The following is a 115343-nucleotide window of genomic DNA, read 5'->3' as shown; positions in this document are numbered from 1 at the left end:
TGCAGCTCGAGCCACGCGTTGGAGCTAACGTTGAAGACCTTGCGTATGACCGCGTTTGTGGCGCTGACCAGTACGACAACGAGGGTCAGCCAGATTACGGCCTGTCCCACCTTCACGTTTATCGTGTCAATTAACTTGGATAAAGTTAGAAAGAATTTCATGAGATCAACTCGGGAGATAATGCAACGCGCTGGCGCCGGTCCGCAAGGCGAAAAGCCAACAAGTATAGACTATGTTGCTAAAAGAAACGGGATGGATTTTAGACGATCCGACCGGTTTCCGATGTCGGTATATGCCCAGGGTCAGTAGCGCGGCAAACTGAAACCGAGATGTGAAAACAACGCCGCGCGTTCGCATGAATCCGGCAGGCCGAACTCATGCGGATAGTCTACTTTGGCGAGGTAAAGGCCGTCGGGGGAGAAAGTCGGAGCGGCTAGGCGCCGATCCCGCTGCCTGAGCAGCTCGGCCATCCATGAAGGTTCTTTTTTGCCTTGTCCTACATACAGCAGCGCACCCATGAGGTTACGCACCATGTGATGCAGGAACGCATTCGCCTTGAACGTGAACAGGAAAAAATCGCCATGCTGTTCTATTTCCAATGCCTGCAACGTTCTGATTGGACTTGCGGCCTGGCATTGGGACGAACGAAAACAGCTGAAGTCATGCTCACCCATAAGCCAATGGGCGGCTTCGCGCATGCGGGCAAGGTCGAGGGTGTGATATACCCAGCCGGCACGACCGTGCAGCATAGGCGATCGTACGCGCGCATTACGCACGACATAAAGATAGGTTCGGGATGCGGCGGAAAACCGGGCATGAAAACTATCGGGCACCGCTTGCGCCCACTGTACGGCAATACTGTCGGGGAGCAAGGCGTTAAGTCCGCGCACCCACGATTCCATACGTCGCTGGACGCCGGTGTCGATATGAACCACCTGCCCCAGTCCATGCACGCCCGTATCGGTACGGCCCGCGCAAATCGTACCGACCGCTACCGCCAGAAAATCGTGCAGTGCGGCCTCAAGGCGGTCTTGCACTGTACGACCGCTGGGTTGCGTTTGCCAACCTTGCCAGAATGAACCGTCGTAGGCGACGCCAAGAGCCATGCGCGGCATAGTGCCTAGCGCCTGCGCGTCGATGAATCATCCGGTGTGGAGTGCTCCAGGTCCAGATTGATCTGGTCCAGCTTTTCCTTGACCATCGCTTCTGTTACGAGGCCTGGGTGGTCGTCGTCGTGCGACGCATTCGCCCGACGCAGTATCCAGGCGATGATAAGCACCAGCAATGCCAGCAGGCCAGTAATGACGCCCAGCATATGTTCTTGTATCCACGACACGGTTTGTTCTGCCTTGCTTGAAATGGGTTCTGTCACGCCATCCGGTCCGTTGGCGCCGGATGGGGACGATAGAGTTCCAGTAGTGTTATTACTGGAATTACTGGAGTTATTGGAATTGCTGGTAGTGCCGTTGGCGTTGTTGGTGGTGCCGTTGGCGTTGTTCGTGGCCTGAGAGCCGGATGGTGTTGTCGTTGCTGTCGTTGTTCCGGCAGTACCCGGCCCTGCATTTCCGTTGGACGGTGTGCCCGCCCCGCCGACGTCAGCGCCGCCGCCTGCACGGGCACCCGAGCCTTGGCCCTGGCCCATGCCTGCACCTTGGTCAGGCGTCGCGCCCATGCCCTGAGTGGTGCCGGAGCCTGTACCCGGGCCGGAACTGGTGCCCTGGCCCGTGTTGGCCTGGTCATCCGCTGGCGCACCGTTAGCGGATGTAGCGCCTGCGGAATCACTGGTGGAAGCGCGCGTCTGGTTCGAGCCGGCGTCAGCTGTGCTGCCTGGCGCGTTGCCGGCCGTAGCGGCGGCAACGGAATCGCCAACCTTATTGGCGTCGCCACGGCGGGCGTTGCCCATGGCATTGGCGCCACCAGTTACGCTGCCATTCGTTCCAGGGCTGGTGCTTGCATTCGAACTCGCGCCTGAATTGGCGCTCGCGCCCGTGCCTGTGCTAACCCCGGCTCCGGCCACGCTACTATCAGCGCCCGCACGTGTATTGCCACTACTGGATCCACTGCCGGTACGAGTACTGTCCCCAGTGCCCGAGACATTGCCGGCGAGGCCGGGCAACGTTATACCCAGCCCCTTGGCGCCATCGGCGAGCAAGCCTGTGGCGGCCTCGCCCTGGGCCTGCAATGCCTGGTTCAAATCTTTGACGTTGCGCTCGAGCTGTGACACGCGCGCTTCGGAGTCTTCAATGCCCTTTTGCGTGGCGAGACGATCATCGGCACGTACGTCGGCCGACGATTGCGCCCCAGCGGCTCCGTTGCCCGCCGCAGCGCCGCCCTGCCCATTGGTCCGGGCGCTATTGCCGCCGGATGCACCGCCCGCAGCCGCCGAAGGAGCCGGGCTTCCGGATAGACGCAACTGATCGCGCTGTCCCTGTTCGGGTTGAGCTTCATCGGGCGTGCTCGCCGCAGACACGACACCTTTGGCAGCACTGCCTTCCTGCCCGACAACAGCGGCCTGCCCTGCCAGGCGCTGGCGATACAAGGCAAAAGCTTGTGCCTGCTTATGGAAAATTCGTCGTGCCTCGCGGCCGGAAATGGCGGTAAGTTGCGCCATACCCGGCATGGAAAGCGTGGAGCCGGCCTTGACCAGGTTCAGGTTGTTTTCAATGAAGGCCTTGGGATTTTCCCGTTGCAGCGCAATCATCATTTGGTAAACCGTGACGCCTGGCACGGCATGGCGTTGCGCGATGTCGAACATGGTATCGCCCTGCCGCACGCGGATGGAACGGGACACGCCCGCTTTCGCCATGGTGCTGGAGTGGGTCAGCAGACTGACCTGATACCGTTGCTGGCCCGACGCGGTACGGATGTCGAGCAGAAGATCGGCTACCGGTTTATCGAATGCCTGGGTGGAACGTACCTGTATGACTTTGCTGCCGGGGGTAAGGCCGTCGGCAAGCCGCGTTTGGAGCGTGCCAAGGTCGACCGGAGGAGTCAAGCCGGACTGTACCCATGCCGCTGCGGGCGCGGGACTGACCTGAATGGACCGCAAGTCGTCGGCGCTGAGCTGCTTGACCGGCACGTCGATGCGTAGCGGCTGCCCCAGCTTCGATGTGATCCGTGAATGCCCAAAGCCCGCCGCGTATGCCGTTGAGCACATCAGCAATGTCGCCGCCAAAGCTCCGATCAGGAGCCTGGGAGCCAACACTACAGGAGCAGACGAAGACACGCGACGGGACATATGCATTTTTATAGTTCACCCAGAGTAATTCGCAACATGCGGCGCAGGGGTTCGGCCGCCCCCCATAATAGCTGATCTCCTACGGTAAAAGCGCTTAGATACTCTGGTCCCATTGACATTTTGCGCAAGCGGCCCACGGGAATATCCAAGGTGCCGGTAACAGCGACGGGAGTCAGCTGTTGCATGGTGATATCGCGTTCGTTGGGAATGACCTTGGCCCATTCCGATCCTTCGCGCAGCATGTCGGAAATTTCGTCCAGCGGCACGTCGCGCTTGAGCTTGATCGTCAGGGCCTGGCTATGGCAACGCATCGCGCCTATCCGCACACATAGACCGTCGATAGGCGTAGGCGCCGTGCCGAACGCTGCACCGCGGCCAAGAATCTTGTTGGTCTCGGCCTCGGCCTTCCACTCTTCGCGCGACATGCCGTTGCCGAGGTCCTTGTCGATCCAGGGAATCAGGTTTCCGCCCAGCGGGACGCCGAAATGTTCGCGCGGCAGATTGGGATCTTGCTGCATATTCAGTACACCGCGATCGATGTCGAGAATCGCCGAAGCAGGGTCATCGAGCTGCAGCTTGACCGCTGCGTTCAGCGCACCGAACTGGGTGAGAAGTTCGCGCATATGCTGGGCGCCGCCTCCCGATGCCGCCTGATAGGTCATGCTGCTCATCCACTCGATGAGATCATTATTGAAAAGGCCGGACAAACCCATGAGCATGCAGCTGACCGTGCAGTTTCCGCCGACGAAATTCTTTACGCCGCGTTCCAAGGCCGCATCGATAACCGGGCGATTGACCGGGTCGAGCACAATGATTGCGTCATCGGCCATGCGCAAGGTGCTGGCCGCGTCTATCCAGACCCCGGGCCATCCGGCGGCACGCAGCTTGGGATATACGGCGGAGGTGTAATCGCCGCCCTGGGCGGTGAGAATAATGGGCAGTTTCTTCAGCGCGTCGATGTCGTAGGCATCTTGCAGCGGGCCCGCACCCTCGGCCCATGCGGGAGCCGCCCCACCGGCGTTGCTGGTCGAGAAAAACACGGGTTCGAACAGGGAAAAATCATTTTCGTCGCGCATGCGTTGCATGAGGACCGAACCCACCATGCCACGCCAGCCGACCAATCCAACTACTTGGTTCATGTTGCTGTCACTTTAAAAATAGAAATCAATTGAATACTGGCTACTACTAGTTTAATGCCTTGAGAACCGCGTCGCCCATTTGCGAGGTCGAAACCTTGGTCGTTCCGCTTTCATGGATGTCGGCCGTACGCAAGCCCTGCTCGAGCACAGCCTGCACAGCGGACTCGATGCGTGCTGCTTGCCCAGCTTCGTTCAATGAGTAGCGCAACAGCATGGCAACCGACAATATCGTTGCCAGCGGATTGGCAATATTCTGTCCCGCAATGTCGGGGGCTGAACCGTGACTGGGCTCGTACAAGCCCTGATTGGACGAGTTCAGCGAAGCCGAAGGCAGCATGCCGATAGAACCGGTGAGCATTGCGGCTTCATCGGAAAGGATATCGCCAAACAGGTTGCCGGTGACAATGACGTCGAACGCCTTCGGCGCACGAACGAGCTGCATTGCGGCGTTGTCCACATACATATGGGAAAGCTCGACATCGGGATATTCGGCGGCAACCGCGATCATGATGTCGCGCCAGAATTGCGACGTTTCGAGCACATTGGCCTTATCGACACTGCACAATTTCTTGGCGCGTTTTTGGGCTGCCTGGAAAGCCACGTGCGCAATGCGCCGCACTTCGGTTTCCGCGTAATGCATGGTATCGAAACCCTGGCGATCGCCCTTGTAAGGTCCATCTTCCACCTGCCGCACGCCGCGCGGTTGGCCGAAATAAATGTCGCCGGTAAGCTCGCGGACAATAAGAATATCCAGGCCCGATACTACTTCGGGCTTCAGCGACGACGCATTGGCCAATTGAGGATACAAGATGGCGGGACGCAAATTGGCAAACAAGCCCAGGGCCTTGCGCAGACCCAGTATGGCCTGCTCGGGCCGCAACTCGCGTGGCAAAGAGTCGTATTTCCAGTCGCCTACCGCGCCAAAAAGGATGGCTGCGGAATTCCTGGCCAAGTCTAGCGTGGCCGGCGGCAATGGATGCTCGTGGGCGTCGAAAGCGGCGCCTCCGACTGGCGCACTTTGCACGTCCAGGTCCAGGCCCAGCGCGGTTAAAACCCGAACGGCCTGCTCGGTGATTTCAGTACCGATTCCATCACCCGGCAAAACAGCAATCTTGTGACTCATTATTTTTTCCTAAACGAACTTGTTGGCTATACACAACAGAAAAGGGCTGCGTCCCCGCGGCCCTTTTCTTTTCTTGGCGGACTATGGCGACGCACTAAGCAATGGGATGCGCCTCGAGCCAGGGATGACGCGCCAGCCGTTCGGCCTCGAATGCGCGAATCGCGTCGGACTTTTGCAAGGTCAGCGCAATCTCATCCAGACCATTTATTAAACAATGCTTGCGAAACGGCTCGATGTCAAAGGCCAGTTCACGGTCATCCTGCGTAATGACGACCTGGCGTTGAAGATCGATACGCAGCTTGTAGCCCACGAACCCCTTCACCTCGTCGAACAGGCGCGCGACTTGCAGCTCGGGCAGAATAATGGGCAACAATCCGTTCTTGAAGCTGTTGTTGAAGAAGATATCGGCGTAAGACGGCGCAATAACGGCGCGGAATCCAAACTGCGCAAGCGCCCAGGGCGCGTGTTCGCGGCTGGATCCACAGCCGAAGTTCTTGCGCGCCAACAGGATGGAAGCCCCTTGGTATCGCGGCTGGTTCAACATGAAATCAGGGTTCAGTGGACGCTTGCTGTTGTCCATGCCCGGTTCGCCGTGATCCAGGTAACGCAGCTCATCGAACAGGTTCTCGCCAAAGCCGGTACGCTTGATGGACTTCAGAAACTGTTTGGGAATGATCAGATCAGTATCGACGTTTTCACGGTCGAGCGGCGCTACCAGGCCATGATGGGTCGTAAATGCTTGCATGATGGCTTCCTATCGAAAATTGCGTACGTCAACAAAATGACCGGCTATGGCCGCGGCTGCCGCCATGGCTGGGCTGACCAGATGGGTACGCCCTCCCTGCCCCTGACGTCCCTCGAAATTGCGATTCGATGTCGACGCACAGCGCTCGCCGGGCTCCAGGCGATCAGCATTCATTGCCAGGCACATGGAACAGCCCGGCTCGCGCCATTCGAATCCGGCTTCCAGAAAGATTTTGTCCAGGCCTTCGCGCTCGGCCTGAAGCTTTACGAGACCGGAGCCGGGAACCACCATGGCCTGCTTGACCGAAGACGCCACCCGCTTGCCGCGCGCGACGCTTGCCGCGGCACGCAAATCTTCGATACGGGCATTGGTACAGGAGCCAATAAAGATGCGATCTACGGGAATATCGACCAACGGCGTATTGGGTTTCAGACCCATGTATTGCAGCGCGCGCTCCATGCCGCTACGCCGCACGTCGTCTTTTTCTTTGTCCGGGTCCGGCACTCGGCCATCCACCGACAACACCATTTCCGGCGAGGTACCCCACGTAACCTGCGGCATGACGTCGCGCGCATTGATTTCCACGACGCGGTCGAACTGAGCACCGTCATCGGTATGCAAAGTGCTCCAGTACTGGACAGCCTGGTCCCACAACACACCCGTAGGCGCATAAGGGCGACCACGGAAATAATCGATGGTCTTCTGGTCGACGGCGACCATACCGGAACGGGCGCCCGCTTCGATGGCCATATTGCAGACGGTCATGCGGCCCTCGACCGACAAGGACCGTATTGTGCTGCCGCCGAATTCGATGGCATAACCCGTACCGCCGGCGGTGCCAATCTTGCCGATGATGAAAAGAACCAGGTCTTTGGCCGTACAGCCGAAAGGGAGCTCGCCCTCGACCTTGATCAACATGCTCTTGTTTTTCTTCATGAGCAGTGTTTGCGTGGCCAGCACGTGTTCGACTTCCGAGGTGCCGATTCCGAATGCCAACGTGCCCAGGGCGCCATGGGTGCTGGTGTGGGAATCGCCGCAGACCACTGTCATGCCTGGCAAGGTCGCACCCTGCTCCGGCCCGATGATGTGCACGATGCCCTGGCGCGTATCGTTCATGCGAAACTCGGTGATACCGTACTTTTCGCAGTTTTGGTCCAGCGTATCGACCTGCAGACGCGAGATGGGATCAGTGATCCCTTCGGCGCGTGCTGTCGTTGGAACGTTGTGGTCGGCCACCGCCAGGTTGGCGCTGATGCGCCACGGCTTTCTACCGGCCAGCCCCAGTCCCTCAAAGGCCTGGGGGCTGGTGACTTCGTGGACCAGGTGGCGGTCGATATACAGTAAACAGGTACCGTCGGACTCTTGATGCACTACGTGCGCATTCCAGAGCTTGTCGTACAAAGTTTGTGCCATGGCATTGCTCTTTGAGTAGGAAAAAAGGAATTATTTCTAATTATGCCAGCCCCATAACCTGGTACAAGACTAGTACGTATACTGGTACAGGCAGTGCCACCTTCGTGCCTAGCCAAATTGTCCAGTTGGTCGCCTTATATAGGCCCAGGTGACTGCCTTTGGCCTTGCGTCACCAGATTTTCCAGGACATCGCGAAAGCGCCTTGCATTGCTTCCGGTCTGCTCGGCGGTGAAGCCGGACTTGTACAGCGCCGAGCCCAGGCCGAAGCCGTTGGCGCCCGCCTGCAGATAGGGCTGCATACTTTCCGGAACGATGCCTCCCACAGGAAGAAGACGAACCGCGGGCGACATAATCGCGCGCCACGCCTTGACCACCGCCGGGGTGATCTGTTCGGCAGGATAGAGCTTGAGCGCGTCGGCGCCGTTGCCCAGCGCGGCAAAGGCTTCGGTTGGCGTGGCAACGCCCGGAACACAAAGCATTCCAGACTCTTTTGCTTGCCGCAGCACAGCCGGGTCGCTATGCGGCATCAGTATCAGCTTGCCTCCTGCCTGAGCGACTGCGCGTACATCGCCGCCGGACATGACCGTACCCGCGCCGATGAGCAGGTCCGGAAATTTCCTGGCAAGAAGCTCAATACTTTCAAGTGGACGAGGCGAATTCAGTGGCACCTCTAGAATTTGAAAGCCGGCGCTCACCACTTCTTCGGCGATGCCAACCACTTCTTCCGGCGTGATGCCGCGAAAGATGGCGATGAGCGGGAACTTGTCCAGAAAAGGTTCGATGCGCATGGCTTCCAACGGTTCAAGATTGCTTGTTCTATTTTAAAACGCCGATCAATCTGCGCTCGCGCGCCATGGCGTACATGCCTCGAAAACTGGCTTGTGCACTACATGCCGAACTGTCGACACCAAAAACCGACAACGCCGCCTGATAGCGTACAAATAAGGCCGCATTGCAGATGAGATGCACGTGTCCGGACGCCGGACTACCGGTCAATGCCAATGCCTCGCGCACTTCCTCGCCGATCAGCAGGCCGGACAGGTAATCGGACTGCTGGTCGCCCGGCAACTTGCCGAGCAAGCCCTGGGACCGGACCGAGAACAATCGATGCAGCAACGCGCCTTCCGCCGCCAAGGCACAGGCTTTCGTGAAAACGACACGGCCCTCTTCCCAAGGGGTCGTGTCGTGATCAGGCATCAAGCGGGACAAAATCGACTGCCACCTTAGCAAGGCAAATACCTCGCCGGTCATATAAGTATGGAAGCTGACTATCCTGCGATTCTCGACCCGCACCCACTTGCTGTGCGTGCCGGGTAAAACGAAAAGGCCGTCGTCGAGGCCCAGGGCATCCAGGGCACCGAATACCTGGACCTCTTCGCCACGCATGACATCCGGTACTCCGTCGGCATGCTGCGCAGACAGGCCCGGCACCAGTCCCAGCGTCAGCCCATGTTCGTCGAGCGACACCAAGCCTTCGCCCAACTCTGTAAAACCGGCCGGGCATGCAATATAAGGTGCCTCGCGCCAACCCTGGCGGCTGCCTATCATACCGGCGGCCAGCACGACACTATCCGGGTGGTCCGCCAGCCAAGGGCCGGCCACGTGGTCGAATACCGCGCGAAATCCGCGGCCGGCCGCTGCTGACAGAATGCCGTCATCGCTGCTGACTTCATCGAGCACAGCGCCGTCCGCCGCCATCAAGGCGGCGCGCAGCGATGAGGTTCCCCAATCCAGTGCGATCAGATAGGACGCTGTACGCATGTCAGAGCGGCGAGCTTAACCTTGCGCCTATTTGCCGCCCGCTTGTTGATACAAAGGCATTACTTTATTGGCGGCCTCGGTGAGGTCGCTCGAACGGCTGGCCGCCGAGGGGTGGGTAGACAGGAATTCCGGCGGCGAACTGCCGGCGCTCAGCGATCCCATCTTCTGCCATAAGGTGACCGCGGCGCGCGGATCGTAGCCCGCACGCGCGGCCAATTCGACGCCAATACGGTCGGCTTCGGTTTCATGCGTACGACTATTGGGCAGGGTGAACATCACCTCGCTAAGCGCGCTGCCCAGGTCGGCGGCTCCGCCTACGCCGGTTACGGCCGACAGCACCGACAAGCCTACGCTGGTCGCCATTTTTTGGGACACCTGCTCACGCGAATGTTCGCGCAGGGCGTGAGCCATCTCGTGTCCAATGACGGCCGCGAGCTCAGCGTCGGTTGGCTTGATCTTGTTGATTAGACCCGTGTACACGGCAATCTTTCCACCGGGCATGCACCAGGCATTAACTTCGTCGGAGCTCAATACGTGAGTCTCCCATTTCCAATTGGTGGCATCCGGGCGGAAACTACCAACGTGCTGGATCAGTTTCTGGGTGATGGCCTGGACGCGTCGGGTTTGCGCCGCGTCGACATCCAGCGCGCCCTGGGCCTTGGCTTGCCCTACCAGCGTTGCGTATTGTTGCGCCGCTTCCTGTTCGAGAGCCTGCTCGGAAACCATGCTGGACATATATTGCTTGCGTTCAACGCCTACCGAACCGCTGCCTGTCGTCTGGACGGTCGAGCAAGCGGCAAGCGCCGTAATGACGCAGGCAGCGCCCAGCCCGGACAGTACCCGGGAAATCGCAGTTTTCGTGTGCATGAAAGTTCCTTTCTGTTGTCACAAAATTGGTTAGCCGCACTGCGCGCGATGGCGCAATGCGTGGTCCATCAAGACGATGGCAAGCAACGCCTCGACGATAGGCGTGGCGCGTATGCCAACGCAAGGGTCATGGCGACCCAGGGTCTGTACCTGCACGGGCTCGCCCGCGCGATTTATCGATCGGCGCTCGACCCGTATGCTGGAAGTAGGTTTAATCGCCACGGAAACGGTAATAGCCTGACCCGATGAAATCCCCCCCAGCACGCCACCGGCGTGATTGCTGAGAAAACCCTCCGGCGTGATCTCGTCGCCATGTTCCGATCCGCGCTGCGTCACACAACCAAAGCCCGCTCCTATGGAAACGCCTTTCACGGCGTTCAGACCCATCATGGCATGGGCGATATCAGCGTCCAGGCGGTCGTACAAGGGCTCGCCCCACCCCGCCGGTGGGTTTTCGGCCACGACTTCAATGCGCGCACCGATGGAATCACCATCCCGGCGCAGCTGATCCATGTAGGCCTCGAGTTCCGGCACGACGTGCGCGTTCGGCGCGTAAAAGGGGTTATTGGGCACTTCGTCCCATGATTCAAACGGAATGGAGACGGGACCCAATTGACTCATGTAGCCCCGTATCTTCACGCCATAGGTTTGCGCCAGCCATTTCTTTGCAATAGCGCCCGCGGCGACCGTGGGCGCCGTCAGGCGCGCCGACGACCGGCCGCCTCCACGCGGATCCCGCTCGCCGAATTTTCGGTCGTAGGTGTAGTCGGCATGACCGGGACGGAAGGTGTCCGTGATGTTGCTGTAGTCTTTGCTGCGCGCATCGGTATTGCGTATCAAGATTCCGATAGGCGTGCCGGTGCTTACGCCCTGATAAACGCCCGAAAGGATTTCGACCTGGTCGGCTTCCTGGCGCTGGGTGACATGGCGCGAGGTGCCGGGACGGCGTCGGTCGAGCTCGAGCTGGAGATCGGCTTCGGTCAGGGCAAGCCCGGGGGGACAGCCGTCGATGACGGCACCGATGGCGGGGCCATGCGATTCGCCAAAATTAGTGACGCAGAAAAGCTTACCTAGAGTATTACCGGACATAGTCGATTTTTATGATTCAAGACGGTGAAAACAAGCAAGACGGACGAATCGTCCGGCAAGCATCATGAAGAACAACTGACTTCGAGCTGGCACGCCCATTCTGGCGGCTTTGCCGCATAGGCTTCATAGCCGGCCTGCTCGGTATAAGGATCGCGCAATAGCTTGAGCAGTGTTTCGATCTCGCTTGCATCGCCCTTTTTCGCCGCCTGTATGGCGCCTTCTGCCAGGTGATTGCGCAATACATAGACGGGATTCGCGCTGTTCATCAGCGCAACACGCTCCTGGTCGGGAAGGGATTGATTCGACAGCCGCGCCACATATCGATCCAGCCAGGCCTGAGCCGCCGCCGTATCCTCGAACCCGGCGACAAAGGCCTGTTTGTCCTTGGGCGCGCCGGCCAGGCCGCGAAAGCTCAGGGTGAAATCCGCGTGCTGGCCATGCAACAAGGCCCACCAATCGTCGACCAATTCTTCGTCGGCCGGCTCCCACTGGATCAGGCCCAGCTTCTTGCACATATCGCCGCGATAAGCCTGGAGGAAGGCCAGCTCAAAATGCGCCAGCTGCGCCTTGAGTGATTCGGCATCCACGCCGAGGGACAGCAAGCTGCTCGCCAGGCGATACAAATTCCAGTGAGCCACCGAGGGCTGGGCGTTCCAGGCGTAACGGCCCTGCTCGTCGCTGTGGTTGCAGATGTGATTGGCCTGGAAACCATCCATGAAACCGTAAGGACCGTAATCAATGGTCAGGCCCAGAATGGACATATTGTCGGTATTCATGACGCCATGGCAAAAACCCACGGTTTGCCAATGCGCCACAAGCTGGGCCGTCTTTACCACGACAGCCTGCAGGAACCGCAGTACGGCACCATGTTCCCCGCCCGGCTCGCCGGCGTCCGCATTCCTGCACTCAGGGTAATGGCGGTCGATCACGTAGTCCAGCAAGACACGCAGCTTTTCGGGCGAAGAAGCCCAGTGTTCGAATGAGCCGAATCGTACAAAACTGGGGGACACGCGGGTGACAATGGCAGCGGTTTCGACCGTTTCGCGATAAACCGGATCATCCGACACGACCAGTGCCAAAGCGCGCGTAGTGGGTATGCCCAGGCCGACCATGGCTTCGCCGGCCAAGTACTCGCGTACGGACGAGCGCAGTACGGCCCGGCCATCGCCCATGCGCGAATAAGGCGTGCGTCCGGATCCTTTCAGCTGCAGCTCCCAGGGCCCGGACGGGCTTATGACTTCGCCCAACAAGTGCGCGCGGCCGTCGCCCAATTGACCGGCCCAGACACCGAATTGGTGTCCGCTATATACGGCGGCAAGCGTTTGGCCGCCTGGCAAAGGTGCCGACCCGGCGACCACGTCGAGGAACTCCGGGGTTTCCAGGGCAGCCGGGGACAATCCCAGCATACGCGCCACATCGACGTTGGCATGCAACAAGCGCGGGTTGCGCAAGGCTTGCGGTTGCAGCCGCGTATAGAACGCCGCGGGCAACTGCGCAAAGGAATTTTCCACCTGCAGCTGTTTAATGGAATCAATCATGGTATGTCCTTAGGCTGTATGTGAGGCCTTCTTCTTTGAGGCTTGTTTGGCGGGCCTGAGGTAGAAGATAGCGCACAAATAGAACACCAGCGAGAACAGTATTTCGAAACCCGCCATGAGCGCCGACATGGGAGAGGGATCGGACCATGCCCGCACCACCCCTTCCATGAAATAGAGCAAAACGAGCATCGCAGCCCATTGCAGCGTGTACAAGCGTCCTTTCAGTACGCCCGGCAGGGGCAGCAGCAAGGGCAGCACTTTCAATGCCAGCAAGGAACCACCGGGCCGCAAAGGAGCGAGGTACATTTCCCACAGCAGGCATAAAACGATGAGCGCAATGAGCGACGCCGACGCGCCATAGCGTAAAACAGGGTTAAGTTGCTTATTCATGCTGGTATTATGACTCGAAAGGGAAGAGTACCGCCCGAACAATGCTCCGGAATGTAAAGGTTAGAGCACCGCGACCATGACTACTGACCCAATCAGCGACAAGCCGTCGCAGCCCGAGCGCACCGATGGCGCGCCACTACCCCCCTCTCCCGACTCATTGGAAGGACCGCGGCTGGAAAGCGCGAACACGCCGGCAACGGGCTTTAACAATGCAAAGAAAATTGCCGCATTTGCCTTGCAGCGCGCCGCCGAGAAAAAGCTCACGCAGGTCGCCGCAAGCCTGACCTTCACCACGGTACTCAGCATCGTGCCCTTGCTGGCCGTCGTACTGGCCCTCTTTACGGCTTTCCCACTGTTCGCGGAGTTCCGGGTAGCGCTGGAAAGTTTTCTGACCAGCAGCCTGATGCCGCCGTCGGTATCCGAAAACGTCATGCTGTACCTGAACCAGTTTGCCGCCAAGGCATCGGGACTCACCGCCGCGGGCACGCTGTTCCTGATCGTTACATCGGTCATGTTGTTCATGACCATCGATGAAGCCTTCAACGATATCTGGCAAGTGGAACGCCAGCGCCCGCTGCGCCAACGCATGCTGGTTTATTGGGCGATCATTTCCCTGGGTCCCATTTTGGCCGGCGGCAGCCTGTGGGCCACGTCCATACTCGCACGGGAATCACTGGGCCATGTCGACGAACTCCCGGCCGTAATCGGCTTTGCGCTTTCCTTCGTGCCGCTGATTGTCACTGGGCTGGGGTTTACCGGCCTTTTCGTTGGCGTCCCGAACCGACGCGTGTTGTGGCGCGATGCGCTGGCCGGCGGCATGGGAACCGCCATCGTGCTCGAGATAATGCGCGCGGGGTTTGCGTATTACCTGACCCAGTTTCCGTCATACACCATCGTGTACGGCGCTTTTGCCACCTTGCCGATTTTCCTGCTGTGGATTTATCTTTCCTGGCTTGCGATCCTGCTGGGTGCAACGGTAGCGGCCACCCTTCCAGCGCTGAAACAGCGTCGCTGGGAACTCCAGCATTACCCCGGCGCCCTATTCGTCGACGCCCTGCGCGTATTGCGCGTACTGTGGCAAGCACAAGGCGCTCAGCCTCCCGGTCGCAGCATGCGCTTTCTCTGTGCCCATCTGCAACTGCACCAGGATGAACTCAGCACGGTGCTGAGAGCACTGAAAAAACTGGGGTATGCGGTCGATACCGAAGGCAAGGATGCCGACCAATGGGTATTGGCCTGCGACCAGCGCGAAGCGACCATCGGACCCTTGATCGATGCGCTCCTCATCGACCGCAACCAGCCAGGCCTGGGGGCTGAGAATTTACTCCTCGATGCGCTTTCTTTATCTTTGACACATTCCGATCAAAAGCTGGAAGACCTGCTGGATGGCCATATAGCACTACCCGAAAGCACATATATGGTGCAAAATAGGTCTACCGTGGCGCACGGGGAAACACAGGAGCAAAAACATGTTGAAAGTCAGTGAAATCTTACGCGTAAAGGGCGACACCCTATACACCGCCACGCCGGAAATGCCCATCCTGCAAGCGCTCGAGACGATGAGCGAACAAGACATCGGTTCACTGGTCATCATGGAACGCGGCCAACTGGTCGGCATGCTCACCTTCCGCGAAATCATTCGCCATCTGCACGATAACCACGGCAATACCGGTACGCATACCGTGCGCAGCATCATGGACGACGCGCCCGTCAGCGTCTCGCCCAACACCAGCGCCGACGAAGTCCAGCGCCTGATGCTGGAAAAGCATGCACGCTATATGCCCGTCATGGACGGCCCCACGCTGATGGGCGTCATCTCCTTCTACGACATGGCGCAGGCCATCGTCGCGGCCCAGGCCTTCGAGAACAACATGCTCAAGGCCTATATCCGCGACTGGCCGTCCGACTCGGAAGCGGCAAGCCAATAAGCAGTGGGCGCATGGTGGCGCGCCCCGTCTCACCCCACTGCTACCAGGTCGCGCAAACGCCACAATCGCAGCCCTATATGAATCTCCAAAGCGCGTGCAGAGCCGCGCCATTCACCCAATACAATGTCCAGCGCATCGAGGCGCTGACGAAATGTATTGATGTGAATGCCCAGGGCTCGAGCAGCCGTGCGTGCGTTGTAGCCATGATCCAGGTAGGCAAGCAGGGAACGCCCCAGTTCGGCCTTTCTGGAATCGCCAGCCTGGTACAGCGGCCCCAATACCGACTGCAGGTACCCGTCGATTTCACGCGGATCCAGCCTGCCGAACAAGAACGAATACATGCTCAATTCACGTTCGCGGAATATGGCACCCCGACGTTCCAGCACATTCAGAAATTGCAGGCAGTTGCGGGTAGTCTGGAAAGACGCCGGGATCGCTGACAGATCGGTAGTGGGCTCTGAAACAACGCCGGTGAAGTCCAGACGCCGTTCGATAAAAAAGCGAACGAGCAATTCCTGCAAGGCAGGGACCAAAGCCTCGTTGACCACGAAAGCCAATGCGTCGCCCACCTCGTCGAACAGTGCGTGGAACCCATCCAGCAGACGGCGCAACTGCTGCGCAATATAGACCGCCCTGCCGGTCGGCACCTGAATGGCCAGCACACACACGGGCTGCGCCAAGTCCAGTCCGTAGGTGGAGGTCTGTAGCGCCAAGGCATTCAGATTGCTTTGCGGTTGCAATATCAGGCGGCGCAGCGCCACCGGATTGTCCGACCAAAACGTGGATTCGCGCCGTTCCTTAAGCAACAGCACGATGCTTGTCACCAGGGAGCTGCGCTCGAGAATCCGGACCGCCACCTCGTTAAGCGGCTCGTGAGTATGGATGATAAGTCCGCCGAGCAGGCCCGCACCGCCCGTGACCGCCGACACCCGGCATTCGTGTTTCTCTTCGCTGAACGCAATGACAGACCGGCCGAGGCGGCGGCTTTCGTCAAGGGCGGCATGGATCCGGTCTTCCAGGCTATGGCGGCGATCAGGGTCGGCGGTTGCTGATTCCCGGTGGGTGTATCCCGGTCCGGTGGACGTGCAGACATCCTGTTCGCCCTCGTCGCACACCACGACATGGCCTTCCAGGCGGTTTGCCACCATGTGACAGATGTCACGCAGATCTCCCCCGCGTGCGACCAAAGAAGTCAGCTGCTCGTGCACCTCGGCTGCCGCCCGGGTATCGGCCGTCTGCTTGACCAGTAAGGCATTGGCGGCGCTGGCCTGCTGCAATGCAAGTTCGGCCTGCTCGAACAGCCGTGCGTTGCCGATTGCAACGGATGCATGGGCGGCAAGCGTGGACAGTATCGACATTTCCCATGCGACGTAAGACCGGACATAGCGGTCGCCAACGAAAAGCACGCCGATGACCTGGTCCCCCGCCAACAGCGGGACGCCCAGGATCGACTGGATATTTTCATCGGTCATTGCCGAATCGATGAGACGATTATGTGTAAAACGGCTATCCGCCTCATAGTTGGACGAGGCGTACGGCGCCCGGTTGCGAGCGACAAAGCCACAAACGCCAATATCGATGCCCACACGGACCTGCTTGAATTTCGCCGAGAAGGCACCGTCGGTAGCGCGCACATAGAAATCGCCCTGCTGGTCGTCATAGATGGAGAGGTAGCCGACGTCACACCCCACCAGCTTGCGCGCGCGCTGCACGATGGCCTGCAAGACGCGATCGAGGTCGGTCAGCGCGGTGAGATCCTGTGCGGTTTCGATCACGGCCAGCAGACCGCGCTCACGCCGTTGATGCTGCTCGAAGCGCTCGCGTATGGTGATCGCCATTTCAATACTTCGGACCAGGCCTTCTTTAGCTACGCCTTCCGGCAAGGACATGATCCCGTCCCGCAGGCCCACAAGCTCCTGGCGGTCTTCGCCTTGATACAGCACACGCAGCATACGGCAATGGTAGTCATCGAAAGAGAGCACTGGCGGGCCTCGTGGTTTTTGAACATATAAGAACAAATTATGTGTGCACTTATACCATTTGTTTTCGATCTGCCACTACCTATACTGGGCGCAAACCTCGTACTCAACCTCCAACGCTGGAACGCGACCCGACATGACCCTGGATTCCCGCCTCCCCAATTTTCGCGCCCTTGATCCCACCGAGCGCCTGGACCACATTGCCGAAAAGGCGCAACTGACCGCTGATGAACGTCAGCTTCTGGCCCAGGCCGGCGCTCTGCCGCTCGATACCGCGGACGGCATGATCGAGAACGTGGTGGCCAAGTTTGAACTGCCTTACGCCATCGCCGGCTACTTCCAGGTCAACGGCAAAGACGTGCTGGTGCCTATGGCGGTGGAAGAGCCCTCGGTGGTCGCGGCCGCTTCGTACATGGCCAAGCTGGTACGTGAGAATGGTGGATTCCAGACATCCAGCACCGGGCCCATAATGCGCGCGCAAGTTCAGCTAATGAACGTTTCCGATCCCTATGGAGCCAGGCTCGCCATCCTGCAACATCGGCAGGAAATCATCGATATCGCCAACAGCCGTGACCGCGTCCTTACTGGCCTGGGCGGCGGCTGCCGGGACATCGAGGTGCACGTGTTTCCCGATACCGCACGCGGCGCCATGGTCGTCACGCACCTGATCGTGGACGTGCGCGATGCGATGGGCGCCAACACGGTCAACACCATGGCGGAAGCCGTGGCCCCACACATTGAGCAAATCACCGGGGGCCGGGTGCGCTTGCGCATCCTGTCGAATCTTGCCGACCTGCGCCTGGCGCGTGCACGCGTACAGCTGTCCGCCCAGACGCTCAACAGCAAAGACTACAGCGGGCAGGAAGTGATAGACGGCATCGTGGACGCCTACACATTCGCTGCGGTCGATCCCTATCGGGCAGCGACCCACAACAAGGGGATCATGAACGGCATCGATCCCATTATCGTCGCGACAGGCAACGACTGGCGCGCCGTCGAAGCAGGCGCACATGCCTACGCCTGTCGCCAGGGCCGCTATACGTCCTTGAGCACCTGGGAAATCGCCGGCAATGGCGACCTGGTTGGAACGCTTGAAATGCCCATGCCGGTCGGCCTCGTCGGCGGCGCCACTAAAACGCACCCGCTTGCCCGCCTCTCCTTGAAGATCATGGCCGTGACGACCGCCCAGGAACTGGCCGAGATTGCCGTGGCCGTTGGACTCGCCCAGAATATGGCGGCCTTGCGCGCCTTGTCCACCGAGGGCATCCAGCGCGGGCACATGGCCCTGCATGCGCGCAATATCGCCATCGCCGCAGGCGCCAAGGGCGCGGACGTGGACTGGGTAGTACGAGAAATGGTCGCCAGCAAAGACGTACGCGTCGACCTGGCCATTCAACTGCTGCAGCAACGCAGCGCCGCAAAAGCCTGATCCACCCGTTAGACGCGGGAACCGAACACCTTAAAAAAACCGGAGACAACACCATGAAGAAATCGCTATTCCATCTGAACGCATTCACCCTGATGCTTGCATCGGTCTTTAGCACCAACGGCCACGCGCAAGGCGCGCAAGACGTAGTGCGCATCGGCTTCATTACCGATATGTCGGGCCCGTATGCCGATACCGACGGCCCCGGAGGCGTCGAGGCGATCAGGATGGCGGTGCAGGATGCCGGTGGGCAGGTATTGGGCAAGAAAATAGAGATCCTTTCCGCGGATCACCAGAACAAACCTGAAATCGCGTCCGCGCGGGCACGGGAATGGATAGACCAGCAAGGCCTAAGCTTATTGATAGGCGGTGTGAATTCAGCAGCCGGGCTCGCCATGAATACCATCGTGGCCGATAAGAAAATTCCCTACATCAACATCGGCGCCGCCACGGCGCGGCTGACTAACGAAGACTGCACGCCATATACCGTGCACTACGAATACGACACCGTTGCGCTAGCCAAAGGCACGGGCTCGGCGGTCATCAAACAAGGGGGCAAATCATGGTACTTCCTGGTGGCCGATTACGCCTTCGGTCACTCGCTCGAAGCCGACACCGGCGCCGTCGTCAAGGCCAACGGCGGCACCGTGGTCGGCGCAGTCCGTCATCCACCGACCTCATCCGACATGTCTTCGTACATTTTGCAGGCCAAGGCATCCAAGGCCCAGGTCCTGGGCCTTGCCAATGCGGGTTCGGACACCATCAACTCCATCAAGGCAGCCAATGACTTTGGCTTGACCGACGATATGAAGCTGGTGGGCCTGCTCATGACCATCAACGACATCCATGGCCTGGGTTTGCCGGTGGCCCAAAAACTGATGATGACCGACAGCTGGTATTGGGACAGGGACGAAGCATCGCGGGCATTTGCGCAACGATTCCACAAAACGATGAACAAGATGCCCAGCACCCACCAAGTGGCCGCCTACTCCGCCACGCTGACCTACCTGAAGGCGGTCGAGGCCGCCAAGACGACCGATTCCGACCCGGTGATGAAATCGTTGAAAAGCATGAAGATAGACGATGTATATACCAAAGGCCAAATAAGAGCTGACGGACGTTACGTACACGACATGTATCTCATGCAAGTAAAAACGCCCGAAGAATCGACCAAACCCTGGGACTATATGAAGATCGTCGCCACCATTCCGGGCGACGAGGCGTTTACAAAAGTGGCCGATTCCAAATGTTCACTGCTTAAACCTTAATGTGGTGTTTGGTTAGTTCGTGCATAAACAGCGCACTGAATAGTCAGCCTTCCTCGCCGGCCCGCAGTACAAGATCGGACCATGCCCTTTCAATAAGCCTAGGGTCGTTGATGTTCAGCTGAGAATGATCGGACAGGGTACGGCGCCAATAACGCGCGCCTGCCCTACCACTCATCCATCCGAGCATTGAACGCACGATCAGGCGCAGGGGAACACCTTTCTCGATTTCGCGGCCGGCGTACTCCACCATGGCCTGGACGACTTGCGCAGGCTCAGGCACGACAACGTCCGGATCAATGGAACGCGTGATCTCCGAGAGCACGCCCGGATTGTGCCAGGCAGCACGACCGAGCATCACGCCATCAAATTGGCCCAACAGCGCTGTCGCCGCTTCCACCTCGGTAATGCCGCCGTTCAGCACGACCGTGCAATCGGGAAAATCGGCCTTGATGCGGGCGGCCATGTCATAGCGCAAAGGCGGTTTCTCGCGGTTGTCTTTGGGCGACAGGCCTTTGAGCACCGCATTGCGGGCGTGCACAATGAACACCCGGCAGCCCGTATCGTGGATCTTGCCGACAAAGTCCCGAACAAAACCGTAGGAATCGTCGTAGTCCAGTCCCAGCCTGTGCTTGACAGTAACGGGAATCGACACCGCGTCTTGCATGGCTTTCATGCCGTCGGCCACCAGCGCGGGTTCCGCCATCAGGCAGGCGCCGAAGGATCCTTTCTGGACACGTTCGGACGGGCAACCGCAATTCAGATTAATTTCGTCATAGCCCCATTGCTGGCCCAGACGCGCCGACTCAGCCAGCGCTTCGGGTTCACTACCTCCCAGCTGCAAAGCAACGGGCTCCTCGGCCGGATCGAAATCGAGATGGCGTGCCACCTTGCCGTGCAACAACGCGCCGGTAGTGATCATTTCGGTATAGAGCCGGGCGCGAGGCGCCAGCAGGCGATGGAAATACCGGCAGTGCCGGTCAGTCACATCTATCATGGGCGCGACACAGAGTCGCCAGTCGGGAACGGGGGTAGCGGACAATTCAGTCGTCACGGGAAACAGGTTTTCAACCACAAAGATCATCAATAAGCCGTATTTTGCGTCATTTTTGTGTTTCGGGCTTGCGGCCTATGAATATGCAGGCGGCCCGGCGATAAAAAGATCGCGCCGCACGAAGCCGGATCCTGGACTAAAATCACTGGCCCGGCTTTGCCGGCTTTTATTCATCCGCGGTTTACCACAAGCAGAGTTTGCAGCCCATGGCCGTTTTTACCCCTGTCAGCGACGACGATGTGCGCGCGCTTTTAACCCGTTACACCCTTGGCGAACTCGTCTCCCTGCGTGGCATCACCGCCGGCATTGAAAATACGAACTACTTTCTCACCACCACGCAGGGCGAATATGTACTCACCCTGTTCGAGGTGCTGACCCATGAGCAACTGCCGTTTTATATCGAGCTCATGCATCACCTGGCGCAGCGCCATATTCCTGTACCAGAGCCGCAGACGCTGCGCGACGGCACACGCCTGACTATCCTGCATGACAAGCCCTGCGCCATCGTCACGCGCTTGTCCGGCGGCTACGAGCCGGCGCCAAGCGCCGCGCACTGTGCGCTGGCCGGCACGACGCTGGCGCAAGCGCATCTGGCCGCCCGGGACTTCGGTATCAAGCAGCCCAACCTGCGCGGGCTTTCCTGGTGGCGGGAAACCACGCCGAAAGTGCTGCCATTCCTGAGCGGTGAACAAACTGCACTGCTGCGGGAAACGCTGGACGAACAAATCCGGTTCGCGGACACCGACGTCTATCGCGCGCTGCCATCGGGGCCGGCTCATTGCGACCTGTTTCGCGACAACGTGCTGTTTGACGGCACTTTCGAGATGCCCCGCATGGGCGGCTTCATCGATTTTTATTTTGCGGGCTGCGACACCTGGCTGTTCGACGTCGCGGTAAGCGTGAATGACTGGTGCATCGAACGCAATACGGGCGTGTTCGATACCGAAAAACTGGCCGCATGGCTTAACGCCTATGCGGCAACCAGGCCGTTTACGAACGAAGAAAAAACAGCATGGCCCATGCTGCTGCAAGCCGCAGCCTTGCGTTTCTGGGTCTCGCGCCTTTACGATTTCTATTTGCCTCGACCCGCACAAACGCTTAAACCGCATGACCCCCGGCATTTTGAACGCATACTGCATGAACGTCGCACAACTGCCGCCCTGGCGCTACCGTAGCCGGGCAAGAAGCTAAATTAAACATACGCGCGCCGTTGCGCGTTCACATCCGGCGCGTTGCGTCTCCAGGAAGTCCAAGTCATTATGCAAGCTGCCACCCTTCCCATCACATCCGGCTGGGCCTGGATACAAGATGGATTCAAGCTGTTCAAACTCCAGCCCATGGCCATGTTTTTCTGGAGCCTGATGACCGGCTTTTTCATTACCGTCAGCTACCTCATCCCCCTGTTCGGGCAAATGGCGCTGATTGCCAGCACGCCCCTGCTCACCTTTATAACGCTGTGCGCCTGTCGAAATATTGCCGCGGGGCGCCCGATGCTGCTGCCGATGTGGCTGGAGCCGCTGCGCGACAAAGCAACCCGCAAGAGCCTGTTCGGCCTGGGATTCGCCTACATGGTGTGCTGCCTGGCCGGTGGATTCCTGGCTACCCTGCCTTTCCTTGATGGATTGATGAGCGCCATCAATGCCGACGGCGCCATCAACGAGCAGGCCTTGATGCTGGCCATGCGCGGTCCTTTTCTTACCTTTGCGCTGCTGTACGTGGTGATCTCGGCGCTGTTCTGGCATGCCCCGGCCCTCATCGGTTGGCACCGCATCAAGATGACGCAAGCGCTATTCTTTTCCATGGTGGCATGCTGGCGCAATAAATGGCCTTTCCTGGCATATGGCGTAAGTTGGGCCGCCATTTTCTTCGCCATACAGATGGTCGGTTCGACCTTGAGCTCGCTGGGTATCCCCGCGGGCATGATGCAGATCCTGCTTACGCCCGTCAACATCGTGGTCGCCGCGGTCTTGTACTGCAGCTTCTATCCAGCCTACATCAGCGTGTTCGGCATCAATTATTCGACCGAGGGCGATGGCGATGCGGACAGCGACAAGGATGCAGACAACGTTCTATAGCGCTTGCATAGCCTGGATACTCCAGGCAGTAACCCGCTGGTAGCTCGACGACCGATGCGGCGCGCAGGCAGAACGCCACGCGGTTGGGCATCACAGTACCGATCTGTTTTACGGGCTTGCCGCAGCCGTTGAGGAAGACCACGTCAATCGCGTAAGCCATACCGAAAGTATGGATCGCCCGGCATGGCGACAGGTGCAAGCCGGTATGCCAGGGCAGGCATGGCAAGGCGTGCAAGCCGCGCAGGCGGGCCCAGAAACCGTCAGCCTTTCGTAAGATGAGCGGCGGCGCCGCGTTGTGGACTTGATCATGTACCCGTCGCGTAGCCGCTGCCGTCTGCAAAAGGTCCATCAGAACTCCGTGCCCATGATCTTGATGGCGATAGGAAATCCAATCACGAGAAAGGTACACGGAAAAATGCACAGCACCATGGGGAACAGCATTTTCACAGGCGCCTCCAGCGCCAGCTTTTCGGCTCTCAAGAACCGTTCCGCACGCCGCTGGTCCGATTGCGACCGCAACAAGGGTCCCAGGCTCATGCCAAGCTGATCGGCCTGCATCAAGGCCGTCACAAGGCTACGGACTGCGGAAAGCCCTGTCCGTCCTGCCAGCTCGTCCAGCGCTTGCAGCCGCGGCATGCCCGCACGCATATCGGCCAGGGCGTGGCGCAACTCGCTGCGCAGGGGGCCGTCGGGTCCATGAGACGCAGCCTGTTGCAAAGCACCTTGAAGGTTCAGGCCGGCTTCGACGCACAAAGTGGTCATGTCCAGCAAGAAAGGAAACTCACGCAGCATGAGGTTCTGTCGGCGCTGCCCCATATCGCGCAACCATAGCCGAGGCCACCACATAAGGAACAAGCCAGCCACCACGGCTAGGAGCAAGCTTTGCATCGCCGGCATATCAAGGGCTGATAGCAGGAATGCCGTCGGCGCCAGTACCGTCAAGAAAAAAACAAGACATTGCAACGCAACCACATGGTCCGCATGCCATGCCGAAGCCAGGCCCGCTATCTGGATACGGCGCCCGAGCGCCTCGCGCATCGGCCATGAGATGAATGGGCCACATAAGCGGGAGAGAACGGATATCCACGGCCAAGCCAGCTTGAACAGTACGCCGTGGGATGGTCGTGGGATATCGGTGTCTTGCGCGACCACCGGACGCGTAAAAACCCACACCACCAGGCACAGCGACACTCCCGCGGCCGCACAGCTGATCCAGAAGAACATAAGTCATACCTGAATATTGACGATGCGTCGTATAAAGAATATGCCCAGCAGCTCGAGGCCGGCAATAATGGCCAATACGATCCAGCCCATGGACGTCTGCCATAAGGCCTTCATGGACTCCGGATCAAGCTGGTTCAACACAAGGCCCAAAGCAACAGGAAGACAAGCCATTACCCAGGCTTGCATGCGCCCTTGCGACGTCAAGGCCCGTACCCGTCCCAGCAAATGCAAGCGGGCTCGCAAGGTCACGGCAATACGCTCAAGCGTTTCAGCAAGGCTGCCACCGCTTTGTGCTGCGATCTTCAATGAAGAGACCACCAGCCCCGCCCCTTCAGTGGGCACGCGCTGATAAAGATGCGCCAGCGCCTGTTCGAACGATACGCCCATGCGTTGCTCACGCAGCACCAGGCCGAACTCCTGCGTCAACGGCGCCGGAGCCTGCGCCACGATATGCCGCAAGGCTGAGTGCACGCCCGACCCCGCACGCAACGCGCCTGCGAGAGCCTGCACCAGGTCGGGCAACTGTTCATCGAAATGTTGCAGGCGTCGACGTTTCAGACGCTTGATGGTGTACTGGGGAGCCACCAGGGCAAGCGTGCCCGCAGCCACGGAAATCCATATCGAACCTGACGCTATATAGAACAGAGCGAGAACCAGCGCACAAACCACTACGTTGGCAAACCACAGCTGCGCGGGATCCAGAAAGAGGAAGAATTCACTCATGCGCAGTGTTGCTTCCTTCTTGAAAGCAGCGCGATAGCGGGCATATACCTGCACGAACGATTTCTGCAGAAACCAGCTGACTACCGCCACCAGCACGGCAATGGAGCACAGGAAGATGATTACCATGAGTTTATTTCCATCACATCAAGCTGTCGCACTCGGCCGTCGGATCGTCGAGGGAACTGAAGGAATGAATCGCGTCGCTGGCCTGCGTACGTTTGTCAAACCACTCGAAGGGTAGCCGCGCCGATCCTGTTTCATCGCGGAAGCACTCCGGGACGACACCACATCCGGAAAATACCGCGGGTGGGCCTCCCTCATAGCGAAAAAGCGCTTGCGTCTGAATCCTGCCGCTCTCGATGCCGGTGACTTCGACGATAGACGTAATAAGCCGCATGCCGGTATTCAGCCTGGCCTGCTGGACGATGATGTTGATGCTGGATGCTATGTGTTCCCGCACGGCGGCCAAGGGAATATCCATGCCAGCCATCAAAATCATGGTTTCCAGACGAGCCAGGGCATCGCGCGGACTATTGGCATGAAGAGTGGTCAGAGACCCTTCATGCCCGGTATTCATGGCGGCCAACATATCGAAAGACTCGCCGCCACGGCACTCGCCAATGACAATGCGATCCGGCCGCATCCGCAGGGCATTGCGCACCAGGTCGCGGATGTTGATTTCACCACGGCCCTCCAGGTTTGCCGGGCGGGCCTCGAGCGCCACCAGGTGCTGGTGATTGAGCCGGAGTTCTGCCGCATCTTCAATGGTGACGATGCGCTCGCCAGCCGGAATGCAATTGGACAGGATGTTCAGCAGCGTGGTCTTGCCCGACCCCGTCCCGCCGGAGACGATGATGTTCTTCCGATGCTCGACACACGCCGACAGAAAATCACGCATGGATTCATCCAGGGCGCCGACACGCAAGAGATCCTCCATGCCGGGCCTGCTATGCGGAAACTTGCGTATTGTGATGCTGGCGCCGCGCAAGGCCACGGGTGGAATCACGGCGTTGACGCGCGACCCATCCCGCAGACGCGCATCAACCATGGGGGCACTTTCATCAATCCGGCGGCCCAGCGGTGAAACAATGCGTTCGATAACGCCCAGTACAGCCTGCTCGCTGCTAAAGGCGGCCGTATGCCGGATCAGCCGGCCTCCTGTTTCGATATAGATTTCGTCATGCCGATTCACCATGATTTCCGTCACAACATGATCAGCCAGCAAGGGCTCCAACGGACCTAGCCCGACCGCCTCATCCACCACCTCCGTCAAGAGCGCTGTCCTGTCCATTGAGTCAGGCAGTTCTGTATCGTGCGCAATGATCTCGCGCAGGGCGGCTATCGCTTCGCTGCGCAAGGCGTCATCGCTCATGCTGGCAATGTCGCGGCGCCGTAGATCCAGCGCTTCGAGAAGAGCGCCATGCAGGCGCCTGCGATGACGAAGAACGGTATCCAGACCCGGTTCATTTGATGCATCAGCCGGGTTGCCACCAGCCACGGGCTGATCGGCCAGTGCTGGTCGCCGCGTGAGTGCCCGCCCGGCCGTCGCGGTAGCTTCCGAGGAATCGGAGGCCATAAGACGATCGGACTGCAATGTGTTTTCCCTCATTGGCGTTGTTGGGCAATCCTGGATCGGACCACGTAGGCGTAGCAGGCAGGGTCCGATCACAATTTCATCATCGACGGCAAGAGGACCGTACTGCGTTACGCGCTGCCCGTTGACCAGCGTACCGCTCAGCGCGCCGAAGTCCTCAAGAAACAGGCCGCCCTCGCGCCGATCTATACGCGCATGGCGCTTCGCAACCCGCCAGGCCTTCAGCCGCAAGCCACAATCGGACCCTCTGCCAATATCCAGGGGCAGCGCAGCCTTGAAGGTATCCACCGTGCCATCCTCAAATCGCAACTCCATCTCCAGCATGTTCACTCCCGAAAATCGTATTGATTGGAACCGGCACGGTCATGGGTTCCGGGCACAAGCGCTACGCCTGATCGACTGCCTTGTTGCCACTGTGAGCCCTCGCCCTCCCACGGATCCCAGTGGCTACCAGACTGAACCGGGAGCGCACCTGGCAAGCCACTGACAGGACGTACCGGTACATTGATAAGCTGCTCGCCGGGGAATGCCGAATCGAGAATTTCCTGGCCTTTGTGAACGCGGCGCATTAAATCGGGATGGTCCGGTGCCACGACGACCGGGGTGACAAATATGGCGAGTTCAGTTTCGTTACGCTGATAACGAATCGACTTGAACAAGCGGCCCAGAATAGGAACATCGCCCAGCCCGGGCATCTTGTCGACGTTGCGTGATTCATCACGCGACAGGAATCCCGCGAGTACTAGGGTCTGGCCCGACCGCACGTTGAATTCGGTGGCAGCCCGTCGTGTTTTCAGCGATGGGCCATTAGGCACGGAAATGGACGTGTCGACGGAACTGACTTCAACTTCAATACGCGAACGCACCGCACCGTTGCGTTCGATTTGCGGCGTTATCCTGAGCGAGACCCCATAAGGCTTGAACACCGTGTTCGTGTTTCCGTTTTTATCCACGGTGGAATACGGCACCTCGCCTCCGGCAAGGAATTCCGCAGTGGCCCCACTGCGGGCAAGCAATTGCGGCTGGGCCAGCACGACGGCCTCGCCGGTTTGCGCCATGGCGTTGATGCGCGCCGACAATAATGCATTGATACCAAAATACCCGGCGGCGACCGTGGCAGGAAATGGAATCGGTGCCGCCGGCAGCCCTGGGCGGTCGGTGAAGCGCCGGGAACCGCCATCCCATGAAAGCCCCGCGTTGATGCCGCCATCGGCTGCGGTATTCCAACGCACCCCGAGCTCTTGCAGTTGCATGCGGGGAACTTCGACGACCTGGACATCAAGCAAGACCATGCGGTCCCAACCTACCTGGCTGGTGAAGTCCAGCAGTTGCGGATAGCGTTTTCCGAGTTCGGCCACCCGCTCGCGGTCGCTATCGGACAGGTCGTCACCTTCAACCATCAGCTTGTCCCCGACAACTGATACCTTTGCCTCGGGAATCCGTTCCAGAGCGCTACGAAGTTCATCCTGCACCTGGCGCGCCCCTTCTGGAGCCACGTCGACCTGATACCGATGGCGCTGCCCGTTAGAAGACCATATCTGCAGGGCACTGGACCCCTCGTGGCGCGCAAAAACGATGACCTCCTTTTCTTCGGTGGTTACGGCGTTCAAGACATGACCGTCTCCGACCGCAATGCGCGCCACGTCCGGGATCCCCAGCACTTTGACCTCGCCGACCTGCAACTTCAGCAGCGTATCCTGACGGGCGGCCAGACTGGCTGGCGCCGCTATAAGCAACACGACAAGGACGCCACGACAAAGGTTGAGCATCATTGCTGACACCTTATTCGGCTGGCGCATCGAACTGCGACACAGGGCCAGCGGCCACATCGTAGACGCGCGAGCCGTCGTTAGCCTCGGCGACCGATTGCATCCAGGCGCTGACCAGTTCCGGCGCATACGGCAAGTCAAACAGTCCACTATTCTGGCGGGGCGGCGACAAGCCGGGCACAAGCCCAGGTACGTTCGTGACAGCCTTGTTGCCATAGATGACCGGAATCTTCTTACGGACCGCAGGCGGCGGCGCCGTGTCAATTTCCAATAGACTCGCCAGGTCGCCGCGCACCGCCTTTTGGGTGGAGACGCTATCGGTTGGATGGCGAAGCACGGCAGTTATGGTGCCGCTTTGCCGAGCCGCGACCAGCTTTACCGCATCTTCGGGAGCCGCATCGAGCGTAACCGTCGCATAAGCACCCTGGCGCAGTTGCGCGGCATCGTGCACCTGTTGAGTATTGGTGCCCGTTGCCAATACCAGAACGCCCTGCAATAGCGGTGCGGTAACGCGACGTCGCCGATACTCGAACGAGACATACAGGTCGATAAGGTCGCCGGGCTGCAGCAATCCGGACACAGAATTGATGGCGTCCACCGGCATCGTAATGGCCCTGCGGCCCGTCGCCAGATGAGACGAGAAGGCAGTTTGCTGCTGTGCCATTGCATGAGCGGGAAGGACAAGATCGCCGCCGCGCAAGGGAGAACGCAGTACGGTGCCGTTCAGCTCGCCATGGCGTTCCGGAGGAATGCTGTCGCTGGACGCCACCGACGCCGGCAAGGACCGCACAGCAAGATGTTCCGAGCCCAGGCGCGTGCCGACGGGAAGGTCGTGGGCTGCCACGACGCGACTCACCATAGGCACCCGGGCCTGGGCCTCGAGCAGTTGCACGCGGCTTTGTATATGCTGGCGTGCCGCCCAGGCGGCACAGAGCCCAGCGACGAGCGCCAATAACAGCATCGCCATGGAACGGTTAAAGACGGGTGCCCTCATTGGATATCCTTTTTACGATGACTTATTCAACGTAGTGAACGAATAGCGAAGTTCCTGCCATGCTGGCTTGCGGAAACAGCATCAGCCGCGCATCCCCTCGGCGCCAGGCACTGGAGCCACGCGCTGTAAGAGCCGGTTCGCTGGCCCACCCTTCCCCGCGCAAGCCACGTTCCACATAGGCGAAAAGCTCATCAGGATCAAGCGCAATGCTGTATACCTGTTGGGTTACGGTATGGGGCTTTGCATCCGATTTCAGACTGAACTTTCTTGTGGCACTGGGAGGCAACCATCGGAACGAGCCGACTATGCCCGTGTCCGCCGTGTTCGAACCAGCTGCTTCGACATGCAGTGCCGACACGTAGCCGCGGGATCCTGGTGGAGCCGGCTCGATTTCAGCGAGCCAGTGCCACCCGGGTTGCAATCCCGACAATACGATTTTATTTTTCAGCGTTAGAACACGCTGGAAGATATCGGTATGCGCAGCCAACGTTCGGGCGGATTCAACAGCAGGCAGATCCGACGCAAAGGACTTTACATAGGACGGCATCCCGGACAATTGCATTGCCTGGTAGCGCTCCCATTGGAATTGTTTGACGGCCAGCGTGGCAAGACGCGCTTCCACTTCGTGACCCGTAGCGACCAGCGGCGTTGCGCAAGCCTGACCGGACAGAACGACAAGACTCATGCACTTGATCGCGAAAACACAACGCAGGCCGATTCTATTCATGTACCAAGCTCCCCAGATGTGTATCGGGCACCTGACCGGCCCAAGGCGCCAGCCAATCGAAGTTCGGTTCCGGGCGATTCCACGCCGCATCCACCGCCGACATGGCGCCAGCTATATTTGCACCCAGCGCATACGATGCACTGGCGCTTTGGCTCCATGCAAGGGCGGAATCCGCCACCACCTGTTGAGCCGCAGTGTCGCTGGATGCATGACCCGCGCCGGTCAGAATGGCCGTATGACGCCGCAAAGCGAGTTGCTGGTGATCGAAGTAACTCAGGCCGGTGACAGAGGTGGGTTCCACCGCCCGAACTGGTCTGGATCGAGGCGCAACGGTAATAGTGCTGGCCAATATGCCGGTGTCTTCAATATGCCACTGCCGGCGCAAGATGCCCGCATTGCCAGATGTTCTTCCCGCCTGCGCCGGCGCAGCAAGCACAGTCTGGCGTTCTATATGCAACGCAACCTCATCGAGTTTCGGACTCAGCAGGCGGTCGCCACGACGATCAGACCACTGATGGGCGGGACCCGAAAAGTAATGTCGCCGCATATCCGCTTCCATATGGGCACCGGGATCACGGCTTAACGCAAAAGCCACGTATCTGCTCGCATGCGTCGCCTGGAGCGCCATGTCCTGCAGACGTCCCAGCCAAGCCACACCGACCCACAAAGACAGCAATACCAGCAGAACGATCAGACCTTCTACCAACGCCTGCCCCTGTTGGGCCACAGGCCTATGCCCCACTGACCTTTGCCATTGAGACGATGTCGTCGACGGACATCCAGGCCCGGAAGTTAAGAACCGCATCATGGCGTTGTGTCGCTGATTTGAGTAGCGGCATGCGCTGCAAGCCGGGCCTGCCAATAGGGATGAAACAAGTTGGCATACTCGTGCCTGCCGTCCGGGCGGGCATGAGGCCTATCAAAAAATGTCTCGGCGGCGCTCTGTGTTGTAATCGTCAAACCCTGAGGACCCGGATGACGAAGCGTTATACCAAACAGCAAAGCCACATCGACGCCTTGCCGGCTAACGTCAATGTAATCAGGCAGGCCGCCACCCGCCCAACGTTGCCGATTCGCCGACGCCCTGGAGTTGGCTAGTGGGTTATCGCTGCCGGATACGATGTCCCAGTCGGTGGCTTCCTTTACCCAGCGCCAGAAGTCCTGAGACGAAAAGTCGGCCGGCGCGTCGCCCACATGAGTGTCGGTCATGACTGGAAGTGCCGCGCTGGGTATCCAGCCCCACCCCATCGCGTATTCGCGGTAGTAGCAGCCTATCCATTTGTTGGACCGCAAGGCATGGTAGGACTGTGTATCGATGGACTGCCAACGTCCGGAAGCGTCGAGCTCCGTGCGACCGCGCCGACGTAGCTCATGTCTTAGGTGTGGGCACCGGACATCGACGGACCATGGATTTGACGCGGTATGGTCACGCGGCGACAGGAAACGATATACCCGCGCTACATCTTCAACGAATGAATGAAGCCGCTGCCGACCGGAATACTGTTGCACGTAGCCAGGCCAGTTATCGTGATCGACAGTAAGGTCAAAGCCACGATCAACAGGAAAGTCGGGATAATTGCGGGCCAGAACGGATTGCATGGCGGTCGCACGCGCTTGCGGCAGACTGTTCGCAACGTCGTCCTGTACCGTGGTAAGCACCGTTCGAACGACTTCATCGTGATCGGCATAGGCGCGTGCCAATTCCCCGTGCGAACCGGCACGCGCGTCGAAACCGACGGCTTTTCTTGCAGCGAGGTAAGCCGCCCCATGATCCCCGCCGAACATCATCGAAATAAGGTAAGCCGGTGGATTGCCGCTGGCCAACTGACGCGCCTCGGTTCCACCCAGCGATGCCCATGACCCTAGGGTTACCAAGTGCGCCATGGCAAGTTGGTGCCCAACCTGCGCGCGGTTGATATAGGCCATGAAATTCATGCCACGTGCCTGCGTCAACGCCCCGCTATAGGCTGCGGCGTCGAGCGCGTGCAACTGCCGTGCCTTGGCAGCCACCACTTGACCGGTGGCGAAATACCGGACGAACACTACGATGGCCACCCCCGCGAGCACCATACCCAGCACCAAGGCTTGTCCTTGCTGCGCAGCAGCCGATGAGGATATGCCCATTGATTTCATTGGGTCCCCGCATTACCGGTAAACGACTTCAAGGTCTTGGCAGCCGTTTGTGCGGCAGCCGCTTCAGCGGCCGTTTGCGCCATGCGCGATTGCTCGGAACCGTCTTCTCCGGCAAGCTCCTTGGCCATGGCTGCCGTTTGCGAACGAACGACCTGGCCGAATAATTGATACACCGCGATGGCGGCCACGGCGACCAGCGCGACCACAATGATGTATTCGGTCATGCCTTGACCAGCTTGCCTGCGTTGTCGTTTCTGCACGGTGCTCTCCTGACACATTTCCAGGATTTCAGTGTGCGCGCAGGCCGGTTCGCAAACAATTCGGGAATGCCGAATTGGGCAAATAAAGCGCTGGCTGGCCGGCGTCAGTGCATCTGCGTACGGTACGCCTCTCCTGCGCTACCATTGCCAACGCGGATAGGATTACGGTACGTCGTTAATATCTTCGCCTGCGTCGGTACCATGCGTGCCCGCAAGATGTGCGGGGTGAACCGGCTCGCCACCTACCGGCACCGTACGCCCCAGAAATGCGATCACCGAGGTGCCGAAAATGTCGTTGCGGTCCCCCGCCACCATATGGCCGGCGTTGGTTACATTGATGTATTCACAGTGAGGGCAAAGCGCCAGAAACTGCTCGGCTCCTTCTTCGCTAAGCACATCGGACAGGCCGCCGCGCACCAGCAAGCTCGGCAAGGCAAGCCGCCGTGCGCATGCCTCCAGGCGCTGCTGGCGCCGTTCCAGATCCCGCTTGCCGACACGAATACGGGGATCCCAGTGCCAGTGGTATTTGCCGTCGGCGCCCAGACGCACGTTCTTCACGAGGCCATCGAGATTTTTAGGACGCGCACGTTGAGGCTGATAGTTGCTGATGGCCTGAGCAACCTCTTCCAGCGAATCGAAACCCTCGGGCTTTTGCGCCATGAAGGCCTGTATCTTGTCGACGCCCTCTGGCTCGATGCGCGGTGCGATATCCACCATGATCAAGGCAGTGGCGTCAACATGGCCTTCACCAACGGCCACCAGGCTAGTGCCGCCGCCCATGGAGGCGCCTACCAAAACCGGGCGACGCTTGCCCAGGGCTTCGATAACGCATTCCAGGTCGCGCACCATCACGTCTTGTCCATACAATCCGTCGCTCGCCCAATCCGAATCGCCATGGCCGCGCGCATCGAACGCAACAGCATAATATCCTGCTGCGCCGAGCAATTCACCGGTGCCTCCCCAGGCATGGCGGGTTTGCCCCCCCGCCGTGTTGCAACACCACCAAGGGGCCATCGGGATCTCCCCAAGCGTCGCCCGCGATGCGGATACCGCCTGCGCCTCGCCAAATATGCATAGGGTCAGGGGTGCCTGGAAGTCGTGTGCCAGCTGTCATCGAATTGTTCCTTTTCTACTCTTTCGGAGTTGTATCGTTGAGCATATGCTTCTCTCCCGGTGCGAAAACGCGCTGCCGCCTCTTGGTGCTGCCATAGGCCAACACCAAGACGATATCATCGAAAGAATCATACTCGTGTATGCACGAATGCCCACGACTCGGGATGGCATGCACCGATCATGCCGACTCAGATGGTATTCAGGCTGTATCGCAGATGGCAGCCGCCTTGCTGTGCCACGAAGCCATTCCTGAATCCATACACGCATTCGGCGTAGATGCCACTACGTTCGATATGGCTCGCTTTCGACCAGCCACCCCGTAAGAGCCGACTGAGGTATTTCCATCGCCAGCTAACTCGTCGTACAATCCGTCCTCGCATTCGTCCATGGGTTCCCTAACCCCATTCACTAAAAAGGCTCATCATGACCCCGACATATGTCCCGCAATCGCGGGTATCGCTCTACCTCGCCTTGCTGGTAGCGTTCCACGTCCTTATCATCATTGCCAGCAACTACCTGGTGCAGCTGCCCATCGACCTGTTTGGCTTTCACAGCACCTGGGGCGCCTTCAGCTTCCCTTTTATTTTCCTGGCCACCGACTTGACCGTGCGACTGATCGGCAAGACCCAGGCACGTAGCGTAATAGCGCGCGCCATGATACCGGCCTTGATCGCCTCCTACATCGTGTCGGTACTGTTCCATGAAGGCAGCTTCAATGGCATCAACACACTGAGCGAATTCAACAGCTTCGTGTTCCGCATCGCCTTCGCCAGTTTCGCCGCCTACGTGCTGGGTCAGCTACTGGACGTGCAAGTGTTCGACCGCATGCGCCGCAGCTATATACAGTGGTGGGTAGCACCCGCAGCGGCGGCCGTGGTGGGCCAGGCGCTGGACACAGCCGTGTTCTTCGGTGTTGCCTTCTGGCGCAGCAGCAACCCTTTCATGGCCGCACACTGGGCAGAAATCGCCATGGTGGACTACGTCATCAAACTGGCCGTGAGCTTGCTGCTGTTCGTGCCCATGTACGGTGTTGCCCTGAACGCTATCGTCCGGAGCATGAAACGACGCGATGCCGCATTGGCCGGGGCGTGACGCCCCCCATTCGCGACTATCCGAAGATCGTCGCGAATGGGGTAAGTTCATCGCGGCCGAAACGCCGCGCTTGTACCCCATTGCAAGTTAGAACTTCCAGCTTGCCTTCAACGACCCCGAATGGCTACGGACTTTATTGGACAGCAGGCCGTCGTATTGAAGCCTGACGTCCATGCCTTTCTTGCCTAGCACTTGAACACCTCCCGATACCTGGCCAAAGACTCGCCCGGTATCGAGCGTGGAGTTGAAGGGATCTGTACCGGCGGGCGCGCTCGCGAAGCGGGCTCGAGTATCCCACTTGCCGGTGCTGGAGAACGATACCCCGACGCTGGCATAAGGACGAACGGTGTAGCCATTGTCCAGTTCGAAACGTCCGCCCACTTCCACGCCGGGTGAGACGATTGCCGACCACTTGCTGACGCCTTCCACATGCAGATTCAGTGCGCCGGCGCCTCGTTCTTCAAACGAGGGCATGCGTGTATGAATCACGTCCAGATCGACGAACGGCTTGATGTAGGAGCGGGGCATGGCGTGGGTGTAGGCAGCACGCAGGCGTTGAGCAATGGCGGTGACGTGCGAATCGCTCTTGGCCTGTGCGCCCATCAATGCTGCGCTGCGGGTGTTGTCGAACGATCCATAACTGCCGGTCAAGGCACCGGAGAAGGTCCACGGACCGCTCTCGTGCTTGAGGGAAACGCCCAGGTAGCCGGTGTCTCCCTCTACGCGCTGACGCCGGTCATCGGATCGCATGGTCTTATTCTCATAAGCGCCGGCCACACCAACGAACCAGTTTGGCGCGATGCTGCGTTGTGCGCCGATCTGATACGAAACACCTTCGGATTTCAGCCCGGACGTGCCGCCGCTGCCGTCCATTTGCGTTGTGTTGCCAGAGATACGTCCCCAGACGCAATCACGTTCGCCCATCTGGGTGCCTGTGCCAATATAGCTGGGGCAGCTCATCAGCGAGTTTGAGAATGACATCATGTCGGCTTGCTTGAGCGCTGCGGGTGCAGCCAGTACACCGGGCGAGAGATCATTCAGCGCGTTGGCATAACTTACGCTGCCCTGGCCGGCGGACCGGTTCAGAGCGGCGTACATGGTGCCGAGTTCTTCGTTGCTGCCCCGGTCCCAGATGTCTTGCAGATGTTGCCCAAGAGCATGGAGATTGCTTCCAACGCCATACGATGTGGATGTCTCGTTGAACCTTGCGGCATCAACCGTCACGGCAAGCGAATTGTCCGCTTGGCGGGTTCGATACGTGAACAGCTCGGACTCGCCTCGCACGGCCGCGCCATGCGTAAGGGTTCCCGCCTGCAAGAAGGTGAGCTCCCGGTTGGGCATCAGCGAGTTGGCGACTACCTTGACGTTGCCATCCAGCCTGGCATGCCCATCCACTGCGAGAAGATCGGTGGTTTTCGCGACGAAGTCAGTCGCTACCTGTAGCACGCCTTGGCTGCCTTGAGTGAAGTCGCCGGTCACGCGCAGGGTGTCGCTGCCGTCGGTCTTGCCTATTAGCACACGGCCCTGGTTGACGACATGGCCTTGCACCAAGTTGGCGTTGGCAAAGGTACCGTCGTTGGACAGGGTACCCATTGCAGCGGCATTGCCTCCGTCCGAACCGACGTTACCGGAAGTGGAACCCCCGCCCAAAATGAGGTTGCCGTAGATCTGACCGCCTGAGTTGGTGACGTTGGTCTTGCCGGTTCCCGTCTGTAAAACAGCTGAAGATCCCGTAAGAACGCCGTTGGCCGTGACAGTCACGCTACTGGTCGCTGGACTGTCTATCCAGATGCCGCCACCCGTCGCATTCAGCCCGGATTGGCCTGATACCTGGCTGGACACAGTAATATCCACGGGTGCAGGCGTGGCGGAGCCGTCGTAGGTCTGGGCGAAAACAGCAAAGGAATTGTCACCAGAGACTGACACGCCAGAGTTCAGTTTCATGGTGATGCTGCCTGACTGGCCGCCCTTGGATTGCCCCAATGCGCCTGCAAAGCTTCCTTGGCTATTGCCGCCCAGTCCACCAGCCGCTGCAAGCGACTGTGCAATGATGCCATGGGCGCCGGCGCCTGAAGTCGCGACACCGTCGTTCAACGTCAGCGTGATATCGCCACTATTCCAGCTCGGCGAGTTATTGGCGTTGCCATCGGCCCAGCCTGTCTTCAAGGGGCCGTTGGCGGTATCGCCGCCTATACCACCGCCACCTGCAATTGACTGGAGCACGATGCCGTGCGCGCCACGGCCCGAGGTGTCAATGTCGCTTCCCGGGGCAAGCTCGATATTGAGGTCGCCACTTTGCAGGGAACCACCAACAACCGGCGCCGCTATGTTGACGGACTGGATATTCGCACCCGGACCGGCGGACACGATACCGCCGCCGCCGCCAATCGACTGTGCCACCAACCCGAAGGCATGATCCCCAGTAGTCTGGACTCTCACGACGGAATTAACGTCGATGTCACCGCCCATGCTGTTTCCTGTCGCACCGCCGCCGCCGAGTTGTAGCCGCAGTAGCGAACCGATTCCGGTGGCACCCAAGGAAAGCCCGTTAGCGGCCGCAACGCCGCCACCACCGCCGATGGACTGCAGTACGATCCCGTGCGAGTCGCGTCCGTAGGTGCGGGCCGTCACGATGCTGTTCGGGGCGTTCAAGTAGATTTCGCCGCCGCCGCCTGCGTTACCGCCACCACCGCCGATGCCAAGGCCGACGACCAGGTCTGCATCTTTTTTAGACTGCTGCGTCACGATATCTGAGGCCACCCCACCCTGGCCGCCGCCGCCGCCGATGGACTGCGCCAGCAGGCCGTAGCTGACATCACCATTAGTAAAGATGAACTTATCAGAAGTATCAGGGCCAGCAAACATGTTCAACGTAATGTCGCCGCCATTGCCGCCAGCGCCACCGCTGCCGCCCACCGAGATGTTCGCGGAAGAACTGCCCTTGGCATTCTTGGCGGTGGCGGCTCCGCCGGCCCCGCCGCCGGCCCCGATGGATTGCACGACCATGCCATCGGCAAAATCGCCATGTGTCGTAATCAGACCGGAGTAGTTCACAGTGACTGCACCGCCCGCGCCGGACGCGCCACCGGTGCCACCCACACCGACTGAAAGCGAATAGCTGCCCAAGTCGGTGTCCTCGGGATCGTTACTTGGTGGATCGTTACTTGGTGGATCGTTACTTGGTGGATCATCACTTGGCACGGCCGGCACAGAATAGGTCGTGGGGCCCCCAGATGCATCCGCCCCGGCGTTGCCGCCAAGGCCGCCACCTCCGCCGATACTTTGAATCAGGACACCGTCGGCATCGCCCCCGGCCGTCGTGATCGTCGTGCCGGATGTCAGTGTCACGGTTCCCCCGTCCCCGCCAGAGCCTCCGGTTGCGCCTACGGAAACACCCACCGACGCATTGAGTGTGGTGGCGCCTTGCGCGGGTTCGTCCTCTTCCTCGCCGCCGCCTCCACCGCCTTTGGAAAGCGGCAGACCAACGTCGACGGTGGTGCCTTGCGCCGCGCCGCCGCCGCCGCCAACGGAGTGCAGCACCATCCCGCGGGATCCCGATCCGTAGGTCGTGATGGCAGACCCGGACTTCGTGGTGGCCGTGATAGCGCCACCTTTATTGCCGGTGCCTGCCGAGCCGCCTACCCCTACCAGGACGGTATAGGACTTTCCTTGCGAGACGCCACCCGACCCGCTGCTTCCTGCGCCGGCGTTACCGCCACCTCCGCCTATCGATTGAGCCAGCACACCATTGGAGAGGTCATCGAAGGTTGTGATGCTGGCGGCCGAGTCCATGCCCAGCGTGACGCCGCCGCCCGTTCCGCCCGTTCCGCCCTTGCCGCCTACCGCTACGTTGATGTTGAGGCTGACGCTTTGGGAAGGAATGGAGACGTCGGTACTCATGGCGTTGGATGCGCCGCCATTGCCACCGCCCCCGCCAATGGATTGCGCGATCACCGCGTGCGAGCCTTGGCCGCCGGTGTAAATAGCGGTGGAGTCGAGCAGTTGTACGTTGACCGCTCCGCCCGTGCTGCCAGACCCGCCTGCGCCGCCGACGGCGACATCGGCGGAGATCGCAAAGCTCGCATCTTCAGAGACCGGTACGGGTACGACTATGCTCTTGGCAGATGCGCTACCGCCGTTGCCGCCGCCCCCACCGATTGACTGCGCGACAATGCCATAAGAGTCCGAGCGTTCGACCGAGGTGCCATTGGACGCACCGTTGCTGCCATTCGTTCCGACGCCGGCCGTACTGATCGTTACCCCGTCCAGATTAAGCGCTACCTCGCTGCCCGCGCCGCCGGCTCCGCCGGAGCCGCCCACGGCGACGCCCAGGCTGAAGCCAATATTGGCGCTGAAGCCCTGTGCCGCGCCGCCATTACCACCTCCGCCGCCGATGGACTGCGCGATGATGCCGCCCGCTGCAATTCCTGAGGTCGCCAGATTGAGGTTGGTGAGGTTTATGTCGACCTCACTTCCGTTACCGCCCCCGCCTGCGGTGCCACCAATGGCTACGGCCGCAGGGGACTGTACGGAATCAAGCTTTGCAGCCCCCCCATTGCCGCCCCCGCCGCCAATCGATTGAGCGAGTATGCCGATCGAGCCATTACCCGACGTGCTTACTTTGCCAGCAAGCGAGTTTTGGATGGTGACCTTACTGCCGGAACTGGCGCTTGCCGCACTGCCCCCGATCGACACGGCGGGTATCGCGGTGGAAATGGCCAGCGAGTGACCCCCGTTGCCACCACCCCCACCAATGGATTGTGCGACGACGCCCAGCGCATAATCGCCCAGAGTCGTTATGTTGGTGCCCGGGTCGACGGTGACCGCGCCGCCGGAACCGCCAGACTCGCCTGAGCCTCCGACTGCCGTGATACCCGCCCCTGAGCCGCCACTGCCACCACTGCCCCCGACAGACTGGGCCAGTATGCCGATTGAGCCATCCCCCGTTGTATCAACACTGCCGATGGTAACGGTTACCGTGTCTGCGTCGTTGCTTCCCGAGTTGTTGACAGATCCGCCCACCGAAAACAAGCCGGATGCCGAGCCCGCTGTACCACCCCCACCGCCAATCGACTGCGCGATGACGCCAATGGCAGAATCACCACTGGTCGACACCTTCGACGTTCCACTGATGGTTACAGCTCGACCTGAGCCACCTGCTCCACCTGCGCCGCCCAGCGACACAATAGAGTCTGCGACTGCGCCTGCACCACCGCTCCCGCCAATGGACTGCGCCACCATGCCATGGGCATATTGTCCCTGGGTCGTGACGGTTCCAGAGGAGTTAATGGTGGCATTGGCGCCATTGCCGCCATTGCCGCCTTTTCCACTACCTCCAGGCAAGCTGCTTGTAAAGTCTTCGCCCGTACCGCCACCACCACCGATGGATTGCGCAAGCATACCCATGGAATTGGTGCCCTGCGTAGACACAACGCTGTTTGCATCAGCAGTGATCTGGGCTATTCCTCCGTTCTGCCCCACCCCCGCTTGTTTGACAGCGGAACCGCCGTAGCCACCGATACTTTGGGCTGACACGCCAATGGCTTCGATACCACTGGTGGATATGCTGGTCTGTTGACCGTCTTGGCTACCCTTGGAGTGAAGCGTAACGGTCACTGTGCCAGACGTGCCGCCATTGCCACCATTGGCGCGATAGCTACTCTCGCTGTCGCTACCGCCGTTGCCCCCAAAGGAGTACGCCGTAACACCAGCGACCTTGTCGCCCGTAGCGGTAAGGTCGACCCAGTAAAGGTCTGTGGTAATCGAACCGGCGTTGCCGCCATTACCGCCATAGCCGCCATTTGAGTCTTGATTGCCACCGTTTCCGCCGATGGACTGGGCCAATATCCCCGCGCTTGTGCCGGACACTGCTTGATCTACACCGACATTGATACTCGTGACTGCACTTAAATCCGTAAGGCCTGCGGTCAACGATACAACCCCAGAGTCACCGCCATTTCCGCCGTCGTCGTTTGTCCAGGTCGTTTCGCCGCCCTGGCCGCCAATACTTCTGGCAAGCAGGCCTACTACGCCGTCAGGCACATCCGTTTTGCTTGTAAGGAATACGTCGACATTACCAGTGCTTAAGAAGGTTACATCGGCGGCGGTTCCCCCTTCGCCCATAGGTCTTTCGCCGCTTGCATGGTAACTGCTATCTCCGCCAACGGCTAGAGCCGCGACACCCCACGCCCGGGTGCCACCTTGCAAATTAGTTGACGCGCTTCCCAGTTTGACATCAGCGTAGTTGTCCATTTCGATGTTCTGGGTGTTGCCACCGTTTCCGCTGTAATTGTCATTCAGATCGCCTGACGTGTCCCTGCCTCCTTTGCCGCCACGGCTTTCCACCAATGCCCCCACCACACCGGAGTTCAGGGTACCGCCGGTAATAGTTACAGCAGACGAATTAAAAAGGGTCGTAGAAGCTCCGTTTCCGCCGCTCCCGCCGTTATTGTTGTGGGTTGGCTGATCGAAACCATCACCACCCACGCTGCTCACACCCACCCCAACCACCATACCGGATGGTGTCGCATCTGCAAGTGAAAGGTTGATCGAACCGTTCGTAGTGAGCATGGCCCCTAGAGCATCCATGCCATCCAGATAATCGCTATCGTCACGGCCGCTGGATCCTTGGCTCACCACCATGATGCCACTTAATGGCTCTCCGCCGAAGACCATTGTTTCGGAGCTACCTGGGTAGATCGTCTGGATCCCCACATCGTTGCCGCCAATATTGAAACTGGCAGTATTTGTTATTTGTTGTTCCTCAGAAGGATTACTTAACGTGAGTGACCCCCACAACGGCGAGTCTGCCGACAAGCTGCACGTTACTATGCCCGCCTTCTCGCTGCAGTCGTAGCCCAGGTTTGCATGGGCGGCCGCCAGCGGCAATAGCGAACCGGATATGCACAAAAGCAAATGGCCGCTGTATCCCAAGGCGCGGTTTAAAGGCCGTAGAATCAGGGCATTACGAACGGAATACACGGACGAGGCCCGCTGGTCAATACGACGTTGTTCGTGTTTGTGCATCGTGAATTTTTTCCAATGTAAAGGGATTTTGGCCGCGGTCTCGAACACCCAGAATGGGCGGATCATGCGCATGTGGTATGGTCGGCCAAACGTCCTAGGCCGTCTATCGGTTTTACGCTATTGACTATCGGAAAAACGCCGTTTTTAGTTAGCCGTCCAGTAACATGTGTACGCCCAGCACAAGTGGAATCAGATGATCGCCTCGCTATTCGCCCATGTACCGTTCGAGCAGCATCAAATCGTGAATACCGCCGACTTTGACGAGGCGCATCCCCTGATCTGCCAGGCACTCAATTCGGCCCGATTCCAGGTACTGCGCGGGAAGATCACCCACAACCGACTGGATTTGCTGCCCTGCGGCAATTTGTCGCTGCTGAAGCTGCGGTACGGGTACGGGGCGGACGTCAGCGTCGATCCCGACTGCCTGGATGGCTATTACCTACTGGTGCTGCCCACCCAGGGGCAGGCGCTGTTTCATTTCGATGGGCGCAGCATCGAGGTGTCACCGCAAGGGGCCGTCCTCATCAGTCCGGACAGACGGTTTCACTTCAGGGCCAGCGACGACTATGAACAGGTGCTGCTGCGCCTGGACCGGTCAGCCATCGCCGACGCCTGGTGCCGCCTGACAGCACAAGAACACGCGCCCGACATCTGCTTCGATGCGGTCATTCCCATGAATACGGCGGGCTGGCAAGCGCTGCTGCCCATGCTGCAATGGGTGGTGCGATGCTCGGGTCTCGGTCAGGACCAGGACACCGCCCGCGCAGCCCTGCTGGCTCAAACCGAGATGCTGGTCGCCACCACCCTGCTGCTGCACCAACCGCACAACATGGCGGCGCACTTGTGGCCGGCGCCACCACCTTCCGCGCCTCAGGCCATCCGGCGCGCACAAGCCTATATGCTCGAACATCTTGGCGAACATCTGCCGGTTGCCATGATCGCCAGCCATTGCGGCCTGTCAGTCAGGCGCCTGCAAGCGTTGTTCAAAGACGAATGCGCGCAATCGCCGTTGCAATGGCTGCGCATTCAGCGCCTGCAAGCGGTCCGGCAAGCCTTATCGCTGGCCGGCGATGCGCGCAAGGTCAGCGAAACCGCGGCACGCTTCGGCTTCACCCACCTGGGCGAGTTTTCGCGGGCCTACCACCAGGCTTTCGGCGAAACGCCGCAACAAACGCGCGGCAAGTAGGGTTGTAGCCAGGGACAGCCATCAACGTATGTCGACTACAGCGTTACTGCCTTTGCCCTATGCATCCAGAACGTGAACTTGAACTTGTCAGGCGGATATGTGTTCACGGTGATCAAGAAGGCCTGCTTGGCGCGGTCAAGGTACGCTTGTGCCTCTATAAAGCCTTAATATCACACTAACCTTGAGCCTTCGGAGACATACATATGGTCGAATTCAAAAATCGGGGTGATGCGATGAGAGTGCAAGCGAAGCAGCTTGTGCTCGACTTCATGCAAGATCATCCTAAGTGCCAAGCTGCTGCTGAAGGAATGAAGCAAGCCGAGATCTTTCGGGAGTGTGGATTTGGCTGGGGTGATTATCCGAAGGCTACTTCTTCCAGCCAGCAGTACTGGATAGCTGCTCTGCTTCAAGAGCTCGCAGCAAATGGCAAGGTTGCGCGCGTGCCAGAGTCCAAGTCGTGGCGTTTAGCCGTCCATTCGATCTGAAATACCCAATTTGATGGGTTAACGTCAAATTGCAAAGGCTGCACCCGGCCATGAGCGGTCATCATAAGGGGCCGCACCCAATACACTTCCCTTGGGGGGAAGATCTCTGTAGACGGAAAGGTAACAATAGGCTACTGTCTTCAATCAATGCAGAGACTTTTTCATGGGGTCCGATCCGGATCGGCCAATGATCGGATCGTAAAGTCTTGCGCCTCAATACAGTCTTCAGCTCATGATGGATAGACATGATTTACCAATGCAACGGATGCAACAGAACAACTTTTGAGACGGTCTGCCCTTGGTGCAACAGCTTCCAAACATCACCGTCTGCTCCATTGTTAACTCAGCAGTTGACCCCACTCGATCCCTCTTTCTACCCTGACTTTCAGTATCAGTCCAAAGGACTCATCAAAGATTTTTTGGGCAAGAAAAAAGAGCAGGCACAGTTGAACGATTTACTCAACAATGTACTGAGAAAATACGCGCAGCTTAAGCAACCCTATTTCACGAATTTCATCCATACCACCCGAGAAACCACGTCTATGATCAACGACGTCGGTGTGCCAGGTCCTAGACCAGAAGGGGAATATACTGAACGTGAGCTCTTCAGGGAGGTGCTAATTCGCAAGGGGTTCGATGAACTTGAAGGCTTGCCTTCACTGCTGGATAAGCTGCTTCTGACGACTTCGTTCAACTCAACTTACCTTGGTTTCTCCAGAGAGCTTAGCCGTCACATACAAGCTGACCTGAGTGATACTCTTCGATCATGGATCGACGAGGCTGGAACGACGTTCAGATCCGATCTTGCTCTGTTTTATTATTACCTCTGGGAAAACGATATCTCGTACCCGGATATTCAATTCAACGCTCAGGCCAACGCAACGGTCAATATTCCTCTGATTTCCTTGCCTGCCTTCCGATCAGGGCTGAATCATTGCGAGCGTGTCTACTTCGACATTCTCGTTGAGCGTCTGGGGAGCCAGCTTGAGCACTTCAACCCGAACCGGTTCATCACGATGTATCTGGTGGACGCAATGGACGGGTTCCAGTTCGAAGCCTTCTTGGTGGAAATTTTCCAAACCATCGGTTTCGACGTAAAAGAAACGAAGAAGACGGCTGACCAGGGTGCCGATTTGTTTGTCAGTCGCTTCGGAAAGAACATGGTGATCCAAGCAAAAAATTACACTGGCTCCGTCGGCAATACTGCCGTTCAACAAGCGATCTCGGCCAAGGCGTTCTACGGTTGTGATGAAGCCATGGTCGTAACCAATTCCTACTACACAAAATCAGCCAAGGAGCTTGCTTCCACGGCTGGTGTCCGCCTCATCGATCGTGAAGGCTTGCAGGCCTATCTGGATGATTACAATCAGAAGCTGATTGAGGTCTTCCAGGCTGAATCGGAAGAGGAGGACGAAGAAACGATGGCGTGGTAGGTCGTCGTGTTTACTCGTTCGATTACGCTGTTGTCTTCCTCTGCGGCTTCGCCGCTCCGACGGCCGGCCACCCCAAACGTATCAATTATGAATCCTTACTACATATACGCACTGAAGGATCCTCGTACAACACCTGCTGTACCGTTCTACGTCGGCAAAGGAACAGGAGTTCGGGCGTGGGAGCATACGCTTAAGGTGGACAGCACCCGCAAGGGCAAAAGGATTGCGGAGATTCATGCCGCTGGGCACAGTGGCATGGCTCAACTTGAGCGTTCAATGAAAACCTTTCAAGCCTCAATGATGGCATTGGGCCGCAAGCAGTAATTCGGTGAACTTCTGCTTGCGGCCAGGAGCAGCCGCTCATTCCCATTACTTGACAGTCAGTTGCGAGCTGATAGCAGCCACCGAGTTTCGGCTGGCCAGCGGTTGATGTACGAACGCAGGTAGGCTACGCGATACACTTCGAGCAGAATCGAATTCGCGCCAATGTGAGTCTTATATGACTCCAGTGAGCGAAAATATGGACTTGGTGATGACCCTCGGCTGGAATGACGTCGCCCTGGGAAAGGAGCTCGGGAGGGATGTTTTCATGATGCCAGACTATTTGCTCGGTCTGAAGAAGAGCACAACTGGGCTAACCACAAAGGAGGGAAGTTTCATTGATGTGTGGGAATTTGATGTTCCAACCGATGAGGCCGTTCTTGATGCGTGGGCTTTGAATTTTCGTCAGCAGTACTGCTCTGACGAAGAGTTGCCGATTCTTATGGACGGAACTGGGATGACCGTTGAAGAGTATCTCAACAGCCACGTCTTCCCACACAAGTCAATTTCCCCCGGCCCATCTGTTCGTTCCGGGGACTTCGCGGAATTTCTCATCTCTGACTATCTTGAATATATTCTCGGTTATTGGGTTCCTAGAGGGAAGTATTCGGATAAGGCGAGTAAGGATGAGTCTGTGAAGGGTGTGGATGTCTTGGGATTCTTTGTTCAGGATTCCTCGAAACCAACTCAGAAAGACGCACTGATTGCCTTTGAGGTCAAAGCCTCGCTTTCCGGAAAGAAATACAACGCGCAGCTGCAAAGCGCTGTAGATGACGGGTCGAAGGACTTGTACCTTCGACAGGGATTTACGCTGAATGCTACGAAACGCAGACTGGCCCGGGCAGGCAAAGCTGCCGAGGTTGCCAAGATTTCAAGGTTTCAGAATATTGTTGATAACCCCTATAGCTATTATTCTGGGGCGGTTGCGGTGCTGTCGCACGGCGCTTACGACACAGCCAAACTCTCCGAAACGATAGCCAGCGGACACTCAAATCAGGCCAGCCTTGGACTTATGGTGGTTCGTGCTGGCCTTGTTATGGCGCTCGTCCACGAACTGTACGAAAGAGGCTGCAAATGAGAGCGGGCTTCGACAGTCGCCGCGTTTTCGGGATTACGCGATCAAAGGGGAAAATGTATGAATTTGGCTTGGAAGAGGACCAGCACATACGAGTTCCGCTTGGCACGGACCCTCTTCAACTCTTCCTCCTGGCAATCGGAACGCTCGGCGACGTAGCAGCCCAACTGGCAGACAGTGATTTTCCTCTGGCCCCTCTCCCGCCGGAGCCTCAGGCGGAACTGAATTTTTGCGCGAGCTTCTTTGATGCCGTCCTCGACTCAAGGTTTGCCCCAGAGCTGGATAGGCCGACTTTGCTATTGGCGTCCGCAGCATATTATATCGCTAGGCGCCCCGGTAGTAGCTTGGTTCTTGCGCGCAGAGTTCAAAGTTTAGGGAATGACAACGAGGTCGAAACGCTTCTTCAGTGGTTGCTCCGGGCAGACTGGTCCGAGTACTACCTCTTGGAGAACGACCGTTACGGTAGAAGGCTGTTAGAGATAGGCCGTGCCGTGTCGTCGCATTTCGTATTTGGAGCGGCAACGGAAGCACTCAGCGAACAATTGAAGGAGTTACGCGATCTTGTGTACAAGGTTGGCAGTCCAGAGGAATTGCTTTACGCGGATATTGCCCTTGCTGTTTGCCGTATGCGAGTTGCTGCGTCGGCATGGAAGAGGCTTCCGGAGTTCACAGGGATTTCGGCCGAACAATGGAGTCCTGTGATACGAAAGGGCACATTTCCGAAAGAGCTTTGGCCGTCACAACTCCTTCTGGGGCATAGGGGATTATTTAAAGGTGATTCTGGTTTGATCCAGATGCCCACCAGCGCAGGAAAAACTCGCTCCATAGAAATAATTCTGCGCAGCGCATTTATGGCGAAGCGAACAAAATTGGCGGTAGTTGTAGCGCCATTCCGGGCGCTCTGCCACGAGATTGCCATTTCCCTACGCCAAGACCTGGCAGGTTCCGATATAAAGGTCAATGAACTCTCCGATGCTTTGCAAATCGACTTTCTTGACCAAGTGGCGGAGCTTCTGGGAGGTGCGCCGCCGGAAACCTCATATGTTCTTGTGCTGACTCCAGAGAAGTTTCTCTATGTCTTGCGTCAGTCACCCGAGGCACTTAAACATATCGGCTTGGTTATCTACGATGAAGGGCATCAGTTCGATACAGGCACTCGGGGAATTACCTATGAGTTGCTTCTAACGGAAATCAAATCGCTCTTGCCCAGCGCAGCCCAGACAGTGCTGATCTCAGCCGTCATGAAGAACCCTCAAGCTATCGCTACTTGGTTGATGGGGCAGGAAAGAGGGCAAGTGATTGACGGCGCAACGCTTTTGCCGACTAGTCGGTCGGTGGCATTCGCAAGTTGGGCGGAATCTCTCGGCCAGTTGATGTTTTATGAGAATGGTTACGCGAAACGGGATTACTTCGTCCCGAAGCTGATCAAGGCCACGACTCTCGGTGGATTAAAGCCGGTCGATAGAGATTTTCCGAAGAGAGGGAAGTCTACCGATGTTTCGCTCTATCTTGGGCTGCGCGTAGCTGGGAAAGGTGCTGTGGCGGTCTTCTGCGGAACCAAAGTAATTGCGAACGGAATAGCTAAACGGGCCGTTCAAATTGAAGAGGCGGGGTATTCCGTTGAGTGGCCCGAAGCGCATGCGAATGCAAATGAGGTTCTTGCGCTATGTAAATTAATGGGCGGCAACTTTGGGGTGGACTCACTCCAGACTAAGGCCGCTAACCTGGGCGTGTATACGCATCATAGCAACACACCTCACGGTATACGTCTGGCGCTTGAGCATGCGATGCAAAAGGGGCTCATCAATTTCATTGCATGTACTTCAACACTTGCGCAAGGAGTTAATCTCCCGATTCGGTATTTAATTGTTCAGGGGGTAAACCAAGGGGCAGGCCGGGTGAAGGTCAGGGATTTTCAGAACCTCATTGGTCGGGCGGGACGCGCTGGACTGCACACGGAGGGGGTCGTGATTTTCGCCGACTCCAGTATTTATGATGAGCGTCATGGCGGAGGTAACGGCTGGAAGTTTGACAATGCCGTGGACTTGCTTTCGCCTAATCAGGCTGAGGGGGTGACTAGTTCCCTTTTGCTTCTTCTTTCGCCGTTCTCTTTGTCAAGGACGCTGGAGTGGAGATTCTCAGCTTCCGAATTACTCAATTTAATAGCCGACGAGCCAAGCTGGATTGATTGGTCGAATGGTCTGGCGGCGCAAGCGCCGAAACTCGACGAAGCAAAAAAGAAGGCGTTGGCCAAGACTTTGCTTGGGGACTTGAGCGAGCGCAAGAGAATGATTCATGCGCTCGAAAGCTACTTGATGGCTAACCGTCAAGCGCTGAGTGACGAGGCCTTCGTGCAGCTCGCGGGAGAGCTGGCCCAAAGGACACTCGCATATTCGTTGGCTACGCCTGAAGAGGCCATCAAAGTGCAGGATCTTTTTGGCTTGGTAGCTCAGCAAGTGCAGCTCCTGGAGAGTTCGCCCGCTAAACAGGCATCTTTTGGAAAGACTCTGCTTGGAGTTGAGCAAGCGAAGCGCGTTGAGGAGTGGGGACTCGAGAACCGAGAAGCTCTTTACGGGCTAAGCAGTAACGAAGAATGGTTGGCTGCTGTCTGGCCTCTTTTCGGAGAGTTGTGTGACGATAAGTTTTTCCGCGCAGTCCAGCCCGCATCTGCGGGAAAAGAACTAGCTCTTTCTTGGATTAGAGGAGTCGGGTACGGTGCCATTTTTAAGCAGGCAGGAGAACTTAAGGTAAAAAAGAAGGCTGGTGAGCGCTTCATGAAGGTGAGTGACGACGATGTGCTCAATTTTCTTGAAAACGCTTTAGCGTTCGACTGCGCACTCATTATGGCTGCCTTGGTTCAGTTTCTGTTTGCGCCAGATGATTTTTATACCCCCAACGCTGCTTCAATTGCATCCTTCCAAAAGAGCTTGAAGAACGGGCTACCTGATAGCCTTTCCATGAGCGCATTTGAAGCCGGGTTCGCCGACAGGTTCCTTGCTCAAACCATGCGGGATGCTCTAAGAGCGGATGGATTTGAAGGGGACTATTTCGACTCAGCGAAGGACTCGCATCTTGAGGCCGTTCGCCAAGTGGTGTCAACAACCCCTGCATACTTCGCGCAGTTCGTGGAATAGATCCCGAGAGAACCCATGGCATACGTCATTGGGGACTATTGACCGGCGGGTAGCCTGGATCGCACCGACTATGGTAACCACTCAATGCTGCGAGCGAAGGCGGCACTGATTTACCAGCGTACCAAGAAATTCCGTGCTGTCTAGCAGGTACTTGGGCATAACAAGCTGGAGTCGACGGTGCGCTACTTCGGCATCGAGTTTGATGACGCACTTGAGATTCCTGAGCAGACCGAGATTTAAAAAGTGGGCTGAGGGTTGAATCCGCGTGCAAGGCCCGGGTAACCGAGCGATCGACTGCGGTGTACCCAGTATCTTTCGGCAACGCCGCGCGAACTCCTTTAAATGACTCCTGTTGGACCAGAAATCCGACATGCACGCAAGAATTGAGCGGCGGCAACCCGCAGCGAAGCAGTCGTATGTCTTTGCTAGGTCAAACTTCCGCTTTGGGTCGCTTCCAGCCCGTCAAATCAAGCCTGAAACAGCATACCGACTATCATAAAGAACGAACCAAGATCAGACCTCCAATAGCGTTACAGCCATAGCGAAATAGCCCACAACCCTACTATGACCCTGCGCCGGTACCTCCCCCACCCTACATCACCACATCCCCATCCCTCCCCACAACCACATTCGCCGGCAACGAATCCCCATGCTCTGTCAGCCAGCAGTCAAACTCGTGCCCTATGTGCGTCAACACCGCCTTCTTCACGTTCAGCGAACAAATCGTTTCCAGCGCCCGGGTCAGATCATTGTGATTGCGCGGCGTCTCCGGCAAAGGCCCGTACGAACAATCCAGAACCAGCAAGTCCAGCGGCTGTTCCTGCAACCTGGCCTGCGTGTCGGGCGGCAATCCCACTGTGTCGGTCAGGTAAGCCACACTGCTGATTCCGTCGCTAAACAGATAACCAAAGGTCGGTTTGGAATGATTTAAAGGCAGCGGCGTTAACGAAAAGCCCTCGAACGTCCGCGGCTGGAATGCCGTAAGCTTCTGCGAAAAATCCAGCATGCCGGGGTGTTTGTACAGGTCGGCGAACCCTTCAGGGTCGTCGGGCCCCAATACCGGCAGGCGCATGCCCTTGCCCCAGCGCCAATGCAGCAGTCCCTGCACGTGGTCGGCGTGGTAATGGGTTTGCAGGACGCCGTTTATGCTGCCCGGAGGGAAGCGCTCGGCCAGGTCGGTCAATCCGGAATCCACCAGCCAACGCTGGCCCCCGCACTCAATCAAGGCCGAACACGGACCGCGGCGAAAACGGGTATCGTGCCGCGCCCTGTCGCAGGCCGGACAATCGCAGTTGTACACGGGAACCTGCGACGCATTGGCGGTACCCAGCAGTGTCAGTTTCATGCCGTATGCCGATAATTGAAGGTGTCATGCAGTCCAGGGCGCTCGCTGGCGTCGGACTGTTTCAAGTAAGCATATAGCGTCTGGATGGCGTGGTCCACCTCGTTTGAGTTGTCCACGACCAATACCGGCGCGCCCTTGCTGTCTTCGTCCAGCTCGCGACAAAATCGGGCATTGCGTTCCAGCCGCCTGGAAACTTCTTCGGCATCCTCCCGGCCGCGATCCTGCAGGCGCTGTCGCAGCAGCGCTGGCTCGACAGTCAGCAAGACCGGCAGCAAGTCAGGATATCGCTGGCGCGCCTCGTGAAGATACGCGCGTGAGCCGTTAAGCAATACATCCCAACCTGCCAGCAAGTGATCGTTGATGTCATTGAAAACCCCGTAAGCCAAGCCGTTGGCCCGCCATGCCATGGCCAGGAGTCCGCAAGATTCCATGTGCTCGAACTCGGACAGGCTTACCGATACACAACTGGGTTCGGTCGGTGTGAGCGGCCGGGTCACGATGCGGGGCGCAAGATACGCACTACCGGCCAGCAAATCGGCCACACCCTGCAACACCGTGTCCTTGCCTGAACCGGATGGCCCCATCAGGTAGATGAGTCGACCTGCCATCAGAACACCCTGTTCCCATTGCGCCAGACGCGCTGGACGACAAATTGCTTCTTGTGTTTGCGCACGCGCAGCAGATCGGCGTTAAGTCCGGCGCGGATTTCTCCACGGTCGAGCAAGCCCGCCGCCTGTGCCGGCGCCATGCTGATGGTTGCCACTGCCGCCGGCAGTCCGTAGGCATTGTCCTGGTCCGCCAGCATGCATGCGGCCTGCAGCAGGCTGGCCGGATAATAGTCGCTGGACAGAATATCCAGCACGCCTTGCGACGCCAGGTCGGCCGCGGCCACATTGCCCGAATGCGAACCGCCGCGCACGATGTTGGGCGCACCCATCAACACCTTCAGGCCCATGCTGTGGCTGGCCTCGGCCGCTTCGACGGTGGTGGGAAACTCGGCAATGCACATGCCATACTCCGCCGATTCCCGAGCGTGGTCCAGGGTGGCATCATCATGGCTGGCCACCGATAGCGACCGTTCGCGGCATTCATCGACGATGGCGCGCCGGTACCGGTCGCTGTACTGGCGCGAGTTATCCAACTGCAGGGCGATGAAGGCATCCATGTCGGCATCGTTCAGGTGATACTTGCCTTGATAATATTCGCGGTACTTTTCCAGCTTCACGAATTGCCGCTGGCCGGGTGAATGGTCCATGACAGATACCAGTTGAACCAGCGGGTTTCCCACCAATTCATGGAACATGTCCAGCGTCTTGGCGTGGCTCAGCTCGCAGCGCAAATGCAGGCGGTGCTCGGCGCGCGTGTGGCCCTGGCTTTGCGCATGGGTGATGGCGTCCAGCATGACCGGCAATTGCTTCAGGCGATCCCCTTTCGGATTCACGTCACCGATGGCCAGGGCGTCGAACACCGTGGTAATGCCTGCGGAAATGACTTGCGCATCATGCGCCAGCACGGCCGATTCCGAGGGCCAGTCCACACCTGGCCGCGGATTCATGTATTTTTCCAGGTTGTCCGTGTGCAGTTCAATAAGCCCGGGCATCAGGTAGTCGCCGTTCAGGTCTTCGGCCTGCGGCAGTTGGCTGCGGCCTTCGCTGACGTCGTGGATGACGCCATCGCGCACGGCCACGGTCCCGACAAACAAATCAGTGGCGGTCACCACCCGGGCGTTGGTGAAAATTTGTTCAGCTTGCATGAGCAGGCTCCTCAAGAGACATGTCCAGATAGCAATCCGCCATGCCCTCGCGCGCCTTCGCGTCGTGAGAGATGGCGATCAGCGCCGAGCCGGCGGACTTGGCTTCCTCAATCAATTCCAGCACCACGGCCCGGTTCGCATCGTCCAGCGATGCCGTGGGCTCATCCAGCAACAGCAAGGGCCAGGGCACCATGAAGCCGCGGGCAATATTGACGCGTTGCTGTTCGCCGCCCGAGAACGTGCCGGGCGCCAGCGACCACAGGCTTTCGGGCAGATTCAGGCGTGTCAGCAGCGTTGTGGCGCGTTCTTGCGCGTCGGCGCGATCCATGCCGCGCGCCAGCGCGGGCTCCATCACCACGTTCAGGCAGCTTACGCGAGGAATCACGCGCAGGAACTGGCTGACATAGCCCATGGTCATGCGGCGTACGGCAAGCGTCTGCCGTGGCTCCGCGCCCACCATTTCCAGCACCTCGCCGGCATGATGAAGCCGGATGCTGCCGGTGCTGGGCAGGTAATTTCCATAGAGGGTGCGCATCAAGGTGGACTTGCCGGCGCCGGAGCGGCCATGCAGCACCAGGCAGGTGCCGGGCTGCACGGCGAAGCTAAGCTTGCGCAAGACGTTCAGTACTGTCCCATGCTGCTGGTGCAGCGTAAAGGCTTTGGACAGGCCCTTCACTTCCATAACGGGTGTCATGTTTTTTCCTCAAGGCTGCAGGACGGACGAAACCAGCAACTGGCTATAAGCATGTTGTGGATCGTCAAGTATTTGGTCGGTCAAGCCGGCTTCGACCACGTGGGAACGGCGCATTACCATCAACCGGTCGGCCAGCAAGCGGGCCACGGCCAGGTCATGCGTCACGATGACAACGGCCAGTTGAAGTTCACGGACCAGGCCGCGCAGCATGTCCAGCAGGTGCGCCTGCACCGAGACATCCAGGCCGCCGGTGGGCTCGTCCATGAAAATCAGGCGCGGACTGGACACGAGGTTGCGGGCAATCTGCAGCCTCTGCTGCATGCCGCCGGAGAACGTGCGCGGCAGGTCATCGATACGCTGGGGATCGATCTCCACCTGATCCAGCCACGCCAACCCGGCCTTGCGCAGTTCGCCATAATGGCGCACGCCCTGGGCCATCAGGCGCTCACCAATATTGGCGCCGGCCGATACGCCCATGCGCAATCCGTCGCGCGGGTTCTGTTCTACAAAACCCCATTCGGTGCGCAATAGCGTGCGTCGATGCGCCTCGCTTGCCGCATATAGGTCGACATTGCAATTGTCGCGATCGCGGTAGAACACCGATCCGCGGTCTGGAGGCAGCCGGCCGGACAGCACGCTGAGCAGCGTGGACTTGCCCGAGCCCGACTCGCCCACGATGCCCAGCACCTCGCCGGGATACAGGTCAAAAGATACGGCCTGGCATCCCTTTTCCGGGCCGTACAGCAAGGTCAGGTCACGTACCGATAAAAGCGGACTCATTGCATGGCCTCCTGGTTCGCGCATCGTTCCTGGCAGTAGTCCGTGTCCGAACATACGAATTCGCGGTTTCCGTGGTCGTCGACGATCAGTTCATCGAGATAGGACTCGCTGCTCCCGCAGAAGGTGCAGCTGTGATCCCACTTCGGGATCTCGAAGGGGTAGTCCTGGAAATCCAGGCTTTCCACCTGCGTGTAGGGCGGCAAGGCATAGAGGCGCTTCTCGCGCCCTGCCCCGAACAACATCAATGCAGGACTCATATTCAACTTGGGATTATCAAATTTCGGTATGGGCGACGGATCCATGACGTAACGATCATCGACCATGACCGGGTAGGCATACGTGGTGGCGATGTGTCCATACCGGGCAATGTCTTCGTACAGCTTGACGTGCATGACGCCATAGTCGTTCAGCGCATGCATGGCCTTGGTCTCGGAATCCGACGGCTCGATAAAGCGCAAGGGCTCGGGAATGGGCACCTGGTAGACCACGATTTGCCCCTTGTGCAGCGGCGTTTCCGGAATGCGGTGGCGGGTCTGGATGATGGTGGCCTCCACGGTACGCTCGGTGGTCGCCATGCCGGCTGTTCGTGTAAAAAAGCGCCGTATCGACACCGCATTCGTGGTGTCATCGGCCCCCTGGTCGATGACTTTGAGCACGTCGTCGTGACCCAGTATGGCCGCGGTCACCTGCATGCCGCCGGTTCCCCAGCCATAGGGCAGCGGCATTTCGCGGCCGCCGAAGGGCACCTGGTAACCCGGAATGGCCACGGCTTTGAGCAAGCCGCGGCGCAGGCTGCGTTTGGTCTGTTCATCGAGGTAGGCAAAGTTGTAGCCCGCGACGATCTCGGCATTTTGTATTGCTGTACTCATGCTCGTTTCTCCTGCTTTAGGTCCGATACGCCGGCCGCAGGCTTGCGCAACTGACGGATAAGGTCGAGCTCGGATTGGAAATCAACGTAATGCGGCAACTTCAAGTGCGAGACGAAACCGGCCGCCTCCACGTTGTCGCAATGCATCAGCACGAACTCCTCTTGCTGGGCAGGTGATTCGATATCCTCGTTGTACTCATCGGCGCGCAAGGCGCGATCGACCAGCGCCATGCCCATGGCCTTGCGCTCGGCATAACCGAAAGCCAGTCCGTAACCCCGTGTGAACTGGGCCGGCTGATCCTTGCTGCCCACGAACTGGTTGATCATTTCGCATTCGGTGACTTCGATGTCGCCCAGCAATACGGGAAAGTCCAGCTCCTCGGGCTCGACCCACACCTCTATGTCTCCGATACGGATTTCTCCCGCAAAGGGGTGATTGCGTCCATAGCCGCGCTGAGTCGAATAGGCCAGCGCCAGGAGAAACCCTTCATCGCCGCGAGCCAGCACTTGCAGTCGCTGCGCACGCGTCGACGGAAAATCGAGGGGCTGGCGGGTGATATCGGGGACCTCGGCCGTGCTGTCTTTATCGACCGCCAGCAGGCCTTCATCAGCCAGCATATCGACCACCCGGGGACATGCTGGCTGCTGCACGGGTTCGATCGGGGAATCGGGCGTTGGCAGCGCAGCGCCTTCAGCCAGCAGGGTGAAATCCAGCAGGCGATGGGTGTAGTCGAAGGTGGGACCCAGCAACTGTCCGCCGGGCAGATCCTTGAAGGTTGCCGAGATGCGGCGATCCAGGACCATGTTTTCCGTCTGCACGGGAATACTGGCCATGAAGCGGGGCAGCGTGGTCCGATAGGCGCGCAACAGGAAGATGGCCTCGAGCAGATCACCCGCCGACTGCTTGATCGCAAGCGCGGCAAGCTCTTCGTCATACAGGGAGCCTTCACCCATGACGCGCGCCACGGCCAACGGCATCTGCTGGCGTATCTGCTCCACGCTCAGCTCAGGTACCGATGCATCGCCCCGCCGCTTGGCCGCCAGCAAGGCATGGGCGTTATCGATGGCTTTTTCGCCACCCTTTACGGCAACATACATCAGTTCACCTCCGTCATGGTGTAGCGCACGCGCGTGCTGCGCGGCAAGGCCACCAGCCTGGATCCGCTGGTGAAGAAAATATCCAATCCTTTTGGAAAGGCGCAGAACGTCTTGCGCTGCGTCCAGAAGTCGGGTGCCACGGGCACGTTCAGCACCCTCTCCTGCTGTATTCCGGGACCCTGCCACGCCACGGCCGAGCCGTGCTCGAGGCTGCTCAACTGAACGATGAGCGTGCAGGATTGATCGGGGTCGCGATCTGTGCCGTTGTTGAATTCGTGGAGATCGACCAGATCGTCTTCCGTCAACAAGGCGAATGCCGCAAGACGTCGATCACTGACTACGGCGCAACCGCAGTGGAACGCCAGGTTGGCGCGCAAGGCCGGCGTATCCAGGGCGTCAGACAGCCAGACCGCTGTATCGGCGTCGAACAGGCTCAGGCACAAGGCGTATGCTGCGGGAGAGATGTCGCCCAGTGCGGGCGCGCCATCCAGGACCTGTATCGTTCCAGGCTCCGACATGGCGGTCAGCGCAAGGCGGAATGCCTGCTGCGACTGGGCAATGGGTTCGGCAAAAGCCGGTAAAAGCAAGGTGTCGTTCATCAGTCCTCACCCCGCAACAATGTCATGAAATCCACTTTGCTCGTGGCAGCCTGCGCCGTCTTGATGCCTCGTCGCACGGATTGTTCCTGCTCCAAAGGGGTAATCAACGCATCCAGCCAGTGCTGGTGCTGCTCGCCCTGTAAATGGGCATCGGCCAGCGCGGCCAATTCCGCATGCGGCTTACTGCGGCCCGCCACATAACTGTGTCCGATGCGTCCGTTGTCCAGCTGCACAACGCAACGGGTTACGGTCATCTCGCCAAGGTTGAAGGCCGCCCCGCTGGCGCCCATGCGGCCGCGCACCATCACCATGCCTGTTTCGGGCGGGCGGATCAGGCGGTAGCCGGGTTCGCGCAGCTGCGAACCGTAGGCATCGAGCTGCCGCCCCGCGCGGGCGAGCACACTCATCCATTGCTGGCGCCGACCAGCGCTGGCGCCGTCGGTCTTCACACTACTGTTCATGCTGATCTCCGGAAATGACGTGATACTTGAAACGATCAGCCCGGCTGATCGAATTCGATAATTCAAAAGGCTGGCCCTGCGCATCGCGGGAAAGCGTCCGTATGCTCAGCACGGGTGTGTGCCGGGGCATCAGGAGCTGCAGCGCCTCTTGCTGGGAAGGCGCCCGGGCACCGATCAAGGTCGACGCGCGTGTGAGCGCAATGGCTTTTTGTTCCAGGTGCGAGCGCAGTGACCCGCCCTGATAGGCATCCAGCGCCTGTGCCCGCCGTGAAGGAAAACAATGGACGATGAGGCTGATGGGCAGTTCATTGAGCAGGCGCAAGGTCGTGATCTCCACCACCTGCTCCTGTCCGCTCAGGGCCAGTTCCTTCGCTTCATCGGCCTTGGCGGGGCGCTGGCTGCGATTCAGCAGCACGGCTTGCGAACGCAAGCCCATCCCTGCCAGCGTCTTGCTGTACGTGCTGCCGGCGTGCACCGGATAGACGATGGGCGTAGGCAACACGCAGGTGCCCCGGCCCTGGTGCCGCAGGACGCGCCCTTCGGCAACCAGGACGTCCACGGCACGCCGCAAGGTATGGCGATTGACCGCGTAGCGTTGTGCGAGTTGAAGCTCGGAAGGCAGGTAATCGCCCGCCACGTAGCCCTCAATTTCATTACGCAATGCATCGGCCACTTCCAAATACCGCGGCCCCGCTTGTCTAGACATGTTCATATCAAATAATGGGTGCATGGCACCCCTGGTTTCTTAGATGAAGTGCTTGCGCAAACGCTGCGAAATAATGTCGATGAGGCTGACGACCGCGATGATGATGATCAGGATGGCGCAGGTCTGCGCCAGCTGGAATCCTCGTATGGCCTCCCAAAGCGTCACGCCGATGCCGCCGGCCCCAACCATGCCCACTACCGTGGCGGACCGTACGTTGGACTCGAAGCGGTACAAGGCATAGGAAATCCATAGCGGCAGCACTTGCGGGATGACGCCGTAGATGACTTCCTGCAATGCACTGGCGCCGGTTGCCCTGACGCCCTCCACAGGGCCGCCGTCGATAGCCTCGACCGCCTCGGCGAACAGCTTGGCCAGGACACCCGTCGTGCCGATGAACAAGGCCATCACCCCGGCAAAGGGCCCCAGGCCAACCGCCACCACGAACAGCATGGCAAAGACCATTTCATTGATGGAACGAAACGCATCCATCAAGCGGCGAAGCGGGTGGGCTATCCACCATGGGGCAATATTCTCGGAGCACAGGATGCCCAGCGGTATGGAACAGATGATTGCCAGGACAGTGCCCCACAAGGCGATCTGCACCGTGATGATCATTTCAGCGACATAGGTTTCCCAGTAGCGGAAATCGGGCGGGAAGAAATCGGCCGCAAACGTACGCATGTTCTCGGCATCGCGCCACAGCATGGCGGGATTCATTTCCGCACCTTCCCAGGACCAAGCCAGGATGACGGCCAGCAGGACCCAGGTCGCCCATTGATACCAGGGACGTTTAAGCTGTGGGTCGGGCAAGCCGGTGGACGTTATAGCTGTCATGTGATGGGTATTCCGAAATCAAAGGGTGTCTTTGTCCGGCCAGGCGCCGGACAAAGACATGAGCCAATTACTTGGCGCTGGCCAGCTTCTTGTCCAACGTCTCCATGCGCGCGTTCAGCTTTTCCAGGCTGGCATCGATCTCTTTCAGTTTGGCCTGCTTTTCGGCGGCGCCGTACGTGGCGTCAGCGGCCAACTGACTGCGCTGCTTGAACAGTTCGAGCTGGCGGATAGGCAGCAGCTGGTCATCGTTCGAGGCCTTGAACTTGCCCCATTGCAGGCCGGCCAGAACGGCCAGCTCTTCTTTATTCCCGCCATAGTTGGTGAAGAAATCTTTGACCTTCTTCTTGGTTTCTTCCGGCAGGTTCTTGCGCCATACGATGGGGTCGGCAGGAATCAATGGCGATTTCCAGATCACTTTCAACTGGGCCGCCTTGGCCGGATTGGTTTCCTCCAGACGCTCCATGCCTTCGGTATTGAACGTAGCCACATCGACTTGCTTGTTCGCAACGCTGAGTGCATTGACTTCGTGGCTGGCGTTCAAGGTGCGCTTGAAGATCTTGCTGGCGTCGACATCATTCTTGGCGAAAACGTAATAGCCCGGCACCAGGTAGCCGGAGGTCGAGTTGGGGTCGCCATTGCTGAATGTAAGATTCGCGGCATTCTTGAGCATGTCGTCGACCGAGGCCAAGGTGCTGTCTTTGTGCGCAATCAACAGGCTCCAGTAGCCCGGATTGCCATTGGCGGCTACCGTTTGCGCGAAAATCTCGCCGCCGGCGCGATCGACGGCCTCCATGGCGGATTTATTACCGTACCAGGCGACATCCACCTTGTTGAAACGCATGCCCTGGATGATGCCGGCATAATCCGGCGCAAAGAAAGCATTGATCTTCATGCCGGTATGCTTGCTCATTTCCGCAAGAAACGGATCCCACATGCCTTTCAGGTTCTGCGATGATTCTGTCGAGATGATGCCGAAATTCAGTTCTTTTGTTTCGGCGGCATGGGCGTGGCTCATCATGGCCATGCCGGTTACGGTGGAAGTCAGCAGAACGCGCTGTATGGCTTTAAACATGTCAATACTCCAGTAGTGCTTCATAGCTTGCCGAGTCGGTTGTCTAGACAAGTACGTTAAAAAGAACAGCTTGATTCAACACGGCTATCAGGCTGCAATCAAAGACATGGAAGGCCGCGCCGGTAGCCGCGCGGTATGGCTGGCCAGGACCAGGGATGTATCAAGGTCGCCGCCATAAAGATCGTTGAGGAACACGCCGTCCAACGCATCGACCGATCCATCGAAATGAATGTGCCCGGATTTCAACGCAACAACCCGCTTGCAATACCGCGCGGCGTAGTCGACCTGATGCAGGGTGACCACTACGGTCTTTCCGTCTTTCTCATTGATGTCGGCAAGAATGTCCATGACCTTGCGCGCCGACTCTGGGTCGAGTGAGGCAATAGGCTCATCGGCCAGGATGATTTCGGCTCGCTGGGTCAGCGCCCGTGCTATGGCTACGCGCTGTTGCTGGCCGCCGGACAAGGTCGACGCGCGGCGATGCGCATAGTCGGCCAAGCCCACCCTTTCCAGGGAAGCCATGGCAAGCTGCTTTTCCTCTGGTGTGAACATGCCCAGTGATCCACGCCAGCGAGGCATGCGACCCAGGCAGCCCAGCAACACATTGCGCAACACGCTCAGCCGTCCGACCAGGTTGAACTGCTGGAAGATGTAGCCGATGTCGGCACGCAGACGGCGAACCTGGCCGTTGAGCTGGCCGCCGGACTGAACCGATCTACCCATTACACTGATTGAGCTGCTGCCATGCTTGTCGCCGCAGGCGAGGCCCGACAAATGACGCAACAAGGTCGACTTGCCGGATCCGGATGCACCGATCAGTGCCACCATTTCACCGGGCTGCACGGCAAGCCCCATATTGAACAAAACCTGTTTACCGCCGAAGCTTTTGTTCAAGCCCTCGACGCGGATCACTGAGTTCATTCACCTACTCCCAAAAAGCCAGACGACACAGATCGCCTTTGATGACCCGCATCTTAGGCACGGCGCATGACATCGGGATTAAACTGCGATGACGTTTTCATGACAGCCTGCCGGGCAGGCATCCATATTGCACAGTCATATATTCTTCTGAGGCTCACCCAATGGCGACTTTAGCGTTCGACCACCTTGTCCTTATGTTGCGCGACCGACTGACCGGGCTGGCGCCGCGATTCGAAAAAGACGGCTATTGCCTGACCGACCTCGCCCGTCATAATCTCGGCTCGGTCAATCGCCTTATCACACTGGACGACAGCTACATCGAGTTGCTGGGCTGGCCTGAAGGTGCCCCACCGGCCCGCAAGGAAATAGCCGATTCACCGGCAGGGTTGGATGCGCTGGTATTTCGCAGCACGAACGCGCAGCAAACCTACGAGTACCTCAAGGACAACGGGTTTGACGTCAACCCCGTCCAGAGACTCGAGCGGCCTATAGAATCGGCCGGGAAACAGGCGACTGCCCGCTTTGATACCGTCCGGTTCGCGACCCAGCCCATCCCCGGATTCCGGGTATATTTCTGTCAACACTTGACGCCGGAATATGTGTGGGTCGATAACTATATGAAACATGCGAATGGCGCCAGGACACTCAGTGATATTCTTATCGTATCCGGCGAACCGCATTCGGATGCGCAGTCGCTTGCCGTGCTGGCGCAAGCCGATGTGCGGGCCGACGACAATGGTGACTATGAAATAACACTGCCCAACACGCGCATGCGTGTGCGCCGCGATCCGGCGGCAACTCAGGCCCGCATCGAGGCGGCTTGGGTTGCCGATGAGCACGGCGCGCGCCAACTATTCAACACACGGCTTGATCAATTTGTGTAAACCGCCACAACCAAGAGGAAAAACAATGACTCGATTCTTCACGCAAAAAAAACCCAAAGGCGCTCTCCTTAAAATAGGCGCTTCCTGCCTGCTGGCCCTGTCCATGGCAGCTGCGGCCAGCGCAGACGACGCGCCCATCCGGCTGGTTGTGCCCTTCCCACCCGGAGGAAGTACCGATATTGCATCCCGGATTATCCAGCCCAAATTGGCGGAGTTGCTAGGCCGCACCGTAGTCGTCGAGAACAAGCCGGGGGCAGCCAGCCAGATCGCCACCCAGTACGTGACCCGTTCCAAACCGGACGGCACCACCTTGCTGGTCAGCTTCGACACGCACGCCATCAATCCCATCATCAAGCCGGATTTGCCTTACGACACGTTCAAGGATCTGCGCGGCATTGCGTTTGCCCTGCGGTTTCCGCTGGTTATCGGGGCGTCCACGGCTACTCCCGGCAATAACCTGAAGGAGTTCCTGGCGGTTGCCAAGGCGGAGCCTCAAAAATTTAGCTATGCCTCGACAGGCGCCGGATCATTGAACCACCTGGCCGCTGAAGACCTTAAGCGCCGGGCGGGTGTTGACATTCTTCATGTCCCCTTTGGAGGTGGCGGGCCAGCCGTGCAAGCGGTGCTGGGCAAGGTCGTCAATTTCACGATGCTCAGCTATGCGGCGACAAAGTCCAATATTGCTGCCGGGAAAATCAAGCCTCTGGCAGTGACGGGTACGACGCGCCTGCCAGACCTTCCCGATACACCCACCGTCGCGGAATCAGGCTTCCCGAACTATGAAGCTTATTCATGGATAGGTATTTTCGCTCCCGCCGCTACACCTGACGACGTTTCCAATAACCTGACCAAAGCCTTCCAGGAAGCCCTTAACGATAAAGAGGTCAAACAGAAGCTGACCGCCCTGGGCTTCGAAGTGATCGGCACCGATGGGGCAAGCGTGGACGACTACACCGTCGAACAATACAAGCGCTGGGACAAGTTCGTGAAAGAGACTGGGCTTTCTCTGACCAACTAAGCCCCGATCGGCTATAAAAAAAGGCTGAGCCCTGTGCAATACAGGACTCAGCCCAGTTCGACCCCGTGTCTACTGTCCCGCTACAAGCGGTCAGTGCAAAACTACTATTTTGCGGAACGGGTGATCGCGCCGCCGGCTCTGCTTATATCTTCGCCCGCACCTGCTACGGTATTGCAACCGGCCAAGGCAAAACAGCCCAACAAGGCTAAAGCGGCAAGAATTTTGGTAGCCATGATTTCCCTTTTTACTAGAAGTGTTTTTAATGACAAGGTGCTTGGTACTGGAACGAAATCAGGCGATTTTTACGCGTAGCTCGCCCAGGCCGGCAACCGAGCCCACCAGCGTATCGCCGGCCACGACCGGACCCACGCCTTCTGGGGTACCCGTGAAGATGATGTCGCCGGCCTTCAGCTCGAACAGGCCTGAAAGATAAGAAATGGATTCGGCAATATTCCAGATCATTTGCGTCAAGTCGCTGGACTGCTTGACGGTGCCGTTCACGCTCAGCGAAATCGGACCGGCGTCCAGTGTGCCGACCTTTTCCCGCGGATGCAGCGGGCCGACGGGTGCCGACTGGTCGAACGCTTTGCCCACTTCCCAAGGACGACCCTGCTTCTTGGCCTCGCCCTGCAGGTCGCGTCGCGTCATGTCCAGGCCAATGCCATAACCCCACACACATTCAGCGGCCTGCTCCACAGTCAGGTCACGGCCGCCCTTGTCCAGCGCCACCACCAGCTCGATCTCGTAATGCAGATTTGACGTTTTAGGGGGGTACGGCATGGTGCCGGTCTGGCCATCTGCGACGGTCAGGAGCGCGTCGGCGGGCTTATTGAAGAAAAATGGTTCTTCACGACCGGTAAAGCCCATCTCCTTGGCATGCTCGGCATAGTTGCGGCCGACGCAATACACACGCCTTACGGGGAAGACGGCGTCCGACCCGGCTACGGGGATGGCATAGACAGGGTGTGCGGGAATGACTGTATTCATTTACTTATCACCTTTGCTGAAGCGTTGAGCGCCATCACGAATTTCTTTGAGCGCCGATTCTGGACCTTCCCAGCCCTTGACCTTGACCCATTTTCCTTTTTCGAGATCTTTGTAGTGTTCGAAAAAGTGCTGGATGCGGGCGAGATCTTCCTGGGGCAGGTCTTCCGGCTTCTGGATATGGCGGTACGGAGGGTACAGCTTGTCGACGGGAACCGCCAGGACTTTTGCGTCACCGCCGGCCTCGTCGTCCATGATCAGTACGCCAATGGAGCGGCAGCGTATTACCGCGCCGATCTGGATCGGGAACGGGGCCAGTACCAGCACGTCAACCGGGTCGCCGTCATCGGATATGGTCTGCGGAATATAGCCATAGTTGCACGGATAATGCATGGCCGTCAGCATGAATCTGTCGACGAATACGGCGCCGGAGTCTTTGTCGACTTCGTACTTGACCGGGTCCGCATTCATGGGGATCTCGACAATGACATTGAATTCGTCTGGCAAGTTGCTGCCGGCGGGTACTCGGTCTAAGCTCATACTTCGTTCAACCTCAAATATATAAAAGTAAAGAGAAAATCAGTATCTTTCCGGGCCGCGACGCGGACGGTCGGAAGTTTGCGACAAATCAACACCTGGAATTGGCGCACTGTCGAAATACTCGTCCAGGCCGGAATCGGAAGCCGGCGTACGATCATGCGAGACGGCCGGCTTCATATCGGCGGGCGGCCGTGTCAGCAAGGGCTCCGACCCGATCACGTCCTCGCCCATGAAATCGGCTGCGCTGGCTGCAACGGGCACCTCGGCATGGCGGGCCACGCTGGTCTCAGGAATACTTTCGACGTCGATAAGCGTCGGGTCGCCACGCGTATCGGCGGCGGGCAACGCGCGGCTGGCCGGCAGTACGGGAAGCACTCCCGCCACACCGGACGCCAAGCGCCAATGAGTCATGGCGTCGCCCGCGCGGCCAAGTCGATCGTACAGATTACCGAGCAAGGCATGGATGCGCATATCGCTGCGGATCTTCATGCTGCGCAACAAATAATGCTCGCCCTGCCCCCACAATTCGCCGGTCAGGCATAGATTGCCCAGGGCCGCCAGCAATGCGGAATCGTCGGGATGCGACTTGAGCCAGACCTCGGCCTTGCTCAAGCGGCGCGCGACGTGTTCGGCCGGGCTTTGCGAGTAAGCACTTAACAAACGCGCGTCCAGCTTGACGTTAATGGCTGCTTCGAGAATCTTCGATGCTTCGTCGTAGTTTGCCTGCGAAGTTTGAATGGCGGCGCCCGCCAGCGCAATGTCCGGCAGGACGCGCTCTTCGGCCTTCAAATCACCCCAGATGGACTTGAATCCCTCGGGACCACCTGCATGCAAGCGCGCCGCCGCCGACGTCTCGATCAGCTGCATGGCTTCCGTCTTGTCGATAACGCCACGGCGCAATAGCAAGCGGGTGAGTTCGTAGACACGGTCGTGGTTACGCAGCTGGCGGTGGGCACGCAACAGCAGGCGTGTCGCATGGAAATAACGCGAGCTCGCGTCCTGCAGAGGCTGCAACAGCACCAATGCGTCCTGCGGGCGATTCTGATCCAGGTACATTTCGGCAGCTACCGTAGCAGCCGCCTCCCGCAAGCGCGGATCATTGCCGGCGGCATCCTGCGCAAGCGCCAACGCCTGGTCGCGGCGGGTGAATTCGCCAAGGTGATGTGAGGCGCGTGCCGACGCCAGGCCGGCCAGCACCTTGCGGTTGCTGGATCGTGTACGTCCGAGCAGCTTGGATAGCTCTTTTTCCGCCTCGGTGTAGCGGCCCTCGAGTACATTGATCCAGCCGTTTTCCAACAAGTGGTGATCGCGATTCTCGGCGCGTAGACTGCGCCAGGAGCGAAAACGCTCGGGACCGCCGGAGATCCATGCCAATACCCGAAGCACGACATACAAAATGATGAAAGCGGCCAATATAAGCAAGACCGCAAGGGTCAGCGACAGTTCGATGCGCCAGGGTTGCGCAATGATAAGTACATTGCCACTATGGTCGCGCAAGAGCAGGGCCAGCGCTACAGCGGCCACGAATACGAGCAGGGTCCAGAACCAGGTTCTCATTGTTTATCCCCGAAGCCTGGTAGTTGCCGCGGCGGCAGACTGTGCATGAGGAGCAGCGGAAGACTGGGTCTGCGCTCCAGGCGACTCAGGCGCTTGTGATTCAGGCGGCGATGACTCAGGCGGCGATGACTCAGGCGGCGATGACTCGGGTGCCGGTGATTCGGGCAGAGGCCGTGACTCCAGACCTGACTGCGGCTCTGGCGTCGCCGGAGCCTGGTCGGGTGCAGCCTCTTCGGGCACGGCGGCTGGAGCCGCTTCATCGGTAGACGGGATGGATCCGTTCTGGGCCGATTTTGCATTGGCCTCACGTAGCGCTTGCACGGCCTGCAGGCTATTGGCAACCGTAGGGAGCTTCAGTTCGATGGAGGTATCGGCCATCTGGCGCGCCAGCTTGAGGGCGTGCCGACTCGGTTGCGCCTTCGGGTCGTAGCGGCTTTCAATGGCCTTGACCAGCGCAGCGGTCTCGGATTCCCATACCTTGGGCTGGCGCATCATCAGCGCCAGCTGCGCCGTCATGATGCGCAAACGCAGATTCTCGCGAAAGCGTGTTGCCTGATCCGGAGACATCAACAAAGCGACGGGGTCGTCCACCCGCCGTACGGCGATGAACTGGCCGAGATCCTGGCGCACCGACGTCCAGGCATCACGCGACCAGTCATCCATCGTGGCCAGCGTTTTTTTCCACCACGGCGCATTCGCGTCGACATCATCACGACTCTTGCTAGACGCTTGCGGCGCGCCCGCCTCTGAACCGCCATCAACAACACCAGGCGCGGCGTCGTCAGGGACCAGCAATGGCGCATCGCTGACCAACGCGGCAAGTTCGTCAAGCTGTGTGGACAACAGCGCCACATCCACAGTCGATGCGGCACGCAGGCGCTCAAGATCGCCATTGATCGTCTGAAGCAGTGAGGCAAGTCCGGGGCGGTTAGCCCTTGCCAATTGTGCCTGTGCCGTTTCAAGCGAGATGACCGCATTTGCGACATTGCCGCTAAGCTGCAACTGTTGCTGAGCGATAGTAAGCAAGTGATCGATATCGTTGATCAACACCAGGTCGGAGCCGCTGTCGGTAAGCGTGCGGAAAGCCTGCTCCAGGCTTCCGACCTGTTCCCGCGATTCGTCGAGGGAACTACGCAGGGCATCGAGCTGAGCGGTTTGACCCTCCAGCATGGACAGCGCTTGGCGGGCCTGCTCGGCGGCCTGGTTCGCCATGCTGGTGCTGCGCTCCACCTGCGTGGCCAGATCCGCGGAGGACTGCCGGAACTGTTTCTGCTGATACCAGACGGCGGCACCCAGTGCCACGGCGATCAGCAAAAGAATGACGAATGCCGGTATTAGGACCGGCCGGGACTTTTTAACGGGCGATCTCTTGTTGGCCGAAGCATTGATTGCTGGACCAGGGGTAGCCGAAGCGCTTGGAGTGGAGGCCTGGGCTGCTTGCGAAATCTCGGGTTTTTTATCAGTCATGGCCAGATTGTAATCCTAGGAGTATTTCTTAACGCGACGCCATCTGGCTGATGGCCAGAAATATCGAGTCGTCACTCGGTGAGCATACTTTTACCATTGGCGGTTCTACATTACCAGTGGCGCCAAGCACGGATTGTAAACGGCTGGCGATGCGTTCATGTATCGCGACGAAACGGGATCGACCCCATGCACGGCTCAGGCCCAATCGCGAAATATTGGCATGTATCGCATCGACACTTTCACTGCTCGTCAACAGGAATACGCAGGATTCCGGCACAGCCATCGCCTGGGACAATGCCGCGGCCTGGCTGGAATTCCACAACGTCGGTTCACGTCGGTACAGGGCCAGTCGGTCGACGTCGATGCCCATGCGCTCGCATTGCTCGCCCAACCATTCGCGTCCCGACTCGCCCCTGACGATCAATACCTTGCGGATGGCAGGGAGCCGGGGCTCCAGGCATTGCCACAACGCTTCCGAGTCCTGGTTCCGAGCAGTCGAATCGGGATGCACGATTTGGGCATCCTGGATAAAGGACGAGTCATAAAGAGGCTGGGCGCTGGATCTTCCGACGGTCGCGGCCAGTGTGCGCTCCGGCCAGGCCTGGCCGGAAGACTGGCCAACCAGCAAATCCAGATAAAGACGGGCGGCATTGCGACTTACAAAGACGACAAGATCGTAGTCACCCGGCTTTGGCATGCACTGGCCCGGCTGCACCAATGGTCGGATTGCCAGGGCCGGCAGCGCCAGCGGCTGCCAGCCGGCGGCCAGCGCGCGTGCCGCCAACTGGTCGTTCCTACCGTCGGGCCGTGTAAGTACCACGTTGACGTTCATGATCGCATCAGCCGAAAAAAGGCCGCCACGTATCAGGAGGCCGTATCCGGAGACAAGAGCCGGGACAAGATGTCGTTGGCCCCTTTTTGCAGGAGTTCCCGGGCTGCTTGCTCGCCCAGCTGCACTGCCGACGCGGCGGGTCCGTGCACATGGGAACGCACGATGCGCGACCCATCCGGTTCGGCAACGAGCGCATCGAGATGCAGCACACCGCCGTCCAGCCTGGCGTAGGCCGCCAACGGCACCTGGCATGACCCGCCCAGAACGCGCGAAACCGCCCGCTCGGCCAGCGCGCACGCTGTTGTATCTGGACAGGCCAGCGGTGCCAGCCAGCGATGCATGTCATCGCGGCTTTCAAGGACCTCGATACCCAATGCGCCCTGGCCTGCAGCGGGCAAACTTTGCTCGACTGGCAAACAGCTGCGAATACGAGACTCGAGCCCCAGTCGCTTCAAGCCCACGGCAGCGAGGATGATGGCAGCGTACTCGCCGCGATCAAGCTTGCCCAGGCGCGTATCAAGATTGCCGCGCAGCGCTTGTATTACCAGTTGAGGATACTGCTGGCGAATTTGCGATTCCCGGCGCAGGCTTGACGTACCGACAACGGCACCGGGCGGCATGTCGTCCAGCGTTGCGTAGTCGTTGGAAACGAAGGCATCGCGCGGGTCGTCGCGTTCGAGTATGACGGGCAAGGCAAACGGGCTTTGCATGTCGACCGGAACGTCTTTCAGGGAATGAACGGCAAGATCGGCACGGCCATCGAGTAGAGCCGTTTCCAGCTCTTTGACGAACAGGCCTTTTCCGCCGATCTTTGATAAGGTGCGATCCAGGATTTGATCGCCCCGGGTTGTCATGGTCAACAATGTGACCTGACATCCGGGATAGACAGCCTGCAGGCGATCGCGCACGTGTTCGGCTTGCCACAAGGCCAGCCGGCTGGCACGCGTCGCAATGACCAGCGTAGCGGGAGCTGGAATCATGCCTTAGCCTGCCAACTGGGTGAATACGATGGCCAGAATAATGCCGACAATCGCCAGGACGAACAGCCCTTGAAGCAGGCTCAGGCCGGATTCATCGGGCTTTTTGCGGCCCGAGTGTTTAAACAGTCCCATTGACTTTTTCCTTGGCAGCGCCTTTGCGGCTGGCAATCCACTTACCGAGTGCCACCACAAGCACCGCACCGATGACTTCAGCCGCCAGTTTGATTGTACCGGGAAGCTCGCCGCCCCACTGGTTCTGGATAAAGATGTCGGTGACGACCATGCCGCCGGCGATCCAGCCCAGCAAGGCCGCACCCAGGGTAACTACCAGCGGGAAACGGTCGATAAGCTTGAGAACAATCGTGCTGCCCCAGATGATGATGGGCACGCTGACCAGCAAACCGAAGATCACATAGCCCAATTGGTGGTCCGGGATCGTGTTTTGCGCGGCGCCGGCGATGGCAATGACGTTATCGAGGCTCATGACGAAATCGGCAATGATAATAGTCTTGACCGCCGCCCAGATCGAGGCATTGGCTTTGATATTGTCGTGATGGCCGTCTTCGGGAACCAGCAGCTTGATACCGATCCATAGCAGCAGCAAGCCGCCTACTATCTTGAGGAAAGGGATCGCCAGCAATGTCAGCGCAAAGGCAATCAGCACGACGCGCAGGAAAATTGCCCCGGCCGTTCCCCATAGAATGCCCTGAACGCGTTGCTTGGGCCCCAGATTGCGGCACGCCAGCGCGATGACCACGGCATTGTCGCCCCCCAGCAATATATCGATCATCACGATCTGAAATAATGCGCCCCAATGCAGCGTGTCAATAAACTCTAGCATGTGAATTCCTGTGTATTCTTCTTGAAAAGCGATAAAAAGCCCCGGCTAAGTTCGTCCCGAGGCAAGACATAAACGCACTATTGTAAATCAGCTTTGAAATCCGCCCTGCGCTTGCACAGAAAAAAGCCCGTGCTGGCAATGAAAGCAGCACGGGCTTCTCTACGAGCAGACTCTTTTACAGCACGGATTTAAGCAACTTGCCCATTTCCGAAGGATCGCGCGTAGTGCGAATGCCGCAAGCTTCCATGATTTCGAGCTTGGCGTCGGCCGTATCGGCTCCGCCGGAAATCAGCGCGCCGGCGTGGCCCATGCGCTTGCCCGCAGGAGCGGTAACGCCGGCAATAAAGCCTACAACCGGCTTGGTCATGTTGTCTTTAGCCCATTCGGCCGCATTGACTTCATCAGGTCCGCCGATTTCGCCGATCATGACGACTGCGTCAGTGTCTGGATCGTCGTTGAACAGCTTGAGGATATCGATATGCTTCAGACCGTTGATCGGATCACCACCGATGCCGACAGCCGTCGATTGACCCAGGCCCAGTTCGGTCAGCTGTGCCACCGCTTCGTAGGTAAGCGTGCCGGAACGGCTGACCACGCCGATACGGCCCTTGCGGGAAATATGACCGGGCATGATGCCGATCTTCAGTTCGTCAGGCGTAATGAGGCCGGGGCAATTGGGCCCGAGCACCAGCGCAGTCTTGTTCTGGTCGCGCATGCGATTACGCAGCTCCAGCATGTCGCGTACCGGAATGCCTTCGGTAATGCAGATGACCAGGTCCAGGTCGGCGTCTACCGCTTCCCAGATGGCGGCAGCGGCGCCTGCGGGCGGAACATAGATGACGGAAACGGTGGCGCCCGTTTCGGCCTTGGCGTCTTTGACGGTACCGAAAATAGGCACGCCTTCGAAGTTCTCGCCGGCCTTCTTGGGATGCACGCCTGCTACGAACGCCGCCTTACCGTTGGCGTACTCGCGGCACATATGGGTATGGAATTGACCGGTCTTGCCGGTAATTCCCTGGGTAATGACTTTAGTGTCTTTGTTGATCAAAATCGACATTTACAGATCCTCGGCAGTATTCTTATTTCGCGGCAGCTACGACTTTAGTCGCGGCTTCGGCCATGGTGTCAGCGCTGATAATAGGCAGGCCAGACTCGGCCAGCAATTTCTTGCCAAGCTCTTCATTGGTGCCCTTCATGCGCACCACCAAAGGTACGCTGAGATTCACGGCCTTGCAGGCGGCAATGACGCCTTCGGCGATGACGTCGCAACGCATGATGCCGCCGAAAATGTTCACCAGAATGGCTTTGACGCCTTCGTTCTTGAGCATGATCTTGAACGCTTCCGTCACTTTCTCGGCCGTTGCTCCGCCGCCCACGTCCAGGAAGTTGGCCGGCTCGCCGCCGAACAGCTTGATCGTGTCCATGGTGGCCATGGCCAGGCCTGCGCCGTTGACCAGGCAGCCAATATTCCCGTCAAGCTGGATATAAGCCAGGTCGAACTTGCTGGCTTCGATTTCGGCCGGATCTTCTTCGGCCAAATCGCGGTATTCGACGATTTCGGGGTGACGGTACAAGGCGTTGGAATCAAAGTTGAACTTCGCGTCCAGCGCAATGATATCGCCCGAGTTGGTGAGGATCAGCGGATTGATTTCCGCGAGCGAGGCGTCGGTGTCCCAGTATGCTTTGTAGAGCTTCTGGAATTCAGCCGCTGCTTTTTCGACTGAAGCCTCAGGTACGCCGATACCACGCGCCAATTCTGCCGCTTCCTTGTCGGTGAGCCCGGTCTTGGGGTCAACGAACACCTTCAGGATTTTTTCGGGTGTTTTCTCGGCGACTTCTTCGACGTCCATGCCGCCTTCGCTCGACGCCATCACGCATACGCGTTGCGTACCACGGTCGGTAACGATGCCGACGTAATATTCTTTCTTGATGTCGGCGCCTTCTTCAACAAGAAGGCGACCTACTTTCTGGCCGTCCGGGCCAGTCTGGTGCGTGATCAGCTGCATGCCCAGGATCTCGGAGGACAATTGGCGCACTTCGTCGATGGAACGACCCAGTTTCACGCCGCCGCCCTTGCCACGGCCACCCGCGTGAATCTGCGCCTTCACCACCCATACGGGCCCGCCCAGTTTCTCGGCGGCAGCGACGGCCTCTTCAACGGAAAAAGCCGGAATTCCGCGGGGGACAGTAACGCCAAACTTTCTCAGCAGTTCCTTGCCTTGATACTCATGAATTTTCATTTATTACCTGTCAGAACGTAAAGAATTGGAAAAAGAACGCGTGCGCCAGTGGGCATCGTGCTTAGCCGCCCCACGGGATATGCCTATTCGCACTTTGTCTCGACTTTCGGGGATTTATACCACTGGGGATAAAACTCTTTTGCAATCGGACCATCCAGCCTGAGGGCATGACAACCCTCGAGCTGAAATGGACGCTTCTCCTGCTTGCCCGGCGCCAATTGCTCTTGGCGCCGCTTATTGGCCATGGTTTGAATCGCGACCGTCGGCAAAAGATAAGAGAGTTCCGTCATGTGGCTGCAGCCTGCTGTTCTGCCAAAGCGGTCTTTGACCGTCTGGCGAAAGTTGCGCAGCAGATTCATGCCCACGAGAGAGCGGTAATCAGGCGCGATGGCGCTGCAGTTCTCGTTGTACGGGGCTGCGTCATAATCGGCGACAGCATCCGTGATCAGGAACTGGTCGTCGATCGTGACGCGAAGATGCATGTGATGAATAGGGTCACCGGCGCGGTGTATTGACGCGCCGTCCCTAAGTGGGAAGTCGTAAGCCTTGGTGTCGATGAGCTCGGCTTCGAGATCCCACTGGCCGTCTTCCCGGGCAAACGAACTCACGCGTATGGAACGCGTATGCAAAGGTTCGCGGGCAATGTTAGAAAGAGGTAGGGGCATCTACAAAAAACGTATATAGCGATAAACCCTCTAAGTATAGCGCAGTGCCTGGGCGGCACCGACCATCCTGACCAGCGCCGCCTCAGTTTCAGCCCACCCGCGGGTTTTCAAGCCGCAATCGGGGTTGACCCATAAACGCTGCGGATGCAATCGCTGCGCCGCCTTTTGCATGAGTGCAACCATCCATTCGGTATCAGGCACGTTAGGCGAGTGAATATCGTAAACGCCCGGCCCTATGTCGTTGGGGTACTGGAAGTCTTCAAATGCCGCCAGCAACTCCATATTGGAGCGCGAGGTCTCAATGGTAATGACATCCGCGTCCATTGCAGCAATGGCTTGAATAATGTCATTGAACTCCGAATAACACATATGAGTATGTATTTGCGTTTCGTCCTTGACCCCGACGGTCGACAGACGGAAGCAATCGACCGCCCATTCCAGATAGCGTGACCAGTCGGCCCGGCGCAGCGGCAAACCTTCGCGAAATGCAGGCTCGTCGATCTGGATGACGGCAATACCCGCGTTCTCCAGGTCCACCACCTCTTGGCGCAGGGCTAGCGCCAGTTGGCGGCAGGTGGTTTCCCGCGGCTGGTCATCGCGTACAAACGACCATTGCAGTATGGTCACCGGCCCGGTCAACATCCCTTTTACCGGTTTTTCAGTCAGTGACTGCGCATAGGCCGACCAAGCCACCGTCATGGGAGCCGGCCGTGCAACATCGCCAAAGATAATGGGAGGCTTGACGCAGCGCGAGCCGTAGCTCTGGACCCACCCATTCTGCGTAAAAGCGAAACCGCCCAGCAATTCGCCGAAGTATTCCACCATATCGTTGCGCTCGGCCTCGCCATGCACCAGCACATCCAGACCTATCCGTTCCTGGAACCGTATGACGTGCTCGATTTCCTTGCGCATGGCCGCCTGATAGGCCGAGTCGCTCAATGCACCGCTCTTCCAGTCCCGGCGCGACACCCGGATTTCAGGGGTTTGGGGAAATGAGCCTATCGTCGTGGTCGGATAGGCGGGCAGGCCCAGCTTTTCCTGCTGTCGGAGAATACGCTGGGCAAAAGGCGCCCGATTACGATCCAGGTCGGCGGACGCCACCAAGTCTTTTTGGGTAACCTTATTATGGATGCGGCCCGAGTCTTTCCTGCCCTGCAAGGCAAGGCGCTGGCGTTGCAACGCAGTTTGCGAGGTAGAAGACGGAATCGTGGATAAGGAATCGGCCAACCAGGCCAGCTCGTCCAGCTTTTGGGTGGCGAAAGACAGCCAGCCACGCAATTCGGCATCGAGCTCATGCTCCGCATCAAGATCCACCGGCACGTGCAGCAAGGAGCACGAGGGCGCCAGCCACAAACGATCGCCCCGACGAACGGCAAGTGTTTCGACCAGCGCGCGCGCCTTGTCCAAATCGGTACGCCATACATTCCGGCCATCGATCAAGCCCAGCGACAATACTTGCTCGTCGCTCACCACAGCCAGGACGTCATCGAGCTGGTCCGGAGCGCGCACCAGATCGATGTGGACTCCCTGTACCGGCAAACCGTTCAAGACCTCGACGTTCTCATGCAGATGCTCAAAATAAGTCGCCAGCAATATCGGGATACCGGCTTGCGCCAGTTGCTTGTAGACCACCTTGAATGCGCTTTGCCATGCCGGCGGCAGATCCAGCCCAAGAATGGGCTCGTCGATCTGCACCCATTCAACACCCAACTCCTTTATTTGCTGCAGCACTTGCTGGTAGACGGGCAGCAGATTGTCCAGCAGGTCGAGCTTGGCAGGATCGGTCGCGCCTTGGGAAAATGCGTCACCCTTGCCCAGCCACAACCAAGTCAAGGGACCTGGAATTACAGGCTTCACGCGATGCCCAAGCGCCTGCGCCTCTTCAATCTGATCGAACAAGTAACGGCGGGCAATGCGGTAGGACTGGTTCGGCACCAATTCGGGCACGAGGTAATGGTAGTTGGTGTCGAACCATTTGGTCATTTCGCAGGCGGCGGCCGGCGTGCCCGTGGGCGCGCGTCCGCGGCCCATCCTGAAAAGTGTGTCCAGCGCCACCGGTTCACGGTCGGACTGGGCGAAACGTGCGGGCACGGCACCCAGCAATGTAGTCCATTCCAGGACATGGTCATACCAGGCAAAATCGCCGACAGGCACAAAGTCCAGTCCCGCTGCTGCCTGCAGCTTCCAGTGGCGCGCACGCAACTCCCGCCCGGTGTCCTCAAGATCCTGCGCCGATTGCGCCCCAGACCAGTACGCCTCAAGTGCACGTTTAAGCTCGCGCTGAACGCCAATTCGAGGAAATCCTAAATTATGAGTGATGGTCATGTTAATTCTTTGTAAGATGAATAATTAATCAGCTCGTCCATTGTGCCTTTACAATGGAATGAATCAAAATCAAATACACCATGCATAACATGAGTAAAACTCTCGCTAAGGCATACAGCCATGCTCCTTGAAATCCGCCACATGGAAACACTCAGTGCCATCCGGGACGCGGGTAGCTTGCAGGAAGCGGCCGATCGTCTTCATGTCACCCAATCCGCCCTTTCGCACCAACTTCGCGACCTGGAGGTACGGCTGAAAACCCCGCTGCTGAACCGACGCACCCGCCCGGCCCGACTCACTACCGCGGCACTGCGTATCCTTGCCTTGGCCGATGAAGTACTGCCCCGTGTGAAGGCTACCGAGCGCGAACTTCAACGCCTGGCTGCCGGGCGTACAGGCCGGCTCCACCTGGCCATCGATTGCCACTCGTGTTTTCAATGGCTCATGCCCGCCCTTGATGCCTTCCGGCAAGACTGGCCTGATGTCGCGCTGGACCTGTCCGCGGCGTTTTCGTTTGCTCCGCTGCCGGCGTTGCTGCGCGGAGACCTGGATGTCGTCATTACTTCCGATCCGCAGGAAAGCGAGGCCGTCGAGTACGTACCGCTATTTCGTTATGAATTGGTATTGGCGGTCGCAACGGGCAATCCCTTGTCGCACCATAAACACATAGAAGCGGAACAACTCGCGGAGCAGGTCCTGATCACCTATCCTGTGGAACGTCAGCGCCTTGACGTGTTTACTGTGTTTCTTGATCCTGCCGGCGTGGAGCCGGCCGCGATCCGCAAGGCCGAACTTACCCCGGTCATCGTCCAGCTGGTAGCCAGTCAGCGAGGCGTGGCTGCCCTTCCCAACTGGGCTCTCACCGAATACGCGTCACAACCATGGCTACACGTATGCCATCTGGGGGAAAAAGGGGTCTGGCGAACCTTGTATGCGGCACTGCGCAGCGAGGATATGCAGGCCGACTATCTTCAGGCCTTCCTGGCCCAGGCGCGCGAGACGTGCTTCAAGACATTGACCGGAATAAAAGCCGTGCGCTGACTTTATGCAGGGCGGACCCTAGTTGGGCCGCGGGCTGGGTGACGATATGACTTTACTGGTCGGGCAGGTCGCCCAGGATTCGACGCAGGCATTCCGGAGAAAAGCCGCGCGACGCAAGAAAGCGGAACTGCCTGGCGTATGCCTTGGCATCTTCGGGAGCGTGCCCGAATTTTTTTTCCCAGACTGTACGGGCGCGGTCGACTTCGGTGTGGCGTAATTGCTGTTGAAGTTCTGAGATGGTTTCATCGGCCAGGCCATGCTGGCGAAGTTCCTGGACGATAAGGCTGGCGCCTTTGGTATGTGCCCGCCTATGTACCAGGTTTTGCGCAAAACGCTGATTCGATAGCCAGTTTTCGCGTTCCAGGTCGTTCAACAAGCCATCGAGTTCTTCGGCGCTGTCTGCATGTGGAGCGAGTTTGCGCTGCAATTCAAGGCGTGAATTCTCGCGCCTTGAAAGCATGGCAATGGCACGCGCCTTCAGGCTTGGCCCCTTTTTCTTGGGCTTGCCGCCTTCGGGATCCCCTGGGGACAAAGTTTCGAAGTCGTCGTCGGAGCGCATGACCGGTCTTGACGATTAGTCGATGGGATCTTCTTCGGGAGCAAGCGGCGGCACGTTTTTACTGATGGTGGAGGCCGCCTGCGCAACGACGCCGGACTGCTCACGTACCCGGTTCTCGATCTCGAACGCCATATCGGGGTGCTCTTTCAGGTATTCCCGGACGTTATCCTTGCCCTGCCCTATACGTGTTCCGCTATAGCTGAACCAGGCGCCGGCCTTGTCGACAATACCAGCCTGCACGCCAAGATCGATGATTTCACCTTCACGAGAAATACCTGCGCCGTACATGATGTCGAATTCGGCCTGCTTGAATGGCGGTGCGACCTTGTTCTTGACCACTTTGACACGGGTTTCATTGCCAACGACCTCGTCGCCTTTCTTGATGGCGCCGATGCGTCGGATATCGAGTCGAACCGACGCGTAAAATTTGAGCGCATTACCGCCGGTAGTCGTTTCAGGATTACCGAACATGACACCGATTTTCATGCGGATCTGATTAATAAAGATAACCATGCAATTTGCGCGCTTGATGTTGGCAGTCAACTTGCGCAAGGCCTGGCTCATGAGACGGGCCTGCAAACCAGGCAGGGAGTCGCCCATATCGCCTTCGATTTCGGCCTTGGGCACCAGTGCGGCGACCGAGTCGATGACGATGAGATCGACCGAGCCCGAACGCACGAGCGCATCGGTAATTTCAAGAGCCTGTTCACCGGTATCGGGCTGGGAAATGAGCAGATCGTTTAGGTTTACGCCCAGCTTGGAGGCGTATTGGACGTCAAGAGCGTGCTCGGCATCGATAAACGCGCACGTGCCGCCAATTTTTTGCATTTCGGCGATAACTTGCAGTGTAAGGGTCGTTTTACCCGAGGATTCCGGACCGTAGACTTCGATGACGCGGCCGCGTGGCAAGCCGCCGACGCCTAAAGCGATATCCAGGCCAAGGGAGCCCGTGGAGCAAACCAGGATATCGTGTTCTACCTTGTCGTCGCCGTAGCGCATTACCGAACCCTTGCCGAATTGCTTTTCGATTTGGGATAAGGCGGCAGAGAGTGCTTTGGCGCGCTCGGTCGCGGCTTTGCTGTTTTTGTCGTCCATGTAGGATCCTTGACTTGAAGCGAATGATTAAAAGCGCAGTAACGCGGCAATTGAAGCGATAGGAATTATTGCATCAAATTGTACTGTATAAATAAACAGATATCCAGTTTGCCCTAGTGCAATTCCATGCCGCCAGTGGGCAACGGCCCGTGCCAGCGTAGGCCAAGCCCGTCAGTCCGCAGGACCGCCGCCGGACATGCCCATTTTAATCGCCGGCGACGCCAGTACTCTTGCCCATGGACTTTCCCGTTCACCCGGCTCCGGCGTCGGATGTAGCGCCGACACGGTCCCGGCGGAGCACGCCGGGAGAGGCTGCGTGGCCTTGCCTGCCATTTCAGCGCAACGTCAGGCTGGACAATTAGAATGTCATTTATGGATGGAACGTGGCGGCTTGCTATCAGGCGTCTGATCCCCCGGTTTGATAGTGCTGCACCACACCCTTCCTCACCGCCATTGCACGCCCCGCGAGTTTTAATAGTGCAATGGCGTGTGCCCCTCATGGCTCGATGCTCCGGCACTTCGGGCCATTTTTTTGTCCTCCTTTCGCTGTGGCGACGCGATAACTTTGCGCGCCTACGCCGGACCTGTCCTGCAATTGGGCTTACAATCGTCGATCTTTATCTCTGGCCAACGCTTGCAGTACGGGCGTACTCAAGGCGCCAACAACTCAAGAAGACATCAAAACATGTGGTTCAAGAATCTCAGGATATTTCGTCTGGCTCCCTCATGGTCGTGCACCGCGGATTCGCTGGAAGCGGCCATTGAGAAACAGGCCTTCAAACCTGGCGGTAGCCAGGAAATGCAAAGTTTGGGATGGGTACCGCCTTGCGAGAACAGTGGGCTCGTGCATGAAGTGAACGGACAATTTTTGCTCAGCCTGCGCGCCGACAAGAAGCTGCTGCCATCCACCGTCATCAACCAGGTGGCAAAGGCCAAGGCTCAGGATATCGAAGAGCAACAGGGATTCAAGCCCGGCCGCAAGCAGATGAAAGACATCAAGGAGCAAGTAACGGTCGAACTGCTTCCTAAGGCGTTCAGCATCTACCGTGATACGCGTGTCTGGATGGATACCCGCAATCATTGGCTGGTTATCGATGCGGCGGCTGCGGCAAAAAGCGACGAGGTGCTTGGCATGCTGGCCAAAGCCATCGAATCATTCCCGATCGCTCCGCTTTTTGTGGAACAGTCACCTGCCGCGGCAATGACGAACTGGCTGATTACCGATGAACCACCGTCCGGATTCAGCATCGATCAGGACACCGAGCTCAAGTCCACCAATGAAAATGGGTCTGCCATTCGCTATGTGCGCCAAAGCATCGAAATCGACGATGTACGCAAGCATGTCCAGGCTGGCAAGCAGTGCTCGCGCCTGGCCTTGACCTGGGCCGACCGGGTGTCATTCACGATGACCGAAGGCCTGGATATCAAGCGAGTCAATCCCCTGGATGTCTTGAAGGAAGGCCAGGATGGTTCGGCTCACAACGATGCCGAACAGTTCGATTCCGACTTCACCTTGATGACCGGCGAACTATCGCGCCTGATCGCCGAACTGGTCGAAGCGCTGGGCGGCGAACGAAAATAGGCGTAATACAGGCCGAAAAAGTATCCAGGCTGCTGTTGCCAGGCCTGGATACCGTTCCCACTACGACTTAATCCATATCGTGCAGGATGCTATCGTCGGGTCCGATATGCGATGGTGGGCTCCAGGTGACGTCGCGCAGCGAATGCTGCACCAATCCCTCGACACCCAAAAGCACCGCGAAAATGGCCATGCGAACCGGTATGCCATTGTCGGTCTGCCTGAAAATGGCCAGTCGCGTATCGTGGTTCAAGTCCACGCTGAGGTCATGGGCACCTTCGCGGCTATCCCGGGGCAACGGATGCATGACGATGACATCAGGGCCGCAGCACTTGTCAATGATGGCCTTGTTCACCTGGAAGTCAGGCGTGTATCCCTCGAGCTCTTCCGCCGCAAAGCGTTCTTTCTGCACCCGGGTTGCGTAAATGACGTCAGCGCCCACCAGCCCCTCTTCCAAAGAACTGCTTTGAATGATGGTGTGCCCGTGCTTGCCCGTTTCTTCCAGAATGTACTCGGGCATCTCGAGGCCGTGCGGGGCAATAAGCGTAAATTTCAGCCCACGATACAGCGCCAGGAGCTTGATCAGCGAGTGCACGGTACGACCATATTTCAGATCTCCGACCAGTGCTATATGCGCGCCATCCAGTAATTTTCCCAAGCGCGAAAACTCAGTCAGAATCGTGTACAAATCCAGCAAAGCCTGGCTGGGATGCTCACCCGGCCCATCGCCGCCATTGACCACTGGAATATTGGTCGCCTGTGCGAATTCGGCCACCGAACCCTTTTCCGGATGGCGTATGACCATGGCATCGACGTAGCCGCTCATGACGCGGCTCGTGTCGTATATGGATTCACCCTTGGCCATGGAAGAAAAAGTGAATCCGGTCGTGTCGCACACCGACCCGCCCAGCCGGCAGAACGCGGCGCCGAAACTCACCCTGGTACGAGTACTGGCTTCAAAGAACAAGTTGCCCAGGACCGCGCCTTCCAGCACACGAGACACTTTTTGACGCCGCGCAATCGGCTGCATCTGGTCGGCAATGCGGAACAAATCTTCGACAGACTCGCGGGTGAACTGATCCACGGACAACAGCTGGTGTTTGCCGTGATAAGCGATGCGATCGCGCAGGGGTCCTGACTGTGCGCTTTGCGCATACTTTTGCAGCAAGCCTTCGTTCTGGACAATCTCGGTCACGAAGCGGGACACGACTTCGGGCATGGTTCGGAATTCTTGCGACCCTTCCGGCAGCAGCCACGTATCAAGCGCCCTGCGCTTGACACCGATGCGTGCGGCGAAGACGTCGCGGGTGAGGTTCAAGCGGCGCATCGCGTCGCGAAGAAATACCTGCTGCGAAACAGTCATGACAGTATCCTGGATTTATATACGCAAAGCGTATATTTTATTTAGACGCTATTATGTTGACGAGTATTTATTGGCCCTTCGCGCCAAAATACAACAGTTATGTACGCAAGTGTGGGGGTCGTAGTCACGGGACAAACCGGACAGCCCTTTGCCCTACGTCATGGAGAAGCTCTTGTTCTTCGGCGGACTGATCAAACGATTCACCGTAGCCGTCCTGCATGGACGAGGTCTGTTCGGCGTTCTGGTATGCCAAATGGCCAAGCCCGAGGGTGATCCAGCATCCGCAAACAAAGGCGAACAGGCTTAACGCATAGGCGATCATCGTGCATGACAAGGGTAACCAGTGCGTTCGACGCGCACGCCCCGACACCAGCTGATTAAGCAAGCTTGCCAAAGCGGGATAAGTCCATAGCAGCCCCAGCGCCGACAAGACCATGCCAGCCAGAAAAGCAGCCATAGGCAGGCGCAGCCACTGCGGTGCGAGATCGACCTGGATGATGTCCAGGCCGAAGGCAAGGATTACCACCACGCCCATGCCGTTTATCCACGCCAGAAACTTGAAGCCGAGTGCAAGCGAGGATTTCAGGGCGGAAACGGTAGGCGATGGGTTATTCGGAATGCTGGTCATTGATTACCACCGGAACGGGCCGCAACATAGAAAAAAACGGCACCGCCATGGGTGCCGTGTATTCAAGCAAGAGCTGCACGCCAAAACATTGAGCGCACGGCCGACGGTTATTGCGTACCGGTGCTGCCCGGAGTACCGCCGGCTGGCATCGATGAACCGCCGGTACTGCCTGCTCCGCTAGTGCTGCTTCCGGCGCCATTGTCAGGTTGACCTGCAATCGCGCGGGCTGCTGCCGTCGCATTATCTTCGGTGCCAACCGCGAATACAAGTTTCCCCGATGTGACAGGAGTGGAGTATCCGGGAGCGGCCATCATCGTGCGGCCCACTACCAATGCGAGGCGCTTGTTAGGATTCTGCGTCGTAATGTCCGCGACTTTCTTTTTCCCTGCTTCGTTCAGCTCCAGCGCCAGCAGGCCCTCGCCTTGCTTGTTCGTACCGGCTTGGATGCCGGTCAGATCGGCACGCGTGATCACAGGCTGGGGATTCACGTAAAGCGCTCCCGATTGCAGGTTCACGGGAGTCCATCCGGTTTGCTGCGTGGTATCGGCCAGAAATACAGCAACCGGAGCACCCTGTTGCTGCGCTTGTGTCGTGGTTTCAGGCTGCGGCGTGGTGACGCCTGGGGTCTGAGCGGCGGTCTCCACTGACTTGTCGGTGGGTACGGATTGGCAGGCAGCCAGGAATACCAGACTGGCGGGTGCAATAAAGCGGCCGAGCGTACGAACAGTGTTCATGAAACTTCCCCCAACAGATTATTCGATAGAGCGAAAGTTTAACAGCTGGTGCAGCAAAATTAAGTCAATGCCCATCAATATGTGAGTAGCGGTATCGCCGCCACCCGCGAGGACTTATCGGGACTCCAGCCTTACCTCGTCCAGAACCGTGCCATCTTCATCAAGCAATTGGATACGGTGGCGTCCCGGTCGTGGCGTCCACGCTACTTCTCTTCCGTAGCCCAGCACTTCGCTGCCAAGTCGCCACGTGAGACCATCCGGACGATCCGTCTTGCCCGCCTTGAGCAAAACCCGTTGCTTGTCTATCGGTATATCCGGATCCAAGGCCAGTATGGTGCCGGATACCGGTGAAAGGATGCGCGGCCGGCTGTGTTCCTGGACATCGCTGTGTTCGGCGAGCGCGACATGCCTCATTGCCGAATCGCCGATGAAAAAATCTTGCCTGCTTGGTTCCATATCGTCCTGGAAATCCACCATCGCCGACGCAACGCCCGATGGCATGGGCGGCTGGGCACTTTGTTCCGAGCGATGAAGATGGCTCATGATGTCATGCCATATCGGTCCGGCACCAGAAACTCCGGATACGTCCTGCATGCTGCCTCCACCACTATTGCCAACCCACACGCCCACGGTGTAGCGCTGCGACCAGCCCACGCACCAGTTGTCCCGCATATCCTTGCTGGTCCCCGTCTTTACCGCTGTCCAGAAAAGCGTCGACAAAGGACTGTCAAGACCGAAGGTACGGGCGCGAGCTTGCCGATCGGACAATATATTGCCCACTATCCATGCCGCCGCAGGCGACATGATTTGTTGCCACTTGGGCGTCGCGCGGCGGTCCGCGAAATACTGCGGTACTGAATACCTGCCGCTGTTCGCGAGCACACGGTAGGCGTTGGTCAAGGACAGCAACGTTACGTCCGCGCTACCCAAAGCCAGGCTATAGCCGTAAAAATCACCGCTTTGATCCAGTGGCAGGCCCAGTTGGACGAGGCGGCGGGCAAACCCGTCCGGTGTCACCATGAGCAAGACCCGTACGGCCGGAATATTCAGCGAAGACGCCAGCGCGGTGCGCACACTTACCCATCCCGAAAAGCGCTTATCGTAATTCTGCGGGATATACAGCCCATTTCCGGTCGGAAGATTCAAAGGTCTGTCGTCAAGCAAAGACACCGCGGTCAGGCGCTCTTCTTCCAAAGCCTGCGCATACAGGAATGGCTTCAGCGCCGAACCCGCCTGGCGCAAGGCGCGCGCATGGTCCACCTGCGCCGCCGTCGAGCGTTCGCCCGACGAACCTACATAGGCCAGCACCTGCCCTGTCTCGTTATCCATGACGACCACGGCGGCATCACGCACATTTTCCATGCCCAGCGCCTTGAGCCTGCTGCCTACGCGTTGCAAGGCGAAGCGCTGCAAGGACGCGTCAAGCGATGTCGGCAATGCCTGTCCCGGCACCGGCGCGGCTTCAAGCTGCCCGACGGCCAGGCGCGCAAAGTGCGGAGCCAGGCTTGGGGTATCGACCCGTGGCGCTGAGCGCCGCTTCAACACCTGATAGAGAAAGTCGTCCAGGCCCTGGCACTCGTCGGCCATGCCCATATCGGCAAGCAAGGCGCAGCTCCTTTGCCGCAATACCGGCAGTGAGGCATTGGGACCGCGCAGCAGCACGGCGGCGATCGCCGCCTCGCGGCCATTCAAGCCACTGGGATGCTTCTGGAACAATACGCGCGCCAACGCATCCACGCCGATCAGCTCACCGCGGAATGCCGCCAGGTTCAAATACGCCTCCAATATCTGCGGCTTGGTCCAACTTTCCTCCATCACCAACGCCTGCCGGGCCTGATCGATTTTCTGGCCAATACCGCGGCCATTGGGGCCGCGACGATACTCGTGGTCTATGAAACCCAGCAGTTGCATGGTGAGTGTCGATGCGCCCCGGTGTTGCTGGTGAAACACATTGCCCCACCCTGCCGCCACAATCGCCCTCCAGTCCACACCTTCGTGCGTATAGAAACGCTGATCCTCGGATTGAATGACGGCCCGTTGCAAGGCCACGGAGATATCGCCGAGCGAAATCCAGTCACCCCGCCTGCCTTGGAAGTCCGTGCGCACCCGCTCCAGCAACTGCTCAGTTCGATCCAGCACCAGGACATCCGAGGCCTGATAGCGGTCTTTCACCTTCTGATAGGCGGGCAAGGGAGCGGCCACCGATGCAACTGCCCAGCACATCAATAAAAGGAAGAGCAACCATCTGCCCCGCTCGCCGGCGCGAAGCAGGACGCTGCTGCGGCAACAAAGCCTGCGCACGGACATAGGCATCAGTCCATCTCTGCGGGCCGTACAACGACCGGCTTCCGATTAGGCAACTCACCGAATACGTCGGGCTGATACATAGCCTCTATCCGCGTCGGCGGCAACTGGAATTGTCCGACCGTGTTCAAGCGCACGGTGTACTCGATGGAAGTGGCACCGGCCGGCAAGTATTCGTAGTAGGCCCGATACGACTCAAAACTGCGCTCTACAAAACTGGGTCCACGCCAGCCCGTGTCTGCTTCAGCTTGCGTGGCAATGGTGGAATCGCGTCCAAGACCGCTGCCCAGTATCGTGGCCCCCGCTGGCAACGGATCCGTCAGAACTGCCCAAGTCGTGGGGGCCCTGGCCTTGATATCCAGCGTCACGCGATACACATCGCCCCGCGACCAAATGCCGGGTATCGCTTGTGATACCGGCTTGATGCGACGGGCAACGTCATAGCCCGACATCACGGCTTGAGTCGCTGGCACCGCAGCCTGCGAACGGATTGTTGCCCAGGGAGTGCCTTGTCCTTGTTGTGTGAGGATGAGTGTATCGGCCTTCGTAGAAGGCCACGGTTGCCAGAATTCGTGCGCCTGCACCTTCGACGCCGGCGTGCTCCCAGCCCACTGGAATGTCTGCACTTCGCCGCCGGAAGCCAGGCTTACCTGCACGTGTCCCTCGACCGGTGTACGCTCGTAATGCCTGGCGAACTTTTGAAGCGCGAGCGTGCCCAGCAGGTTGGCCGTCGTCGTTTGCCATGCGCCTTTGGCCTGCAGGCTCAACAAGCCTCGCGCCAGTTGCGGCATCTCCGCGTCCCAAGCGGGTTGCCCGGCACCGGTCAGGATCAGCTTGGCTAGATTGGTTTCGGCGCTGACCATCAGCCACCACCAATTGCTCTGCTCATCTTCGGCAAAGACGGACGTTGTTCCACGGACCGAAAGGCGCGCCCGGATGATATCCCCAACTTGATCCAGCCTGGCTGATTGCTGCGCAATACCCGGGACACGTTGCAATATCGCCATCCAGTCGATCAGCGCCGAGGTGGGCCAGCCATTTGGGTCGATGGCAATGCTGTCCAGCATGCGTGGCTTGGCCAGCCCGTAGCGAGACAACGCCTCCAACGCGGCCAGCTTGCGCACATCCAGATCATTGCGCGGCGCCCAACGGCGTCGGACCAGCTTGCCTTGCACGAATGCCAGAAGACCACGTGCCATGGCTTGGCGGCTCGCTTCAGGCAAGGCGTACGGTAGGCCCAGGCTCTGCGCCTCGTGGGCGGCCACCAACAGATACGCAGTGAGCACTTCGTTGCCGGCGTGCCCGCCAGGAAAATACGCCACAAGGCCATCGTCGTCCAGATAGTCCGGCAAGCGATGCATGATGTCACGCCACGCCGAGACGTCGTTCATCCCGATTGCTCTTGAACTCTGCTGCTCCAGGCAGGTATACGGATAATCCGCAAACCATTCCTGGACTCCGGGCAATGGACCCGCCAGGCTGGACTGGACCTGCACCTGCAAGCCACCTCGGGGCATTCCGTTGCGATCCGTCTGCGCGCCCTTCGGCACCGACACGGGCAAACTGACGGCGGGCTGCTCTGACACCAGCCGCAATAGCGTTGCCTGCCGCGTCTTGACGGGAACGACAGGGATCAATGCCTGCCTGAATGCCAGCGCATCGGCCGCGCCGCCGGATTGCTCGCGTGCTTCGAACCTCCAGTCCAGAACACCCTGCTGATTCAAGGCATTGGATTCCGGCGCCTGGACATTCCAAGTCACGGTAGACGCAGCGCCCGGCGCCAGTTCAATCGCTTGCGATGCAAGCCTTTCCGCCGGCACACCCGTACCGGCATAAGCGGCCGAGACGTCCAGGCGCATTGAGCGTTGCGTAGAGTTGCGTACTGTCGCCATCGCCTGGTAGTTGTCACCCTCGCGGATCACGGCTGGCAAGCCGGAAATTATCTGCAGATCCTGGCTGCTGGCGATACTGGTACTGCCCGTGCCGAAACGCTCGGCCCCATAGTCGGCAATAGCAACAAGCTTGAACCGCGTAATCGAATCATTAAGCGGAACCGTGACCTGCGCCCGGCCCTGAGCGTCAAGCTGAACATCGGACTGCCACAACAACAGGGTATCGAGCAACTCGCGTGTGGGGCTGGCGCCCCCACCGCCACCTGCCGGTAATGCCTTGCGCCCATAATGTCGGCGGCCCACGATTTCAGACTGCGCTGTCGCCGTTTCCACCCCATAGCTGCGGAACTGGCGCATTGCCGACAGCAGATCCCAGCTGTCATTGGATGCGAGCTCCAGCAAGGCCTGGTCCACCGCCGCAAATGCAACAGTGCCATGGGCGGCAGGCTTGCCATCTGGAAGGGTCACCTCAATCGCGACCTTGGCCTTTTCGCGAAGCTGGTAGCGTTGCTTGTCGGCGCTTACCTTTACCTGCACTTGGTCCCGGCTGTCGGACACGCGTATCTCCGTCAAGCCGAAACGAAACGAAGGCTTGGCCAGATCGATAAAGGCCGTGGGTGTGGGCGCGGGCTCACCGGCTCGCATGAAGGCCTTGTACCAGGATCCGGGTTGCTGCCAGCCCCAGGTGAAAAACGACTGCCATGGCACATCGTGCAAGCGTCCGCGCAGGGCAAGCACCGATACGTAGACATTAGGACCCCATTCCGCCTCGACAGGAATTCTTATGGTCGGATCATTGCCTTCCAGCCTGACGACCTGTGTTTGCAACACGCCTTCACGTTCCACCGCCACCAGTGCCGTGGCATGCCGAAACGGCATGCGGACCTGGAACTGCGCCGTCTCACCAGGCGCCCAACTTTTCCTGGCCGGAATGATATCGATACGGTCATCGTTATCGCCACCAAACCATAAGTCATCGGCACCGGTTACCCAAATAGTGGTTGCGGCACGCGACTCAAGGCCTGTCGCGTCCTTTACCGTGGCAATCAATTGAATGGAACCACCCTCGTTCAACTGTATTGCGCAGTCCAGCCGCCCCTGGGCGTTCGTTTTTCCTTCGCACACCGTGCCCAGTTGCCGGACTTCCACGCGATTGTCATAGCTATAAAAGCCGCCCACCATCCGCTTGCGGGTGGAATACGTGTTCCGCGCCACGGCCCTGACCGTCATCGCTATATCCGCTTGCGGCTTGCCGGATGGCGTGAGCGCCACGCTGCTAACCTGAGTCGGCTTACCCGCCTGTACCCAATTGCCGGCGCGTATGCCGGCCTGCACTGCCGCCGGCCAGACCGGGACCGACTGCGCCAACGTCTGGATCTCGCCATTCGGGTCTGCAAAAGTCGCTTCGAGCACCATGGTCTGCGCTTGAGTCACCGACGGCAACGACGCAATCTCCAGCCTGCCGCCACCGTGCGCATCCAGCACCATGGCCTGCTTATCCAGAAACAGCGATTGCTCCGCTGCCGACTGTTCGTTTGCGTGGTCCTCATCCATTTCTTCGGGCGCACTGAAGGAATAGTCGTCGTAATTGGGGAAATCGACCACCCTATCCTTGAGGACACCTGAGATATGCAGCGGCAATTTGCCTGCGGGGCCACCGGACACATACGAAAGCTGCACATCGGCGGAAAGCGTCTTTGGGGCAATCACTATGTCCGACGCTGCACCATTGCTGATTTTCAGTTGTCCTGTCAGTAGGGGAAGCTTGAATTCCTCGACACGAAACCGGCTGCTGCCATACCAACTGCTGTCAGGGTCTGTCAGCCGTGCCGCATAAACGCCCAGTTCCGCCGTTTTCGGAATAGCTAAAGTGCTTGTGGCGAAAAGACCGCCCGAAGCTGTCTGCTGCCACGACAATGTCTGAGTGTATTGCCGTCCCGTACCTTCATGCTCGACGATCAGCTTATCCGGCAGGCTTGCGGTGGGTAACGCCAAGCCGTCGCGCGTCTGCGTCCGGATAAAGTGCTTCATGGATACTGTTTCGCCGGCACGCAACAAGGTACGATCGAAAACAGTATGCGTGACAACAGTAGGCTTGGGGCTGGTATCGGTCGGAACATTGAAGCGCCAGGATTCTATCCCTTCATTCCAGTCCGAAAAGACAAAGGAAAAGTCCGCTGCGCCATGTGCCATGGGGTGATCCGCCGCGATCCTTGCCGATACATAGGTGCCGCCCAAGCCCGTATCGTCGCAATAGCGCGGTGCATCCAACGCTTGCCGATGATGCCAGATGCCGTTTGCGTCGGTCATGCCTTGCGCCAGCACCTTACCGGAACAGTCCAGCACGGTAATGGCCGCCTCGGGCACGACTTGCCCATCATCCAGCGTCGTAACCCAGGCCAGCATATCGTCGCGGCCCGTTTTGACATGGACCCCCAGGTTGGTGATGAGGGCAGCCGTGCGCACATACATCGGACCTTCGGACTCCAGCAATGACTGCCCCAACCTTGCCGATTCCACCTCCAGCACATGGAAGCCCGGCGGGTCTATCGGTATTCCTATCACTTCAAAAGGACGCGGGTTCCCGGCATTGACTCCCGGCAACACCAGTTTCCTCGCATCGCGCTGATTTTTCAGCGCAGAAAAACCGCGAGTATCCACGCGTGGCCGGTCCTCCGAGCGCGGGGGGCGGTCGGCCATGATATCGACCAGCTGACTGGCCGTCCAGCGGCCCTCATCCAGCCGGCGCACCCGGGCATACCAGCGCAGGACTTCCAAATCGTCCTTGGGCGTATAGTCGCTGACCTTGCCGGCGGAGACCGCCAGATCCTTGGTGCCAAGGGACGATTCGACGTTGCGTAAAGTCAGCGGCACACTGGCGCCCGACACATCACCTTGGGTGCCCGGCGCATTGGTAAAACGCTCCACGATGCCAAACGGCGCTGCGGAAAACTTGACCAGCGGCGGAAATGCCGCCGTCCGTATCGCCAGGGGAAACTGATCGGCATTGAGCAACGCCCGCCCGGCATCATCCTTCAGGCCATCCGGGACATACAAGGTCAGCGAAGCAAGTTCCGGAAAAGGTCCATCGAAGCTTACGTGCGACAAGCCACCCTGGTAGGAATCATTGTCGGAAATGGCCGGCAGCCACTCTTGCGTTGCACTCTTCAAGCGCATCTTGCCGGCATCGGCGCGTGCAATCGGCGCCGAAAAACTCACACTCAACGCCGACACCGGCGTGCAAGGCATGCTGGAATTCTCGCGCTGGCAAGTGAATGTAGCCTTGAACGCCGGCCGAACCTTATAGCCGAATACCTTCGCCGCGGAACTTGCCATCACGGGGCGATTCCCCGCGATAGTGGCAACACCGGCCCCTATACTGAGCCGGACCCGCGCTTCGGCGGGCAAACGGCGCTTGCATTGCAACAACTGCACCGCTGCCGTGTCCATGGACGCTTCGCGTCCAGAGTAAACGACGTCCAATATCGAGGTACGCGCATCGCCATCTACCAAGCGTGTCCGCACCGCCTCGCCCAGACCATCGACAAGGCAGCGCGCATGGGCCAGCAGAGAGTCGGCGTCGACGTCGCCATTAAAGCGCAAGACAAACACCTGATCTTCCGCAATAGTGTTGCCATAAGGTTGCGTCTCTACAATGGCGGGCCCGCCCGTCTGGAAACGGTAACTGGTTTTCCCGGCCACCGACTCATTCGTCAAGGTACGGAATTCCGGCCGGACCGCCACCGTGCAACTGACTCCCGGGGCCAGCGTCGAGTCGAATACGTAGGCCCACCGCCGGGCATCCAGCCAACGGCCCTGTCCTTGAACTTCGGGGTCATTGCACACCACATCAACCGGAGCCGGCGCCTGGGCGTCCCCAAAAGCGGAAACGTCAGCATCAAAAGCAATCTTCACGCTCTCGATCTTGGCTACCGTGCCTTGCGGCGTGAACTGGCTGATCTTCGCCGCCCACGCCGGCGTCACGCACAAGGCCCATGCCAACACTGCCGCTTTAATCCGCTTCACTAAGCCTCTCCGCCCAATTTTTCGGCCACGATACCACCGTTGAACCTCCAAGTCAGCCTAAGCGGAACAGCCGGCGTACAAGGACATGGCCCACTAGGCAAGCAACTGCCGTTTGTGCAATAATTGCGGGCTTATCGATTGACAGTCTGAAATAAAAAACAGAACGTTTGACCGATACGCCCCTCTAGCTCATGCTTGGTTAGAGCAGCGGACTCATAATCCGTTGGTGCGGTGTTCGACTCACCGGGGGGGCACCAGTATTCATGCGGGTTTCCAAGGAATTGGAAGCCCGTTTTTTCTTTTGGAAAGTGGCATCGGCTATTGGGATAGTCGCTGCCAATGGGCGGACTCGAGCGAGCCGACAAATCCATGACAGAACAGCAATTCGATACGCTGGCCGACATCCTCGGCCTGGACACTCCCGACCGCGTTGCCGCGCACGATGTAATTTTTGACGGCATAGAGGCGACCGCCTCGGCTGCCGCCATTGCCGACAAGCTACATAAAACCGACGCAGCAATCCGATGCGCCTATGTGATTCACGGTCCCATGGAGTTCCGCATTACGGTTGGTCACCGCGATACGCATCGGCCGCCAGGAGCAACATCCATCGCCATAGGCGACACGGCTCATCTGGTTGCGCACTCTACTGAGGGATTGATATCGGTACGGGTCACCGCCCTGCCTGCATCGCGAGTGGATTATTACAGTGGTGTAATCACAGGTTATCCGGTAAAGGATAGCCGCTACCAAATCGGCAACGGCGTCAGATTCAGCGAAGACCAAGTTATGGTGGAAGAGCCAAGGGCCGCGTCAAGGTGGCGCCCACGGTACTAATTGCCTTCGCATCGTACAGCTTCTCAGTCTTAGCGACTTAGTCTAAACAGGCTATGGGTTTGTAGGAAATGGACGGGTATCGTTGCCGAATGTATCACACCCGTTCGGGTCGGATGTAGATTTGCGCGAGACTCTACACCTGCCATCGGAAGCCGCAGCCTGTCTGTTTTCTGAACCACCAAGGTATCGAGACGCGACGTATGATTTTCCCATTTTCTCGCTATTTTCGATCCGCAAAGATAATGACATCGCAAGCAGACGAGGCGGCGGGTGAATGAGGCCATAAAGGACATGCTCGACCGCGCGAAAAAGGAGCTTTCAGCGCGCAACAATGACACTATCGCCGAGCAGTTCATTGTGGCCGAGAACAACGTCGATAGATTTCTTCACGCAATTGAAAGCCGGACGATCAACTTCCCAAACAGTCAGCAGCTCGCATGGTCATGCTTAACAATCTTGGTCGTTACCGGCGAGCTCACGCGGGTCGATACTGAGCTGCTGGCCCGCCTGTATGCGCCGTCGGTGTCTGTATCGATGTTCCACATTGCATCGACGGGAACGACTTACTTCCCGGTTGTCCGCGCACGATTGCGACTGATCCCCGAAACCAATATTATGCCACCCATAAAGGACTTAATGCACTTGAGTCGCGTGGTATTAAAAAGCAGTGACGGCAACGCTGCCTAGTCTGAACACGGGATGGCCCTCTGGTATTTACGGGCATATCGTGAGCCTATGAAACCTGTATCTCGCCTCCGGCTTTGCATGCCATGCGAGCAACTCCTCGACGCTGAGTTACCTAAACAGCCACATTCTTCAATGAGGTTGACGAAGGTTGTGGCGCCTAAAAGCTATATGGGCCAGTTGCAGAGGCACTATAGCTGCCAGACCTGCGGAGCCGTATGGCAACGGCGCACCCGGAACAACGGATCAGACATAGGCTTTAATATTCAGGAGCGAAGCGCTATCGGATGAACGAGTCGAGTTGCAGCCTACCAACCTCAGAACAGTAGTTACGACACAGACACGACCCCTAGGCAATCACCTTCAGTTAAAATGCAGCGGCGCAAGCGGAAACCGTGGCTTTGCACGAGGTGAACGTCATCTCAACACCAAGTAACAACCGGGACGGGCCGGCTCTTAATGGGGGCCTATGAAGGCTCTTCCACCGGGAATTACCGTGTTTTATCTATCCCCAATCAAACGGCGCGTTATCTACGTCACGCTGTTCGAGATCCTTGCAGTCCTATTTGCAACCACCATATTGATGGTCCTCAGCGGCGGAAACGCTCAAGGATCACTGCCCATAGCAATTGCTGTTTCGGCGTTGGCCGTTGTATGGAACTATATCTATAACACTCTCTTCGAATCATGGGAGAAACGAAGCGGAGTCGTGGCCCGCACCGTTAAAGTCCGTTGCATTCATGCAGTCGGTTTTGAAGGTGGATTGCTCGCCGTCACATTGCCACTTTACATGGTTTGGTACGACATAGGAGTGTATAAAGCATTCACGATGGTCGCCGCCCTTCTCGTGTTTTTCCTGATCTATACGTTTATTTTTACGCTGCTTTTTGACACAGTTTTTCAGCTGCCTAACAGAGGCGAGCCTCAACGTACTTAGGACCTTCATCACGTTGAGTGTTGGTGCGCCGCCACGTCCAAGTCATTTAGATGGCGGTTCACCTTCACCTCAAATACAATCCGTCACGTTTTTTTATTTTTCGTTAATCAACAAGGAAATAAAGCAATGAAAATGTGGCGCTTTTTAGCGGCTGCCGCCGTATCGTACGCGCCGACACTTGCGGTCGCGGCAAACGTCGACTTTGTCAATCAATCGGCTTGGGAAATCCACGAAGTGTATTTCTCTCCGGCTAGCCAGGCCAATTGGGGCGACGACTATCTCGACACTGACGTTCTGGAAAAAGGCGACTCGCTGACACTGAGCGACGTCGAGGCGGGTACATGGGATGTGATGATTGTTGATGAGGACGGCGATAAGTGCGTGCTTGAGGACGTGGTAATCTCCGGCTCCGACCGATGGGTCATTAGCGATAAGGATCTGCTGGCCTGCCAAGCTGCCAGCTGATTGCTCTCAGCCCGCTTAAGAGGATCGGCTTCTGCCAGTCCTCTTCCACTATTCGCATTACGCTCGCCGCAGACAAACTTATCCCCACAAACTGTGGACAAGTCCATGGACAACCTGAGGGTATGCCGCAAAACCCCAATGTTTACGTGGCCGCGTGACCAATGAGCAAGAAATGGCATACCAGCAATCCAGCCTGGAGCAACAACGGCATAGGAGTAGCCGCCAAATGGCGGGTGTGTAAGTGACCGATGGCCTGCTAACGTCAAGAGTCCTAATAGCAGGAGGTCCAAATGGCTTACTTCGAAGATCTCGCAGCCATAGAAAACCCCGGAAAGGAACATATCGTAGAGTTTCTGACGCAAGCCGAGGCGTTTCTCAATGGGGTGGTCGGATTCGATATAGAGGGCGTCGACCTGCACAAGGACCCGCCACCGCTTTTTACTCCAGCGCTTCAGGAGCTAGCGCGAACAGTTCTTGAAAAAGAGATCGCTGCATCCTTCAACGACCTAAGGTCAGTGGTGGGCGGGATGCCCGGCGAGCACCGGGAGTTCGTCGCGCACGGGCTTATCGGGACGCCGCAACACTTTGCGCTCAAGGTACTGGGCGACCTTGAAAAAGCCAGGTCAACATTCCGAAGGGCATGGAGATGGATCAGGAAAATGCTGATCCTGCTCGACGCTGTCCTCAAATCAATCGTCGATGCCGCCAAGTCGGTAGTCGGTTTCGGCGTTGGCGCTGCAGTCCTGGAATATAAAGACGCGCTGATCTCCATGACCTAAGGCCCAGGATCGGCTCCCATAGTGATTGGCGCCATCCGAAGCGTTGTCTTAAATGCGCCGCCGGAATAGCGTTGGGAATAGCAATTGCTTGAGATGATGACCACTGGCAACTGAATAGGAGCTTCATCATGGCCGACCACATTAACGAACCGCCTGATCCAAACATTCCCCAACCGAATCCGGCTGACATACCGCAGCCTGATCAGGATGAGGTGGAACTGCCGCCCAGAGAGGATCAGCCCCCCATTAAAGAGGTCGGCGACTTCCACGCCGCACCATAGCTGGCTCATCCGGGCAATCCTGCCGGACGTTCTGCGGAAACTCGGGCACGTCGCTTGCTCTTTCCAACACAGGTGCATCACGACCGCACATTAACCCTTTAAGGAGGCTCTATGGATTTGGATCGAATCGAAGGCGCTGGACATGAAGTCAAAGGCGCTGTCAAGGAAGCCGCAGGTAAGGTGACCGGCAACAAGAAAGACGAGGTGAAAGGCAAAGTGGAAAAGAACGTCGGCACTGCTCAACGCGAAGCGGGCGAAGTCAAAGATGACATTCGCGATATGTCGAAAAAATAGCTTTCTCCAAGTATTACCCTCACCCCTCTTCGGAGGGCTTTTTCGTTAAGGCGCATCCATATTCATATTTGGCATACGCATCTGGTAGGCCCCATTCGCTTATTTCAAAGCGGAGACCAGGCACATGGCTTGCCTTGGAACCATGCACAGTTTGAAGGTGTTTCAACCGAGCTTCTCAAATGAGGAAGAATTGCCATGGATCAGAATAAGAAACCCGTAAAGCCTTCGCAGCAGGACCCGGAGCAAGGCAACAACGTAGACCCTCGCCTGAAGGAACCCTATGGCCCTGAAGGATATCGGTCGGGCATCGACGAACCCGGTTCTCCAACCCGTAATAACCCGGGCCACACCAATCCGGCTCACAACACACCGGGTCAAGTTCGCCAAGACCAGCCGGGACAGCAAGACCTGGGACAACCCGGCCAAGCCCAGACGCAAAGCTATCCCGGTATCAAGGGACCTGAAGCGCGTGATCTCGAGCAAGATAGCGCTATCGACAAGGAGCAGGTAAGAGAGGTAAAAGGTGGTGTCGGGAAAAACGTGGGAACTGGCCAACGCAACGACAAAAGTGCGAAGGATGATGCTCTCGATATGCCCAAGGAATAGGCGTACTTAAGGATTCAGGCGCACATGTTCATCCAAAGGTTTAGCCGAGTCGGCGCAGCGCTATCTATGTTGATGCTGATATCCAGCTGCTCTTTAATCGGCCTAGAAGCACCGGAGACCGGTTCCGCAAGCTCCAAAAGCACTGTTGACGCTCCAGCTCGAAGCAATGACTGCAGGTGGAACCGTAGCAGCTGCATACATGAAGGCGCCTACGAACCAAAAGAAAAAGATTATGCCGAACAGGAAGCGAAACGATTGAATCGGATCGCATTGGAAAAATTGCGTCGCAGCGCTGGCAGATAAATCAGTGCCAACCCTTGTTTGCAAAAAAAATTGCGCTGTAGCCCCGCTATCTGGTCGAGCGCCGCAATCGTTTCGATGCGGCCTCGTTCAAGTCTTTCGCTTCTTGTTCGGCGTAGTCCCGCTCACCGGGCTCATAAGAACCCTCGTGCATGCAGCTGCTGCGATTCCATTTACACTCGTTAGCTAATTCTGTAGCCCCCAGGCCAATGGAAGAGCACCCTGAAACAAGTGCGATGAGAAGCAGTGCTATGCTGCACCGGTTAAACGTTTGAATGGACATTGCTGGCTCTACCTAAGTGTTATAGCCACTCTTATAGCAGATTCCCGCAGTTGTCCGGGGTCGCACCGGGCCACCCGGATCCTCGAAACAGCCCCTGATAGGAACGCGCTAAACATCGGGCTGACCGAGCCCAGCGCCACCATTGTCATCCTGCCCGGTGTTGATCAGCCTGTTCCTGCCTTCGCAGCTTGGACATACGAAATAATACCCATCGTTATCCGCTTCGGGCTCAATCGTTTGGCCTGGAATGGCCATCCCACAATGCCTGCACGTCCACATAGCCCTGGCGACAAATGTATTAATTACCGTTACCCGTGGAGGGAAGCTGGTCCTGGTAACCAGCGTTGTTGTCGGAATATCCCTGGGAATATGTTCCGCAGCCCGACAGCGCCGAAATTATGATTGCAATCAGTATCGATTTCATGACGGCTCCTTCGTTTTACCTACGTGTTTTACCTAAGTTATTCTAGTCCTCGGATACTGCCCACACCCCTCAAAATAGTAACGAGTAAATTCCGTTGAGCATCGGGATAAGGGTGGCCATCGGCGTCTTCACAAAATGTGAAGGGCTCTTGCAGTAAAGCGGACTATCGTCACATTCACCATTTCACTATTCTTGAATCTTCAAGCACTGGAGAGGTGCTGCCGTGGCTGTTTTTCGGTGTTTTTATTCAGGAGACAAATAATGTCCAGTTCGGACGCTTTAAACATCAGCTCGATGAAATCCCGTTGTTCTGCAGAAGAATGGCAGGCACGGGTTGATCTCGCCGCCTGCTATCGACTGGTGGAGATGTACGGCATGGCGGACATGATCGCCAATCATATTTCGATGCGTGTACCGGGCGACGAAGAGGCTTTCCTGATCAACCCGTATGGGATGATGTACGAAGAAATCACTGCGTCCAGCCTCATCAAGATAGATCTCGACGGCAATATCTTGTCGTCCCCGGACTTTGGCGACCTGAAGTACGGCATCAACAAGGCTGGCTACGTAATACATAGCGCCATCCATGAAGCGAGACCCGAAGTCGCCTGTGTCATCCACACGCATAGCTGGGCGTCAATGGCGGTGTCGGCACTTGAGTGCGGCCTGTTGCCCATCACGCAAACGGCGATGCGCTTTCTCAAGATCAGCTATCACGACTATGTCGGCGTCGTACTAAAGGACGATGAAAAGGAATCACTGGTCAAGGACTTGGGTTCAAACGAAGCCATGATCTTGCGCAACCATGGCGCGCTCGTAGTCGGCCGCACGGTCGGGGAAGCGTTCAACTGGATGCACAGGCTGGAACTGGCCTGCAAGTCGCAACTGGCCGCCATGGCCGCCAACACCCCGCTGCGCGCAGTACCTCCCGAGGTACTGGAAGATACCTGGAACAACTATCAACCCGGAACCCGACGCCCTTACGGCGTCATGGAATGGCCCGCGCTGCTCAGGAAGCTGGACCGTATCGACCCTTCTTATCGCGATTGATCAAATAATTCTACCTATAACAACACGGAGACATAACATGAAAACAGTAGCCTACCGTACGCCTCTGAAGCCCGGTATCGTGAAATCGCTGGCGGCATTCGCCGCCATTTCGGCGGCATCGCTGCTTGGCGCGATGCCCGCCCAGGCGCAAGACTACCCCACTCAAACCGTCAAGGTCGTCGTGGCCTTTTCGGCCGGCGGAACCACCGACATCCTGGCACGCCTGATTTCCAACCACCTTAGCAACGAATACAAGCAGTCCTTCGTGGTGGAAAACAAACCCGGTGCCGGCGGCAACATCGGCACGGCCAATGTGATCAGCGCAGCCCCGGACGGCCACACGCTTATCATGAACTCGGTCGGTCCGATCGCCATCAACCCTACCCTGTACAAGTTAAAGTACGATCCCCTCGTCGACCTGGTCCCGATTGTGCAAGTCGCTGATGTGCCGAATGTGCTGGTCGTCAACCCTGCACTGGGCGTTGAAAACATCAACGACCTGGTTGCGCAAATCAAGGCAAATCCAGGCAAGTTCAATTACAGTTCCACGGGCGTCGGGACCTCATCCCATCTCTCTGGCTACATGATGGGCAAGGAAGGCGGGCTCGATATCACGCACGTTCCATACAAGGGTGCGGATGCGCTCAATGACTTGCTGGCCGGTCGTGTGCAGTTCATGTTCGCTACCATCCCATCGGTGCACCCATTGATCACAGCCGGAAAGCTAAAAGCCATTGCCGTCAGCAGCCTGCACCGCTCAAGATCACTGCCGGATGTCCCGACGATGGACGAGTCCGGCTTCAAGGGCTTCCAGGCCGGCTCATGGTTCGGCTTCTTTGCGCCCAAGGGCACGCCCGACGAAATCATCCAGAAATTGAACGCCAGCGTCAATCGCATCATCAAGCAGCCCGACATAGAAAAACAGATGGTGCATGAAGGCGCGGATCCCGTCGGCGGAACGCCGGAACAGTACAAGGCATTCATCAAGTCGGAATACGATCGCTGGAAAACCATCGTGATTGAATCGGGCGCCGTCAACAACTAGCGTAAGGGGCGGCCGCCCGCAACACGGCCGCCCCACGGAGTTTCCAAGTGAATGAATTGAACATCCTGGTTTCGGGCAAAGCGCGCGACCATATCGGTAACACACTGCCCGCCACCCTAGGCGAACGCCCATGCCGGCTGGTCACCATGGAGTCGGCAAGCGCAGAGGCGTTGCTCGACATCGATGTGGCGCTGATCTCCCGCGATATCACGGGCCTGTCCACCAAACACGTGGTCAGCGATAGTCTCGAACGCTTCTACCAGGTATTAAGATCGGCCCCGCGCCTGAAATGGGTCCATACCCACTCCGCGGGATTGGACCGCCCCATTTTCGGCGAATTGGCGGCGCACGGCGTCAACGTCACGGCTTCATCCGGCGCCAATGCCGAAATCGTGGCGCACACTGCACTGGCGGGCATGCTGGCACTGGCGCGAAGGCTTCCGTATTTCATGCGCGCTCAGGCGAGGCACGAATGGTCGTCGCTGATTGCCGCCGGCTTACCTCGCGACCTGAAGGGACAGACCGCCGTGATCGTGGGCTGGGGACCCATAGGCCGGTATCTGGCCGAACTGGTCAAAGTGGTAGGTCTTGACGTCATTGTTGCGCGGCACAGCGGCCTGCCCGTACCCGAAGCAAAAGCCTGCGTCAGCTATCAGGATCTTGATCGTGTCCTGCCGCAGGCAGACTGGCTGATACTGGCTTGTCCGCTCACAGACAGCACCTCCCGACTGGTCGACGGAAATAGCCTGTCACTGATGCCGTCGGGAGCAAGCCTGGTGAATGTTGCGCGAGGCGAAGTGGTGGTCGAACAAGACTTGATCGCCGCACTACGCTCAGGCGCGCTTTCGTCTGCATTCCTCGATGTTTTCGAACACGAGCCCTTGGGCGGTGAGTCTCCACTATGGGACATGGAAAACGTCATCGTCACGCCCCATTCAGCGGGCCACTCGGCGGGCAACTATGACAGGGTGATCCGCATCTTCCTGGAGAAGCTGAATGACTGGTGCAAACAGGAAGGTGCCGTGTCGGTCCCATAAACGGTGCACGCTGTCAGGCGGCTGGCCGTCCATTTCGCTGTGTCCGCCTGTCCACAGTACGGGTAAGCCCTGCTTACAGGCCCGGTAAGGTAAGGTATAGAATTCAAAAAAGTAGAGCGCCTTTGGCGAGCGCCCAGGGCGAAATATATACAAATCCGGTAGCAAAAGGAAACGCCAGAATGGGGTGGTTACACAGTCTGCCATACCGTACGCGGCCGGCAAGTCATTGCACGGAACGGCTAACCATGCATGACATGGCGGGTCCTACTGCCACTCCCAGCTACGGAGACACTGAACCTATTTCGGAGCCTGAACAACCACAGGACTCCAACAACGAATGCTTGGGCATGGTCGTTAAAGATCATGCCCATTTTGCTTTTGCCTGCGTGCTGCGTGACGGGTAACGCCGTGCGCATCACAAAGCACAGCCCTCGGGCACAAAAGGAGAGGCGGCGTCTTCCAAGACGTACGGCTTGAAACATCAACAATAAGGAAGCACACAAATGGAAGACACCGCATCAAGAAACGCCTACTGGAAGGCAAATATCCGTATCATCCTGATTTCACTGGCTATTTGGTTCATTTGCTCTTTCGGCATGGGCATCATTTTGCGTCCCATGCTCTCGGGCATCATGGTAGGCGGCGCAGATCTCGGTTTCTGGATGGCTCAGAACGGATCAATGTACATTTTCATCGTCTTGATCTTCGTCTACGCATCCGTCATGAACCGACTGGATCGCGAACACGGTGTAGAAGAATAAGGAAGCCAAATGGATCAATTCACGCTCAACCTTATTTTCGTCGGCGCAACATTCGCCATTTACGTGGGCATCGCCATATGGGCCAGGGCCGCCACGACATCCGAGTTCTATGCCGCGGGTCAAGGGGTCCACCCTGTCTTGAACGGCATGGCCACGGGTGCAGACTGGATGTCTGCCGCTTCCTTTATTTCCATGGCCGGTATCATTGCCCTCTCTCCGGCTGGCGGCTATACCCAATCCGCCTTTCTTATGGGTTGGACAGGCGGCTACGTGTTGCTGGCGTTGCTGCTTGCGCCCTACCTGCGTAAGTTTGGCCGCTTCACTGTCCCGCAGTTTATTGGCGATCGCTTTTACTCCCAGGGGGCAAGGCTGCTTGCGGTACTCTGCCTGATCGTGATTTCGATCACATACGTAATCGGCCAGATGCGCGGCGTAGGGGTCACCTTCTCGCGCTTCCTCGAGGTATCGACCGACGTTGGGCTTTACATTGGCGCGGCAATCGTGTTCGTGTACGCCGTATTCGGCGGCATGAAAGGCATCACCTATACTCAGGTGGCGCAATACGTCGTGCTTATCATTGCCTATACCGTACCGGCCATTTTCATCTCCCTTCAGCTGACCGGTAATTTCATGCCCCAGCTCGGACTGATTGGCAACTATGCACCGACGGGTGGCGAGCATACGCTGCTGGCCAAGCTCGACATGGTCGTGACTGAACTCGGCTTTACCGCCTATACGGCCGATACCAGCAACAGGCTCAATATGTTCCTGTTCACCATGTCACTCATGATCGGAACTGCAGGGCTGCCACACGTCATCATCCGTTTCTTCACTGTTCCAAAAGTGGCCGACGCACGCTCATCCGCTGGCTGGGCTTTGGTGTTCATCGCCCTGCTGTACACGGTAGCGCCGGCAGTGGGCTCAATGGCTCGTTTGAACCTTACCACCACCATGTGGCCCTCGGCCATATCGAGCACCGCGCTTTCCGGCCCTGCTCTTTCTCGTGCCGACATCGACAGCAAGCCCGAACTATCCTGGATCCGAACATGGGAAAACACCGGTCTGCTCGACATGGAAGACAAGAACGGCGACGGTCTTATCCAGTACTACAACGACAAGGCTCCCGCCGATCACCCGATCATGAAGGCAGCGGCCGAGCAAGGCTGGAAAGGCAATGAGCTTGTAAAGATCGACAACGACATCATGGTGCTTGCCAATCCGGAAATCGCGGCCTTGCCAGGCTGGGTGATTGCCTTGGTTGCCGCAGGAGCGTTGGCCGCTGCATTATCGACTGCAGCGGGCTTGTTGCTGGCCATTTCATCGGCCATCTCGCATGACTTGATCAAAGGATCGATCAAGCCCGATATTTCGGAAAAAGGAGAGCTCCAAGCCGCCCGCATTTCGATGACCTTCGCCATTGTGGTGGCCACCTGGCTAGGCCTGAATCCCCCAGGATTTGCTGCGCAGGTTGTAGCGTTGGCTTTCGGTCTGGCGGCGGCAACGATCTTTCCCGCTCTCATGATGGGTATCTTCTCCAAACGCATCAACAAAGAGGGGGCCATTGCAGGCATGTTGCTGGGGCTGGTGTTTACTGCGGTCTACATCTTCATCTACAAGGGATGGTTCTTCATACCAGGCACCAATAATCTGGCCGATATACCTGCTAATTATTTCTTTGGTATCTCACCACTGTCCATCGGTGCCATCGGTGCCCTGGTGAACTTCATCACCGCCTACGTAGTGTCTTCTGTAACCGCCGCTCCACCCGCTCACATTCAGCACCTGGTTGAATCCATCCGCGTGCCCAAAGGATCGGGTACCGCTGTTCAGCACTAAGCAGCAAATCAAGAAGCCGGGCGGGAAACCGCCCGGCTTTTCCTTAGCTCCAGCATTATTTCAATAGCTTCGAAACATCCTAATGGACGAAAATAAAACAGCCTTGACCGGCTCACTGCATACCGTCCATTCCAAAGAAATTCTCAAGCGCGAGGCGCTTGAGCCCGCCGCCCGCGCTCTGCTGGGCCACACGTACACCGCTCACGATCTCATTGCCCGCGAACCACTGTCCTGCACGCCTGAAACCTCGGTCGGACAAGCCGCCCAGACCATGCGTGACGCCCATGTTTCATCGCTGGGGGTGGTCGACCCCGACAACCATAGGCTTGTGGGCCTCATCACGCTGCGCGATCTGGTCAACCGTGTGCTGGCCGAAGGCCGCAGTCCCGACACCCCGGTACGCGACATCATGACGATCGACCCCGTCACACTGCCCGCTTCAGCATTGGGTGTGGACATTCTCACTTTCATGCTCAGGAACAAAGTAGGCCATCTGCCTATCAGCAACGATGGCAAGCTGGACGGCATGATTACCCAGACCGATCTGATACGGGTCAATGCAACTAACGCGGCCGTCCTGGTACATGAAATTGCCCGGGCGCAAGACGTACCTGCAATGACCATCGCGACGAGCAGCATCCCCGATTTGCTCGTGAAACTGGTTGCTTCACATCAAAGCCACGAGGTCGCTACGCGGTTTATTACCGACATTGCCGATGCGATCACACGCCGCTTACTGGAGTTGGCAGAGCTGGAATTGGGGCCGGCGCCTGTTCCGTATCTTTGGCTGGCCTGTGGCAGTCAAGGTCGCCAGGAACAGACCGGACTGTCGGATCAGGACAATTGCTTGTTCCTGGACGACGCGGTTTCTTCCGCCGATATGCCCTATTTTGAACGACTGGCTCAGCGTGTCACCGATGGCTTGGATGCTTGCGGCTATGTTTACTGTCCGGGCGACATGATGGCCACTAATCCACGCTGGCGCCAGCCAGTATGCGTCTGGCGCCAGTATTTCCACAGCTGGGCGGCCAAGCCGAATCCGGAAGCGCAGATGCTCGCGTCCGTCATGTTCGACTTGCGACCCATTGGCGGCACCTTCGGCCTGCACCCGGCGCTGCAGGCCGAAACACTCAAGGCAGCGTCGGAAAATTCCATTTTTGTTGCGCATATGATCGCAAATAGTCTCAAACATAGACCCGCGCTGGGTTTTATCCGACAATTTTCCACACTACGATCCGGAGCGCACCGCAACCATATCGACATGAAACTCAACGGCGTCATACCGATTACCGATCTTGCGCGCATCTACGCGCTGCAAGCGCGCCTGCCTGAAGTCAATACGCGGGCGCGCGTGCTGGCTGCGGGGCATGCGGGAATTATTTCAGCGTCAGGCGCGCATGACCTTGTCGAGGCTTACGACCTGATTTCCCGACTTCGACTTGAACACCAGGCCCGGCTGATCAGGTCTGGAGACAAGCCCAACAACTACCTTGACCCGGCAGAGCTCTCCAATTTCCAACGCAACCATCTGCGCAATGCTTTTATGGTGGTACGAACCATGCAGTCCGCACTGGGTCAAGACAAAAGCGCACTAACTTGATGAGAAAAACATATGTGGGTTGATTTACTTTCAATGACGGCAACTGCGGCCTTGGCAGCCTGCCTGGTGTTCATACTGGGGCGTTTGCTGCGCAAGCGACAACGCAAACTGCCTCGCTGGGCAATGCCCGCTGCAATTGGCTGCACAATGATCGTGTATTCGGTCTGGAACGAATACACATGGTTCGCGCGCATGCAATCGGCACTGCCGCAAAATGTCGTGGTGCTTGGCACTGGCCAGCGCAGTGCCCCGTGGGCGCCCTGGACTTACGCCGCACCGGTTACGGTACGTTTTGTCGCCATGGACACCCACGCGATTTCACGCTCGGAACAAAAGCCGGCGCTGGTTCGAGGCCGCCTATTATTGGTGGAACGCTGGCAACCCACGCGTACCGTCGCCGTCGCCTTCGACTGTGCCGCCAATCTGCGCGCAGATCTCATGGGCAGCGCAACGCTTGCCGCCGACGGGGTCCTGACCGGCGCACGATGGCAAGCCGTCGCCCCAGGCGAGCCCGCATTCCAGGCTGCCTGCAAGTCAATGTGAACGTGAATGCGGCTTAGGCTACGCATCTTCCTGGTCTTTACGGCGCTGGCCGCGGGCAGCGTCGTCGCCTTGATTGCAGGTCTTTACTATGGCTTCCATAAGCAGGATTATGCTGACTCGACAGATGCCTTGATCATCGGCGGTTTTTTGGCCGGGTTTATCATTGTAGGGATGATTGCCTGGGCCTGGATGCTGTTTGACGACAATATCGCCAAACCCATCGAACGACTGGCGGGCAACCTGCGCACCCGTGCCCATAGCTCGGTTACCGCCCCGATAGATCCCGCTCCTGCCCGTTACCTGGGCGATCTTGCCACTGCAGCGCAAGATCTTGCGCAGGTTCTCCATGACACCCGGCTATCCCTGGCCAGCTCCACGGCCCGGGAGACAGCCGGTCTGGTCTACGAAAAAGCCCTGCTTGAAACATTGCTGACCGACATCTCCGCAGGCGTCCTGATGTGCTCGGCATCTCATCAGCTAGTGTTCTACAACAGTCGCGCCGCCAGCCTGATCGGCGGTCTGGATGCCGACGCCACGCCGGGCCTTAACCGCTCATTGTTTGACTATCTGCATGAGGCCCCCATACAGGCTGGCTATGCCCGGCTTCAATCGACGGGGGACGCCGATGCCGCATCGGACATTCTCTGCGCGACTCAAGCCACCGGGACCGCCCTTTTAGCCCGTATGCGGCTGCTGCCCATGCCTGGGCAAGGAAATACGCCCGGCTATATGATGACCCTCCATAACAATGCGGCGTTTACCTTTGAAAGCGGCGACCAGCCGTTTATTTCGTCCGACCCGCAGCCCTTATGGATGATCCATGCCGGCGACTTGGCGAATGCCCTACAGGCGCAATTGAATGCAAAGGGGTTTGGGTTGCGGTATAACGCGGCTCACATCATTGTGCGCTGCAACGGCTTTCAGATGATCGCCTTGCTCGACGCCTTGGCGCAGCATGTGGCAATGCGCGGATCAGACCTTTCCCTAAACATCGACCCTGAAGGGGCAGGCGCCTTGATCAGGCTGGAATGGCAAGGCCCGGCCATGCCTTTGCACGAAGTGGAACAGCTCTTGTCCCTGGAACTGGCCACCTACCCGACAGCCACTACGATCCAGGCGGTACTCGACAACCATGCCGCCTCGCTGGAAAGCAGTAACCAACCGCCTGACCGTGCCGGTTTGAGTGTATCCATCTTCGAGGCGCGCCTGGCACAGCCGCGTGCTCCCGCCATACCGCAAGGGCTCGTGTACGATTTTGAGTTGCTATTCAAAACACCCAATACTGAGCTGTCTTCCACCCATATCGAAGACCTGACCTATGTGGTGTTCGATACGGAGACGACCGGCCTCAGGCCGGATCAAGGCGATGCCATCGTTCAGATTGCGGCCGTACGGATCGTCAACGGACGACGGGTTCAAAAAGAAGTCTTCAACACACTGGTCAATCCCGGCCGCGCCATTCCGCTGTCGTCCACCAATGTGCACGGCATTACGGACGACATGGTTGCCTCGGCACCTTCGATGGACGAGGTCGGGCGCAAGTTCCACCAATTTATCAAGGATGCCGTGCTGGTTGCCCACAATGCGCCATTCGATATGGCTTTCCTGCGCCTGCATGAACAACGTATCGGCTGCCGATTCGATAACCCCATACTGGACACCGTGCTGCTATCGGCGCTGGTATTTGGCCAAAGTGAAAGCCACAGCTTGGACTCACTCAGCCATCGGCTTGGCATCACGATTACGGAAGAAGCCCGTCACACCGCCATCGGCGATGCCAGCGCGACAGCCGACGTGCTCTTGAAACTGATCCCCGCCCTGAAGGCACGAGGGTTGGAGACGTTTGGAGATGTATTGACAGAGGTGCGCAAGCAACGCCGCCTGCTTAAGGATTTGAACGAGTAAAATCAGTTCAACAGGTACCATCAAGCTGTCTTCCTCCATCGCTTCCCTATTCCGAGACCACCAGTGCTTGATAATTTGCCCTTTTCCGACCTCCCGCTTTTCTTTGTCATCAATGGTGCTTCCGGAAGGCATGAATCAAGCGCGACTGAACAAGTCATTGATTCCACGATGCGCGCGGCGGGTCGCCGCCACCGTATATTCATTATTGAAGCCATAGACGACCTGAACACCACCATCCAAGAGGCCGTCGACGCCGCCAGGCAAGAAAACGGGGTCATCGTGGCGGTCGGTGGAGACGGGACAATCAATGCGGTGGCAACTGCTGCACTGGCCAGCCAATGCCTGTTCGGTGCTGTTCCACAGGGCACGTTCAACTATTTCGGGCGTACCCATGGCATCCCGGAAGAGCTGCACCTGGCCCTCGAGGACCTATTGCAGGGGCAGCCGGTACCTGTGCAGGTTGGGCTGGTGAATGATCGCATTTTTCTCGTCAACGCCAGCGTAGGACTATATCCTGAGCTGCTCGAGGATCGTGAGGCCTTCAAGCAGCGTTATGGTCGAAGTCGGCTTGTCGCCCTATGGTCTGCCGTGGTAACGGCCTTGGGCAATCATCGGTACCTGGACATGACCCTGGACCAAGACGGAAAGCGGATTTACCTGCGAACAACCACCCTTTTCATTGGTAATAACCGACTTCAGCTCGAGCAGGTCGGCATCGAACAGGCAGAGTCGCTGAAACAGGGCCAGCTCGCCGCGATCGCGGTGAACCCGGTGGGAACACTGTCCATGCTGTGGCTGGCCGCACGCGGCGCCTTGGGAAAACTTGGAGACGCCGATCATGTCAGCGGCTTCAGTTTCCATGCGCTGACTGTTGTTCCGCGAGGACTGTTTCGAGGCAACTCCACCGCAAGCGGGGCCAAACGTACGGCCAGTAAAGAAGCTTCACGCAAGCACCGCATCAAGGTCGCCGCGGATGGTGAAATCATGTGGTTGCAAGCTCCGCTGGAATTTCGCGTGGCGCCGGAACCATTGATGCTGGTAAAGCGTGTCCAAGAATTGGAATCCGGCCTTCCACCCCGTATGCAGGACGATACGGCATGAGTTTGGTGCTGCATATCTCAGACCTTCATTTCGGCACCGAGCGACCGCTGGTAGTCAATGCGCTTGAACGTCTCGCCCAATCGCAAGCACCTGACATGGTCATTCTATCGGGCGATATCACGCAACGCGCACGTAAGGTCGAGTTCGCGGCCGCCGGCGCCTTCATGGACCGTCTCGCGATCCCTGCCCGGCTTGTCATAGCCGGAAATCACGATATCCCACTATTTGATCTCGCCACCCGGCTGTTCCACCCCTACTGGCGCTACAGGAAGGTTTTCGGTTCCGAGCTTGAGCCAACCCATGAAACGCCTGAGCTGCTCGTTATCGGCGTGCGAACGACACGCCGCTATCGGCATATAGAAGGAGAGGTTTCATCCGCGCAGATCGAACGGGTTGCACAGCGCTTGCGGCAGGCAGGGCAACATCAATTGCGCATCGTCGTCACACATCAGCCCGTCCATGTTACGCACGTCGATGACCAAGAGCATTTGTTGCGTGGGCATGAAGCAGCAATCGACGCGTGGGCGGACGCAGGAGTAGACCTGATATTGGGCGGCCACATTCATCGTCCCTTTATCTGTGGATTGCATGACCGCCTGGTGAACTCGCAGCGGGAAGTCTGGGTCGTCCAGGCCGGCACGGCGGTGTCGTCCCGGATTCGCCATGACTCCAACAATTCCGTCAATCTCATTCGCCATGCGTTCGAAGGCAAGCCCCGCTATTGCGTGGTCGAACGTTGGGACTATGACGACAGATCGGACGAGTTCGGGATGGTGGAAAGCAAGGCAATACAACACTTCGTTGACGTCAATGCCTGAAGGCCGCATCGTGATTTTTCCGCGGTGCAATGGCCATTGATCGCACGCACGGTAAAATTCTCAAGTATCAAATAAAAAGGACTAAAAAGTGTTCCCATCAAGATTGACCTCCGGTTACCAGTCGTTTTTGAATGGACGCCTTTCTCGCGAACGAGAACGGTATGAAGAACTTGCCAAATCCGGACAACACCCCGAGATCATGGTCATCGGCTGTGGCGACTCCCGTGTCGCCCCGGAAACGATTTTTGATGCGGATCCGGGCGAAATATTCGTCATACGCAATATTGCGAACATAGTTCCGCCATGCGAACCTGACACGGAAACGTCATTTCACGGCACCAGTGCCGCCATCGAATTTGGCGTGAATGCCCTGAAAGTCAAGCATATCGTGGTGCTGGGTCATGCAAGCTGTGGCGGCGTCGCGGCCTATGCCAATCAGGCCGCGCCATTGAGCCAACGCGATTTCATCGGAAAATGGATGTCGCAGATTGCGCCGGTCGCCGAGCGCGTTGGCCCCCCCACCGACGATCGGCAGGAATGGATCAGGAAACTTGAATGGGGCGTCGTCGAGTACAGCCTTGATAACCTGATGTCCTTTACCGCTGTTCGTGACGCCGTGGAAGCCGGAACACTTACGCTGCACGGTGCTTACTTCGGCGTCGGTACGGGCTTGCTTTTTATCCGCGACCCAATCACGGGGCGGTTTTCACCATACAGCGAAACCGACTGATCATTACCGTGGTCCGGTCCGCATGAATCCGCCGCTATTGAGCGTATGCTGTTGAACGTACGCTGCTAACAACGGGCAAGGAAAACCGAGTGCCGCTGCGAAATCCGAAGGAAGTAATCAAGCAAGGCGTCGACTGGCTTCAACGTCGCGAGTTGATGATACTTATCGTTGCCGCTTCGGTCTTTGCTGCCCTATGGGCTTTTCTAGAACTTGCGGACGAAGTGAACGAGCAAGAGACCATGGAGATCGACAGAATGATCTTGCTGGCATTGCGCAATCCCGCCGATCACACAGATCCGCTCGGGCCTGGCTGGATAGAAGAAATGGTTCGCGACTTCACCGCCCTGGGCGGCATCGGCGTGCTGGTTCTCATCACAGTAGCCGTTTGCGTCTACTTGCTGCTACTGAATCGCGGGCGCACGGCTTTATTTGCCATAGCAGCCATCAGCGGTGGCTGGCTGGTCAGCAATTTGCTCAAGATTGCTTATGATCGGTCCCGGCCTGACCTGGTCCCACACGAAGCGGTCGTTTACACCGCCAGCTTTCCCAGTGGCCACGCCATGATGTCGGCGGTCACCTATCTGACTCTCGCGGCGCTGCTGAGCCGTGCCGTTACATCATGGCGGCTCAGGACATTTTTCCTGGTTTCGGCACTATTCCTGACCGTGCTGGTAGGAGCAAGCCGTGTTTACCTGGGCGTACATTGGCCAACCGACGTCGTGGCGGGATGGACAATTGGTGCCGGATGGGCCGGACTGTGCTGGCTGATTGAGCGATGGCTGCAACAAAAGGGAGTTGTCGAGCCGACGCTACAGGTGACCGACGCGGGTAACGACATGCAACGACATGACTGACGTGCCACCCTATCCGCATACCACCCGTTCGACCTGCCCGGCCTCGTTCACATGGATATTAAGCCGGTCAGTGCGATAGTCCTGGGTGACGGCCGTATCAGGATGAATGATCCGGGTGGCCTTGGGTAGTTGCAAGCGGTCGATGGATGAGGCTGGCGTACCAACAAGGTTTTGATGCGTGGACGCGCCGCAATGATCGTCGCTGGTGTCAGGCATTGGGCCGCTCTGGCAAGCCGCCACGAGCAGCAGGGGAAACAAAATTGCTAGACGCATGGCGCTCTCCGGAAATGAGGTCCTTTTATAACATAGGCTTTCCTGCACTTTTTGCTACCCTGCCCGGTTAATGAAAGTCTCTGCTTGACGTTTCCAGCTCACCTAATAATGACGTTAAATCGACCAGGTGACCCACAATAAGATGCTGCACGCCGCTTTGAGACTGCCAGGTTCCATAGGCCCCAAGAAGCCGTGATGTCAGAAGCTCTTTCCGTTGACGCTCAATGATTCGCGGCCGGACCACCAGATTGACATTGCCTGCCTCATCTTCCAGCGTCACGAACACCACGCCTTTGGATGTTCCAGGCCGCTGACGTACGGTGACTATGCCGCAAGCACGGACTAATCGACGGTCGGGCTGTTCGCGCAACTGCGCGGATGAAGAAAAACGCATTGCTGTCAGCTTGTCGCGCAGAAGCGATAAGGGGTGTCGCCCCAGTGTCAGGCCCAAGGTGCGATAGTCTGCGGTCAACGCCTGGCCTTCGCTGAGCAATGGCAGTTGTGGCGCGCCCTGCTCATGAATCTGTGCCTCTTTCAGCAGGCCGCGTTCAGGCGTGCTGACGACGGATTCCCATAACGCTGCGCGCCGATGGCCGGCCAGTGCCCGCAAGGCATCGCCGGCAGCCAAGCTATTCAAATCGTGCCGGCTCAGGTCGGCACGCCTGGCCATCTCGGCGACTGACTCGAACGGTCGCACGGCACGCGCTTCTTCGATGCGCCAGGCACTTTCCCGATGCATGCCCTTTAGCTGGTTCAGACCCAGCCGCACGGCCGGGCGATCTTCTAGTGTTGATTCAAGCTGCGCTTCCCAATTGCTTATCGTTGCGTCGACCGCCAGTACCGTCACGCCGTGGCGCCTGGCGTCCTGCACCAACACAGACGGAGAATAAAAACCCATCGGCTGGCTATTCAGAAGCGCCATCAGGAATGCCTCGGGCTCATGGCGCTTGAGCCAACAGCTTGCATAAGCCAGCAAGGCAAAACTGGCGGCGTGGCTTTCAGGAAAACCATATTCCCCGAATCCCTGGATCTGCTTGAAGATCTGTTCCGCAAATTCTTTGTCGTAGCCGCGACGGATCATGCCGTTGATGATCTTGTCGTAGAACTTACCCAGCCCGCCCTTGCGTCGCCAGGCTGCCATAGAGCGGCGCAGCTCGTCGGCTTCGCCGGCGGTAAAGCCAGCGGCCAGCATGGCCACCTGCATGACCTGTTCCTGGAAAATGGGTATGCCCAAGGTACGCTCCAGGGCTTTGCGCACCTCGCCGCTGGGGTACTCAACATCTTCCAGGCCTTGCCGACGCCGTAGATAAGGATGCACCATGCCGCCCTGAATAGGGCCGGGACGGACGATGGCCACTTCGATGACCAGATCATAAAATTGACGCGGACGCATGCGCGGCAGCATGGTCATTTGTGCACGCGATTCGATCTGGAAAGTACCAATGGTGTCGGCTTCACAGATCATGTCATAGGTGGCGCTGTCTTCGGGCGGAATGCTTTGCAATTCGAACGGTTCGCCTCGTCGCTGCGAAACAGCTTCCAGCGCCCTTCGGATCACGCTAAGCATGCCCAGCGCAAGGATATCGATTTTCAAAAGACCTACGGCATCGATATCGTCTTTATCCCATTGCACGACGCTGCGATCCGCCATTGCGGCGTTTTCTATGGGAACCAGGCGGCACAAGGGTCCGCGCGATATGACAAAACCACCGGGATGCTGCGACAAATGCCGGGGAAACCCCATGAGGCGCTCAGCCAGGATGATCCACTGCCGGGCGGCGGCGGAATCCGGATCCAGGCCGCATTCCGCCATGCGCGCGGCCAGATTGCTTCGGCCATCCCAATAATGATAGGACTTGGCCACCGCGTCGACGATCATGGGATCGATACCCAATGCTTTGCCTGTGTCACGGAGGGTGCTTTTAACCCGGTAGGTAATGACAACGGCCGTGAGTGCGGCGCGGTCCCGGCCGTATTTCTCGTAGATGTACTGAATAACCTCTTCGCGCCGCTGGTGCTCGAAGTCGACGTCGATATCGGGCGGTTCGTTCCGCTCTTTGCTGATGAAGCGCTCGAACAGATTATTCCCCCGTGCCGGATCCACTTCCGTAATGTGCAGGCAATAGCACACCGCACTATTGGCGGCTGAACCGCGACCCTGGCAGAGTATGTGACGACTGCGTGCAAATTTCACGATGTCGTAGACCGTCAGAAAATATGGCTCATACTTAAGTTCGCCGATAAGCGCCAGTTCATGCTCGATCTGCTCCTGGACGTTAAGCGGAATGCCTTTGGGAAAGCGCCGATGAGCGCCGGAGTAGGTCTCCTGGCGCAAATACGCCTTTGGTGTCAAGCCTTCCGGGCAAATTTCGTCCGGGTATTCGTATTTCAGCTCATCGAGGTTGAATGGGCATTGCGTGGCCACCTCCAGCGTTTCTTCCAGCGCTTCACGCGGATAAAGATTGGCCAGGCGCAACCGTGCCCGAAGATGGTGTTCGGCGTTGGGTGCACGCTGAAAGCCGCATTCCTGTACCGGCATTCCAAGCCGCACGGCCGTCAGCGTATCGTGCAGAGGCTTACGCGATCTCAGATGCATTTCAACCTGCCCCGCCGCAACAACGCGAATGCCGGCATGACGGGCGGCCGCCAATACGGCGGCCTTATGGCGATCATCCTGGGCACGATGCAAGAGCGTCAGCGACATCCAGCAGCGGCCCGCAAACGTGGCAGCCGCCCATTCAGCTTGCGCAACCAGCCGTTCAAAAGATACACCGTATTCCGGTACCAGCAGCGCCACGCATTCGGGCAGCCCCTTCAAATGAAGAAGATCCGGATCGGCGGGACTGTCGATATCCGAAGGCGAAAGCCGGTACTCTCCTTTGGGTGCGCGGCGCCGTCCCAGGGTTATGAATTCACACAGGTTGCCGTAGCCGCGGCGGGTTTGAGCCAGCACGACCAGCGACACAGCGGCATCACCTGCCGCATTGCGCAGTGTAAAGCTGGCCCCAATCAAGAGCGGCAATTTCTGTTTTTTGGCTTCGACATGGGCCCGCACAACGCCGGCCACCGAACATTCATCAGTAATGGCGATTGCGCTATAGCCGAGTTCGGCGGCTCGTTCCACCAGTTCTTCAGGGTGCGAGGCGCCGCGCAAGAATGTGTAATTGGTCAAGCAATGAAGCTCGACATACGGCGGCAAAATGGATGGTGTATACATGATGTATATCAGGCAAACAGGCCATGCAGGAACCAGCCCGTTTCACCGCCGCGTTCTTGATACAGCCAATAACGAACACCATTTTCGGCCTGTGCCACATAATAGTCACGTAGCGCAAGACCCGCCCACCAGCCATCTTCGATACGCTCGGGGCCCCGGATGATATACAGCGGTGAACCATAGAATGGCCGATGCTTCTTCACCGGCAAAAGCACGGGATCGGCAAGCAGCCAAAAGGGCCGCTCCGCGCCATCTATGCAGCCGTCGGAAACAGGCTTTTCATCGATCGGCACCCAACGATTGGCGATTTCGGGACGATGGTCGGCAACAGGACTGGGCTGCAGGATGCTGTCTCGTCCCAGGCGCGCCACGAGCACTTCAATCAGGCGCTGGCGGTCAGCGGGACTACCGCCGGGATCAGGGAATAAGTCGGTAGGCACCGCGGCCATGGTTTCTGTATCCGTCGCATGCAAATCCACCCTGATGACGGGTGCGGGCAGTTCCAGATTGTGCAGGCGCTCGACAAGAAGCCGAAGTAAATGATCGGCTTCCCAGGCAGGCGCACCCAATGCCAGTTCGAGTTCAGTGGGCGGACGGGCGTGGCGCCCCCGTTCGTGTCCCAACTCGAATACGACACGCGTAACGGCGCGCCGCCGGGCCGTCAACCATCCGCAAAGCTGTTCGATGAGGCGGCGGGCGACATACATGATGGTTTCGGCGTGCTCGATACGCTCCATCAGATCAATGCGGCCGGTAAATTCCGGCGGTGCCACAATCCATTCGAAGAGTTCGGGCGCCTGGCCGTATGCGGCGTCCAGGGCCTGGAGCACGGCCTTGCTGGTACGCCGCTGCAGGCCGGCACGTGGCAACGCGCGCAAGGTTCCCAAGGTAGTACAGCCGATACCATCGAGCCAGTCGCGATAAGGCAGGGCTGCAGACAGAGAGGCGCAAGGTAACTCATCCAGTCGTTTGGTCAGCATGGATAGCCGCAGCACCCGCCTTGGCCGGGGAGCCCGTGCAGCAAGCAGCCAGGCTGCGCCTGCCGTAGGCGCTATGGAAATTCGTGCTGAAAAACCAAGCCCTTCCAGAGTGCGGCGCACTCGTCGAAAGAGCTGCCGCACACCACCGAACAGGCTCAAGCTGGCCGAGACATCGAGTAAGAGCGTATTGTCTTGCGATAGCGCAAGTTCGGGGGTGTACTGAAGCAAAGCCAAAGAAACCTCATCCAGTGCACGTTTTTCAGTATGAGGGTCGTATTGAACCAGCGTGGCCGCAGGGCATAGCGCGCTGACACCGCCGCGACGCATGCCTGGGCGCACCCCTGCCCTGGCGGCGGACGGCGTAACGGCTTTGACATGGTCGCGCTCAAGCACAACAGCGGGCTCAGTGCGCCAGTTCAGGCAGTGTGTGTCCAGGCTCGCGTGCGACAAGTGCACGCCTATCCATAATCGCATGGTCAAACTCGGGAAATCGGGTGTCGGGATATAGATGCAGGCTGATGGGCCTGGTGTGCGTGGCTCCCCGCCGCTTCAGGATCGAAACGTCCAGGCCTTGAGGGGTGGATTGCAGCGCCAGGCGCAGTGGCGAAGGTGAGGACTGTTCTGCCGCAACCAGTGGTCGCACCACGATGAAAAGGGTGTCGCCCTCTTGGGCAGCCAGCTGCAGTCGGCGCAAGGCCTGGTTGCGCATGCGGTCTTGCCAAAGCAGGAGCGCCCCGAACGTACCGCTACGTAAAACCTGTTCAGCAGCCCATAATGCGTCGGCGGCGCGCTGGGCGTGGACCCATAAAAGCGAGGAAGGCGCACAACCCCAACTTGCCCACGCCGCGGTTTGGGGAAGATGCGGTGGCTGAACGAGCATGACGGATCGCTCGCTTAAGCCGTTCAGGGCGGGACGCAGCAACTGCATTTCGCCCATGCCGGGCTGCTGCACCAGTACTTCAATCAAATTACCCAGCGGCCATCCGCCACCGGGCAGTTCAGCCGAAAGCTGGGTATACCCTGTATTCGTGCAACGGCCCGGCGAGCGTGAAAGCTGAGAGGCTCGCCAGAGAGAAGGATGAATGCGCTCTGGCGAAGCAATGTGGGGACTGGACATGAGCGCCTCGTAAAAATACTGTTCAAATATACAGTATTTTTACCATGAATCAGCGAAGAGAACTAAAGAGACTCGTCGGTTCAGTCATCTTTACTGTAGCCATCGCCCGTAAATTCTATTAAGCAAAAGCCATGGCCAAACGGATCCGAGAAGCTTATACAGCGTGATCCCCTCCATACGATGCAATCGCTTTCCTGCAAAGCTCCCGCATCAATGGCGCGCTTCGCCGCCTGCTCAATATTGTCGACAACGAAGTCAACGTGAACCGGCGTCCAATGTCGCCTGTACTGACGTACATCATCAAGGTCCTTTGCTGGCCTGGAGTCCGCCTCTGTTCGCAAAAGGTATATGTCCGCAGACGCACCGGTCAGTTCTGCAACATCGTCATCAATAATGCGACGCAGAGTCAGTGACAGGGCCCTGCAGTAAAAATCGATAGCCGGATCAAGCTGCGGGGTAATCCCCCCATAGAACCGCAGTGAGCTGAAGTAGAATTTCCACAACAAGGAAATTCGAGCAATGAAGCAATCCCGATTTACCGACAGCCAGATCATGGCGATCCTCAAACAAGCCGAAGCCGGC

At 58.2% G+C, this 115343-nt stretch carries 104 protein-coding genes, 1 tRNA gene and 1 pseudogene (1 of these 106 running past the window's edge); 40 read left to right on the top strand and 66 right to left on the bottom strand.

Going from position 1 to position 115343, the window contains the following annotated elements:
- From CR159_RS12935 to CR159_RS12875, 13 genes are all read right to left on the bottom strand, one after another.
- Positions 1-161 carry the 5' end (the start) of a TRAP transporter small permease subunit gene (locus CR159_RS12935; protein WP_102074375.1) on the bottom strand. It extends 472 nt beyond the left edge of the window, so the window shows 161 of its 633 coding nt (coding positions 1-161); the start codon lies at positions 159-161; the stop codon falls past the left edge of the window.
- Between the two features lie 141 nt (positions 162-302).
- Positions 303-1115 carry a tRNA pseudouridine(38-40) synthase TruA gene (gene truA, locus CR159_RS12930; RefSeq protein ID WP_102074374.1) on the bottom strand — a complete coding sequence of 271 codons (813 nt, stop codon included), beginning with the start codon at positions 1113-1115 and terminating at the stop codon, positions 303-305.
- 5 nt (positions 1116-1120) lie between these two features.
- Positions 1121-3244, bottom strand: a complete 2124-nt coding sequence (locus CR159_RS12925; protein ID WP_102074373.1) for a FimV/HubP family polar landmark protein — start codon at positions 3242-3244, stop codon at positions 1121-1123.
- Positions 3245-3246: 2 nt separating this feature from the next.
- Positions 3247-4377, bottom strand: coding sequence for an aspartate-semialdehyde dehydrogenase (gene asd, locus CR159_RS12920; RefSeq protein ID WP_102074372.1), 1131 nt, complete (start codon positions 4375-4377; stop codon positions 3247-3249).
- Positions 4378-4423: 46 nt separating this feature from the next.
- Entirely contained in the window at positions 4424-5500 is a 1077-nt protein-coding gene (leuB, locus tag CR159_RS12915; protein ID WP_102074371.1) for a 3-isopropylmalate dehydrogenase, read from the bottom strand.
- Positions 5501-5594: 94 nt separating this feature from the next.
- On the bottom strand, positions 5595-6245 hold the full coding sequence (gene leuD / locus CR159_RS12910; protein ID WP_102074370.1) for a 3-isopropylmalate dehydratase small subunit: 651 nt from the start codon (positions 6243-6245) through the stop codon (positions 5595-5597).
- Between the two features lie 9 nt (positions 6246-6254).
- Positions 6255-7658: a 3-isopropylmalate dehydratase large subunit gene (gene leuC / locus CR159_RS12905; RefSeq protein ID WP_102074369.1), complete on the bottom strand. Its 1404-nt coding sequence runs from the start codon at positions 7656-7658 to the stop codon at positions 6255-6257.
- A 134-nt stretch (positions 7659-7792) separates the two neighbouring features.
- Positions 7793-8446 carry a 2-dehydro-3-deoxy-6-phosphogalactonate aldolase gene (locus CR159_RS12900; RefSeq protein ID WP_102074368.1) on the bottom strand — a complete coding sequence of 218 codons (654 nt, stop codon included), beginning with the start codon at positions 8444-8446 and terminating at the stop codon, positions 7793-7795.
- Between the two features lie 28 nt (positions 8447-8474).
- Entirely contained in the window at positions 8475-9419 is a 945-nt protein-coding gene (locus CR159_RS12895) for a 2-dehydro-3-deoxygalactonokinase (protein ID WP_102074367.1), read from the bottom strand.
- A gap of 27 nt (positions 9420-9446) precedes the next feature.
- Positions 9447-10286, bottom strand: coding sequence for a M48 family metallopeptidase (locus CR159_RS12890; protein WP_102074366.1), 840 nt, complete (start codon positions 10284-10286; stop codon positions 9447-9449).
- A 30-nt stretch (positions 10287-10316) separates the two neighbouring features.
- The gene (gene aroC, locus CR159_RS12885) at positions 10317-11375 is read right to left on the bottom strand and encodes a chorismate synthase (RefSeq protein ID WP_102074365.1); all 1059 of its coding nucleotides are present in this window, start codon (positions 11373-11375) and stop codon (positions 10317-10319) included.
- A gap of 62 nt (positions 11376-11437) precedes the next feature.
- Positions 11438-12913, bottom strand: coding sequence for a protein adenylyltransferase SelO (locus CR159_RS12880; protein WP_102074364.1), 1476 nt, complete (start codon positions 12911-12913; stop codon positions 11438-11440).
- Positions 12914-12922: 9 nt separating this feature from the next.
- The gene (locus tag CR159_RS12875; RefSeq protein WP_102074363.1) at positions 12923-13303 is read right to left on the bottom strand and encodes a DUF2069 domain-containing protein; all 381 of its coding nucleotides are present in this window, start codon (positions 13301-13303) and stop codon (positions 12923-12925) included.
- A 76-nt stretch (positions 13304-13379) separates the two neighbouring features.
- On the opposite strand from CR159_RS12875, the gene CR159_RS12870 reads away from it, so the two are divergent.
- Positions 13380-14789 carry a YihY family inner membrane protein gene (locus CR159_RS12870; RefSeq protein WP_102074362.1) on the top strand — a complete coding sequence of 470 codons (1410 nt, stop codon included), beginning with the start codon at positions 13380-13382 and terminating at the stop codon, positions 14787-14789.
- Positions 14773-15231: a CBS domain-containing protein gene (locus CR159_RS12865; protein WP_102074361.1), complete on the top strand. Its 459-nt coding sequence runs from the start codon at positions 14773-14775 to the stop codon at positions 15229-15231. Before CR159_RS12870 ends, CR159_RS12865 begins: the two co-directional genes overlap by 17 nt.
- 29 nt (positions 15232-15260) lie before the next feature.
- Here the strand turns inward: CR159_RS12865 and CR159_RS12860 are convergent, their stop codons facing one another.
- Positions 15261-17213: a helix-turn-helix domain-containing protein gene (locus CR159_RS12860; protein WP_143705463.1), complete on the bottom strand. Its 1953-nt coding sequence runs from the start codon at positions 17211-17213 to the stop codon at positions 15261-15263.
- A 133-nt stretch (positions 17214-17346) separates the two neighbouring features.
- Here CR159_RS12860 and CR159_RS12855 point away from each other — a divergent pair, with 133 nt between their 5' ends.
- Together CR159_RS12855 and CR159_RS12850 are read left to right on the top strand one after the other, a co-directional pair.
- The gene (locus CR159_RS12855; RefSeq protein WP_102074359.1) at positions 17347-18639 is read left to right on the top strand and encodes a hydroxymethylglutaryl-CoA reductase, degradative; all 1293 of its coding nucleotides are present in this window, start codon (positions 17347-17349) and stop codon (positions 18637-18639) included.
- A 92-nt stretch (positions 18640-18731) separates the two neighbouring features.
- Positions 18732-19904, top strand: a complete 1173-nt coding sequence (locus CR159_RS12850) for an ABC transporter substrate-binding protein (RefSeq protein WP_233208309.1) — start codon at positions 18732-18734, stop codon at positions 19902-19904.
- Positions 19905-19947: 43 nt separating this feature from the next.
- Here CR159_RS12850 and dusA read toward each other — a convergent pair whose 3' ends face one another.
- Positions 19948-20985: a tRNA dihydrouridine(20/20a) synthase DusA gene (gene dusA, locus CR159_RS12845; protein WP_102074357.1), complete on the bottom strand. Its 1038-nt coding sequence runs from the start codon at positions 20983-20985 to the stop codon at positions 19948-19950.
- 176 nt (positions 20986-21161) lie between these two features.
- Between dusA and CR159_RS12840 the strand changes: the two genes are divergently transcribed.
- A complete protein-coding gene (locus CR159_RS12840) occupies positions 21162-22130 on the top strand; it encodes a homoserine kinase (protein WP_102074356.1) in 969 nt (322 codons plus the stop codon).
- Positions 22131-22214: 84 nt separating this feature from the next.
- Complete coding sequence (locus CR159_RS12835; protein ID WP_102074355.1) at positions 22215-23030, top strand: BPSS1780 family membrane protein; 816 nt, start codon at positions 22215-22217, stop codon at positions 23028-23030.
- On the opposite strand, the gene CR159_RS22345 is transcribed toward CR159_RS12835, so the two are convergent.
- The 11 genes from CR159_RS22345 to CR159_RS12780 form a co-directional block, all read right to left on the bottom strand.
- Entirely contained in the window at positions 22966-23379 is a 414-nt protein-coding gene (locus tag CR159_RS22345) for a DUF192 domain-containing protein (protein ID WP_102074354.1), read from the bottom strand. The genes CR159_RS12835 and CR159_RS22345 overlap by 65 nt on opposite strands.
- Complete coding sequence (locus tag CR159_RS12825; RefSeq protein ID WP_102074353.1) at positions 23379-24254, bottom strand: type II secretion system F family protein; 876 nt, start codon at positions 24252-24254, stop codon at positions 23379-23381. Before CR159_RS12825 ends, CR159_RS22345 begins: the two co-directional genes overlap by 1 nt.
- A 3-nt stretch (positions 24255-24257) precedes the next feature.
- Positions 24258-25103: a type II secretion system F family protein gene (locus tag CR159_RS12820; protein ID WP_102074352.1), complete on the bottom strand. Its 846-nt coding sequence runs from the start codon at positions 25101-25103 to the stop codon at positions 24258-24260.
- Between the two features lie 13 nt (positions 25104-25116).
- A complete protein-coding gene (locus CR159_RS12815) occupies positions 25117-26895 on the bottom strand; it encodes a TadA family conjugal transfer-associated ATPase (RefSeq protein ID WP_102074351.1) in 1779 nt (592 codons plus the stop codon).
- 2 nt (positions 26896-26897) lie between these two features.
- Positions 26898-28343, bottom strand: a complete 1446-nt coding sequence (locus CR159_RS12810) for a type II and III secretion system protein family protein (protein WP_233208303.1) — start codon at positions 28341-28343, stop codon at positions 26898-26900.
- A gap of 10 nt (positions 28344-28353) precedes the next feature.
- Positions 28354-29334, bottom strand: a complete 981-nt coding sequence (cpaB, locus tag CR159_RS12805; protein ID WP_102074350.1) for a Flp pilus assembly protein CpaB — start codon at positions 29332-29334, stop codon at positions 28354-28356.
- Positions 29335-29356: 22 nt separating this feature from the next.
- Positions 29357-30061 (bottom strand): hypothetical protein, encoded by a 705-nt coding sequence (locus CR159_RS12800; RefSeq protein ID WP_102074349.1) that lies wholly within the window; start codon positions 30059-30061, stop codon positions 29357-29359.
- Entirely contained in the window at positions 30054-30788 is a 735-nt protein-coding gene (locus CR159_RS12795; RefSeq protein WP_102074348.1) for a hypothetical protein, read from the bottom strand. The genes CR159_RS12800 and CR159_RS12795 overlap by 8 nt, the downstream gene beginning before the upstream one ends.
- Before the next feature lie 77 nt (positions 30789-30865).
- On the bottom strand, positions 30866-32185 hold the full coding sequence (locus CR159_RS12790) for a hypothetical protein (protein WP_199173316.1): 1320 nt from the start codon (positions 32183-32185) through the stop codon (positions 30866-30868).
- A 5-nt stretch (positions 32186-32190) separates the two neighbouring features.
- Positions 32191-32472: a hypothetical protein gene (locus tag CR159_RS12785; protein ID WP_102074346.1), complete on the bottom strand. Its 282-nt coding sequence runs from the start codon at positions 32470-32472 to the stop codon at positions 32191-32193.
- 144 nt (positions 32473-32616) lie between these two features.
- Complete coding sequence (locus tag CR159_RS12780; RefSeq protein ID WP_233208302.1) at positions 32617-33468, bottom strand: alpha/beta fold hydrolase; 852 nt, start codon at positions 33466-33468, stop codon at positions 32617-32619.
- A gap of 263 nt (positions 33469-33731) precedes the next feature.
- On the opposite strand from CR159_RS12780, the gene CR159_RS21590 reads away from it, so the two are divergent.
- Complete coding sequence (locus tag CR159_RS21590; RefSeq protein WP_158238542.1) at positions 33732-33890, top strand: hypothetical protein; 159 nt, start codon at positions 33732-33734, stop codon at positions 33888-33890.
- Between the two features lie 100 nt (positions 33891-33990).
- Positions 33991-34659: a 7-cyano-7-deazaguanine/7-aminomethyl-7-deazaguanine transporter gene (locus tag CR159_RS12775; protein ID WP_102074345.1), complete on the top strand. Its 669-nt coding sequence runs from the start codon at positions 33991-33993 to the stop codon at positions 34657-34659.
- A gap of 87 nt (positions 34660-34746) precedes the next feature.
- Here CR159_RS12775 and CR159_RS12770 read toward each other — a convergent pair whose 3' ends face one another.
- Positions 34747-41685, bottom strand: coding sequence for an autotransporter outer membrane beta-barrel domain-containing protein (locus CR159_RS12770; protein ID WP_143705462.1), 6939 nt, complete (start codon positions 41683-41685; stop codon positions 34747-34749).
- Positions 41686-41878: 193 nt separating this feature from the next.
- Between CR159_RS12770 and CR159_RS12765 the strand changes: the two genes are divergently transcribed.
- The 7 genes and pseudogenes from CR159_RS12765 to CR159_RS21880 form a co-directional block, all read left to right on the top strand.
- Positions 41879-42871 (top strand): AraC-like ligand-binding domain-containing protein, encoded by a 993-nt coding sequence (locus tag CR159_RS12765; RefSeq protein WP_102074343.1) that lies wholly within the window; start codon positions 41879-41881, stop codon positions 42869-42871.
- Between the two features lie 203 nt (positions 42872-43074).
- Positions 43075-43356, top strand: coding sequence for a hypothetical protein (locus CR159_RS12760; RefSeq protein ID WP_102074342.1), 282 nt, complete (start codon positions 43075-43077; stop codon positions 43354-43356).
- A gap of 245 nt (positions 43357-43601) precedes the next feature.
- Entirely contained in the window at positions 43602-44789 is a 1188-nt protein-coding gene (locus CR159_RS21885; protein WP_102074341.1) for a restriction endonuclease, read from the top strand.
- 87 nt (positions 44790-44876) lie between these two features.
- Positions 44877-45113: a GIY-YIG nuclease family protein gene (locus tag CR159_RS12750; RefSeq protein WP_102074340.1), complete on the top strand. Its 237-nt coding sequence runs from the start codon at positions 44877-44879 to the stop codon at positions 45111-45113.
- A gap of 175 nt (positions 45114-45288) precedes the next feature.
- The gene (locus CR159_RS12745) at positions 45289-46188 is read left to right on the top strand and encodes a Hachiman antiphage defense system protein HamA (protein ID WP_102074339.1); all 900 of its coding nucleotides are present in this window, start codon (positions 45289-45291) and stop codon (positions 46186-46188) included.
- Positions 46185-49319 carry a DEAD/DEAH box helicase gene (locus CR159_RS12740; protein WP_102074338.1) on the top strand — a complete coding sequence of 1045 codons (3135 nt, stop codon included), beginning with the start codon at positions 46185-46187 and terminating at the stop codon, positions 49317-49319. Before CR159_RS12745 ends, CR159_RS12740 begins: the two co-directional genes overlap by 4 nt.
- Positions 49320-49373: 54 nt before the next feature.
- Positions 49374-49559 (top strand): annotated as a pseudogene (locus CR159_RS21880) (integrase); the annotation flags it as partial.
- Between the two features lie 352 nt (positions 49560-49911).
- Here the strand turns inward: CR159_RS21880 and phnP are convergent.
- From phnP to phnC, 13 genes are all read right to left on the bottom strand, one after another.
- Positions 49912-50664 (bottom strand): phosphonate metabolism protein PhnP, encoded by a 753-nt coding sequence (phnP, locus tag CR159_RS12730; protein ID WP_102074337.1) that lies wholly within the window; start codon positions 50662-50664, stop codon positions 49912-49914.
- Positions 50661-51272, bottom strand: coding sequence for a phosphonate metabolism protein/1,5-bisphosphokinase (PRPP-forming) PhnN (phnN, locus tag CR159_RS12725; RefSeq protein WP_102074336.1), 612 nt, complete (start codon positions 51270-51272; stop codon positions 50661-50663). The genes phnP and phnN overlap by 4 nt, the downstream gene beginning before the upstream one ends.
- Positions 51272-52417, bottom strand: a complete 1146-nt coding sequence (locus CR159_RS12720) for an alpha-D-ribose 1-methylphosphonate 5-triphosphate diphosphatase (protein ID WP_102074335.1) — start codon at positions 52415-52417, stop codon at positions 51272-51274. The genes phnN and CR159_RS12720 overlap by 1 nt, the downstream gene beginning before the upstream one ends.
- Positions 52407-53111: a phosphonate C-P lyase system protein PhnL gene (gene phnL, locus CR159_RS12715; RefSeq protein ID WP_102074334.1), complete on the bottom strand. Its 705-nt coding sequence runs from the start codon at positions 53109-53111 to the stop codon at positions 52407-52409. The genes CR159_RS12720 and phnL overlap by 11 nt, the downstream gene beginning before the upstream one ends.
- 9 nt (positions 53112-53120) lie before the next feature.
- The gene (gene phnK / locus CR159_RS12710; RefSeq protein WP_199173315.1) at positions 53121-53891 is read right to left on the bottom strand and encodes a phosphonate C-P lyase system protein PhnK; all 771 of its coding nucleotides are present in this window, start codon (positions 53889-53891) and stop codon (positions 53121-53123) included.
- A complete protein-coding gene (locus CR159_RS12705; RefSeq protein WP_102074332.1) occupies positions 53888-54760 on the bottom strand; it encodes an alpha-D-ribose 1-methylphosphonate 5-phosphate C-P-lyase PhnJ in 873 nt (290 codons plus the stop codon). Before CR159_RS12705 ends, phnK begins: the two co-directional genes overlap by 4 nt.
- Positions 54757-55857, bottom strand: coding sequence for a carbon-phosphorus lyase complex subunit (locus CR159_RS12700; protein WP_102074331.1), 1101 nt, complete (start codon positions 55855-55857; stop codon positions 54757-54759). The genes CR159_RS12705 and CR159_RS12700 overlap by 4 nt, the downstream gene beginning before the upstream one ends.
- Entirely contained in the window at positions 55857-56456 is a 600-nt protein-coding gene (phnH, locus tag CR159_RS12695; protein WP_102074330.1) for a phosphonate C-P lyase system protein PhnH, read from the bottom strand. The genes CR159_RS12700 and phnH overlap by 1 nt, the downstream gene beginning before the upstream one ends.
- Entirely contained in the window at positions 56456-56917 is a 462-nt protein-coding gene (phnG, locus tag CR159_RS12690) for a phosphonate C-P lyase system protein PhnG (RefSeq protein ID WP_102074329.1), read from the bottom strand. Before phnG ends, phnH begins: the two co-directional genes overlap by 1 nt.
- Positions 56907-57623: a phosphonate metabolism transcriptional regulator PhnF gene (phnF, locus tag CR159_RS12685; RefSeq protein WP_233208301.1), complete on the bottom strand. Its 717-nt coding sequence runs from the start codon at positions 57621-57623 to the stop codon at positions 56907-56909. The genes phnG and phnF overlap by 11 nt, the downstream gene beginning before the upstream one ends.
- A 39-nt stretch (positions 57624-57662) precedes the next feature.
- On the bottom strand, positions 57663-58457 hold the full coding sequence (gene phnE / locus CR159_RS12680; protein ID WP_102074327.1) for a phosphonate ABC transporter, permease protein PhnE: 795 nt from the start codon (positions 58455-58457) through the stop codon (positions 57663-57665).
- 67 nt (positions 58458-58524) lie between these two features.
- Entirely contained in the window at positions 58525-59529 is a 1005-nt protein-coding gene (gene phnD / locus CR159_RS12675) for a phosphonate ABC transporter substrate-binding protein (protein ID WP_102074326.1), read from the bottom strand.
- 87 nt (positions 59530-59616) lie between these two features.
- A complete protein-coding gene (gene phnC, locus CR159_RS12670; protein WP_102074325.1) occupies positions 59617-60450 on the bottom strand; it encodes a phosphonate ABC transporter ATP-binding protein in 834 nt (277 codons plus the stop codon).
- A 161-nt stretch (positions 60451-60611) separates the two neighbouring features.
- On the opposite strand from phnC, the gene CR159_RS12665 reads away from it, so the two are divergent.
- Both CR159_RS12665 and CR159_RS12660 read left to right on the top strand, forming a co-directional pair.
- Positions 60612-61334: a VOC family protein gene (locus CR159_RS12665; RefSeq protein ID WP_102074324.1), complete on the top strand. Its 723-nt coding sequence runs from the start codon at positions 60612-60614 to the stop codon at positions 61332-61334.
- 25 nt (positions 61335-61359) lie between these two features.
- A complete protein-coding gene (locus CR159_RS12660) occupies positions 61360-62352 on the top strand; it encodes a tripartite tricarboxylate transporter substrate binding protein (protein ID WP_102074323.1) in 993 nt (330 codons plus the stop codon).
- Between the two features lie 104 nt (positions 62353-62456).
- On the opposite strand, the gene CR159_RS12655 is transcribed toward CR159_RS12660, so the two are convergent.
- The 13 genes from CR159_RS12655 to metE all read right to left on the bottom strand — a co-directional run bounded on the left by CR159_RS12655 (position 62457) and on the right by metE (position 74783).
- On the bottom strand, positions 62457-62585 hold the full coding sequence (locus CR159_RS12655) for an entericidin A/B family lipoprotein (protein ID WP_102074322.1): 129 nt from the start codon (positions 62583-62585) through the stop codon (positions 62457-62459).
- A 58-nt stretch (positions 62586-62643) separates the two neighbouring features.
- Complete coding sequence (locus CR159_RS12650; protein WP_102074321.1) at positions 62644-63339, bottom strand: fumarylacetoacetate hydrolase family protein; 696 nt, start codon at positions 63337-63339, stop codon at positions 62644-62646.
- Positions 63340-63876 (bottom strand): inorganic diphosphatase, encoded by a 537-nt coding sequence (ppa, locus tag CR159_RS12645; protein WP_102074320.1) that lies wholly within the window; start codon positions 63874-63876, stop codon positions 63340-63342.
- A 39-nt stretch (positions 63877-63915) separates the two neighbouring features.
- Positions 63916-65433, bottom strand: a complete 1518-nt coding sequence (locus CR159_RS12640; RefSeq protein ID WP_102074319.1) for a heme biosynthesis HemY N-terminal domain-containing protein — start codon at positions 65431-65433, stop codon at positions 63916-63918.
- Positions 65434-65436: 3 nt separating this feature from the next.
- Positions 65437-66900: a uroporphyrinogen-III C-methyltransferase gene (locus CR159_RS12635; protein ID WP_102074318.1), complete on the bottom strand. Its 1464-nt coding sequence runs from the start codon at positions 66898-66900 to the stop codon at positions 65437-65439.
- A 28-nt stretch (positions 66901-66928) separates the two neighbouring features.
- Positions 66929-67732, bottom strand: a complete 804-nt coding sequence (locus CR159_RS12630; protein WP_102074317.1) for a uroporphyrinogen-III synthase — start codon at positions 67730-67732, stop codon at positions 66929-66931.
- 32 nt (positions 67733-67764) lie between these two features.
- The gene (gene hemC, locus CR159_RS12625) at positions 67765-68709 is read right to left on the bottom strand and encodes a hydroxymethylbilane synthase (protein WP_439650539.1); all 945 of its coding nucleotides are present in this window, start codon (positions 68707-68709) and stop codon (positions 67765-67767) included.
- 6 nt (positions 68710-68715) lie between these two features.
- Positions 68716-68844 carry a hypothetical protein gene (locus tag CR159_RS22105; protein WP_255398846.1) on the bottom strand — a complete coding sequence of 43 codons (129 nt, stop codon included), beginning with the start codon at positions 68842-68844 and terminating at the stop codon, positions 68716-68718.
- Positions 68831-69553, bottom strand: coding sequence for a TerC family protein (locus CR159_RS12620; RefSeq protein ID WP_102074315.1), 723 nt, complete (start codon positions 69551-69553; stop codon positions 68831-68833). The genes CR159_RS22105 and CR159_RS12620 overlap by 14 nt, the downstream gene beginning before the upstream one ends.
- A gap of 175 nt (positions 69554-69728) precedes the next feature.
- Positions 69729-70610 carry a succinate--CoA ligase subunit alpha gene (gene sucD / locus CR159_RS12615; protein ID WP_102074314.1) on the bottom strand — a complete coding sequence of 294 codons (882 nt, stop codon included), beginning with the start codon at positions 70608-70610 and terminating at the stop codon, positions 69729-69731.
- A 22-nt stretch (positions 70611-70632) separates the two neighbouring features.
- Entirely contained in the window at positions 70633-71793 is a 1161-nt protein-coding gene (gene sucC, locus CR159_RS12610) for an ADP-forming succinate--CoA ligase subunit beta (protein WP_102074313.1), read from the bottom strand.
- 83 nt (positions 71794-71876) lie between these two features.
- Entirely contained in the window at positions 71877-72458 is a 582-nt protein-coding gene (locus tag CR159_RS12605) for a DUF2889 domain-containing protein (protein ID WP_102074312.1), read from the bottom strand.
- Between the two features lie 30 nt (positions 72459-72488).
- The gene (metE, locus tag CR159_RS12600; RefSeq protein ID WP_102074311.1) at positions 72489-74783 is read right to left on the bottom strand and encodes a 5-methyltetrahydropteroyltriglutamate--homocysteine S-methyltransferase; all 2295 of its coding nucleotides are present in this window, start codon (positions 74781-74783) and stop codon (positions 72489-72491) included.
- 120 nt (positions 74784-74903) lie between these two features.
- Here metE and CR159_RS12595 point away from each other — a divergent pair, with 120 nt between their 5' ends.
- Positions 74904-75824 (top strand): LysR family transcriptional regulator, encoded by a 921-nt coding sequence (locus tag CR159_RS12595; protein WP_102074310.1) that lies wholly within the window; start codon positions 74904-74906, stop codon positions 75822-75824.
- A gap of 52 nt (positions 75825-75876) precedes the next feature.
- Here the strand turns inward: CR159_RS12595 and recX are convergent, their stop codons facing one another.
- Both recX and recA read right to left on the bottom strand, forming a co-directional pair.
- On the bottom strand, positions 75877-76383 hold the full coding sequence (gene recX / locus CR159_RS12590; protein ID WP_102074309.1) for a recombination regulator RecX: 507 nt from the start codon (positions 76381-76383) through the stop codon (positions 75877-75879).
- A gap of 15 nt (positions 76384-76398) precedes the next feature.
- On the bottom strand, positions 76399-77478 hold the full coding sequence (gene recA, locus CR159_RS12585; RefSeq protein ID WP_102074308.1) for a recombinase RecA: 1080 nt from the start codon (positions 77476-77478) through the stop codon (positions 76399-76401).
- Between the two features lie 685 nt (positions 77479-78163).
- Between recA and CR159_RS12580 the strand changes: the two genes are divergently transcribed.
- Positions 78164-79060 carry a recombination-associated protein RdgC gene (locus CR159_RS12580; protein WP_102074307.1) on the top strand — a complete coding sequence of 299 codons (897 nt, stop codon included), beginning with the start codon at positions 78164-78166 and terminating at the stop codon, positions 79058-79060.
- A 67-nt stretch (positions 79061-79127) separates the two neighbouring features.
- Here CR159_RS12580 and CR159_RS12575 read toward each other — a convergent pair whose 3' ends face one another.
- The 5 genes from CR159_RS12575 to CR159_RS12555 all read right to left on the bottom strand — a co-directional run bounded on the left by CR159_RS12575 (position 79128) and on the right by CR159_RS12555 (position 90004).
- Positions 79128-80420 carry an aspartate carbamoyltransferase gene (locus CR159_RS12575; RefSeq protein ID WP_102074306.1) on the bottom strand — a complete coding sequence of 431 codons (1293 nt, stop codon included), beginning with the start codon at positions 80418-80420 and terminating at the stop codon, positions 79128-79130.
- A gap of 124 nt (positions 80421-80544) precedes the next feature.
- The gene (locus CR159_RS12570; RefSeq protein WP_102074305.1) at positions 80545-81048 is read right to left on the bottom strand and encodes an MFS transporter; all 504 of its coding nucleotides are present in this window, start codon (positions 81046-81048) and stop codon (positions 80545-80547) included.
- A 107-nt stretch (positions 81049-81155) separates the two neighbouring features.
- Positions 81156-81782, bottom strand: coding sequence for a SecDF P1 head subdomain-containing protein (locus CR159_RS12565; protein ID WP_233208300.1), 627 nt, complete (start codon positions 81780-81782; stop codon positions 81156-81158).
- Between the two features lie 114 nt (positions 81783-81896).
- Positions 81897-84089: a penicillin-binding protein 1C gene (gene pbpC, locus CR159_RS12560; RefSeq protein WP_233208299.1), complete on the bottom strand. Its 2193-nt coding sequence runs from the start codon at positions 84087-84089 to the stop codon at positions 81897-81899.
- Between the two features lie 5 nt (positions 84090-84094).
- A complete protein-coding gene (locus CR159_RS12555) occupies positions 84095-90004 on the bottom strand; it encodes an alpha-2-macroglobulin family protein (RefSeq protein WP_233208298.1) in 5910 nt (1969 codons plus the stop codon).
- A gap of 178 nt (positions 90005-90182) precedes the next feature.
- On the opposite strand from CR159_RS12555, the gene CR159_RS12550 reads away from it, so the two are divergent.
- The 9 genes from CR159_RS12550 (at position 90183) to CR159_RS12515 (ending at position 94887) form a co-directional block, all read left to right on the top strand.
- A tRNA-Ile gene (locus CR159_RS12550) sits at positions 90183-90261 on the top strand.
- Positions 90262-90373: 112 nt separating this feature from the next.
- A complete protein-coding gene (locus tag CR159_RS12545) occupies positions 90374-90841 on the top strand; it encodes an alpha/beta hydrolase (protein ID WP_143705461.1) in 468 nt (155 codons plus the stop codon).
- A gap of 270 nt (positions 90842-91111) precedes the next feature.
- Positions 91112-91528, top strand: a complete 417-nt coding sequence (locus tag CR159_RS12540; protein WP_102074302.1) for a hypothetical protein — start codon at positions 91112-91114, stop codon at positions 91526-91528.
- 493 nt (positions 91529-92021) lie between these two features.
- The gene (locus tag CR159_RS12535; RefSeq protein ID WP_233208297.1) at positions 92022-92462 is read left to right on the top strand and encodes a PACE efflux transporter; all 441 of its coding nucleotides are present in this window, start codon (positions 92022-92024) and stop codon (positions 92460-92462) included.
- Between the two features lie 126 nt (positions 92463-92588).
- The gene (locus CR159_RS12530) at positions 92589-92927 is read left to right on the top strand and encodes a hypothetical protein (protein WP_102074300.1); all 339 of its coding nucleotides are present in this window, start codon (positions 92589-92591) and stop codon (positions 92925-92927) included.
- A gap of 290 nt (positions 92928-93217) precedes the next feature.
- Positions 93218-93706 carry a hypothetical protein gene (locus CR159_RS12525; RefSeq protein ID WP_102074299.1) on the top strand — a complete coding sequence of 163 codons (489 nt, stop codon included), beginning with the start codon at positions 93218-93220 and terminating at the stop codon, positions 93704-93706.
- A gap of 128 nt (positions 93707-93834) precedes the next feature.
- On the top strand, positions 93835-93987 hold the full coding sequence (locus tag CR159_RS21685; RefSeq protein WP_199173314.1) for a hypothetical protein: 153 nt from the start codon (positions 93835-93837) through the stop codon (positions 93985-93987).
- A 111-nt stretch (positions 93988-94098) separates the two neighbouring features.
- Positions 94099-94281 carry a CsbD family protein gene (locus CR159_RS12520; protein WP_102074298.1) on the top strand — a complete coding sequence of 61 codons (183 nt, stop codon included), beginning with the start codon at positions 94099-94101 and terminating at the stop codon, positions 94279-94281.
- A gap of 195 nt (positions 94282-94476) precedes the next feature.
- On the top strand, positions 94477-94887 hold the full coding sequence (locus tag CR159_RS12515; RefSeq protein ID WP_102074297.1) for a hypothetical protein: 411 nt from the start codon (positions 94477-94479) through the stop codon (positions 94885-94887).
- Positions 94888-95768: 881 nt separating this feature from the next.
- On the opposite strand, the gene CR159_RS22100 is transcribed toward CR159_RS12515, so the two are convergent.
- The gene (locus CR159_RS22100; RefSeq protein ID WP_255398839.1) at positions 95769-95894 is read right to left on the bottom strand and encodes a hypothetical protein; all 126 of its coding nucleotides are present in this window, start codon (positions 95892-95894) and stop codon (positions 95769-95771) included.
- Positions 95895-96155: 261 nt separating this feature from the next.
- Here CR159_RS22100 and CR159_RS12500 point away from each other — a divergent pair, with 261 nt between their 5' ends.
- The 12 genes from CR159_RS12500 (at position 96156) to CR159_RS12445 (ending at position 109174) form a co-directional block, all read left to right on the top strand.
- On the top strand, positions 96156-96944 hold the full coding sequence (locus CR159_RS12500) for a class II aldolase/adducin family protein (protein ID WP_233208296.1): 789 nt from the start codon (positions 96156-96158) through the stop codon (positions 96942-96944).
- 37 nt (positions 96945-96981) lie between these two features.
- Positions 96982-97989 (top strand): Bug family tripartite tricarboxylate transporter substrate binding protein, encoded by a 1008-nt coding sequence (locus CR159_RS12495; protein WP_199173313.1) that lies wholly within the window; start codon positions 96982-96984, stop codon positions 97987-97989.
- A 47-nt stretch (positions 97990-98036) separates the two neighbouring features.
- On the top strand, positions 98037-99026 hold the full coding sequence (locus CR159_RS12490) for a D-2-hydroxyacid dehydrogenase (protein ID WP_233208295.1): 990 nt from the start codon (positions 98037-98039) through the stop codon (positions 99024-99026).
- 503 nt (positions 99027-99529) lie between these two features.
- On the top strand, positions 99530-99787 hold the full coding sequence (locus CR159_RS12485; RefSeq protein ID WP_102074294.1) for a DUF4212 domain-containing protein: 258 nt from the start codon (positions 99530-99532) through the stop codon (positions 99785-99787).
- Between the two features lie 9 nt (positions 99788-99796).
- Positions 99797-101623, top strand: coding sequence for a sodium:solute symporter family protein (locus CR159_RS12480; RefSeq protein WP_102074293.1), 1827 nt, complete (start codon positions 99797-99799; stop codon positions 101621-101623).
- 82 nt (positions 101624-101705) lie between these two features.
- On the top strand, positions 101706-103223 hold the full coding sequence (locus tag CR159_RS12475) for a DUF294 nucleotidyltransferase-like domain-containing protein (protein ID WP_102074292.1): 1518 nt from the start codon (positions 101706-101708) through the stop codon (positions 103221-103223).
- Positions 103224-103235: 12 nt separating this feature from the next.
- Entirely contained in the window at positions 103236-103766 is a 531-nt protein-coding gene (locus tag CR159_RS12470; protein ID WP_102074291.1) for a hypothetical protein, read from the top strand.
- A gap of 6 nt (positions 103767-103772) precedes the next feature.
- Complete coding sequence (locus CR159_RS12465; protein WP_102074290.1) at positions 103773-105671, top strand: 3'-5' exonuclease; 1899 nt, start codon at positions 103773-103775, stop codon at positions 105669-105671.
- Between the two features lie 63 nt (positions 105672-105734).
- Positions 105735-106772, top strand: a complete 1038-nt coding sequence (locus tag CR159_RS12460; protein ID WP_102074289.1) for a diacylglycerol/lipid kinase family protein — start codon at positions 105735-105737, stop codon at positions 106770-106772.
- A complete protein-coding gene (locus CR159_RS12455; protein ID WP_102074288.1) occupies positions 106769-107590 on the top strand; it encodes a metallophosphoesterase family protein in 822 nt (273 codons plus the stop codon). The genes CR159_RS12460 and CR159_RS12455 overlap by 4 nt, the downstream gene beginning before the upstream one ends.
- An 88-nt stretch (positions 107591-107678) precedes the next feature.
- Positions 107679-108320 (top strand): carbonic anhydrase, encoded by a 642-nt coding sequence (locus CR159_RS12450; protein WP_102074287.1) that lies wholly within the window; start codon positions 107679-107681, stop codon positions 108318-108320.
- Positions 108321-108409: 89 nt separating this feature from the next.
- On the top strand, positions 108410-109174 hold the full coding sequence (locus CR159_RS12445; protein ID WP_199173312.1) for a phosphatase PAP2 family protein: 765 nt from the start codon (positions 108410-108412) through the stop codon (positions 109172-109174).
- Positions 109175-109183: 9 nt separating this feature from the next.
- Here the strand turns inward: CR159_RS12445 and CR159_RS12440 are convergent, their stop codons facing one another.
- From CR159_RS12440 to CR159_RS12420, 5 genes are all read right to left on the bottom strand, one after another.
- The gene (locus CR159_RS12440) at positions 109184-109447 is read right to left on the bottom strand and encodes an I78 family peptidase inhibitor (protein WP_102074286.1); all 264 of its coding nucleotides are present in this window, start codon (positions 109445-109447) and stop codon (positions 109184-109186) included.
- 67 nt (positions 109448-109514) lie between these two features.
- The gene (locus CR159_RS12435) at positions 109515-112664 is read right to left on the bottom strand and encodes an error-prone DNA polymerase (RefSeq protein ID WP_102074285.1); all 3150 of its coding nucleotides are present in this window, start codon (positions 112662-112664) and stop codon (positions 109515-109517) included.
- Between the two features lie 8 nt (positions 112665-112672).
- Entirely contained in the window at positions 112673-114118 is a 1446-nt protein-coding gene (locus CR159_RS12430; protein WP_102074284.1) for a Y-family DNA polymerase, read from the bottom strand.
- A complete protein-coding gene (gene imuA, locus CR159_RS12425) occupies positions 114048-114761 on the bottom strand; it encodes a translesion DNA synthesis-associated protein ImuA (protein ID WP_102074283.1) in 714 nt (237 codons plus the stop codon). The genes CR159_RS12430 and imuA overlap by 71 nt, the downstream gene beginning before the upstream one ends.
- An 80-nt stretch (positions 114762-114841) precedes the next feature.
- The coding region (locus CR159_RS12420) for a VOC family protein (protein WP_233208294.1) at positions 114842-115343 on the bottom strand (502 nt) is incomplete at its 5' end.

The sequence above is a fragment of the Pollutimonas subterranea genome, from assembly GCF_002849655.1.
GTDB lineage: Bacteria > Pseudomonadota > Gammaproteobacteria > Burkholderiales > Burkholderiaceae_B > Pollutimonas > Pollutimonas subterranea.
The sequence above is the reverse complement of the archived record's forward strand: the minus strand, read 5'-3'. Positions and strand labels throughout refer to the sequence as shown.

Excerpts from the sequence above, each read along its gene's own strand:
- CR159_RS12635 (WP_102074318.1), bottom strand. The coding sequence starts at position 66,900 with ATGACTGATAAAAAACCCGAGATTTCGCAAGCAGCCCAGGCCTCCACT.
- CR159_RS12620 (WP_102074315.1), bottom strand. The coding sequence starts at position 69,553 with ATGCTAGAGTTTATTGACACGCTGCATTGGGGCGCATTATTTCAGATC.
- CR159_RS12515 (WP_102074297.1), top strand. The coding sequence starts at position 94,477 with ATGGATCAGAATAAGAAACCCGTAAAGCCTTCGCAGCAGGACCCGGAG.
- CR159_RS22100 (WP_255398839.1), bottom strand. The coding sequence starts at position 95,894 with ATGAAATCGATACTGATTGCAATCATAATTTCGGCGCTGTCGGGCTGC.
- CR159_RS12545 (WP_143705461.1), top strand. The coding sequence starts at position 90,374 with ATGACAGAACAGCAATTCGATACGCTGGCCGACATCCTCGGCCTGGAC.
- CR159_RS22345 (WP_102074354.1), bottom strand. The coding sequence starts at position 23,379 with ATGGACCTTTTGCAGACGGCAGCGGCTACGCGACGGGTACATGATCAA.
- phnE (WP_102074327.1), bottom strand. The coding sequence starts at position 58,457 with ATGACAGCTATAACGTCCACCGGCTTGCCCGACCCACAGCTTAAACGT.
- phnP (WP_102074337.1), bottom strand. The coding sequence starts at position 50,664 with ATGAAACTGACACTGCTGGGTACCGCCAATGCGTCGCAGGTTCCCGTG.
- sucD (WP_102074314.1), bottom strand. The coding sequence starts at position 70,610 with ATGTCGATTTTGATCAACAAAGACACTAAAGTCATTACCCAGGGAATT.
- recX (WP_102074309.1), bottom strand. The coding sequence starts at position 76,383 with ATGCGCTCCGACGACGACTTCGAAACTTTGTCCCCAGGGGATCCCGAA.
- CR159_RS12820 (WP_102074352.1), bottom strand. The coding sequence starts at position 25,103 with ATGGTAATCATCTTCCTGTGCTCCATTGCCGTGCTGGTGGCGGTAGTC.
- CR159_RS12780 (WP_233208302.1), bottom strand. The coding sequence starts at position 33,468 with ATGGCCCCTTGGTGGTGTTGCAACACGGCGGGGGGGCAAACCCGCCAT.
- phnK (WP_199173315.1), bottom strand. The coding sequence starts at position 53,891 with ATGAGTCCGCTTTTATCGGTACGTGACCTGACCTTGCTGTACGGCCCG.
- phnD (WP_102074326.1), bottom strand. The coding sequence starts at position 59,529 with ATGTTTAAAGCCATACAGCGCGTTCTGCTGACTTCCACCGTAACCGGC.
- CR159_RS21885 (WP_102074341.1), top strand. The coding sequence starts at position 43,602 with ATGATTTACCAATGCAACGGATGCAACAGAACAACTTTTGAGACGGTC.
- CR159_RS12900 (WP_102074368.1), bottom strand. The coding sequence starts at position 8,446 with ATGCGCATCGAACCTTTTCTGGACAAGTTCCCGCTCATCGCCATCTTT.
- CR159_RS12800 (WP_102074349.1), bottom strand. The coding sequence starts at position 30,061 with ATGAATAGAATCGGCCTGCGTTGTGTTTTCGCGATCAAGTGCATGAGT.
- CR159_RS12855 (WP_102074359.1), top strand. The coding sequence starts at position 17,347 with ATGACCCTGGATTCCCGCCTCCCCAATTTTCGCGCCCTTGATCCCACC.
- CR159_RS12770 (WP_143705462.1), bottom strand. The coding sequence starts at position 41,685 with ATGCACAAACACGAACAACGTCGTATTGACCAGCGGGCCTCGTCCGTG.
- CR159_RS12530 (WP_102074300.1), top strand. The coding sequence starts at position 92,589 with ATGAAAATGTGGCGCTTTTTAGCGGCTGCCGCCGTATCGTACGCGCCG.
- CR159_RS12520 (WP_102074298.1), top strand. The coding sequence starts at position 94,099 with ATGGATTTGGATCGAATCGAAGGCGCTGGACATGAAGTCAAAGGCGCT.
- CR159_RS12815 (WP_102074351.1), bottom strand. The coding sequence starts at position 26,895 with ATGCTGGAGATGGAGTTGCGATTTGAGGATGGCACGGTGGATACCTTC.
- leuC (WP_102074369.1), bottom strand. The coding sequence starts at position 7,658 with ATGGCACAAACTTTGTACGACAAGCTCTGGAATGCGCACGTAGTGCAT.
- metE (WP_102074311.1), bottom strand. The coding sequence starts at position 74,783 with ATGACCATCACTCATAATTTAGGATTTCCTCGAATTGGCGTTCAGCGC.
- CR159_RS12925 (WP_102074373.1), bottom strand. The coding sequence starts at position 3,244 with ATGCATATGTCCCGTCGCGTGTCTTCGTCTGCTCCTGTAGTGTTGGCT.
- CR159_RS12525 (WP_102074299.1), top strand. The coding sequence starts at position 93,218 with ATGGCTTACTTCGAAGATCTCGCAGCCATAGAAAACCCCGGAAAGGAA.
- CR159_RS12790 (WP_199173316.1), bottom strand. The coding sequence starts at position 32,185 with ATGGGCATATCCTCATCGGCTGCTGCGCAGCAAGGACAAGCCTTGGTG.
- CR159_RS12890 (WP_102074366.1), bottom strand. The coding sequence starts at position 10,286 with ATGCACACGAAAACTGCGATTTCCCGGGTACTGTCCGGGCTGGGCGCT.
- sucC (WP_102074313.1), bottom strand. The coding sequence starts at position 71,793 with ATGAAAATTCATGAGTATCAAGGCAAGGAACTGCTGAGAAAGTTTGGC.
- CR159_RS12895 (WP_102074367.1), bottom strand. The coding sequence starts at position 9,419 with ATGCGTACAGCGTCCTATCTGATCGCACTGGATTGGGGAACCTCATCG.
- CR159_RS12565 (WP_233208300.1), bottom strand. The coding sequence starts at position 81,782 with ATGAACACTGTTCGTACGCTCGGCCGCTTTATTGCACCCGCCAGTCTG.
- CR159_RS21590 (WP_158238542.1), top strand. The coding sequence starts at position 33,732 with ATGGCATGCACCGATCATGCCGACTCAGATGGTATTCAGGCTGTATCG.
- asd (WP_102074372.1), bottom strand. The coding sequence starts at position 4,377 with ATGAACCAAGTAGTTGGATTGGTCGGCTGGCGTGGCATGGTGGGTTCG.
- CR159_RS12580 (WP_102074307.1), top strand. The coding sequence starts at position 78,164 with ATGTGGTTCAAGAATCTCAGGATATTTCGTCTGGCTCCCTCATGGTCG.
- CR159_RS12495 (WP_199173313.1), top strand. The coding sequence starts at position 96,982 with ATGAAAACAGTAGCCTACCGTACGCCTCTGAAGCCCGGTATCGTGAAA.
- CR159_RS12810 (WP_233208303.1), bottom strand. The coding sequence starts at position 28,343 with ATGATGCTCAACCTTTGTCGTGGCGTCCTTGTCGTGTTGCTTATAGCG.
- dusA (WP_102074357.1), bottom strand. The coding sequence starts at position 20,985 with ATGATCTTTGTGGTTGAAAACCTGTTTCCCGTGACGACTGAATTGTCC.
- CR159_RS12435 (WP_102074285.1), bottom strand. The coding sequence starts at position 112,664 with ATGTATACACCATCCATTTTGCCGCCGTATGTCGAGCTTCATTGCTTG.
- CR159_RS12700 (WP_102074331.1), bottom strand. The coding sequence starts at position 55,857 with ATGTATGTTGCCGTAAAGGGTGGCGAAAAAGCCATCGATAACGCCCAT.
- cpaB (WP_102074350.1), bottom strand. The coding sequence starts at position 29,334 with ATGAGGGCACCCGTCTTTAACCGTTCCATGGCGATGCTGTTATTGGCG.
- CR159_RS12660 (WP_102074323.1), top strand. The coding sequence starts at position 61,360 with ATGACTCGATTCTTCACGCAAAAAAAACCCAAAGGCGCTCTCCTTAAA.
- CR159_RS12705 (WP_102074332.1), bottom strand. The coding sequence starts at position 54,760 with ATGAGTACAGCAATACAAAATGCCGAGATCGTCGCGGGCTACAACTTT.
- CR159_RS12835 (WP_102074355.1), top strand. The coding sequence starts at position 22,215 with ATGCAAGCTGCCACCCTTCCCATCACATCCGGCTGGGCCTGGATACAA.
- CR159_RS12665 (WP_102074324.1), top strand. The coding sequence starts at position 60,612 with ATGGCGACTTTAGCGTTCGACCACCTTGTCCTTATGTTGCGCGACCGA.
- CR159_RS12430 (WP_102074284.1), bottom strand. The coding sequence starts at position 114,118 with ATGCGATTATGGATAGGCGTGCACTTGTCGCACGCGAGCCTGGACACA.
- ppa (WP_102074320.1), bottom strand. The coding sequence starts at position 63,876 with ATGAGCTTAGACCGAGTACCCGCCGGCAGCAACTTGCCAGACGAATTC.
- pbpC (WP_233208299.1), bottom strand. The coding sequence starts at position 84,089 with ATGTCCGTGCGCAGGCTTTGTTGCCGCAGCAGCGTCCTGCTTCGCGCC.
- CR159_RS12870 (WP_102074362.1), top strand. The coding sequence starts at position 13,380 with ATGACTACTGACCCAATCAGCGACAAGCCGTCGCAGCCCGAGCGCACC.
- CR159_RS12865 (WP_102074361.1), top strand. The coding sequence starts at position 14,773 with ATGTTGAAAGTCAGTGAAATCTTACGCGTAAAGGGCGACACCCTATAC.
- leuD (WP_102074370.1), bottom strand. The coding sequence starts at position 6,245 with ATGCAAGCATTTACGACCCATCATGGCCTGGTAGCGCCGCTCGACCGT.
- CR159_RS22105 (WP_255398846.1), bottom strand. The coding sequence starts at position 68,844 with ATGGGACTGTTTAAACACTCGGGCCGCAAAAAGCCCGATGAATCCGGC.
- CR159_RS12470 (WP_102074291.1), top strand. The coding sequence starts at position 103,236 with ATGTGGGTTGATTTACTTTCAATGACGGCAACTGCGGCCTTGGCAGCC.
- phnN (WP_102074336.1), bottom strand. The coding sequence starts at position 51,272 with ATGGCAGGTCGACTCATCTACCTGATGGGGCCATCCGGTTCAGGCAAG.
- CR159_RS12740 (WP_102074338.1), top strand. The coding sequence starts at position 46,185 with ATGAGAGCGGGCTTCGACAGTCGCCGCGTTTTCGGGATTACGCGATCA.
- phnF (WP_233208301.1), bottom strand. The coding sequence starts at position 57,623 with ATGTCTAGACAAGCGGGGCCGCGGTATTTGGAAGTGGCCGATGCATTG.
- phnL (WP_102074334.1), bottom strand. The coding sequence starts at position 53,111 with ATGACACCCGTTATGGAAGTGAAGGGCCTGTCCAAAGCCTTTACGCTG.
- phnG (WP_102074329.1), bottom strand. The coding sequence starts at position 56,917 with ATGAACAGTAGTGTGAAGACCGACGGCGCCAGCGCTGGTCGGCGCCAG.
- CR159_RS12605 (WP_102074312.1), bottom strand. The coding sequence starts at position 72,458 with ATGCCCCTACCTCTTTCTAACATTGCCCGCGAACCTTTGCATACGCGT.
- CR159_RS12720 (WP_102074335.1), bottom strand. The coding sequence starts at position 52,417 with ATGCAAGCTGAACAAATTTTCACCAACGCCCGGGTGGTGACCGCCACT.
- leuB (WP_102074371.1), bottom strand. The coding sequence starts at position 5,500 with ATGAGTCACAAGATTGCTGTTTTGCCGGGTGATGGAATCGGTACTGAA.
- CR159_RS12650 (WP_102074321.1), bottom strand. The coding sequence starts at position 63,339 with ATGAATACAGTCATTCCCGCACACCCTGTCTATGCCATCCCCGTAGCC.
- CR159_RS12475 (WP_102074292.1), top strand. The coding sequence starts at position 101,706 with ATGGACGAAAATAAAACAGCCTTGACCGGCTCACTGCATACCGTCCAT.
- CR159_RS12640 (WP_102074319.1), bottom strand. The coding sequence starts at position 65,433 with ATGAGAACCTGGTTCTGGACCCTGCTCGTATTCGTGGCCGCTGTAGCG.
- CR159_RS12785 (WP_102074346.1), bottom strand. The coding sequence starts at position 32,472 with ATGTGTCAGGAGAGCACCGTGCAGAAACGACAACGCAGGCAAGCTGGT.
- CR159_RS12595 (WP_102074310.1), top strand. The coding sequence starts at position 74,904 with ATGCTCCTTGAAATCCGCCACATGGAAACACTCAGTGCCATCCGGGAC.
- phnH (WP_102074330.1), bottom strand. The coding sequence starts at position 56,456 with ATGAACGACACCTTGCTTTTACCGGCTTTTGCCGAACCCATTGCCCAG.
- phnC (WP_102074325.1), bottom strand. The coding sequence starts at position 60,450 with ATGAACTCAGTGATCCGCGTCGAGGGCTTGAACAAAAGCTTCGGCGGT.
- CR159_RS12440 (WP_102074286.1), bottom strand. The coding sequence starts at position 109,447 with ATGCGTCTAGCAATTTTGTTTCCCCTGCTGCTCGTGGCGGCTTGCCAG.
- CR159_RS12465 (WP_102074290.1), top strand. The coding sequence starts at position 103,773 with ATGCGGCTTAGGCTACGCATCTTCCTGGTCTTTACGGCGCTGGCCGCG.
- CR159_RS12455 (WP_102074288.1), top strand. The coding sequence starts at position 106,769 with ATGAGTTTGGTGCTGCATATCTCAGACCTTCATTTCGGCACCGAGCGA.
- CR159_RS12480 (WP_102074293.1), top strand. The coding sequence starts at position 99,797 with ATGGATCAATTCACGCTCAACCTTATTTTCGTCGGCGCAACATTCGCC.
- CR159_RS12655 (WP_102074322.1), bottom strand. The coding sequence starts at position 62,585 with ATGGCTACCAAAATTCTTGCCGCTTTAGCCTTGTTGGGCTGTTTTGCC.
- CR159_RS12750 (WP_102074340.1), top strand. The coding sequence starts at position 44,877 with ATGAATCCTTACTACATATACGCACTGAAGGATCCTCGTACAACACCT.
- CR159_RS12500 (WP_233208296.1), top strand. The coding sequence starts at position 96,156 with ATGTCCAGTTCGGACGCTTTAAACATCAGCTCGATGAAATCCCGTTGT.
- aroC (WP_102074365.1), bottom strand. The coding sequence starts at position 11,375 with ATGTCCGGTAATACTCTAGGTAAGCTTTTCTGCGTCACTAATTTTGGC.
- CR159_RS12745 (WP_102074339.1), top strand. The coding sequence starts at position 45,289 with ATGACTCCAGTGAGCGAAAATATGGACTTGGTGATGACCCTCGGCTGG.
- CR159_RS12850 (WP_233208309.1), top strand. The coding sequence starts at position 18,732 with ATGCTTGCATCGGTCTTTAGCACCAACGGCCACGCGCAAGGCGCGCAA.
- CR159_RS12825 (WP_102074353.1), bottom strand. The coding sequence starts at position 24,254 with ATGTTCTTCTGGATCAGCTGTGCGGCCGCGGGAGTGTCGCTGTGCCTG.
- CR159_RS12760 (WP_102074342.1), top strand. The coding sequence starts at position 43,075 with ATGGTCGAATTCAAAAATCGGGGTGATGCGATGAGAGTGCAAGCGAAG.
- CR159_RS12630 (WP_102074317.1), bottom strand. The coding sequence starts at position 67,732 with ATGAACGTCAACGTGGTACTTACACGGCCCGACGGTAGGAACGACCAG.
- recA (WP_102074308.1), bottom strand. The coding sequence starts at position 77,478 with ATGGACGACAAAAACAGCAAAGCCGCGACCGAGCGCGCCAAAGCACTC.
- CR159_RS12570 (WP_102074305.1), bottom strand. The coding sequence starts at position 81,048 with ATGACCAGCATTCCGAATAACCCATCGCCTACCGTTTCCGCCCTGAAA.
- CR159_RS12485 (WP_102074294.1), top strand. The coding sequence starts at position 99,530 with ATGGAAGACACCGCATCAAGAAACGCCTACTGGAAGGCAAATATCCGT.
- truA (WP_102074374.1), bottom strand. The coding sequence starts at position 1,115 with ATGCCGCGCATGGCTCTTGGCGTCGCCTACGACGGTTCATTCTGGCAA.
- CR159_RS12775 (WP_102074345.1), top strand. The coding sequence starts at position 33,991 with ATGACCCCGACATATGTCCCGCAATCGCGGGTATCGCTCTACCTCGCC.
- CR159_RS21685 (WP_199173314.1), top strand. The coding sequence starts at position 93,835 with ATGGCCGACCACATTAACGAACCGCCTGATCCAAACATTCCCCAACCG.
- CR159_RS12880 (WP_102074364.1), bottom strand. The coding sequence starts at position 12,913 with ATGATTGATTCCATTAAACAGCTGCAGGTGGAAAATTCCTTTGCGCAG.
- CR159_RS12575 (WP_102074306.1), bottom strand. The coding sequence starts at position 80,420 with ATGACTGTTTCGCAGCAGGTATTTCTTCGCGACGCGATGCGCCGCTTG.
- imuA (WP_102074283.1), bottom strand. The coding sequence starts at position 114,761 with ATGTCCAGTCCCCACATTGCTTCGCCAGAGCGCATTCATCCTTCTCTC.
- CR159_RS12840 (WP_102074356.1), top strand. The coding sequence starts at position 21,162 with ATGGCCGTTTTTACCCCTGTCAGCGACGACGATGTGCGCGCGCTTTTA.
- CR159_RS12875 (WP_102074363.1), bottom strand. The coding sequence starts at position 13,303 with ATGAATAAGCAACTTAACCCTGTTTTACGCTATGGCGCGTCGGCGTCG.
- CR159_RS12765 (WP_102074343.1), top strand. The coding sequence starts at position 41,879 with ATGATCGCCTCGCTATTCGCCCATGTACCGTTCGAGCAGCATCAAATC.